Source organism: Enterobacter sichuanensis, from assembly GCF_009036245.1.
In the GTDB taxonomy this organism is placed as follows: domain Bacteria; phylum Pseudomonadota; class Gammaproteobacteria; order Enterobacterales; family Enterobacteriaceae; genus Enterobacter; species Enterobacter sichuanensis.
Window position 1 is genome coordinate 2,629,128 of record NZ_CP027986.1, and the last position, 114,062, is coordinate 2,743,189.

The following is a 114,062-nucleotide window of genomic DNA, read 5'->3' on the forward strand; positions in this document are numbered from 1 at the left end:
GTAAATCTGCCGTCATCGACTTCGAAGGTTCGAATCCTTCCCCCACCACCATCAATTCCCATACGACTCTAAACTCTCTGTTCGCACCGGGCATCATGAATTTCCGTAACGGGGAAGGATGAGAAGCTTCGACTAAGGTTCGATTCGAGCGTAGCGAGAAAGCGTTGCCGCAGGCAACGACCCGAAGGGCGAGGCGCAACGCGCCGAGTCATCCTTCCCCCACCACCATCATTTCCATGCGCTGTAAAATCTTCCTTACCTCAACGCTCCACAATTTTTCGATATATGAATCCGTTGTAGGCCGGGTAAGGCGCAGCCGCCACCCGGCGACAGATGGCTACATCGGTGGCAAACGTCGCGTCACCGGCGTGCTTTTCACAATCGACGTATTGCACTGGGCATGCTCCGCCAGCCCGTCCAGCAGCGCATCAAGCTGCTCGATAGACCGCACCACCAGCCGGATAACAAAGCAGTCCTCCCCGGTCACTTTGTCGCTCTCAATACACTCCGGCATTGCCTGAATGTACTTATCCACTTTATGCAACAGCCCCGGCAGCGGCCGTACGCGCACCAGCGCCTGCAGTGTATACCCCAACGCCGCCAGGTTCACCCGCGCGCCATACCCCTGAATCACACCGCGCTCTTCCAGCCTTTTCAGGCGCTCTGCCGTGCTGGGTGACGTCAGCCCGATACGCCCGCTGAGCACCTTCAGGGACATACGCGCATCCTCAACCAGACAGGCTAAGATTTGTCGGTCGATATCATCAAGAAGGCATTCCATCATTTTCACCTAATTTTAAAAAGTCATTTACCTCTTCAACCTTATATCACCCCTGTAAAACACGACAGCCATTTTCGACAATAACGTCATCAATCAGGAGGTGAATGATGCGTGATTTCCATAAAGGCGTCTGGCAAATGAGCCTGGCGATGTTAATTTCCGGCTCAATTGGCGCGTTTGTTTTACTGTCCGGTCTGCCGGTAACGGAAGTGGTGTTCTGGCGCTGCCTGATTGGGGCAGTGGCACTGTTCATTTTTATTCGCATGAGTCGAAAGCCGTTTAGCCCCCTCACCCGCACGACGCTGCTGCTGGCGATCCTCGGCGGAGCGGCATTAGTGGTGAACTGGCTGCTGCTCTTCGCGGCCTATGAACGGATCTCGATTGGTCTTTCAACCGTGGTGTATAACACTCAGCCGTTTATGCTGGTATTGATGGGGATGCTTTTCGGCGAGCGTGTCAGCCTGGTGAAATGGGGCTGGCTGGTGCTCGCCTTTGGCGGCGTGGTCATTTTGCTCTCCAGTGAGTTGACCAGCGCACATGGCGCCGACTGGCTCGCCGGGATCGGGCTGGCAATGGCCGCAGCCTTCTTCTATGCGGTAACGGCCATCATTGCCCGCAAGCTGAGATCGGTTGCGCCGCAGCACATTGCCTTCATCCAGGTACTGACGGGCGTCGTCATGCTTCTGCCGTTTGCCCGCATGCCGTCATTTTCCGCCGATTTCCCCTGGCCGATCTTGCTGACGCTGGGCATTGTCCATACTGGCATTATGTATCAACTGCTCTACAGCGCGATTCAGAAGTTGCCGACGCCCATTACCGGCTCGCTGTCGTTTATCTATCCGGTAGTGGCGATCGTTGTTGATAATCTGGTATTTGGACACTCGCTGAACCTGACGCAACTGGCAGGCGGCGCGCTGATCCTGTTTGCTGCAGCGGGCAATAACCTGGGCTGGGGCGAAAAAAAACCCCGCGAGTGCGGGGTTGGTATCAAAACGGCAAATTAGCGACGGGCGCGTACAATCTGGTATTTGCGCGTCAGGTATTCCACCGGCGCGCTCCAGATGTGCACCAGGCGAGAGAACGGGAATAACACAAACAGCGTCATCCCCAGCACAAGGTGAACGCGGAAGATAAACGCCACGCCGTCCAGATGTTCAGATGCACCACCGTGGAAAGTCACCACAGACTGCGCCCAGCCCACCAGCTTCATCATTTCACTGCCGTCCATATGCTGCGCCGAGAACGGAATGGTCAGCAGACCCAGCGCGCACTGCACCATCAGCAGGGAGAGGATCAGGATGTCCGCCCCGGTGGTGGTTGCCCGCACGCGGGGGCTGAACAGACGACGTTTCAACAGCAGCAGGCCCCCCACCAGGGTCATCACCCCGCAGGCCCCACCGGCGATCATCGCCATCTTCTGCTTCACCTCGATGGGCAGCCACGCTTCGTACATCCAGTGCGGCGTCAGCATGCCGAGGAAGTGGCCGGCAAAAATGCCCAGAATACCGATGTGGAACAGGTTAGAGGCCACATGCATCCCTTTACGATCCAGCATCTGGCTGGAGCCAGCGCGCCAGGTATACTGGCCGTAGTCATAACGCAGCCAGCTTCCCACCAGGAACACGGTGCCCGCGATATACGGGTAGATGTCAAAGAAGAACATATTCAGGAAGTGCATTATTGCTGTCCTCCGTTAGAGATATTCAAATATTGCGGGGCAACGGCACCGGCAAAACGACGCTGGTGAGCAGAGATTTCAGACTCGCCACAGCTCTGGTCAGCAAAGAATTTCACCTGTTCTTCCTCCCAGACGGCATCCAGCGCCTGCGGGGTATCGTCCCGGGCTTCATCGGCGATTTTCTCCGCCACTTTTTCACTGTCGACCGACGCGTTGGCCAGCTTCACCAGCAGGTCGAACAGCACCGCGTAGCGGCTCTCGCGCTGCTGAAGCCGCGCGCCGAGCAGCGCCAGGATCGGCGCGATGTCCTGCAGACCACCCAGCGCCTCCTCTTTCGGCAGGTGCGCCAGATACTCCAGATAGAGTGGCAGATGGTCCGGCAGCTCGCGGCTGTCGAGCTGCAGGCCGTGCTGCTCGTACTGCGCCATCAGGTCAACCATCGCCTGACCGCGGTCGCGGGACTCACCGTGAACATGTTCAAACAGCAGCAGCGAGGTTGCCCGCCCGCGGTCAAACAGCTGGCTGTAGTCCGCCTGCGCATCGAGAAGATCGCGCGCTAACAGGTCGCGGAGGAAAACCCCAAGCCGCTGGGCATCCTCTTTATCCAGGTTTTCGGATGACGCTAGTGCATCAAACAGCTCCTGCTGATGCTGCGCCAGCGCGGCATCCGGGTACTCCAGCAGACGCGAAACAATGACGAGTTCAATCATGAGTGCGGCTCCGTTTTACTGGTCACATCCATGGCGTCGATGCGGCGGCTGTTGAACAGATTGAATTTGCTGTCTGACCCGTGGCAGCCGTCGCCAAAGGTAAAGCCACAGCCATTTTTCTCCGGGAAGGCTTCGCGGGCCAGTTCTCGGTGGCTGCTCGGCACCACGAAACGATCTTCGTAGTTGGCAATTGCCAGGTAGCGGTACATCTCCTGCGCCTGCGCTTCGGTCAGACCGACCTCTTCCAGCGCACGGGTATCGGTCACGCCGTCCACGGTTTCGGCACGTTTGAAGTGGCGCATTGCCAGCATACGTTTCAGCGCCAGCAGTACCGGCTGGGTATCGCCTGCGGTCAGCAGGTTTGCCAGATACTGAACCGGGATACGCAGGCTTTCCACGTCCGGCAGAATGCCGTTACTGCCCAGCTCGCCCGCATCCGCGGCTGACTGAATCGGCGACAGAGGCGGCACGTACCAGACCATCGGCAGCGTGCGGTATTCCGGGTGCAGCGGCAGGGCCAGCTTCCAGTCCATCGCCATTTTGTACACCGGAGACTGCTGCGCGGCGTCAATCACGCTCTGCGGAATGCCATCCTTCAGAGCCTGCTCAATCACCTTCGGATCGTTCGGGTCGAGGAACACGTCCAGCTGACGCTGATAGAGATCTTTCTCATGCTCGGTGCTGGCAGCGTTTTCAATCGCGTCGGCGTCGTACAGCAGCACGCCGAGGTAGCGGATACGGCCTACGCAGCTCTCGGAGCAAACGGTTGGCATACCGGCTTCAATACGCGGGTAGCAGAAGATGCACTTCTCAGACTTGCCGCTCTTCCAGTTGAAGTAGATTTTTTTGTACGGGCAACCGGTGATGCACATCCGCCAGCCGCGGCACTTGTCCTGGTCGATAAGGACAATGCCGTCTTCTTCACGCTTGTAGATGGCACCACTCGGGCAGGTCGCCACGCACGCCGGGTTGAGGCAGTGCTCGCACAGGCGCGGCAGATACATCATGAAGGTGTTTTCGAACTGGCCGTACATCGCCTTCTGCATGTTCTCGAAATTCTGGTCTTTGGCGCGTTTTTCGAACTCGCCGCCCAGGATCTCTTCCCAGTTTGGACCGCTGGTAATTTTGTCCATGCGCTGACCGGTGATCAGCGAGCGAGGACGGGCGATCGGCTGGTGTTTGCTTTCCGGCGCGTTGTGCAGGTTCTGGTAGTCGTAGTCAAACGGCTCGTAATAATCCTCAATGCCCGGCAGATGCGGGTTAGCGAAGATTTTTCCCAGAAGCAAGGCGCGGTTACCCATGCGCGGCTGCAGCTTACCGTTGATTTTGCGGATCCAGCCGCCCTTCCACTTCTCCTGGTTTTCCCAGTCGGTCGGGAAGCCGGTGCCCGGCTTACTTTCCACGTTGTTGAACCAGGCGTACTCCATACCTTCACGGCTGGTCCAGACGTTTTTACAGGTGACCGAGCAGGTATGACAGCCGATGCATTTATCCAGATTCAGCACCATGCCGACTTGTGAACGAATTTTCATTTTACGCTCTCCTGTACCTGGTCATTACCTTCGCCGTCTAACCAGTTAATATTCTTCATCTTACGTACCACCACGAACTCATCGCGGTTCGAACCTACGGTGCCGTAGTAGTTAAAGCCGTAGGCCAGCTGGGCATAGCCACCGATCATATGGGTCGGTTTCGGCGTAATACGGGTCACGGAGTTGTGGATCCCGCCGCGCTGCTCGGTGATTTCTGACCCCGGCAGGTTCACGATACGCTCCTGCGCGTGGTACATCATGGTCATCCCGGCCGGTACGCGCTGGCTCACCACCGCACGCGCCGTCAGGGCACCGTTGCTGTTGAACACTTCGATCCAGTCGTTATCTTCGATACCCAGATCTTTGGCGTCCGTTTCGCTCATCCAGACAATCGGACCACCGCGCGACAGGGTCAGCATCAGCAGGTTGTCGCTGTAGGTGGAGTGGATCCCCCACTTCTGGTGCGGTGTCAGGAAGTTCAGCGCCTTCTCCGGGTTACCGTTCGATTTCGCACCCATTACGGTTTTCACGGAGCGGGTGTCGATTGGCGGACGGTAAACCAGCAGGCTTTCACCGAAGTCGCGCATCCACTGGTGATCCTGATACAGCGACTGACGACCGGAGAGGGTGCGCCATGGGATCAGCTCATGAACGTTGGTGTAGCCAGCGTTGTAAGAGACATGCTCATCTTCGAGGCCAGACCAGGTCGGGCTGGAGATAATCTTGCGCGGCTGCGCCTGAATATCGCGGAAGCGGATTTTCTCTTCCTCTTTATTCTTCGCCAGGTGCGTATGGTCGCGACCGGTAAACTCGCTCAGGGCCGCCCAGGCTTTCACCGCGACGTGGCCGTTGGTTTCCGGTGCCAGGGTCAGGATCATCTCTGCGGCATCAATCGCCGTGTTAAGGCAGGGCTGGCCTTTCGCCGGGCCGTCCGCTTTGGTGTAGTTAAGCTTGCGCAGCAGATCCATTTCGCTCTGGGTGTTCCAGGCAATCCCTTTCCCGCCGTTACCGATTTTCTCCATCAGCGGGCCGATAGAGGTAAAGCGTTCGTACGTTGCCGGGTAATCACGTTCAACCGGAATGATGTGCGGGGCAGTCACGCCCGGGATCAGGTCGCACTCGCCTTTTTTCCAGTCCTTCACGTCCAGCGGCTGCGCCAGTTCAGCAGCGGAGTCGTGCTGGATTGGCAGCGTCACCACGTCGGTCTCTTTGCCGAGGTGCCCCACGCAGACCTCAGAGAATTTCTTCGCGATGTCCTTGTAGATATCCCAGTCGCTTTTCGATTCCCACGCCGGGTCAACGGCCGCAGACAGCGGATGAATAAACGGATGCATATCCGAAGTATTCATGTCGTCTTTTTCGTACCAGGTGGCGGTAGGCAGCACGATGTCGGAATACAGGCAGGTGCTGGAGAGACGGAAGTCGAGGGTTACCACCAGATCCAACTTGCCGTCGAGACCGTTGTCTTTCCACTCCACCTCTTCCGGCTTCACGCCGCCCTGCTTGCCGAGATCTTTCCCCTGAATGCCGTTTTCGGTACCCAGCAGGTATTTCAGCATGTACTCGTGGCCTTTACCGGACGAGCCCAGCAGGTTGGAGCGCCAGATAAACAGGTTACGCGGATGGTTTTTCCCGTTTTCCGGCTGTTCTGCCGCGAAACGGATTGAGCCATCCTTCAGTGATTTCACGGTGTAATCCACCGGCGACATCCCCGCCTTCTTCGCCTCTTCCGCGATGCGCAGCGGGTTGGTGCCCAGCTGAGGCGCAGACGGCAGCCAGCCCATGCGCTCAGCTCGCACGTTGAAGTCAATCAGGTGGCCGCTGTAGCGGGATTTATCCGCCATCGGCGACAGCAATTCCTGGGCGGTGAACGTTTCGTAGCGCCACTGGCTGGAGTGGTTATAGAAGTAAGAGGTGCTGTTCATATGGCGTGCAGGACGCTGCCAGTCGAGGGCAAACGCCAGCGGCTGCCAGCCAGTCTGCGGACGCAGTTTTTCCTGGCCTACGTAATGCGCCCAGCCGCCGCCGCTCTGACCGACACAGCCGCAGAAAATCAGCATGTTGATCAGACCACGGTAGTTCATATCCAGGTGATACCAGTGGTTCAGACCCGCACCGACGATGATCATCGAACGGCCATGGGTCTTGTCGGCGTTTTCAGCGAACTCACGGGCGATACGCACGATCTGTGCGCGAGGTACGCCGGTGATCTGTTCCGCCCATGCCGGGGTGTAGGCTTTCACGTCGTCATAGCTGGTCGCACAGTTTTCATCGTTCAGACCACGCTCCAGGCCGTAGTTCGCCATGGTCAGGTCATAAACGGTAGTGACCAGCGCGGTAGAGCCGTCGGCCAGCTGCAGGCGTTTCACCGGCAGCTTATGCATCAGGACGTTTTGCAGCTCAACCTTGTTGAAATGCTCGGAACCTTCGCCGCCGAAGTACGGGAAGCCGACCTCGGCGATCTCGTCCTGGCTACCCAGCATGCTCAGACGCAGTTCCGTCTCTTCGCCCGTCGTGCCGTTACGCTGCTCGAGATTCCACTTGCCCTTCTCGCCCCAGCGGAAGCCGATAGAGCCGTTTGGCGCCACCAGCTCGCCGTTGCTGTTGTACGCGACGGTTTTCCACTCAGGGTTATTTTCCTGGCCCAGCGCATCCACCAGATCGGCGGCGCGCAGGGTGCGGCCCGCGGCGTAGTACCCGTCACGTTCTTCCAGCATCACCAGCATTGGCATGTCGGTGTAGCGGCGGACATAGTCGGTGAAGTACTGGCTGGGCTTATCCAGGTGGAACTCGCGCAGCATGACGTGGCCCATCGCCATCGCCATCGCGGCATCGGTACCCTGCTTCGGTGCCAGCCACAGGTCGCACAGCTTGGCGATTTCGGCGTAGTCCGGGGTTACCGCCACGGTTTTGGTGCCTTTGTAACGCACTTCGGTAAAGAAGTGCGCATCCGGCGTACGGGTCTGCGGCACGTTAGAGCCCCAGGCGATGATGTAGCTGGAGTTGTACCAGTCCGCGGATTCGGGTACGTCCGTCTGCTCGCCCCAGGTCTGCGGCGAGGCTGGCGGCAGGTCGCAGTACCAGTCGTAGAAGCTCAGGCAGGTGCCGCCGATTAAGGAGAGATAGCGCGCGCCTGAGGCATAAGAGACCATCGACATCGCCGGGATCGGCGAGAAGCCCGCCACGCGGTCAGGACCGTAGGTTTTAACGGTGTAGACGTTAGAAGCGGCAATCAGCTCGTTGACCTCTTTCCAGGAAGAACGCACAAAGCCACCGCGGCCGCGGGCCTGCTTAAAGCTTTTCGCTTTGTCCGCATCTTCAATAATGGAGGCCCAGGCATCAACCGGATCGCTGTGCTGCACCTTCGCTTCGCGCCACATTTTCATCAGGCGCTTGCGCATCAGCGGGTATTTGAGGCGGTTCGCGCTGTAGAGATACCAGGAGTAGCTGGCACCACGCGGGCAGCCGCGCGGTTCGTGGTTTGGCATATCCGGACGGGTGCGCGGATAGTCGGTCTGCTGCATCTCCCAGGTCACCAGACCGTTTTTAACAAATATCTTCCAGCTACATGAGCCAGTGCAGTTCACGCCGTGGGTTGAACGGACGACTTTGTCATGCTGCCAGCGCTGGCGGTAACCGTCTTCCCAGTCCCGGTTGGTATCCAGAACCTGGCCGTGCCCATCGGCAAAAGTTTCGCCCTTCTGTTTGAAGTAGCGAAACCGGTCCAAAAATTTGCTCATCGGGTATCTCCTGTGTGGAGCCTGTGGCTCTCTAAATCGACATTGCTGATTTGCAGCGAAGGTAACGCCCTGAAAGAGGGGGAGAATTGATAACGATCAAGACGACGCGGGACTTTCCGGGGTGGGGTTACGCTGAATACCACCAAAGCGGTATTTTCTAAAACCTTTCATCTTTTTGATATATAAGATTATTTGTTTTTTACCGTACAAAAAACAGGGTGTTCGTTAACATCTCAGGTATTAAGGGGTAGACCCCCCTGTAAAGCGATGGCGATCACAGTGTTACCCGCTGGTTTTCTCTGCGCGCGTTTCAGTATGTTGTAACTAATTATCAGCAAAAAAAACGCGACCCGAAGGCCGCGTAAACGGATAATCACACTTACTTATTTTTTCTTAGTATTACGCCCATATACCAGCCACGTGATCACGACGCAGGCGATATAGAAGACAAGGAAAACTTTCATTGCGCCCGCCGGAGAGCCGGTCAGCTCCAGCGAAATACCAAACGCTTTCGGGATAAAGAAGCCGCCAATCGCGCCAATCGCAGAGATAAAGCCCAGAGCCGCCGCCGTATCGGTCGCCGCTTCACGCATGGCCTGCTCTTCGCTTCCCCCCTGCGCCTTCACGCGATCCATGGTCAGCTTACGGAAGATCACGGAGATCATCTGGAAGGTGGAAGCGCTCCCCAGCCCGGCCGTCAGGAACAGCACCATAAACACCCCGAAGAAGGCGATGAAGTTACCGCCCTGTCCGTCTGTCGGCAGCGTCAGGAACAGCAGCGCACAGAAGACCGCCATCACGACGAAGTTAACCAGCGTCACGCGCGTCCCGCCCAGACGGTCAGAGATCATGCCGCCAACGGAACGCGCCAGGGCACCAATAAACGGTCCGAAGAAGGCAAAGTGCAGGATCTGAATTTCCGGGAACTGCGTTTTCGACAGCATAGCGAAGCCCGCAGAGAAACCGATGAACGAACCGAAGGTGGCCAGATACAGCAGCGCCATTACCCACAGGTGCCCACGCTTCAGCACCGGCAGCTGTTCGCTCAGCGACGCTTTCGACGCGGACAGGTCATTCATAAAGAACCAGGCTGCAAGGGTGAACACCACCAGGAATGGCACCCAAATCCAGGACGCATTTTGCAGGTACAGGGATGAACCATCCGCCTGCTCAACGCCACCGCCGCCAAAGGCAGCAAAGATGGAAACCGAAATCGCCAGCGGCGCAATCAGCTGCATCACGCTGACGCCCATATTCCCCAGACCGCCGTTAATGCCCAGCGCACCGCCCTGCTTCGCTTTCGGGAAGAAGAAGCTGATGTTTGCCATACTGGAGGCGAAGTTCGCCCCGGCAAAACCGCACAGCAGAGAGATAATCACGAACACGCTGAACGGCGTGGAGGTATCCTGCACCGCGAAGCCGAGCCAGACGCAAGGAACGATCATGATGCCCGTGCTGAACGCCGTCCAGCGACGACCGCCAAAGACCGGTACCATAAACGCGTAAGGGACACGCAGCAGCGCACCCGACAGCGACGGTAACGCAGTCAACATAAACAGCTGATCGGTCGTAAACGTAAACCCCACTTTCGGCAGGTTGACCGCCACCGCACTAAACAACATCCATACGCAAAACGCTAACAGCAAACACGGAACGGAAATCCACAGATTCCGGCTTGCAACACGATGGCCGCGCTGTTGCCAGAACGCCGGATCCTCTGGACGCCAGTCTGTAATAACGGCACCACTTTCCCTTTCGGGAGCGGATGAGTGACTCATAGACACCTCTGATTCTCGAATGATGCTGCAAACATTAGGGTTTTAGGGCGGCGGTAAGTTGATATAAATCAAAGGAAAAGTGGGAGGATTTGCGGCACAAAAAAAGGGCTTATCCTTAGTGAGTAGGCTAATTCGACAGAAAAGACGTGGTTTTTCACGGCGCTGACGCGTTCCTGCCACCCCCGCGTTCTGCCCCCTACTCCGTTGGCAATTTAGGGGTAATCCTTTATTGGTATGGGTATACTCCAGGGTATGCACCAGAATAGCGCCATTCCTGCAAGCAGGCCACGTCAGGAGCACGCCAACTCTATGTTAAAAAGATGTTTATCTCCGCTGACGCTCGTGAATCAGCTCGCCCTGATTGTTTTGCTGTCCACCGCCATTGGCGTGACCGGCATGGCGATCTCCGGCTGGCTGGTACAGGGGGTACAGGGTAATGCGCATGCCATTAATGAGGCAGGCTCACTACGCATGCAGAGTTATCGCCTGCTGGCATCGGTTCCCCTGACGCAGGCCGATCGGCCCTTAATTGATGAAATGGAGCGCACCGCGTTCAGCCCCGAGCTGGAAAATGCCGCCATTCGCGCCGGTCAACAATCCCAGCTTAAAGCCCTTCAGGGGTACTGGCACACCCAGCTGCAGCCGGGCCTGAAACAGGCGCACAGTACAGAGGCGGTTGCCCAGGACGTGGCGGGGTTCGTTACGCGCATTGACGCGCTGGTCTCCGCGTTCGACCAGACCACCGAACTACGCATCGACCGGGTGGTAATGGTGCACCGGGCAATGGCGCTGTTTATGGGGCTGCTGCTGATCTTCACTATCGTCTGGCTTCGCGCCCGGCTGTTGAATCCCTGGAAACAGCTGCTGGCGATGGCCCGCGCGGTCACCGCGCGCGATTTCACCCAGCGCACGCACATCAGCGGACGCAACGAGATGGCGATGCTCGGCCAGGCGCTCAACACCATGTCGGCAGAGCTTTCCGAGAGCTACGCGGTGCTGGAACAGCGCGTGCAGGAAAAAACGGCGGGCCTTGAGCAGAAAAACGAGATCCTCTCCTTCCTGTGGCAGGCCAACCGCCGCCTGCACATGCAGGTGCCGTTATGCGAACGTCTCTCGCCGGTGCTGAACGGTTTGCAAAATCTGACCCTGCTGCGCGACCTGGAGCTGCGGGTCTACGATGTGGAAGACGAAGAGAACCATCAGGAATTTACCTGTCAGTCGGATATGTCCTGCGATGACAAAGGCTGCCATCTTTGCCCTCGCGGCCTGCCGCCGCTGACCTCCGGCGGCACCACCCTGAAGTGGCGTCTGACGGACAGCCACACCCAGTACGGCATTCTGCTGGCCACCCTGCCAACCGGACGCCACCTGAGCCACGACCAGCAGCAGCTGGTGGATACGCTGGTTGAACAGTTAACAGCCACGCTGGCGCTCGACAGGCATCAGGAAAAACAGCAGCAACTGATCGTCATGGAAGAGCGCGCGACCATCGCCCGCGAACTGCACGACTCCATCGCCCAGTCGCTCTCCTGTATGAAAATGCAGGTCAGCTGTCTGCAGATGCAGGATGCTGAGATGCCGGAAAGCAACAAGCAGCTGCTGAGCCAGATCCGCAACGAGCTGAATACCTCCTGGATCCAGCTTCGCGAGCTGCTGACCACCTTCCGTCTGCAGCTGACCGAGCCGGGCCTGCGCCCGGCGCTGGAAGCCAGCTGTCACGAATTTAGCGCCCGGCTGGGGTTCCCGGTGAAGCTGGATTACCAGCTGCCGCCGCGGTTTGTCCCCTCCCATCAGGCCATCCATTTACTGCAGATCGCCCGCGAAGCGCTGAGCAACGTGCTTAAGCATGCCGGCGCGACGGCGGTAACGGTCACCGTCAGCCAGCACAGCAATCAGGTGAAACTGACGGTTCACGACAACGGCCGCGGCGTGCCGGAAAATGCCGAACGCACGAACCACTATGGTTTAATTATTATGCGAGACCGCGCCCAAAGCCTGCGCGGTGATTGCCAGGTTCGCCGGAGAGAGACGGGTGGCACGGAAGTTGTCGTCACCTTTATTCCCGAGAAACCGCTCACAATTGCTCAAGGAGATACCCATGACTAATCAGGAACCGGCATCCATCCTGCTGATCGACGACCATCCGATGCTGCGTACTGGCGTGAAACAGCTGGTCAGCATGGCACCCGATATCACCGTGGTAGGCGAAGCCAGCAACGGCGAACAGGGCATTGAGCTTGCCGAATCCCTCGATCCCGATTTGATCCTGCTCGATCTGAATATGCCGGGCATGAACGGTCTGGAAACCCTCGACAAGCTGCGGGAAAAATCGCTCTCCGGGCGCATTGTCGTCTTTAGCGTGTCGAATCACGAAGAGGATGTGGTCACGGCGCTCAAGCGCGGGGCGGATGGCTATCTGCTGAAAGATATGGAGCCGGAAGATCTGCTTAAGGCACTGCAGCAGGCGGCGGCGGGCGAGATGGTGCTCAGCGAAGCCTTAACCCCGGTTCTCGCCGCCAGCCTGCGGGCAAACCGCGCCACCTCTGACCGTGACGTCAGCCAGTTAACCCCGCGCGAGCGCGATATTCTCAAGCTCATTGCCCAGGGGCTGCCGAACAAAATGATCGCCCGCCGCCTGGATATCACCGAAAGCACGGTCAAAGTGCATGTGAAGCATATGCTGAAGAAAATGAAGCTAAAATCGCGCGTGGAAGCCGCCGTATGGGTTCACCAGGAACGCATTTTTTAAGGGTTATTCATCCGGCAGCAGCTTCCAGCGCGGGTCGTCGTCAGGCAATGCGACCAGCGGTTGCACCACGGTCAGCGTGATTTCATTCGATGAGACGCGCTGGCCTTTCTCATCTTCCACCACCGCCGACAGGTGCCAGCGGTTTGACGCCCCTTCCCGGTCATCCCAGGCGGGCATGATCACGCTCCAGCCGTCGCTGCTGTTGCTTTTAGCCGGCGATGTCAGACTCAACGCCTGCGTATCCCCCTGCCAGTGGATCTGGCGAATGCCGTGCGTGCTGCGAACCTGCAGCTTCAGCATGACGGTTTCGCCCCCTTTCAAATCCCACGGCGGCGTTGCCAGCCAGACGGACAGCGTTTTGCGCTGACGGAACTCTATCACCGGCAGGCTGTTGCGCTCCGGTGAATCATAGCGGCTTCCGCGCAGGGAGCGCGTGGCGGCGACTTCACTGGCTGAAAGCTGTTTGGCCAGCGGTACGCCAAAGCGGTAGTTGAGCTTCAGCCCGAGGTTATTCTGGCTCTCGCCACTCTCGCCCTGCTTATGCGCGGCAGTCAACGTCACCAGCGGAACGGGGGTATAGTTAAGTCCCAGGTTGACTGCCACCGGGTTGTGATAGCCGGTGCCGCTATTGAACAGGTCGACATTGTCACCAAAATATTGCTCAACGCTGAGACTGGTATTCAGGTGATGGAACCACGGCAGCCAGGCGTTGGCCGTCACGTCATATCCGCGCGCCATGCGCTGCTCCTGAATGTCCGAGCGCTCACGCCAGCTGGCAAAGGGCTGATAATAGTTCGCCGACAGGTGCAGATTTTCCCCCCACACTTCCGCGCCCAGCCCGGCACGCTGCAGGTTTTCATCCAGCAGGTTATCGTAAAAGGTGTTATAGCCCAGCAGCCATTTCCCGGCGATCCAGCGCTGCCCGATGCCGGCATTACTGACCAGGCCATCCGTCTGCTGCGTCAGGCCAAGCTGGCTCCAGCTCAGGTAGCGGTTGTTATCGTTCCAGGGGATAAACCAGCTCCCGCTGCTGCCGTTGAATTTACCCTCGTTATCCACCAGCACGTTCACGCTGGCGTTCCCCCAGGGCGAGAGCCAGGACTCAATCTGCTGGTTCACCTCGCCGCTCACCGCGTCGCGCACCTGACCAAAGGCAAACTGACGAGCCTGCTCGCCGGTTGTCAGGCCGTTGTCAGTCATACTGGCTTCTCCAAAGGCTTTCGCCATTTCGGCCAGGTGTTTTTCCCCCTCTCCTGTGGGCGTCGCCATACCGAGGTCGGGCAAACTGTCCCCGTTATTATCAAAGGGATTCAGAGCCTGATGCATAAAGGAATTCGGCGCACCGTGAACGGCTCCGGCCGTAAGAAAGGAGAGTAAAAACAGCAAACGAATGCGGGACGATACAGCCATCAACGTCGTAAATAAGGACCTGTGTTCATAAGGCAATTCTTTTTATGTTAACGCGATAAGCAGCGAAATGCAGGCTTAACGGAAATTCCAGGATTATCCTGAACATTATTGTCGCCCTTACGCCATTATCCAAACAGCCCTTTCAACTCCGGCACGCAGGAGCCACAATTCGTACCACAGCGCAGCTTCGCCCCCAGCGCGCTGACGGAATCACAGCCTCCGGCAATCGCCTCCCGTATCGCGTTTTCCCCGACGCTGAAACAGGTGCAGATAATGCGCCCCGGATCGCGGTGCTTCCCCACGTCCTGCCCGTTCAGCAGCGCATGGCGCGCAGCAGGCGTCGGGGGTGGCGACTGAAAAGCGGCCTCGATGACCGTATGCGCCAGCGCCGGTAACGCGGTGCCTTCCCAGAACCCGAGCATCAGCTGGCCTTCATGCCAGGCCAGTACGCTGCTGCGTGCATCCGTTTGCGCAGTCTGCAACTGCCAGCCGCGGGCGCGGGCGTAATCCGCGACCCAGGAGAACAGCGGCGTATCCCCCGCCACCGTCAGGCGTGAGGCTTTACGCCACCCGTGCGCCGATGGCGGCAGCTCCGGTAGCGCACGGGCATACAGTTCTCCCTGCCAGGCGGGCTGCCAGGGCATGATCCTGACGGCGGTTTGTTTACTCTCCGGCTGGCCCGAAACCGGATCGCAGCGTCCTTCCACCAGCGCATTCACCTTTCCCTGACGGGCAAACTGCGCGTTCCAGTGCATCGGGGCAAAGACCTCACCTTCCCGCTGACCGTCGCGGACGCACACTCGGGCTACCATCACGCCGCGCGGCGAGCTGATGCGCGCCAGCTGGCCGTCGCACAGAGAAAACCGAGCGGCATCAGTGGGGCAAATCTCAACAAACGGTTCGGCGATATGCTGCATCAGTCTGGCCACATTTCCCGTGCGGGTCATGGTGTGCCACTGGTCACGGATGCGCCCGGTGTTAAGGATCAGCGGGTAGAATGCGCTGACCGTCGCACCGTGCGGCTGAGGGGTAACCGGAACGATGTTCCGGTGCGGAAAATCCCCCGTCGACCACTGATAAGGTTCAAGCTGCTCCCACGCGTCACGGGTCAGCGTAGCCAGGTCATGAAGGTTTAACGCCCGCGCGCCGTCATTTTCAAAGGCCGTCAGCGCCGCATGCTCGCAAAAAATCTCGTGGGGATGCTGCCAGGCAAAGGCGTCGCCGTGCCCCAGTTGTTTCGCCACCTGCGCGACAATCCACCAGTCCGGCTTCGCTTCGCCCGGCGCTGGCAGAAACGCGCGCTGGCGGGAAATACGCCGCTCCGAGTTCGTCACCGTTCCCTCTTTTTCTCCCCAGCCCAGCGCCGGAAAGCGAATATGGGCGAAGCGGCTGGTGTCGGTATCCCTCATCACCTCAGAGACAATCACCAGCGGACAGTTCGCCAGCGCCTGGCACACCGCGTGGCTGTCCGGCAGCGAGACGGCAGGGTTGGTGCCCATGATCCACACCGCCTTCACCTCGCCGCGGGCGATGGCGTCAAACAGCTCTACCGCCATCAGGCCCGGAGTTCGCGCCAGCCGCTCCGTGCCCCAGAAACGCGCCACCCGTGAAAGATCGTCTGGCTCGAAGTTCATGTGCGCCGCCAGCTGATTCGCCAGCCCGCCCACTTCCCTTCCGCCCATCGCGTTTGGCTGGCCGGTCAGGGAAAACGGGCCGCAGCCCGAACGGTTAAATTTCCCGCTGGCAAGGTGAACGTTAATGATGGCGCTGCATTTGTCGCTGCCGCTGGAGGACTGGTTGATCCCCATGGTGTAGAGCGTGATGACCCGGGGCGCCGTCATAAACCAGTCGTAAAAGGTGGCAATCTCCTGCGGCGTGAGGCCGCAAAACGCCGCTACGCGGGATATCGGCCACGTGTCCGTACCCTGAATCACATCCAGCAGACCGACAAACAGCCCGGCGTCGCTCCCGGGGGCGAGCGCCAGATGCAGGTCGGCAATATCACAGGTGGCGGTTCTGCGCGGGTCAATGACCACCACTTTCATCTCCGGATTGTTGTGCTTTGCCTGCACCAGCCGCTGGTACAGCACCGGATGCGTCCAGGCCGCGTTTGAGCCAACCAGCACCACCAGGTCGCTGTTTTCCACATCCTCGTAATTGCACGGCACGACGTCTTCACCGAAGGCGCGTTTATAGCCCACCACCGCCGACGACATGCAGAGCCGGGAGTTGGTATCAATGTTCGCCGCGCCGATAAACCCTTTCATCAACTTATTGGCGGCGTAGTAATCCTCCGTGAGCAATTGCCCGGAGGCGTAAAAGGCCACCGCCTGCGGCCCCCAGGTGTCGATGATCGCCTGTAACCGCTCGCCAGCCGCGCCCAGCGCCTGCGTCCAGTCCACCTCAACACCGTCAACCACGGGGTGCAGTAATCGCCCCTGCAGACCCGTCGTTTCTCCCAGGGCCGATCCTTTCACGCACAGGCGGCCAAAATTCGCAGGATGGCTTTCATCCCCGCGAACGCTTACCGTTTCACCTTCCACGCGAGCGACCACACCGCAGCCGACCCCACAGTAGGGGCACGTTGTCCGGGTTTCCGTCATGAGGCCTCCGCGCGCAACACCAGGGCATCGTTGCCAACCCACACTTTGCCGTCTTCAATTTTCACCGGCCAGGCACGAACCGCAGGTTCGCCATTATCCACCTGACAGCCATCGCGCAGGCGAATGCGCTGCTTATAGAGCGGCGAGATCACCACCGGCTCGCCCGACGCATCGCCAAGAATGCCGCGGGAGAGCACGTTCGCACTGCTGCCCGGCTCCCGATCGTCGAGGGCATAGACGAACTCACCAAAGCGGAACAGCGCAATCGGTTTACGCCCAAGCCGCGCGCCAATGCCCGCCTGCTCCGGGATGTCGTCGATGCCGCAAATTTCCTGCCAGCGCTTGTTGTTCTCCGCGGCAGTGTCGTTCACGGCGGTGCGGAACAGCGCCAGGCGGTTGGGATCGTTAAGCGTGGTCTGCCATTCACACTGGTAGGTTTCCACCACCCGGGCCATCTCCTGCTCCAGCTCATGGGCAATGCCAAGGCTGTCGTTGAGGATCACCTCCCGCAGGTAGTCGAGACCGCCTTCCAGGTTGTCCATCCAGGTGCTGGTGCGCTGCAGGCGATCCGCCGTGCGGATGTAAAACATCAGGAAGCGATCGACGGTGCGGATCAGCGTTTCATCATCGAGATCGCTGGCAAAGAGATCCGCGTGGCGCGGCTTCATGCCGCCGTTGCCGCACAGATAGAGGTTCCAGCCTTTGTCCGTGGCGATGACCCCGACGTCTTTACTCTGCGCCTCGGCGCATTCGCGGGTACAGCCCGAGACGGCCATTTTGATTTTGTGCGGCGCGCGCAGGCCTTTGTAACGGTGCTCCAGCCTGACCGCGAGGCTGGTGGAGTCCTGCACGCCGTAGCGACACCACGTCGACCCGACGCAGGATTTCACCGTGCGCAGGGATTTGCCGTAGGCGTGCCCGGTTTCAAACCCGGCCTCCACCAGCGCCTGCCAGATCGCCGGCAGTTGATCAAGGGTGGCACCGAAAAGGTCGATACGCTGGCCGCCGGTGATTTTGCTGTACAGGTTGTAGCGTTTGGCAATCTGACCGATAGCAATCAGCCCGTCTGCCGTCACTTCCCCTGCGGGCATCCGCGGGACGATGGAGTAAGTGCCGTCCTTCTGGATGTTGGCAAAGTAGCGGTCGTTGGTGTCCTGCAGCGGCAGGTGTGACGGTTTCAGCAGGTATTCATTCCAGCAGGAGGCCAGCACCGAGCCCACCAGCGGCTTGCAGATCTCACACCCGTGCCCCTGCCCGTAGCGGCTAATCAGCTGGTCGAAGGTGCGAATATGGTTGACGCGCACCAGGTGGTAAATCTCCTGGCGCGAGTACGGGAAGTGTTCGCAGATATCCTTTTTCACCTCCACGCCCTGCTCGGCCAGCTGGCACTCCATCACCTGCTTCACCAGCGCGCTGCACCCGCCGCAGCCGGTTGCCGCTTTGGTACACTGCTTGACGGCGCCGATGTCCGTCGCGCCGGCACTCACCGCCTGGCAGATATCGCCTTTGCTGACGTTATGGCAGGAGCAGATTTGCGCACTTTCCGGCAGCGCCGCCACGCCGAGCGCTTTTGGCGCACTGCCTGACGATGCGGGTAAAATCAGCGTCTCCGGCTCTTTTGGCAGGGCGATGCCGTTGAGCATCATCTGCACCAGCGTGGCGTACTCGCTGGCATCGCCGACCAGCACGCCGCCTAGCAGCGTTTTTCCGTCGTGGCTCACCACCATTTTTTTGTAGATCTGCTGCGGGCCGTGCGTCCACTGGTAGCTCAGCGCACCCGGCGTGCGCCCGTGAGCGTCGCCGAACGAGGCGACGTCCACGCCCAGCAGTTTTAGTTTGGTGCTCATATCCGCGCCAGTGAATGTTTTATCCTCTCCCGCCAGCGCGGCGGCGGCCACCCGCGCCATCTGGTAGCCGGGCGCGACCAGACCAAAGATTTTCCCCGCCCACAGAGCGCATTCGCCGATGGCAAATACGTTCGGGTCGGAGGTCTGACAGCGATCGTCAATGCAGATCCCGCCACGCTCGCCGATAGCCAGCCCGCTGCTGCGCGCCAGCGAATCCTGCGGACGTATGCCCGCAGAAAAGACCACCATGTCCGTTTCCAGCTGTTCGCCATCTGCAAAGCGCAGCACCAGCCCGTCGTCCGCGGGGGCGATTTCCGTTGTCGCTTTGCTGGTGTGAACGCTGACGCCCAGCGCCTCGATTTTCCTGCGCAGCATTGCCGCGCCGTCGTTGTCGAGCTGGACCGCCATCAGGTTGGGCGCAAACTCCACCACGTGGGTTTCAAGCCCGAGCTGCTTCAGCGCATTTGCCGCCTCCAGACCCAGCAGCCCGCCGCCAATCACCACCCCGCGGCGAGAGCCCGCCGCATGCGCCGCAATCGCGTCCAGATCGTCAAGGGTGCGATAGACAAAACAGCCCGGTAAATCGTTCCCCGGCACGGGTGGAACGAACGGGTATGAGCCGGTCGCCAGCACCAGTTTGTCCCAGTGGGTTTCATGCCCGCTGGCGGTGCGCACCACGCGTGCATCGCGATCGAGTGCGACAATCTGCTGCGACAGGCGCAGCTCAATGCCGTGGTCGGCAAAGAAATCCCCGTCCACCAGCGAGAGCGACGCCGCGCTGCGGCCGCCAAAATATTCCGACAGATGCACGCGGTCATAGGCGGCATAGCGCTCCTCGCCAAAGACAACAATCTGATACTGCTGATGCAGATTGCGGCTAACGCAATCTTCGAGGAAATGGTGGCCGACCATACCGTGCCCAACCACCACCAGAGTAGGTTTTGTCATAGCGTTCTGTCCTGCAACCTGCGGTTGCGTAGTGAAACGATCGAACAGCCAGTCCGCATGGGCGGGCGCAGCTGTTGCCAGTAAATCGGTGAAGGTTGCCGCTCTGCGGCAGTCCCCCATCAGCAGCACGCCAGCCAGCGCGCCGCGGTGAATCAATAAGCGTCGGTAGTGGCGCGTGAGGGGATCCCATGCGCTCCAGACCACGTCCTCCGGTTGCACCGTGGCGCGACCGGCGGTGAACAGTTCAATGCCCGTCACCTTGAGGCGCATCCCGCTGTCCGTTGGGGCAAAAGAGGCTACGGCCTCCCCGGCCAGCCGGGCGGCGAGGATATCCGCCTGCGCCAGACAGGGCGCCACCAGGCCAAACGTCTGGCCGTCGATCTCACAGCATTCGCCAATGGCGCTGACGTTCGCCGCGGAGGTCTGCATCTGCGGATTCACCACAATGCCGCGGGCGCAGCGAACGCCGCTGGCTTTGGCCAGCGAGATGTTGGGCTGAACGCCGGTGGTCAACACCACACGGGTGGCGTGAATCCGCTTGCCGTCCGACAGCGTCACCGACTCCGCCGCGATGGACGCAATCTCGGACGAAAGCGCGCAGCGCACCCCGCGTGCTGCCAGCGCCTCTTCCAGCAGGACGCCAGCCTGCTGGTCCAGCTGCTGTTCCATTAACCACGCCCCGCGATGTACCAGCGTGACGTTGTCACATGCGCTGGCAAGCGCGGCGGCAGCCTCAACGCCGAGCACCCCACCGCCCAGCACCACCGCCGGGCCCGGGATAGCCTGAATCGCGCCGATGTCCGTCAGCCGACGGAAGGTAAAGACGTGAGAGGCATCCCCGCCAGGGATAGGCGGTACAACGGGCGTTGATCCGGTGGCAAACACCAGTTCATCCCAGGCTAGCGTGGTTTGTGCTGTACGCACCAGCCGCTTCTCAACATCTACCGCGAGCACCTTTTCCCCTCTTATAACCGTCACACCCCGGGACTCATACCAGGCGTCATCCTGCAGGCGGATCTGTTCCGCCTGTTTTTCCCCACCCAGCACCGGCGAGAGCTGGATGCGGTTGTAGGCGTGTTCCGGCTCATCGCCCAGCACGGTAATCGCGAAGCGACCGGGAGCACGAGCGGTCAGCGAGGCGATCAGCCGCGTTGCTGCCATGCCATTGCCGATAACGATCAGTCGCGTCATGGCTGCCCCTTTATGCCGCTTTGGGCTGTTTTTCATAAAGGAAATGCAGGATCTGCTGACGCAGATGGTGATAGCGGCTGTCGTCCGCCAGCTGCACCCGGTTACGCGGGCGCGGCAGGTCAACGTGCAGGATCTCCCCGACGGTCGCCGCCGGGCCGTTAGTCATCATCAGTACGCGATCGGAGAGCAGTACCGCTTCATCCACATCGTGGGTGATAAGCACAATGGTGGTGTTCAGCGCCTGCTGGATCTGCATCACTGAGTCCTGCAGATGGGCGCGGGTCAGCGCATCCAGCGCGCCAAACGGCTCATCCATCAGCAACACCTTCGGCTTCATCGCCAGCGCGCGGGCAATGCCGACGCGCTGCTTCATGCCGCCGGAGATCTCTCCCGGCCGCTTATGCAGGGCGTGCCCCATCTGCACGCGATCGAGGTTGTGTTCAATCCACTCCCGACGCTCCGCCTTGCTCATGGTGTGGCGGAACACGTGATCCACCGCCAGGGCCACGTTGTCGAAGCAGGTAAGCCACGGCAGCAGGGAATGGTTCTGGAACACGACCGCGCGCTCCGGACCCGGCCCGGCGATTTCACGGTTATCGCAAATCAGCCCGCCTTCCGTCGGCAGCGTTATTCCGGCGATAAGGTTCAGCAGCGTCGATTTACCGCAGCCGGAGTGACCGATCAGGCTCACGGTTTCACCTTCGTGAATATCAAACGAGACGTTTTGCAGCGCCAGAAACTCACCGCTGGCGGTGGAAAAACGCTGGCTCACGGCCTGGACCTGAATTATCGGTTTCATCTTCGCTCCTTATTTTTCCTGCCAGCTAAAGCGGCGGGCGATCAGCATCAGCCCCTGCTCCAGCAGTAACCCGACCACGCCAATGATGACGATGGCGATGAGAATGTTTTCGACGTTGAGGTTGTTCCACTCATTCCAGATCCAGAAGCCGATCCCTAAACCGCCGGTCAGCATCTCGGCGGCGACAATCACCAGCCAGGCAATACCAATGGACAGGCGCACCCCGGTCAGCACCGCCGGCAGAACTGCCGGAAAGAGAATACGCCGCAGGATGGTCCACTCGGAGAGCTGCAGCACGCGGGCAACGTTGAGGTAGTCCTGTGGAATACGGCGCACCCCTTCAGCGGTGTTGATCACCATCGGCCAGATCGAGCAGATAAAAATGGTCCAGCTGGAAGCCGGCTCCGCTTTCTGGAACAACAGCAGGCCGATAGGCAGCCAGGCCAGCGGGCTGACCGGGCGCAACAGCGCGATGAGCGGGCTGAACATGCGCGAGAAAAAGGTGAAGCGACCAATCAGAAAGCCGAGCGGGATCCCGGCGAGCGCGGCCAGGCCAAAGCCGACCGCCACGCGCTGCAGTGAGGCGAGCACGTTCCAGCCGATGCCCATGTCGTTGGGGCCGTCACGGTAAAAGGGATCGGCGAACAGCGTTAACGCCGAGTCGAGGGTGCTGAGCGGCGTCGGGAATCCTTTACTGTTAATTGCGGCCAGTTGCCAGAGCACGACCAGCAGCCCCAGCCCCAGAAACGCCGGAATGAGGCGCTGAAAAATCGCGTTAATCCGGCGGGCAAACGTCGGGGTACGGCGGCGAACCTGCACCGGAGGCAGAATAATCACCTCCCCACTCTCCGGCGTCTCGTGTGATGTCGTCTTTTGCAGATGCTGCATAATCAGGCCCCTCTACGGTGAATAGCGAAACGGTTGGCGTATCCTTCCGGGTCGGTACCGTTCCAGACGGTGCCGTCCATCAATGTGCTGCTGCGCAGCGGTGACGCCGGGACGGTAATGCCCCCTACTGCCGTGGCGGCATCCTGCCAGACCGCGGTCTGGTTAATGCGCTGCGCAATGCCCGCATAGTCCGGGGCGGATTTGAGCAACCCCCAGCGGCGGAACTGGGTTAAGAACCACATGCCGTCGGAAAGATACGGGTAGCTGACGGCACCGTCGTTGAAGAAGCGAATCGGATGCGCGTCCTGCCAGCGCGAACCCACGCCGTTGTCGTACTCGCCCAGCATCCGCCCGGTAAGGTACTGCTCTTTGGTGTTCAGCCACGCGCGGCGGGAGAGGATCTGCGCGGTCTCGCGTTTGTTTTCCGGGGACGCGTCAATCCAGCGCGCCGCCTCCAGCACGGCGCTGACCAGCGCCCGCGCGGTGTGGGGGTTTTTCTCCACCCACTCGCGACGCGTGCCGAGGATTTTTTCCGGATGATCGGCCCAGATGGACTGAGACGTCGCAGCGGTAAAACCGATACGATCGTTGATGGCCCGCGCGTTCCACGGCTCGCCGACGCAAAAGCCGACCATGTTGCCAATGCGCATGTTCATCACCATTTGCGGAGGCGGTACCACCACGGTGCGAACATCGTTAAACGGATGAATGCCCGCGCTGGCCAGCCAGTAGTAGAGCCACATGGCGTGCGTGCCGGTCGGGAAGGTATGCGCAAAGGTGTATGTCCCCGGCGCCTGCTGCCCGGTCAGCTTTTTCAGCCCGTCGAGATCGCGAACCCCCTTTTCGGCCAGATCGGCGGAGAGCGTAATCGCCTGCCCGTTCTGGTTGAGGGTCATCAGGTTGGCCATCTGCTGCGGCTTTCCGGCGATCCCCAGCTCCAGCCCGTACAGCAGGCCGTAGAGAATGTGCGCAGCATCCAGTTCGCCTGCCACCAGCTTGTCGCGCACCGCCGCCCAGCTCGCCTCTTTAGTGGGCACGATGGTGATGCCGTACTTTTTATCAAACCCTTTCAGCGCTGCGATAATCACCGGCGCGCAGTCGGTCAGCGGGATAAACCCGATGCGCACTGTTTCCTGCTCCGGTTTATCCGAGCCTGCCGCCCATGCGGCCTGCATGACCCCCGGTAACAGCATTGCCCCACTCGCCAGCATGCTGGCCTGCAAAAACCGCCGTCTCGACAAATCCGCCATGACCACTCCTGAAAAAAAACCAAAAAAAAAGCGCCCGACAGTGCCGAAGCACCGCTGGACGCCTTTATCCCGAAGACTGATGCACCGCCGTTGGCGCACCGTCAAAAATGGTTAATCTGATAATGCAAAGTGAATGCCAGGTTTTAACGCGCAGTTTTCGCGGTGCCAACCGCCTTACCCTCACGTTTACGCACCTCAATCAGGCACAAAATGCCCACGGATTGTGCAGCTACTCCTTTGGTGTTACTTCCCAGAGGTGCTTCACCATGAGCAGCGCGCGGGCGATATCCACCATTCTCTGGTTCTTGTCCATCGCCATTTTGCGCAGCGCCGTCCAGGCCTGTTCTTCACTCATATTCTGGTGGGTCATCAGCACGCTTTTCGCTTTATCAATGGTTTTACGCTCTTCAAGCGTATCGCGCAGCGACGCAAGCTGACGGGAGAGTTGCTCTATCTCGCGCGCCTGCTGGCGAACCAGGGTGAGCAACGGTTTTTCCGGGTAGTGGATCAGCGGATCGTCCTGCTCATCGGCGGGCGGTGCGTAGTCGTCGTCACGGTGAATACGCGCGTCCACGGCGAGCATCAGATCGGCAATCATGGTCTCTTCCAGCGCGCGCAGGTGTTCAAGGCGCGAGGTTTGCAGGGCGAACCAGGTCAATGCGGTAGTGCCATTATCGGCGGCAGGCTGGCGGGTACAGGCCACGCGCCGGAGTTGCTCCGTTTCACGATCGGGCTGGCAGTTCAGGGTAAAGGTGGTCTGCACCTCAGCGTGGCTGTGCGAGAGAAAGATCTCAAAACAGGCCTGCTGTCCGTCAATGCGGTCAACCAGCCTCTGGCGGGTGACATCATCGAAAAAGCCCTGCGTGAAGCCAATCGCCCCCAGGGCCCGCTCTTGTCCCGCCAGCTCTTTCCCCTGCATCAGGCTATACAGGGCGACAAAACGCCCGGCGATGTGCGGATCGTCAATGCTGTCATTAAGCTGCGGCACGATACTGAGCAGATGGCGAAGCATGCGCGAGTAGTGCTCCATCGCCTGCGGCGCCGTAAGTGTTTGCTGGCGCACGCCGTCACGCAGGGCGGGAAGCGTATCCAGGCTTTGCAGCGCGCCGCCGATGCGTTCACAAACGGCACTTCCCGGAACGGGGGACTGTTTGTCGAGAATGCCATACAGGGCAGACAGGTTTTCATCCACCAGCGCCCGGCTGGCTTTGCATTCAGGGGCGTAAAGCTGCCCCTGTGAGCAGAGCCAGACGTTGGAAGCCCCGCGCTCACACTGTAACATGTGCACCAGCTGGCTGATGCCATGCACAAGCACGCCCAGCTGTGCCAGTTTGCTGAGCTGCTCCCGGCGCATCGTCCTTGCGCGCTGGAGCCATTCGTTAGCCCCTGGTGAAATGCCAGCCATTAATGTCATGCTTACTCTCCGGAACAGCGAAACCCGTGAAAGCTAAGCAATATTCGTGCCTTTATAAGAACAGGAGTCAACATGCAAAAGATTGTGATTGTCGCCAACGGTGCGGCCTACGGCAGCGAATCCCTTTTTAACAGCCTGCGTCTGGCCATTGCGCTGCGCGAAAAGGAGAGCGACCTGGCGTTGCGACTCTTTTTAATGTCGGATGCGGTCACTGCAGGTCTGAAGGGGCAGAGACCCGCAGAGGGGTATAACATTCAGCAGATGCTGGAGATCCTGACCGCGCAAAATGTGCCGGTGAAACTGTGCAAAACCTGCACCGACGGGCGGGGCATCACCGGCCTGCCGCTGATTGACGGCGTGGAGATCGGTACCCTGGTTGAACTGGCTGAGTGGACTCTGACCGCTGATAAAGTATTAACTTTTTAATAATAAACCCGTAAAAATATTTTTTTCTTATGGACGCGGTTTCAGCATCAAGTTTACCTGCTGGGTTGCCGATAGGCATGGAAACAACACAGCAGGTATTTCACTTATGTTCAGATCGATTCGTGCTCGCATTATTGCCGCGACGACAGGCTGCCTGGTCGTCGCCCTTCTCCTCAATACGGTTATCAACTTCCAGGTCACGCGCCAGGATAACCAGCAGTCCCAGCGCGATATCCTGACCAGCACCAGCGCCAGCCATAATATGGCGATTGCCGACTGGGTCAAAAGCAAGATGACCGTGATCGCCTCCGCCCGGAGCGTGGCGCTGAGTGATGATCCGGTTCCGGTGTTTAAACAGCTTGCCCAGGCGGGTGGGTTCACCAACGTCTATGTGGGCTACGCCAGCAAAACGGCAAAATTCTCCGAGCCTGCCGGTGTACCTGCGGATTATGATCCGACCATTCGCCCGTGGTATCAGCAGGTGGTCAGCACCGACGGTCCGGTTGTGACTGCGCCGTATGTCGACGCCGGAACCGGGAAACTGGTGGTGACCTTCGCCGTGCCGGTGAAAGAAAATGGCGCCCTGAAAGCGGTCGTGGCGGGTGATGTGGCCATGGACAGCGTGGTGGCGAACGTGCGCGGGATCCATCCTACCCCGGCCAGCAGCGGGTTACTTCTTAACAGCGATGGCAGCGTGATTGCGGCTAACGATCCTGCCCTGACGCTCAAACCGTTTGCTGAGACCATCAAAGGCATCGATTTTGCCGCACTGAAAAGCGGCAATCTGGTCGACGGAACCCTGAATGACGTCGAGAAAACCTTCGTGGCGACCGCCGTGCCGGGCACCAACTGGCTGTTAGTGGTCGCCCTCGACAACGGTGACGCCACCTCCGGCATGCGTTCCCTGCTTAAAGCATCGGCGATTTCGCTGGTGATCCTGGCGCTGCTGAGCGCGGCCATTGTCCATTTCCTGATTGCCCGTCTGTTGAAGCGTCTGTCTGACATTCGCGACGCGATGCACAACATTGCCAACGGCACCAACGATCTGTCGCAGCGCTTGCCGGACGCCGGCGAGGACGAAGTCGCGCAGATCGCCCAGGCCTTTAACGCCTTCAGCGATAAGCTCGCGGTGGTGATGGTGCAACTCCGTGATGCCAGCGAGTCGGTGAAAAATGCCGCGCAGGAGATTGCCGCCGGTAACCAGGATCTTTCCGGACGTACCGAGCAGGCGGCATCCAGTCTGCGTGAGACGGCCAGCGCCGTGGAGCAGATCACCGCCTCCGTGACCCAGTCAAATGAGTCGGCGGCGGAAGCGAACGACCAGGCGAGCAAGGCTTCAGCGGCCGCGGCCCGCGGCGGCGAGGTGGTATCGCAGGCGATCAGCACCATGCAGTCCATCGAAGTGGCGTCGGCCAAAATTGGCGATATCACCAGCGTGATTGACGGTATTGCTTTCCAGACCAACATTCTGGCGCTGAACGCATCCGTCGAAGCGGCCCGCGCCGGCGAGCAGGGTCGCGGGTTTGCCGTGGTGGCGGGTGAAGTGCGCAACCTGGCCAGCCGCAGCGCCCAGGCGGCGAAGGAGATTAAATCACTGATTGATTCCACCACCGACAGCGTGGCGACCGGCTCTCGCTACGTACATCTGGCCGGGGAAAGCATGGATGAGATCCGCTCCAGCATCGGCAGCGTCTCCGGCATTATGCGCGAAATCTCCATCGCCACCAGCGAGCAGATGAAAGGTATTCACGAGATTAACCACGCGGTAACCCATCTCGACCGCATGGTGCAGCAGAACGCCGAACTGGTCGTGCAATCTGCCGCCGCGGCTGGCGCCCTGCAGAGCCAGGCGGGCGACCTTGCTGAAACCGCCGGCCATTTCCGCATTTAATGTTAATCCGGCGCGCGTTTAGCGGCTAAAACGCGCGCCAGCTGACATTTTGAGGAATATTGTCATTTTTGTTTAATCGTTATGCCATTTTTTGATCAAAATCAGCATCCCACCCCCTCCCCTTTGGTGTTATGCCATGAGTGAATTGTGAACAACATCACGCTCGGATATGGCTGCAGGGAGAGCGTTGTTTAAGACTACGGGGTAAAAAATGGCACTGGTAAAAACAAGTTTGAAACTGTTTGGCGGGGATACGGTCGTGGTGCGCTGCTCAGAGCGCTGTCGTATTCATCTGATGAGTTCAAAGGCACAGAAACAGTCCCAGGCGGATATTCTGACCGTGCAGGATGACAAAGCCTGGCTTACCGTGCCCTATACCGGCACATGGGATGTGCTGATCGACAGCCACAGTCAGTCACTGGAGCATTCCGTCAGCTACGTGGCAGCATAACGTCACACGCCCGGCAAGCCGGGCGTATTATCAGGCAAAGCCCGGTCGCAGCGTGCTGTTGACCGCGTTTCCTTCCAGCAGCGCCTTCACCTTCACCACCAGCTCATTCAGACAATCGTCCTTCATGCCGAGGCGGGTCAGTTCCTGATCGAGGGAGAAGAGATACTGCGCGTTGGTGCCCAGCGGTCCGCTGGCGGCGGCAATTAACGGCGCAATCACCTGCGTGCGGGTGTCCGCTTCGTACAGCGGATGACGCGGATCCATAATAAAGACCAGCGCATTGACGGTGCGTCCGTCGTCGAGGTCCAGCTTGCACCAGCTCGGCATATAACAGCCGGTGATCATCTCACGCTTCCAGAGCAGCGTCAGCTCCTCTTCCAGCGTGGCATCAGGAAGACGATAGGCCACTCCCGTGGTGCGGCCGCCCTCTTTCAGTGCAAGCATGCGTCCCGGCTGACACGCGCTGCCGCGTCCGGCGGTTAATCGCAGGCAAAATGCGCGATGCCATCCGGGTAGCGTACCCGTCGCCGATTCGACAAATTCCAGAGCCGGGTTCCACATCAGTGAACCGTAGCCAAAAATCCATACCGGGCCATCATCCGGGCGGCAGGCAAGCGTGGCAGCGAGTGACGCCGCACGTTGTTCAGCTGACCAGAGAAGCGATTCCTCAATAGCACCAAATGCCGTCTTACAATCTGCCTTCATTAAGAAATCACGCGTTAACACTTTACACCTCCGCCACTGCATGCTTCCTTGCGACATCTGTAATTCGCCTTCCCGGCATTCTGTGCTGGTCATTTTACCAGCGGTAAAATAACGATAAGCAATTAGCGGACCCGTTGCAATACAACAGCAGTTCAACCGCCTGAAAAGTCAAAATGAAGGCAGCGAATGGTTTCACGGCTATTTCTTTTTATGCCATTTATCATCGTCTCCTTTCTCATAATCATGTTTGACTGCGGCCCAGGCGACTTTGTGCGCCGTCTCTTCACGGCTGGCATCATCCCGCCGATCGTCCTTATCTTTGTATTGATCCCAGGCGCTGTTAAACGCCTCTTTGTAGATCTCCTGCGCGTGTTCAGGGAGTACGTTTTGTACGTTATCCGGTAATTCGCGTTTCGTTTTATAGGGCATCACTAACCTCTCTTTTGCTTAAAGAGATAAGTGTGGACGACGATACGCCATGGTGCCAGTCAGGAATAATTTATGCGTAAATTATAATGATAATCCACTGTTATTTAAGGCATATAAAATAAAGATAACGCATTATGCGCATCATGATGCAATATCATCACAAAGGGTAAATTTGAGTAAAAAATAAAGGGTATTTAACAGAGAACTGTTAATGTAACGGCCTCAAAAATCTATCTATAATGACAAGCACCTGCATTGATGGAGAAGCACATGACAGCAGCACACGAGGCGGTGAAGACCCGCCACAAGGAGACGTCACTCATTTTCCCGGTTCTGGCACTGGCTGTGCTGCTCTTCTGGGGAAGCAGTCAGTCACTGCCAGTGGTGGTTGGTATCAATATTCTGGCCCTGGTCGGTATCTTAACCAGCGCATTTAGCGTCGTTCGCCATGCGGACGTATTAGCCCACCGTCTGGGTGAGCCTTACGGATCGTTAATTCTCAGCCTTTCCGTTGTTATTCTTGAAGTCAGTCTGATTTCCGCACTCATGGCGACCGGTGACGCCGCGCCGACGCTGATGCGCGACACGCTCTATTCGATCATCATGATTGTCACGGGTGGTCTGGTGGGCTTCTCTCTGTTACTGGGCGGACGCAAATTCGCGACCCAGTATATGAACCTGTTCGGCATTAAACAGTATCTGATTGCGCTCTTCCCGCTGGCGATTATTGTGCTGGTCTTTCCGATGGCGCTGCCGGGCGCCAATTTTTCTACCGGTCAGGCGTTGTTAGTCGCGCTCATTTCCGCAGCCATGTACGGCGTGTTTCTGCTGATTCAGACCAAAACGCACCAGAGCCTGTTTGTGTATGAGCATGAAGATGACAGCGACGACGATGACCCGCACCACGGTAAGCCGTCGGCCCACAGCAGCGCGTGGCATACGGTTTGGCTGATCGTACATCTGATTGCGGTGATTGCCGTCACCAAGATGAATGCTAACCCGCTGGAGACACTGCTGACCGAGCTGAACGCGCCAGTGGCGTTTACCGGTTTCCTGGTGGCGCTGTTGATTCTGTCCCCTGAAGGGCTGGGGGCGCTGAAAGCGGTGCTGAACAATCAGGTGCAGCGAGCGATGAACCTGTTCTTCGGCTCGGTACTGGCGACCATTTCACTCACCGTACCGGTAGTGACGCTGATTGCCTTTATGACCGGCAACGAACTGCAGTTTGCGCTGGGCGCGCCGGAGATGATTGTGATGGTGGCATCATTGCTGCTGTGCCAGATTTCGTTCTCCACCGGACGCACCAATGTGCTGAACGGGGCAGCGCATATGGCTTTGTTTGTTGCGTATCTGATGACGATTTTTGCGTAGCCTTTTTGCCCAGCGGCGCTTCGCTTGCAGGGCCTACGGGTTCTGTAGGCCGGGTAAGCGCAGCGCCACCCGGCAATATGCCCCATAAAAAAACCCGCCGAAGCGGGTTTTTTTATTATTTGCTGGTATCCAGCTCGTCGAAGCTTTTCACCAGATCGTCAATCGCTTTGATCTGCTTCAGGAACGGCTCCAGTTTATCCAGCGGCAGCGCGGAAGGACCGTCGCATTTCGCGTTATCCGGATCCGGGTGCGCTTCAATGAACAGACCCGCCAGGCCGGTCGCCATCCCGGCACGCGCCAGCTCGGTCACCTGCGCACGACGGCCACCTGACGCCGCGCCAAACGGGTCACGGCACTGCAGCGCGTGGGTTACGTCGAAGATCACCGGCGACTGGTTAGAGACGTTCTTCATCACGCTGAAGCCCAGCATGTCCACCACCAGGTTGTCGTAGCCGAAGTTAGCGCCACGGTCGCACAGGATAACTTTGTCGTTGCCACCTTCGATAAATTTATCGACGATGTTGCCCATCTGGCCCGGGCTCACGAACTGCGGTTTTTTCACATTAATGACCGCACCGGTTTTCGCCATCGCTTCCACCAGGTCAGTCTGGCGAGCCAGAAACGCCGGAAGCTGGATCACGTCTACCACGTCAGCCACTGGCTGCGCCTGAGAAGCTTCATGCACGTCGGTGATCACTTTCACGCCAAACGTCTGCTTCAGCTCCTGGAAAATTTTCATCCCCTCTTCCAGGCCCGGGCCACGGTAAGAGCGAATTGAGGAGCGGTTGGCTTTGTCAAAAGAGGCCTTAAACACGTACGGGATGCCCAGCTTCTGGGTCACGGTCACGTAGTGCTCGCAGATACGCATGGCGAGATCGCGGGATTCCAGCACGTTCATACCGCCAAACAGCACGAACGGCAGGTCGTTTGCCACGTTGATATCACCAATGCTAACCACTTTTTGTTTCATAGGATCGCCTTATTCAGGTGTGAATCGGAATTAAGATTAATGCAGTGTAATTTGTTTGTGCGAGATCGCGTTGATCTGCGCCCGAATCATTTCGCTGATCGGATCTTCCGGACATTGTTCGACGAAATAGCTTAAATCGTTCAGCGCCACGTGCTCGCAGTCGAGCTGGGCATAAATAAGCCCGCGGTCGCGAATTTCGTACGGATCTTCCGGATTAAACTGCAGCAACACTTCGCTGGCACGCAGGGCCAGCTCCATCTGACGCTCTTCCATCAGCGCCGATTTCAGCGTATCCAGCAGTTTACGGATAACTTCGGCGTTGTCGGCTTCGTCGAGATCTTCATTAAAGAGCTCGGCCACCGGGCTGATATTGCCTTTCAGCCAGACGTCCAGCGTATGTTCGTCCAGCGTGTCGCCGTTAAACGGATTAATCAGCCACATCTCACCGTCCAGCCACTCGGCACGCAGGATCATCTGCGTCGGGAAAATGACCGGCACCAGTGGAATATCCAGACGGTGCGCGATCCACAGCAAAATAGAGCCCAGCGCGACCGCGCTGCCCTGACGATTTTTTAACACCTGGTCCAGCCATAATGCGTCAGACAGGCGATACACGCCCCGCGTGTCGCAGAAACCCCATTCGCCGTAGAAAAGCTCAAGCAGCTTCTCCAGCTGCCAGTCCTGCGGACGCGCCTGATTGATCTCTTCGCGCGCCAGGCTGACCAGACTCTCCAGTTCATCGTAGACATACTGCGACGTAAAATCGTCGCGAATCATCTCCGAAATCAGGATCATGCCATCGCAGAGCGGCACTTTATTAAATTCGAAATCGGCTAAGGACCTCATGACTTACCCCAGTAACGACTGCGCGTACAATGACGTCCAGACGCGATAAAACCCAAAACGATGTCAATGATAACGCCAAACGGCTTTTCAGTCAGCCCTGCGCCTTTATCAGTAAATGGCAGATAGCCAGGCTTCATGCCCATTGCCCCAGCGTCAGACGCTCGTTACCGCCGTAGTCGCGGCAGGTTTCAACCGCCGTGTAGCCTGCCTGTGTAAACAGCGCCCGCACGGCGTCCCCCTGCGTCCAGCCATGCTCCACCAGCAGCCAGCCACCGGGAAGTAAATGCTGTCGTGACGTTGTCACAATGTGATCGAGATCGGCTAATCCCTCCCTGGCGGCAACCAGCGCCGACAGCGGTTCGAAGCGCACATCCCCCTGCGAGAGGTGCGGGTCATGCTCGTCGATATAGGGCGGGTTACTGACAATCATCCCGAACGTCTGCTTCTCCAGTGCGCTAAACCAGCTGCTTTGCAGCACGGTCACGTTAGCCAGGGCAAGACGTTCCACGTTACGCTGCGCCAGCGCCACCGCGTCGGGCATCACATCCACCGCCGTGACCGCGCAATCGGGCCGTTCGCTGGCCAGCGCCAGGGCGATGGCCCCGGTCCCCGTACCGAGATCGAGAATGCGGCAGGCCTCTGCGGGTAAACGCGCCAGCGCCTGCTCCACCAGACACTCGGTGTCAGGACGCGGGATCAGCGTCGCCGCAGAGACGAACAAGGGTAACGACCAGAACTCACGCTCTCCGACGAGATGCGCCACCGGCTCACCGGTTTTACGGCGGGCAAGCAGCGCGGCGAGCTGCGCTTCCTGATCAGCGGTCAGTTCGGTTTCACCGAACGCCAGCAGATACGTGCGAGCTTTGCCCGTCACGTACTCAAGCAAAATTTCGGCATCACGCTTCGGGCTTTCACCCCCGGAAAGCTCGCCGGAGGCATGGCGTAACCAGTGCTGAAAATCCATTATTCCTGCTCGGACAGCGCCGCCAGCTGGTCGGCCTGGTATTCCTGCACGATTGGCTCAATCAGCATGTCCAGTTTCCCTTCCATCACCTCGTCCAGACGGTAGAGCGTCAGGTTGATGCGGTGGTCCGTCACGCGACCCTGCGGGAAGTTGTAGGTGCGGTTGCGGTCACTGCGATCGCCGCTGCCCAGCAGATTACGACGGGTTGACGCTTCCGCCTGCTGGCGTTTCGCCATTTCTGCCGCGTGAATACGCGCCCCCAGCACGGAAAGCGCTTTGGCTTTGTTTTTGTGCTGGGAACGTTCGTCCTGGCACTCCACCACAATGCCGGTTGGCAGGTGGGTAATACGGATGGCGGAGTCGGTGGTGTTAACGTGCTGACCGCCCGCCCCGGAGGAGCGGAAGGTGTCGATGCGCAGATCGGCAGGGTTGATGTCCGGCAGTTCCGCTTCCGGCAGCTCCGGCATCACCGCCACCGTACAGGCGGAGGTATGAATGCGACCCTGAGATTCGGTAGCCGGCACGCGCTGTACGCGGTGACCGCCAGATTCAAACTTGAGACGACCGTACACGCCGTCGCCGCTGATCTTGGCGATAACCTCTTTGTAGCCACCGTGTTCGCCTTCGTTGGCGCTCATGATCTCCACGCGCCAGCGGCGTGACTCGGCGTAGCGGCTGTACATGCGGAACAGGTCCCCGGCAAACAGGGCCGCTTCGTCACCGCCGGTACCGGCGCGGACCTCTACAAATGCGTTACGCTCATCGTCCGGATCTTTCGGCAGCAGAAGCACCTGAAGCTGCTGCTCCATCTCTTCAGAACGCGCTTTCGCATCCTGCAACTCTTCCTGCGCCATCTCGCGCATTTCAGGATCGTCGAGCATCATCTGCGCCGTTTCGATATCTTCCTGAACCTGTCGCCAGTCGGTATAGCATTTAGAAACATCACTTAACTGCGCGTATTCACGTGAGAGCGCGCGAAAACGTTCCTGGTCCGCAATGGTCCCGGCATCGCCGAGCAGCGCCTGGACTTCTTCATGGCGCTCGTGCAGAGCTTCCAGTTTAGCGACGATAGAAGGCTTCATAGGCGTAAGTGCACCTTGTCTTAGAAAATGGGTATAGGGCGCTATTCCAGCCCGAGGCTGTTGCGCAGAATAGTCAGGCGTTCATCATCCCCGTCACGGGCAGCCTGCTGAAGAGATTTGGTTGGTGCATGGATCAGGCGGTTGGTCAGTTTCCATGCCAGATCCTGCATAATCGCGTGTGCGTCGCCGCCCTGGTCAAGAGCCGCTAACGCTTTGGCAGTCAGGTCATCACGCACCTGCTCCGCCTGTCCGCGGTACTCGCGGATGGTCTCGCTGACGCTTTGCGCGCGCAGCCAGGCCATAAACTCACTGGTTTCCTGCTCGACAATGGTTTCCGCCTGCACCGCCGCCGCTTTACGCTGAGCGAGGTTATGCGAAATGATGCTTTGCAGGTCATCCACGCTGTAAAGGTAGGCGTTAGCCAGCTTGCCGACTTCTGGCTCCACATCGCGCGGAACGGCGATATCCACCAGCAGCATCGGCTGATTACGACGGGATTTGAGCGCGCGCTCCACCATCCCTTTACCGATGATCGGCAGCGGGCTGGCGGTCGAGCTGATAATAATATCCGCCTCTTTCAGGCGCTCATCGATGTCGCTCAGGGCAACCACCTCTGCCCCCACTTCATCCGCCAGCACCTGCGCACGTTCGCGGGTGCGGTTAGCGATAATCATCTTTTTCACTTTATGCTCGCGCAGATGGCGCGCCACAAGTTCGATGGTTTCGCCCGCGCCCACCAGCATCACGGTGACGGTTGACAGGGATTCAAAGATTTGGCGTGCAAGGGTGCAGGCCGCGAAAGCAACAGAAACCGCACTGGCACCAATGTCGGTTTCGGTTCGCACACGCTTTGCCACGGAGAATGACTTCTGGAACATGCGTTCCAGCTCGCTGGCCTTCAGATGCCCTTTTTGCGAATCCGCAAAGGCTTTTTTCACCTGACCCAGAATTTGCGGCTCGCCCAGCACCAGCGAATCCAGCCCGCTGGCGACGCGCATCAGATGGCTGACGGCATCGTTATCCTGATGCCAGTACAGGCTGTTGCGCAGCTCGTCTTCATTGAGGTTGTGGTAGTCGCATAACCAGCGGATCAGCGCTTCGTGCAGGTTATCCTGCTCTTCCACGCTTAAATAGAGCTCGGTACGGTTGCACGTCGAGAGCACCACGCCACCCTGCACCATCGGCTGGGCAAGCAGGCTGTCCAGCGCCAGGTCAAGCGTATCCGGCGAAAACGTAACGCGTTCTCGCAGCGAAACCGGGGCTGTTTTGTGGTTGATACCGAGTGCTAATAGGGTCATGTTGAGCGGGAGTAGTACCAGCGTTAATAAGGTTAGCAGAACGCATCATACAGGATGCGCGAGATCAATAAAAGGGACTGCCCCCTTTCGGAGTAATAGGTTACACAACGCTTTGAGATAATTTGAACGTAGACGGTGGGGACCATCAACGCTAGCATTAACAGTTATAACTGCAACGTATCTCAAGGATTTGTCCTCATTATGACCCGACTGATTCGCCTGCTGCCGCTGGCGGCACTGGTTCTGACCGCATGTACCGTCACCCAACCAAAAGGCCCGGGCAAAAGCCCTGATTCACCGCAGTGGCGTCAGCACCAGCAGGATGTCCGTAATTTGAGCCAGTACCAGACCCGCGGCGCCTTCGCTTATCTCTCTGACGAACAAAAAGTTTATGCGCGCTTCTTCTGGCAGCAGACCGGCCAGGACAACTATCGTCTGCTGCTGCTGAACCCGCTGGGCAGTACCGAACTTGAGCTTATCGCCAAACCGGGCGAAGCGCAGATCACCGATAACAAAGGCCAGCACTACACCGCGACCGATGCCGAAGAGATGATTGGCAAACTGACGGGAATGCCTATTCCGCTCAACAGCCTGCGCCAGTGGATCCTTGGCCTGCCGGGTGAGGCGACCGACTACACGCTTGACGATCAATACCGTCTGAGCCAGATCAGTTACACCCAGAACGGCAAAACCTGGAAAGTGGTGTACAACGACTATGACAGTAAGAGTAAACCGGCGCTGCCATCCAACATGGAGCTGACCCAGGGCAGCCAGCGCATCAAGCTGAAGATGGATAACTGGATCGTTAAATGATGACCCACTGGCCCTCTCCGGCAAAACTGAACCTGTTTTTATACATTACCGGCCAGCGCGCTGACGGGTATCACACCCTGCAGACGCTGTTTCAGTTTATTGACTATGGCGACACGATCTCCATTGAACTGCGCCAGGACGGACAAATTTGCCTCCTGACGCCGGTCGACGGCGTGGCACATGAGGACAACCTGATTGTGCGCGCTGCGCGTCTGCTGATGAACGCCGCGGCGCAATCCGGTCGCCTGGCGGCGGGTAGCGGTGCAGACATCCGTATCGAGAAGCGTCTGCCAATGGGCGGCGGGCTGGGCGGAGGCTCCTCTAACGCTGCCACCGTGCTGGTTGCGCTGAATCACCTCTGGGGTTGCGGGCTCTCGCAGGACGAACTGGCGGCCTTAGGTTTGACGCTGGGCGCGGATGTCCCGGTGTTTGTGCGCGGGCATGCGGCTTTTGCCGAGGGCGTGGGTGAGATCCTCTCTCCGGTTGAACCGCCGGAAAAATGGTACCTGGTTGCCCACCCTGGGGTAAGCATTCCGACCCCGGTCATCTTTAAAGATCCTGACCTGAAAAGAAATACCCCGGTGCGGTCAATAGAAACGTTATTAAATTGTGAATTCAGCAACGATTGCGAGGATATCGCAAGAAAACGTTTTCGCGAGGTTGATGCGGTGCTTTCCTGGCTGTTAGAATACGCGCCGTCGCGCCTGACTGGTACAGGGGCCTGTGTCTTTGCTGAATTTGACACCGAATCCGCCGCTCGTCAGGTGCTTGAGCAAGCGCCGGTTTGGCTGCATGGTTTTGTAGCGCGCGGGATGAACACCTCCCCCCTACAGCACGCCATTCTGGCGCAGACTGAGTTTCGGTGACAACGTCACCCTGTTCCAGACGTTGCATCGCGCTCTTTAATACACCGCCTGGATAGCCTTTGCCTGGCCCGCACAGTTTACGGCGAACGCTATCCACCACTGGACGCATGCCTGAGGTTCTTCTCGTGCCTGATATGAAGCTTTTTGCTGGTAACGCCACCCCGGAACTAGCACAACGTATTGCCAACCGCCTGTACACTTCCCTCGGCGACGCCGCCGTAGGTCGCTTTAGCGACGGCGAAGTCAGCGTACAAATCAACGAAAATGTACGCGGTGGTGATATTTTCATCATCCAGTCCACCTGTGCTCCAACAAATGACAACCTGATGGAACTGGTTGTTATGGTCGACGCCCTGCGTCGTGCTTCAGCAGGCCGTATCACTGCTGTAATCCCTTACTTCGGCTATGCCCGTCAGGACCGTCGTGTTCGTTCTGCTCGTGTGCCCATCACCGCCAAAGTTGTCGCTGACTTCCTGTCCAGCGTCGGCGTTGACCGCGTACTGACCGTTGACCTGCACGCAGAGCAGATCCAGGGCTTCTTCGACGTCCCGGTTGATAACGTATTCGGCAGCCCAATTCTGCTGGAAGACATGCTGCAGCTGAACCTGGACAACCCAATCGTGGTTTCTCCGGACATCGGCGGCGTGGTACGCGCTCGTGCTATCGCTAAGCTGCTGAACGATACCGACATGGCGATCATCGACAAACGCCGTCCGCGCGCTAACGTTTCTCAGGTGATGCACATCATCGGTGACGTGGCTGGCCGTGACTGCGTCCTGGTTGACGACATGATCGATACCGGCGGTACGCTGTGTAAAGCTGCTGAAGCGCTGAAAGAGCGTGGTGCCAAGCGCGTGTTCGCTTACGCGACCCACCCGATCTTCTCCGGTAATGCGGTGAACAACCTGCGCAACTCCGTTATTGACGAAGTGGTGGTATGCGATACCATCCCACTGAGCGACGAGATCAAGGCACTGCCAAACGTGCGTACCCTGACCCTGTCCGGGATGCTGGCCGAAGCGATTCGTCGTATCAGCAACGAAGAATCCATCTCTGCAATGTTCGAACACTAATCGGACACGGCCAAAAAACCCGCTGCGGCGGGTTTTTTTGTCTCTGGGTTTTATTTGTATGATTAATGCCTCCTTCACCTGCCATTCACATGACAGATGATGCGCATACGGATGATAGATAATTGTGAAAAACGTAACTTCCTCACATGTTCTGCCCTTTCGCGCCCTCATCGACGCCTGCTGGAAAGAGAAGTACACCTCATCACGCTTTGTGCGTGACCTGATTGCCGGGATCACAGTCGGCATTATCGCCATCCCGCTGGCGATGGCGCTGGCGATTGGTAGCGGCGTTGCGCCGCAGTACGGTCTGTACACCTCAGCCGTTGCCGGGATCGTCATTGCTCTGACCGGTGGTTCACGTTTCAGTGTTTCCGGCCCGACTGCCGCTTTTGTGGTGATCCTCTACCCCGTTTCACAGCAGTTTGGCCTGGCAGGCCTGCTTGTCGCCACCCTGATGTCCGGGCTCTTTTTAATTCTGTTTGGCCTGGCCCGCTTTGGCCGCCTGATAGAGTACATTCCCCTTTCCGTCACGCTGGGGTTCACCTCCGGGATCGGTATCACCATCGGAACGATGCAAATCAAGGATTTCCTTGGTCTGCAGATGGCTCACGTTCCGGAACACTACCTGCAAAAAGTGGGGGCGCTGTTTATGGCACTGCCAACTGCCAACCTGGGCGACGCCGCCATCGGGATTGTGACGCTGGGGACGCTGATCGTCTGGCCTCGTCTGGGTATTCGTCTGCCGGGCCATCTGCCCGCGCTGCTGCTGGGCTGCGCGGTGATGGCTGTCGTGAATATGTTCGGCGGCCATGTCGCCACCATTGGCTCGCAGTTCCACTATGTTCTGGCGGACGGTTCACAGGGTAGCGGCATACCGCAACTGTTACCGCAACTGGTGCTGCCGTGGGACATGCCCGGCTCCAGCTTTACCTTAAGCTGGGATTCCCTGCGCGCGCTGCTTCCTGCGGCCTTCTCCATGGCAATGCTCGGGGCGATTGAATCTCTGCTCTGTGCCGTCGTGCTCGACGGCATGACTGGCACCAAGCACAAAGCCAACAGCGAGCTGGTCGGCCAGGGGTTAGGCAACCTCATCGCACCGTTCTTTGGCGGCATTACGGCCACGGCGGCCATCGCCCGTTCTGCGGCTAACGTGCGCGCCGGGGCCACCTCGCCGGTTTCAGCGGTAATCCACTCTGTGCTAGTGATCTTAGCCCTGCTGATCCTCGCTCCGCTGCTCTCCTGGCTGCCGCTTTCCGCCATGGCCGCCCTGCTGCTGATGGTGGCCTGGAACATGAGTGAGGCGCATAAGGTGGTAAACCTGCTGCGTCGCGCCCCGAAAGACGACATCATCGTCATGCTGATCTGCATGTCGCTGACCGTGCTGTTCGATATGGTCATTGCCATCAGCGTCGGGATCGTGCTCGCTTCCCTGCTGTTTATGCGCCGTATTGCGCAGATGACGCGCCTCTCCCCGGTTAACGTGGAGGTGCCAGATGATGTGCTGGTTCTGCGCGTGATTGGTCCGTTGTTCTTCGCCGCGGCGGAAGGTCTGTTCAGCGATCTGGAGTCCCGCATTGCGGGCAAGCGGATAGTGGTCCTGAAATGGGATGCCGTGCCGGTGCTGGATGCGGGCGGGCTGGACGCCTTCCAGCGCTTTGTGAAACGTCTGCCGGAAGGCTGTGAACTGCGGGTAAGTAATCTTGAGTTCCAGCCTCTGCGCACCATGGCGCGGGCGGGGGTGCAGCCGATCCCTGGCCGCCTAGCCTTCTACCCTAATCGTGATGCCGCGTTAGCGGATCTGTGAGCCCCCTGATGCAGAGAAGCGTCTCTGCATCATCACCCCAATCGCCTGCTGGAGCCATTCAAGCACGGCAGGCGTCATCCATGTTCCCTTCATCAGATGCGGCTCCTGCTGCATGGCCACGCGAAACTTTTGCTGCGTCTCCGGGTTCGTGCCCGCGTACGACTGGAACAGCGCCAGCCAGTTTTCGGCAAGTTTTTGCGCATCGTCAGAGGCGGGGTCGAGGTTTTCCTGCTGCGCCTGATGCAGTTTCGCCACCAGCGGCGGCCACTCCATCATGCGGTCAAAGTAATGTGCCCGGGTAAACGCCATCTCTTCGGCAGAGAGATAGTTCTCCCAGATAATGAGCTTCGACTCGGCAAACGCCCGCGTAATATAGTCGGTCATCTTCGGCGTGATGCCGGTTTGCGCCTGCATCTGCGGCTCCGCGCTGTGCATTTCGTTCAGCCGGGTCAGAAACTCCGGCTTGCCTGCCGTGTCCTGCTCCAGGCGTTCCATCCAGCGCGTGGCCAGGTCCATCGCCCGCGGGTCTGTAACGGGTACGTGCTGTTCCAGCAGGGTATTGACCTCTGCAACCAGCCCCGACCAGATAGCCGCCAGCGCATCCTTCTGCAGGGCAAACGGCAGCTGCTGTAACTCTTCTTTCGTAAACCAACGATCGTACATATTCATTAACTCCAGAGTCTGTAGCCAGGATTCCAGATCGGGCGTCTCATCGGCGGTAAGCCCGGTACGCAAATCCACCAGCCTGTCACGCAGAGTGTGTATGCTGCGCAACTGCTTATCCAGCAGGCTGATTTGCGCATCGAGGAGTTCCGTTAACGACAGCGACTTTTGTTCCAGAAAATCCCTGATTTCAGCAAGTTCCAGCCCCGCTTTTGCCAGTGCCTGAATCATGTGCAGACGCTGGACATCCGCCAGGTTATAAAGCCGGTAACCTGCCGCGCTTCTGGCAGAAGGCAGCAACACCCCTGTTTGCTCATAGTGGTGCAATGTTCGCACGGTGATGCCGGCCCGCTTCGCCAGCTCACCCACCTGAATCAACATAACTGCTCCTTTTCTTTGCCAGTGCCGCCACTCTGATGCCTTACGTTACGTGAGGGTCAACCCTTGATGCAAAAAAAAACGACTCCCTGGGGAGTCGTTTCGGTGTTCTTTCGTCCTGGCACTAGCTGTGCTTATGCTGATCGCGACGGCAGCGTTTATCGTAGTGGCGCACCCACCAGTATTTATCGCACACTTCCTCATGGCCGCTCACGCGTGCCCCGGCGAGCCACAATACCGCACCGAGGAAGATGCTCAGAACCGCGCCATGCGCGAAGTATTGCGGGAGATCAAGCTGCGGCAGCTGGTTTAATATTGAATAACCTACGCCGACAACCATCACAAACAGCCCCAAACCCATCAGCACGTTACCGAGTAGCGAAGCGTTTTTGCGTTTCATATGTCACCTCCGGAACTTTGGGTTGTCAGGGGAAAAGCCCCTAATCCTTGTGTGTAAAGTATAGACAACGCCCCTTTTATGAGTTGCGTGAATGATCACAATTACAGATAACTCCCAAACAAAAGTTTACAAATAAGGCTTTGAACAGCTTGAAATTCTAATTGTTCAAATAAGAAATTATTTGTATTTCGCTGAGACGATCGCAGAATTTTGTCAAGCGGCGCGCCAGACAGTAAACTACGCGCCAGATCTGGAACCCATTAGGAATTGAATCGTGACGATTAAACTGATTGTCGGCCTCGCCAACCCCGGCGCAGAGTATGCGGCGACCCGCCACAATGCCGGAGCATGGTACGTCGATCTGCTGGCCGAGCGGTTACGTGCTCCCCTGCGTGAAGAACCTAAATTCTTCGGGTATACCTCACGTATCAACCTCGCAGGCGCGGATGTTCGCTTACTGGTGCCCACCACCTTTATGAACCTGAGCGGTAAAGCGGTAGCGGCGATGGCAACGTTTTATCGTATTAATCCGGATGAGATTCTGGTGGCCCACGATGAGCTGGATCTCCCCCCAGGCGTAGCGAAATTCAAGCTGGGCGGCGGGCACGGCGGTCACAACGGTCTGAAAGACATCATCAGCAAGCTGGGCAATAACCCGAATTTCCACCGTTTGCGCGTGGGAATCGGCCATCCGGGCGATAAAAACAAAGTTGTTGGTTTTGTGTTAGGTAAGCCCCCGGTTTCAGAGCAGAAACTGATAGACGAGGCGGTAGAAGAAGCGGCGCGCTGCACCGAAATCTGGCTGAAAGATGGCTTAACCAAAGCGACAAACCGCTTGCACGCTTTTAAAGCGCAATAATCCATCCAGTACGGCTTTTTTACCGCGCGGGATGCGGGTTACGTGTATAATAGGCGTAGTTATTTACTTTTCATCAATCGGTTATCGTTAACGGATTGATTATCAAGATATTAAGGTGATTTAGAAATGGGATTCAAATGCGGTATCGTCGGTCTGCCAAACGTGGGCAAATCCACCCTGTTTAACGCGCTTACCAAAGCGGGTATCGAAGCGGCGAACTTCCCGTTCTGTACCATCGAACCTAACACTGGCGTGGTGCCAATGCCTGACCCGCGCCTGGACCAGCTCGCGGAAATCGTGAAGCCGCAGCGTATTCTGCCGACCACCATGGAGTTCGTGGACATCGCGGGCCTGGTAAAAGGCGCATCCAAAGGTGAAGGCCTGGGTAACCAGTTCCTGACCAACATCCGTGAAACCGAAGCGATCGGCCACGTTGTACGCTGCTTCGAGAACGACAACATCATTCACGTAGCGGGTAAAGTAAACCCGGCTGAAGATATTGATGTCATCAACACCGAGCTGGCGCTGTCGGATCTTGATACCTGCGAGCGTGCGATCCACCGTATCTCCAAGAAAGCCAAAGGTGGCGATAAAGATGCCAAAGCCGAGTTGGCGGTGCTGGAAAAATGTCTGCCACAGCTGGAAAACGCGGGCATGCTGCGTTCTCTGGATCTGAGCAAAGACGAGAAAGAGCTCATCCGCTACCTGAGCTTCCTGACGCTGAAGCCAACCATGTACATTGCCAACGTGAACGAAGACGGTTTTGAAAATAACCCGTACCTCGATCAGGTGCGTGCTATCGCCGAGAAAGAAGGTTCTGTCGTGGTTCCGGTTTGTGCCGCGGTAGAAGCCGATATCGCCGAACTGGATGACGAAGAGCGTGACGAGTTTATGGCAGAACTGGGCCTGGAAGAGCCTGGGCTGAATCGCGTTATCCGTGCTGGTTATGCCCTGCTCAACCTGCAGACCTACTTCACCGCTGGCGTGAAAGAAGTGCGTGCCTGGACCATCCCTGTGGGTGCGACTGCGCCTCAGGCTGCGGGTAAAATCCACACCGACTTCGAGAAAGGTTTTATTCGTGCGCAGACCATCGCGTTTGAAGATTTCATCACCTACAAGGGTGAGCAAGGCGCGAAAGAAGCCGGCAAGATGCGTGCGGAAGGGAAAGAATACATCGTTAAAGATGGCGATGTGATGAACTTCCTGTTCAACGTCTGAGTCGTCTTGAATGAAAAAAACCACGCCCTGGCGTGGTTTTTTTATTGCGGGGTCAAAACACATTGTCTAAGAGTTCTGTTTTCATGCTGGGTTCAAAAGGAATGATTTCAACCGTCGCGAGCTTTAACCTCTGAAAAGGATCATCGCGTAATCGCTCTTCAAGAGAGGCAAGACTCTCACATTTCGCGAGAATGACCCCACCGATTCTCGGCACCCGTCTTCCGGATGCGAGGAAAATTCCCTCTGCATACCCTTTTTTTAGCCACTCGACATGCGCAGGTATTGCTGCGTCAATCTCTTCGAGTGGTTTGATATAGGTTAAAATGACAATATAAACCGTGCTCATCCTTTGCCTCTCAGCTGTGTTTTTAGCCGTTTGTTGGAATTGCTTATGCAGTTCCTCTGTTGCCATCGGGTATCGTTATCATTTTGGGCACATTTGATATTAATATGCAGGGCCCGATCGAGACAACGCGTTATTCTTCATATTCCACGAATAGAACCAGTCATGCCAGCCGTTTTGCTTTACCACATAGCTACAGGCCACAATCACTTCCTTTGACTGGTTGAAAGTTAAGTAATAGAAAATAGCGCCTTCAGGAGGTGCAGACCAAAATAGTTTTTCGCCCTGAGCATTGAAGATGGTCAAAACGGTTGGTAATGGCTTTGGTTCGCTTAACGCAAAGACTAACTGGCGTGTTGAGTCGACCATTGCAGAGTCTAAAAATGGCATACTAACCATTATGTTACTTTCACCACACGCCCACTGAAGCAGGTCATTTTCTTTAATACAAATGAGATTTTCAATCATTGGTAAACCTCAACTTTTAAAGCTTGATCTGTTTCAAATCACCTTCAAAAAGCCCCACAAGATATACCCGGTATCGGGCTGGCTGCACTTCTTTATACGTTAATACAGTAGAAAATTCCTTTACACACTTTGAACATGTGTTTTTCGAAACATATAATTGGCTTTCATCGTAGATATACTTCTTATGTTCACTAACAAACTTCACACCTCTCATTTTCTTAACCAAAAAGTCTTTTACCTCTTCAGAGAGCAAGTCAAATTCATATGAGTTTACGATAGAATAGATTATTACTCCCTCGCATTCAGGGCATTCTATTTCTGCACCAGAATCTAAAAAGTCATTATCTATGCCATCCAGGACTAATACCTTCTTTTTCAGTCGATTAGTTATTTTCATTTTCTATAACCTTTTAATTTTATTAATAAATAAGATGAGAACCGAATGAGCGATTTTATTAATCAATAATGTCATTCAGTCAAACATTCCATTCGATATAAATTCCACAGTCGAAGCTTCTTTCATTAGACTGTACAATAATGCTTCCCCACTCATGATGCCACTGAGTTCCGTATGGAGGCGTGCTAATTTTAAGTTTAGGGCGCGAGGTTATTTCACTCTCAACCCATGCTGTCAAGCGCTGTTCTTCTTCAGATAAATTACGCAAATTGGCTCTTTTATCCCAATCCCATAAAGTTTTATAAAAATTTCCATTCTTACTGGTAAGGAATATGGAAGGAGAAAAAGAAAACACAGAAGGCCTCAGTTCTAATATGAAAGTTTGATCTTTCCACTCAATATTATCAATAGAGAAATAATAAGAGCCTATTGTATTCAACGGCAAAAATAATGTGTAAAATTCGGAATTTTTAAAAGTCTCAACATCCTTTAACTCGAGGGGGTAATTGTTAATAGCCACAAAGCCACTATTAACATCAAAATTCATTTCTAGCATATCTAAACCACCTTGTCTGGAAGTGACTACATTATATTCCAGGTTAAATATATCCCGTGATTAAATGATTTAATCTCATATGAGACAGAAACCCGCCCCCATTCAAAGCGCCACCTAATCATGTCTGTTTCCGTGGTATCAGGCGTGTCCAGATTGAGTGATTCTTTTAGCCAATCAGACAAGCTTTTCACTGATTCATTTAGCATGTGAATATTAGTTCGCGCATTCCAGTCATTTAATGCGTTATAATACTGACTGTTTTTATCTACAAGATGAAGCATAAAAGGAAAACCATAGCACACCGGGCGTATAGTAACTTGAAATTCTTTGTCGAAAAATGCTACTGAGTCAACAAGGTAGTGATTCGGCATGGTTTTATTTACAGCTTTTCGTCTGATTAATTCGTGGTATAAACCACTCTTACAAAAGCCTTCTTCAGTATCAATCCCCAAAGGCAGATCATCAAATTTCAGCTCACCGGTAATCGGATTTAAATTTAATTCACTCATGTTCCCCAGCTTTACTTTTGACTGTCTAAGAAGATCTTAATGATATTCGACTTAACATGATAACAACCATATGAAGAGAATTTTCCGTGTAAAATCACATTTATTATAACATTTGCAATAACATCCGCATAGCGATAAAGTCTTATTGCCAATGGTGCAATAAGTCAATCCACATTTCTTTTTCCCCAGCGATAACTTTTATGCCATCTTTATTTTGTTTTACATACTGCATGTATGTTTCATAAATAGCTCTTATCATCACCGTTTTTTCTGAGCGAGATCCTTCAATCAAAGTCATGATTTTTTCTAAATAAATTGATGAATTCACTCTTTCGTTGAAAAAAACAATGAGGTAATCGAGTACTTCATTATATGAATCGTAATTCATGACAGGCTTCTCTGAGCTCTTATTCCGATTAATTTTAGCACATCCAATTTTTGGTATGCACCTAAAACTGTATTTCCATTTAACAAAGGAGTCATGTATGCAAGCGCATGGAGATTCTGGTTGGTTTGTACACCAGTTTAAGCAATAAAAACTAATCATTTTCTATGTCAGGAGGAGGAGTCGTAATGCCAAGAACATCTCGCCCAAATCGAATTTCTTCGTTGGTTTTCTTTTTTAATTTAAGGATTATAACACCCAGTAGAGTATTGTTTTTATCTGAATAAATTTTAAAGGAAAATGACTTAGTTCGGATATTAATTACTAAGACAGTTTCTTCATCATAGTTTTCAAGAGCAATAATTAATTCATCAAGACCTTCTACCTTCAACCCTGTAAGTTTTGTATTATTTTTATGCGCTTTCATTATTCGCAACTCATCTTGAGTATTGTTTATAAATGATGCACATTGAAGATTATTCTTTTTATTTAGAGAAGAACTATATTCATCCGGTATTTTTTCTCGCGCATACTCAATAAGGTCATCATCATTTATCATGGTAAATTCGCCTCAACGTAGCCTCTTAGAAGTCCTTTCAGAAGGATTTCATGTTCCTTCATGCGTCAAAAGAAGACTCCCACGACCACGAATCACCTTGTAAAGGCGTCCATTGAAAGTGCAGTGTCTATATCTGTTCCACGCGACCGCGCTGTCATCTCTCTTCATTTCTGTACCTCAGAATATTCGGCCAGTTCAAAAAATACCGAAACTGATTGTCGTGCAACCCTGCCGGTGCATCATCACCGTCAATACGCGGCAATGAGTGATCGAGACGGTAGAATTCATCGCGTGCGCTCAACAGCCCTGCGTGCGGAAGGGAAATATTGCATCGTTAAAGATGGCGACATAATGATCGCCTTCTTTACGTCTGATTCTTTATAAATTAATCTTCTTTGGTTAGCTTTAAATTTAAAAAACACCTTCTTTAAGAGGATGATTTTTTATTCCACCCCAGGGATCGTCTAGCAAAAACTTAGCTGTAACAGTTTCTTTTGTTGGTACGAGCGTGAAATTATAATAAATTCCCTCTCCTTGACAAACTTCATAAAACAGTGAATAAGTTTTATCATTTAATCCTAAGCTTAAATCAAATTTTTCAGTTGCTGAAGCGACTTGTAATTTATGTTGTTCCGTAACAAAAAATGGCACAACGATGCAGCGCTGAGAATTCTCATCTAATTTGAAAGATAGTTCTACTTTGATATTCACATTTGCGCCAAATGCATCTTCTGGCAGTGGATCAAATATTACATAATCCTTATGAAGTAAAGCACCTTGTGAAATATTTCCTTTCCCCCACTGACTCAGTTTCTCATCATAGTCTCGGGATCGTAACAATATTTGACTATGCGAAATCAGTAGATTAACTATTTGTATGTTTTTATTGTTCATTACCTTACCTCGATTTTTATTCTCGTTACACCTGACTGCTCTGATAAAAACGTTACCAATATTACACCCTGCACCACAGTTACTGCTCTTTGATATCCGTCATCTCTTGCCAGTTTTGCTTATAAAAATTTATTGCCATATATTGAACAACTGCCTCCATATCTCCTGTTCCTCATGAGTAAGGACTCTATAATCTTGAGTCTTTCGTCTGTATACCATAAAGCATAAGTCTATGGCTCGAATAGACACCGTTTTTTCTTTTCGACAGCCCTCTAAAATAGATTGCATATCCTGGAGGCAATTATAATCAAGAATATATTTTTGAAAAAACAACTCCAGAAAATCCAATACTTCATTATGAGATTGCAAATTTATCATAGTTCCTCAGGGAAAATATCAATCATGTTGTAATTAATAACTCTATTTTCAGCATGCAACCGTTGAACACTACCCTGGTCGTATTCAGGGTATGAACTGTGAAGCTACAGACAACATTAACTTCCTTTGACTTATTCAATTTTAAGTAAAAAAAACGCCGTCAGCCGGCAAAACAAAAGTATTTTTTCTTCCTGTACTTTGACAATTATCAAAATGGTTGATTAGTGCTCTCCAGGATTTATTTTATGAGGGATTATCTTTCCTCTATATGATATGTATTTCTATTACTCCAGTAAATAATTTTATATTTACCAAATTTGATGTTTTGTTCTTTATAATATTCTATTACTTCAGATGGATACCAACCATGTCCAAATAAAAAAAGAGCTCCTTCTTCAACTAACAGTCTTATTATTCTTTGTTTATTCCGTTCGTCAATTACAGGTATCACCATAAACTCATCTTTTAATGAAAAACCTATCGCCTGCATTTTGTTAATTAAACCACTTCCCGAAACACGTATTTTTACACTAGTCCCAGCCACATCAAAAACAACAATTGAATTATCTGGTATCTTATTCAATTTGTATTTATCCTTACTAAGTGTAGTGAATACATTGCTAACATTTAATGGCTTCTTAAGAAAGATTTTCTTCTGTTACCAATCCATTAACAAAGTTGGAAAATGAATTTGTCAGATATCTTTGAAGTTTTATATGATTCTCTTGCATAGTCAAATACTCATCAAAAGAATCTGTAGCAAAGTATACAATTGAGTAATTATCTAAATCCAGACAGAAGAAATTCCCTCCCCAATCATTTGCGAAGGGAAAAAGGTTTTTTGGGATCACTTGCCTATCCAACATGCTGATATAGCAACCATCAATTAAAGATCTAGCGTCATCATTTGTCTGACTATTATAAATAAACGGTTTAAACCCAGCCACCTCTACTGGTTCAAAATCTTCATCATCGGCCCACCAACTTTTCTCAGGAGTGCCACCATTAAATTGCAGATAATGTGAAATGAAATCATCAGGAAGAATAATAGATAATTCTTCTTCATTTTTAGCAATATCTGCACGTCCAATCTTTTTTTCACAGTTACTGAAATGATTCATATATTATTTGGCCAGATGATCAAAAAAATCGCGAATTTATTTAAGGTGTTTATGAGCTGTTGCTGTATGAAAATTAGCTTAGGAAGCCCACCTCCCCTGATGATCAAATATTTATCAGAACATTGTCGACAAGCTCAAAGCCTGAAACCCCCATTGTTGTGTAATTTGGATATTCAGCAACAGATAAACGCCTGATTTCGTCCTCCCCATCATATAAGCCGCCAGCATAATTAAATATTTTTAATTCTTTTTTTTCTTCAGTAAGATTAGCGTGGCCAATAATTTTCCAAATGCCTTTGCTAATATTCTGATTGCCAGTGAAAACAACCTTCATCTCTTTGCCAAACTTTTCAAAAGATAAAGGTCTCAGTGAACTGTTATCTTCAAGCTCCTCCGTATTCTGTAATGATAAAATGCAGAAACCTATTGCTTGCTTAAACTTTTCTTTTGGAGCAAATACAATCTGGCAAATCGCAAATTTCCCATTACTCATCGGAATGACAAAGATGTCACCCTCTTTGTATTTTACTTTCATAAGCTATTACCTTTCAGAATTGATAACGCATCTTTCAATACTTTTCCACCCCAATCACTGTTATGACCCGCAATATCATATGTGCTAGCATTTAGGTTATAAGGACTAAATGATCTGATTTTATTTATGAGATTTTTTAAGGAGATCACTGACTTAGCTCCACCATTAAGAACCATAATCCTTTGTACCAGGAATTTAATTTCCGCTTTGGTCAAATTATTATCAAATATAATCAACTGTTGCAAATGTGATTTACCCGGTGTATTCGCATGGCTATTCAAACGAGCTGGAGCTTCCCCACATCCTCCATAGATAATATTCTTTTCATCGTGAAGGGTTATCGTCCCATTCTTCCCACACCAGGTTATTGCGGCAATCGTAATCCAGGCAGAGGGACCAGCGGCGCAGCGCTGGGTGTGGAAGGGGAAGATTATATCATTAAAAAATGCGATGTAATAAACTACTTTTCAATATATGATTTGTTTTGAAAAAAATTCACGATTTGACGTGGATTTTTCAATGTTCTGAACTAGATGATTAATAAATCAAACATTATAGCCTAAATATGCTATTACTTTCTTTATCCATGTCCAGACTTCCTAACGCTCCAAGATCTAAAGAATAAATCTCATCAGTACCTTTACGCAAATTCAAAAAGTATCCTAAATCACCATCTTGACCAATCAATAAAACGTCAGGCTCCACCGATTGAATTGTGTATGTATTATTTCTTTCAAGCAAGTCAAAACAATTGAAAACATAAAGCTGGCCACCATTTGCTCGTTGAATTTCATAAGAGTAGCTTTCTTTGACGTTCTCAATCATAAAGCGCTTATATTCAGAAGGTAAAGACGTGTGTATAATCTTTTCAACTTCATTTAACTGATCAATTAAATCTTGCTTTTCCATATCGGCTTACCTATAAATGAATAAATCCTATATTAAGATAAATATTATCTCCATTAGGTTCGCATTTATTGATGAATTAGTTGCAATTATTAATAAGGGCAATTATTGTTTCTTTCCTGAAACTAACCAGCCATTAATTGCATAATAAAAAATGGAAAAAACCCAATTTTTCTTATCAATGCTCTATATATTCAGCACAATGGTTAAAGATTGATAGAATCTTTATTTATAAACACCAAGCTCTTCAGATCTTGAAATTAATTCATCTTGTAAGGAGCCTTGTATTTCATCGCCGTCATATTCAAGTTTAAAATCCCCATCAATATTTGGAGGGAAACGTGAACCATCGATTGTTCCGAGAACAGTAGAAGTTGTATCTACAATGACCAACCTAAGGAAATTGAAAATTTTCTCCTGTTCTTCTGGGGATAGTTTATGAATTACACTTCTTGCCCGCGAATAAGGATCTTCATCACCATTTGACTTGGATAAATCAGATAGATTATCAATATAATAATTTAGCGTATCGCCTAAAAGCTCGGCAAGTAATGATCTCACAACTAACTCATCTTTATTCACATTATCTCCTACATTTTTGCCCCGCTTGATGAGCATCAAGTCCTGTGTTACCTCTCTAAACTATATCTCTCAAATCAGTGTAGACGTAGGTCAGCGGCACGTCTCCATGCAGTTCCTGCAGCAGGCTGAACCCTTCCCAGACAAACCAAGTGGTCACCGGCTTACAGGCGGGCTGTCCGCCCTGCACCTGGCGGCTCGTTGCCGGGTAAAACATACCGACAATGCAGAAGCCCGAGGAGGTCGTACTCGCTGCGGGTGGTCAGCAAGTACGGGGACTATCCTGAGGTTGGGGTTACTCGTCGCAAGTATAATAACCGATTATTGAGGTTAAGAGTAAGCAAAGTGCAAAAAAGCAAGCAAGGTGCGTGCAGAAGGTAAAAGAAAATTGTTAAAAATGGCTATGTGATGAACTACTTGTATTATTCTTTTTTTTATTCAAAGATAAACTCCCTCTTCTAATGAGTTTTCAGTAATCGTTGCTTTTGCAAAGGAAATTAGAATATTTGAATCTTGCTTTTTATATTTAACTTCGTAACTACCAGGTTCTAAAGTAATAAACTCACCTGAAATGGCATCTGAGTCGTCAGGCTCAAGATCTCCGCCAGTGACATCTTCTCCCGCCCCAATGAAAACCTTTCCAGAAGGTACGTCTAAAAATAGCGACCCGGTACATTCATCAACATCTCTTTTAATATGGACTTTATAGATTCCATCATCTCCAAGATTGAGAAATAACACATTACCTTTATTTATTTCTTCAACTTCATCTTCTGGAAGGCTCCACCAATCTACATCATCGTTAAGTCTATGTTTTAGTGAGATTAAATCATAAATCACAATTGTTGCTGTATTTGTTTGGACATGTATTATTGCATGCATAATTTTCAATACTTAATCTTTTATGAAATAATTAAAAACACTATTATGTCAAGTTATAATCTGTAGTATCAATCCCAACTCACATTTCAGCGTTATATTTTTTGAGGATTCCAGTCAGAGTAATCAGCTACACGGATTTCATTAAGAACGAGATCCAGTGGAACATGTGCAATGCTATCTGCGATTTCATCATAAGGCGCTGGCAACTCAAATGAAAAACCAAAGTCGTCATTTATAATAATGAAACCATTAAAAATGCGTTGTTTATTAGTCAAGTCGATTATTTGCCTCATCGTTTGACCTGTTTGTAATATGTTATTATACCTCCCCTTATAGCTTACATTACAACCAATCGAAATGATCGTTCCATCTTCAAGGGTAGCGATTGTGATAGTGTCATCTACAATATATGCAAGCCTTTTCTCATCATCAGGCAAAAAATAATCAAAGTAATTTACCTTAAAATCGGTATATAACTCATTCATATATTTACTTATATTTTCACCCAAAAACACGTTACCTAGCGCTCTCCCTGATAAAATATCAGCATAAAAATCAATCATTTACACCCATCCATTCGGAACAAGAATTAAATTATAGTAAATTCCATCTTCTTCACAATTCAGCACAATGGTTAAAGATTAACATGATGCATCTACCATTGCACACTCAAAAAAAATGGTATTTTGAATGAAAAAAAACCAAGCTTTGGGATGGGTTTTTTCAATATGGGGGACTCATTGCGCCCCCCGAATACTACTTATAATTGAAGTGGTTTATAACTTATAATTTTATCCGCAATTTCTTCTGCGCTGAGTTCTTCATAATAAATATAATTAGCTGCCTGAGGATCTGCGACACTTCTACAAAGGAGGTCGATGTCATTATCCGCTTCTTCTTCTGTCCCTTCGCAGTGTTGGATTTTCCTTATTAGTTCGATAATCACTTGTCTTTGCATATTATACCTCAAAAATGATAAGCACGATCTAGAATGTCAAGGTGATATTTTGTTGTAACGATTACTTGATTATCAATCATCATAAATACCGCCTCCATGTTGGATAGGGGTTCTCTGGTGTAGGACATAAGATCTATTTTTCCCGCTCCACTGTGTATCATGCACTATTGGAGCTTTTCCGCCCCGCATTCCAGAAACGACAGAGCGTGGGCTTTTGTCAAGGCATTTCGAATTGGTTGCTTAATTAGGCGAACTGCTCATCATTATTAAAATCATGTTCTATATGTATCATTTTCCCTATAATAATTTACTTCATCGATAAACCATTTATTCCCATGACCTCCACTATTTTTATTCTTCACAATATAGTTCAAAGAACTGACTAACATCCATCCTTTCAAAGAAAAAGTTTCTACTGCTAAGGGCATTTCCAGATCCTCTTCATCAAGGTATATTTCGTCATCCTCCAAACTTTGGATATAATCACAAGGAATATAAAAGAAGTGAGTATCTTCAGGCCGTGCTTCCCATGTGTTTATATTAGTATAAATCCATTCACCAGGCTCTAACTGAGAAAGACTTGCTATTAATTCATCTATAGATGTATATGTATTCATTATACCCTCACAATTATCTGCATCGAGCCCTCCCCAAGTTTTTCTTCCATCATATCCTTTCGGGTGATAATCCAGATGCTTAGAGTTATGATCTGGCCCATTAACCAATTGTAACAACCCACCAACTCGCTCATGATGATGCCAAGTTGTTTCCCAACCAGAACCTGTTGGAGCTGTTCTTAGGAACGCGCCACGCTTACCTGGTGAAATCTTTTCAAATATTCCCGGGAATTTTTCCTCAAGGGAAGCTCTATATGATGGGTCATTAATCATTTTATAATATAATTGTCTGCTCGCTTCCTGGAAGTGTTTTCCGTCACTCATTCTAAACATGTTTTTAGGTAAATTTTTTTAACATTGACTTTATAGGCGCCATCATCCCCAAGATTGAGAAATAATACATTCCCTTTATTTACCTCTTCTACTTCATCTTCTGGAAGACTCCACCAATCTACGTCTTCATTAATTCTATGCTTTAATGACATCTAATCATAAATAACTAAAGTGGTAGTATCTGTTTGTATGCTTATGATTTTTCTCATTGCGTAAGCAAAGGCCAGAAATACCTCCCCGGTCTAGCCCATTAGTTAACAAAGCTTTCTATAGATTTTATAATGCTTTTATAGAATTGAATCGATTCTTCACCGACTGGTATATTCTCAGTCGGCGATTCAATTGGCACTCCATGCTGATCATATATTTTATTTCTGACAGGATTTTTAAAATAATGCTGCGGTAAAATATCCACTTCGCTCGTTTCGATAGTTTTAAACGTTACGAAATAACCGTTTTTCCAACATGAATTATCAGTAATAATTGGTGGCAATAGCAAATTATCTTTTGCCAATACAGTATCTTCTTGAAGCGAAGATGTAAAATAGTCATATATATATATAACTATAGCATTTTTGAATGGGCCGACATCTATTTTACCCAGAGCGACCATACCATAGCCTAATCGATCATCATTTAACTGAAAGTAAAAAACATCGCCTTCTTTTGGCCACTTTTTTTGCTTTTCATTTCCTGACACTACTGTAAGTCTGTCGGCCATTTTACATTAACCCCATTGTTTTTAAGCCAGTTTCCACCCCACAAAACAGCATCCGAGTATAACTTTCTTGTAGGACTTATGCTATTGATAGAATTTTCAAAATAGGAATTATTGTGAATAACTGCTTATTCTATGCTCCGTGCATGACCGCGATTTAGCGGTTCTTCAGTGATTCTAAATCCTAAATACACATGGGCATTATTCCCACCTTTTGCCTTTCTTTTAATCCAGTCAGCAAATGACATGTTTCTCACTGACCGTTTAGGGCTTCCATTTTTGCAAGCGGTTAAACCTATAGGATCCCCCCCCCAGCGCATTCGGCGCATACTGGTAAAGATTTATCCCCCCCGCCAGCCCTATCGGGTCCTGATGCGTAAACCGTCCGCAGTCCGGGTCGTAATACCTGAACAGATTGTCGTGCAACTCTCTCACAATGCAGGTGTTGCCCCTGCATCCGCTCGTTCTGGGAATATCCTGATCCCTGCGTCTCGCTCTCCCGCAGCAGCTTGCCCCAGGCAATGTTCGCCGTCGTACCGGTAGTGCCAGCGGATCTGGCCGTTATCCTTCTCTACGGTACGGCCGTGGATGTCATAACGCCACTGAATACCGTTCAGTTGCGTGACCCGGTTATGGGCAGTCTTCTTTCCAGCGCCCTCTAACGGGTTACCAGCCGCATCCCAGCGCCACTGCTCCTGACCGGGCAGCATGCCGTCCTTAACGAGCAGGCGCCCGGCGCTGTCGTACTGCCAGCGGTACCAGTTAAACGGGTTATCGTCCCGTACTTCCCGCACCAGGTTATTACGATAATCGTACTCCAAGCGGCGGGACCAGCGGCGCGGCGACGGGCGCTGGGCATTGCCGGTAAAGATGTCCCGTCGATAAAGATTACATCGTTAAAGATGGCGACGTAATGAACTTCTTGTTTAACGTTTGATTTGTTTTGAATGAAATAATCCAAGCTTAGCGTGGATTTTTTATTGCGGGCAATGTATCAATAAATAACCAGTTTTCCCGCTGGCCAAGTACCTGACCATCCACAGGGCATATGCCCAGCTTCATAAACACTAATTAATCCGTCAAAAAAGAATGGCTCTTGTAGTAGAGAACTATACGCATCTTCAAGCAAGAAATTCATAAGGTCCCATTTTAAGCTCTCAGTCATTGTAACTATCTCAGACTCTGGGAAGGTGATTTTTGGGATAATATCATTCTCCACAACTTTCTTAGCGTCTTTGACCAAAGAGTTCCAGTATTGATATTTGCTAGTATGTTTTTTTGCGAGAAAACCCGTTATTTCATTACCAGCCTCCAAAGTGGAACTTTCCCATTCATCACTTTTCAAGCCTTTTATAAATAAGCTAAGGGACTTAGTTTGGATAACCCCGGGGAGTGTCGTCGCCATACCAAGATTAACAAACCAATTAATTTCATTTAACCTGTCTATTGCTAACTGGGATATTTTCATGTTTTAACCTGATTTATTCTTCCGGAGATCCTAGGTACGTTCATGCCACCTAGCGCACCATGTTCTATTCGATTTTGAATACTATACCTGACAGCTTCTTTAACCTGATTTGCTGGTAATCCTGCCGCCTCCAGTGAATGCTTCAATGCCTGAGTATATTGGAGGTTGGAAGGCATTTCTCGGTATGAAGCGCCGCCTTTCCTAAATTGATTCCAAAACTGTTCTAAAGATTTATGAGCTTCATAGTGCGGAGTACCTGGTGAAGTAAACGCATTACCATCTAATTTGATCGCTGCTCCACTATTAGTAGGTATAATGTCAAGGAATGCAGCATCCTGATTTAAGTGATGTGATTGTCCAGGCAGTAAGTCATTTTTTTAACTTGCATTTCAACCCCCACGGATCAACCAACCCCAGCGCATTCAACGCATACAGGTAAAGATTTATCCCCCCCGCCAGCCCTATAGGGTACTGCTGCGTAAACCGTCCGCAGCCCAGGTCGTAATACCGCAACAAATTGTCGTGCATCCCTGTCTCGCGATGCAGGTGTTGCCCCTGCATCCGCAGGTCTGAGAATATCCTGCTCCCTGTGTCTCGCTCTCCTGCAACAGCTTGCCCCAGGCGTTGTTCACCCCTTCCCAGCGCACCTGCCCTTCGATATCCGTCATCCGCTCTGGCGTGCCGTTGGACTGGCAGTGGAACCAGAAGATCTCCGGGGCATCAACGCCGTCAATACGCGCCAGCGGGTCGTAGCTGTCCTGGTCGCTGTAAACGTAGGTCAGCGGCACGTCTCCATGCAGCTCCTGCAGCAGGCGGAACCCTTCCCAGACAAACCGGGTGGTCACCGGTTTGCCGGTTGGCTGACCGCCCAGCATCTGCTGGCGCGTTTTGCTGATGCGGCGTCCGAGAGGGTCGTAGCGGAAGCTGACCTGCGTCTGCGGCCTGTTGCGATCCCGCGACTGGCTGATAACCTCCGTCAGGCGGTGTTCGCCGTCGTACCGGTAGTGCCAGCGGATCTGGCCGTTATCCTTCTCTACGGTACGGCCGTGGATGTCATAGCGCCAGCGAATACCGTTCAGTTGCGTGACCCGGTTATGGGCAATCTTCTCTCCAGCGCCCTCTAACGGGTTATCAGCCGCATCCCAGTGCCACTGCTCCTGACCGGGCAGCATGCCGTCCTGAGCGAGCAGGCCCCGGCGCTGTCGTACTGCCAGCGGTTCCAGTTAAACGGGTTATCGTCCCGTTCTTCCCGCACCAGGTTATTGCGATAATCGTACTCCAAGCGGCGCGGCGACGGGCGCTGGGCATTGCCGGTAAAGTTGTCCCATCGATAAAGATTACATCGTTAAAGATGGCGACGTAATGAACTTCTTGTTTAACGTTTGATTTGTTTTGAATGGTATAAATTACTGTTCTTACGCCTTCTTACGCAGATAGAACTCAAGATATTTTTTAGGTCTATCCTGAAAAGCACGCTCTTTGCCGTAGTTATAAGCATCGTTAAAATATTTATACGCTTCATCGAATTGATTCAACTCGTAACAGACCATACCCAAGTCGATTAACGGTGCAGTGTCTATATCCGATCCACGTGTCCGTAAAGCCGTCTCTCCCCATTTCTTTGCCTCAACGTAATCCGCAAGATCAAAATATGCGCTGTACATGCATGCAGAGATCCAGTTGGCAAATTCTGATTCGGACTTTGGTTCAGGAAGAGCTTGCCAGGCCTTTTGGTATTGTTCTAAAGCCTCGGCGTATTTTTGGCTGTCGTGTAACTCGTTTCCTTTTTCAATTGTATTTGTTATAGATATTTTCATACTCAAGCGCCTGTCCTTTTAATTAAAAATCCTTTTCTAAGCAACAATCGAATTCAATAAAATGCATTACTAAATTATCATTTTATATTATAAAATTATTACATTGCAATCGATCATCTTATAGCAAATCTTTTTAAGTATCAATGACTCTATAACATCCCAATCACCTCCACCGAGGCCAGCGCCTATTCTTGGCATTTGTACTGAAAGGCGATTTACTAAAGCAAAGTCAGATAACTTTTCAAGACAAACTTCCAGGGATGCATAACATACGTATTGGTTTTTGTCATTGACATTTTTCTTAATACCATCTTGTGCATACATATTAGCAATAAATATCTGTTCTTTAGCATCAACCAAGACAAAATCAACCGTACCTAATTCTGGGATGTTATTTCCATTGAAGCTATTGAGATAGTATTCCTTTGCAGAAGGATATTTATTTGAAAGAGACAGAACAAAGCCTTTACCCCATTTCCCTTTATTATTAACAATGTGAGCAATAACTATGGATTTTTTCAAAGGTTCCACAGCATTTCCAGACAAGAGCTTTATTTGTTTTTTTTCTTGCAATGAACTCGTTGATGTTTTCCAGAAAGTTTCAAATTCCTCATTCGAAATTTCTTCAGTATCACTTAAGTCCAGATCGCTTTTTTTACCATCATACAGCAGAAAACCAACTTTTTCGTTTTTATCTAGCAAAGAGGAAGATGCATAACAATCGCCATCTATAATATTTATTTGTCGTGTGGCCACCTCCCCTATGAATTCATTGAGAATAATTCCTTCACCTGCAATAAAATCAACGTTACCTTTATAGTATTTTTTCACATCAACCACAACTCCTCGCACTTTTAACAATTCTTTCGGAGACATCAAGATCTTTTGTGTTTAAGATAAAGAATGTATTTTTCCGGGGTTCAATTACATCCAGGCCAGTAACATCTATGTCAACAAAATGGCTTATACCTTTTTATTTTCTCGCTTAGGATGGCAACTGTCCAATTTATATTGGAAACACTATGATATAGTCATATAAGTAACTTCAATTGAATCATATATTTTACCAGTTCTCCACTTACAATTCATGAGGGTCTAAGCAATAGTGGCAGAGAATTGTTCCTGTTAGGTTATGAGGGTCATAAGCAGCATCAACATGTCCCCACTCCCTTGATACAGGAAGAACAATAGTAGATTTAGTTTTGAACCATTCCTTTAAACATCGGGTGACTTTCCCTTCGGGTCTATTCTGTTTTCCCATCAATAATTTTTCTGGGGCGAAGCGCCAACTACGAATTATTGAGTTAGGATCATTGGGAACCAAGAAGTCAATTATTAGATATATATCTCCGAACTCATGGTCACCTTTAAGGATAGTTCTGTATGAGACTGTTTTATTGTCTTTTTTTTCAGGCCACCCCTCCCACCTTACATTTGTATTATTAAACAACTCTGTCTTAGTAACTCTTGGTCCTAATAGAACCCTTTTATTAAATTTAAGAACACCAGTTTCTGCGTCAAAATTCATTTTCACATCCCAATATCAAATTGAAGACCAATAGGTTCCAGAACTTTTTTATAATTCGAAAGGAAGAATTGGGTACCGCCACCGCTTCCTAACATTTCAGTATCTGGTGACAAAGCTTGTCCCGTACCAGCAATAGCTTCTCGTTTGACTCTATACATCTGAATCTTACTTCTAAACCCATATTTTTCATGAGGTAGAACTTGTAAACTTTCCCATAATTTTTGTCGACTACCATTAGCAGCTTCTAAAGTGGCTTTGTCGAAATAAAATCCTGACTGCCCAGGTGCTCCACCATAAACAATATCGCCTTCTTTAAGCATTGTGTTTGACCAAGAATAACGGCCTTGATAAATCCCTCTTCCTTGCCACTGCTTACCAACTGCCGCCTGGTTATGATCATTTTATCGAGTCGGTGCACACTTCGCTTTCAATCCTAATGGATCAACCCAATTCAACGAATTAGTGGCGTAAACGTAAGTATTTATACCGCCATTAAAACCTATCGGGTCATCGGAACGATTCGGACGCCATCATACTTTTTAACACGTTAAATAATAAAAAGCCGGGAAGATTTGATGCTCTTCCCGGCCAATTATTATTGAATATTATTCATAAACTCTTGCAGCCATTAAAATATCTGCAATAAATGTCCAGTTAACATTTTCTGGAACAGGTAATTTTTGATTTAAATAATATCCATCCATATCTTCAACCCAAGATGCCATCGATTCAAAATATGAGGGTAAGTCTTTGCTCTCCCACTCACTTAGGTTATTTCTGGCATTTGAAGATAAATTCTCAAGATATTTAATAAAATCGTCTCTAGTATTTATTCCTTTAGTATTCATAACAATATTACTCCAGTACTTTTTATTCCATCACCCAATTTGAAAATAATCGACTTACCATCTGTTTTTGTTGTCATTTTCCACATCTGATCAGCAACTTCACTAGGTGAGGCCCATTTAAATGGAACTCGTTTCCTTTTTCTACAAGAGATGTAACTTTTTCATCAAATTTATCGAAACCGTTTTTCATATGCTTATTCATTATCAATCGAAAAGAGACCTCCTTGCCTATATAAAAGTGGTTTTAAGCGAAAAATGTTGTCAGAAGTAAGGAGGGTTCTAAAAGTGTTAGTTTTTATTATTAACCTAGCCAAAAAAGAATTGCTTAAAACCTTCTGCCTCAACATCCTTAAGCTTGCTTTTTAGCATTAAATCGATATCTTCCAGAAAGTCCTCTCTGAAATTAAAATCATCATCTGTAGCATCACCATCATATTTATTTTGTTCGATCTCAATGGCAGAACAAAAAGCATCCAAAAAGTCGGCTAACGAATTGGAAATAATGAAATTTCTTTTTTGAATACTACCATAAACAGGAGATGTGATATTTTGGGTATCACAAAAAAGAACATCTCCATTTCGTTCAGCAAAGATTATATATTCATCGCGCCAGGTCGTGTCATTTTGAACTCGCCAGCCTGATAACATTTTATTAAGCTCTTGGGGCTCAACAATCTGTATAATGAATGCACCATCAAATGTTGGGTGGTCATTTAAAATCAAATGGCTATAAAAAAATCGAATTTCACCATTTAAATTTACAGGAAAAGAAGTTTCATTTTCATCGTCTGCATAGTCTATCTCTCCCATATTTAAATCATTCATTTTGAATTTCTTGACAAAGTCTTGGATAGTATTTTTTATATGCATTATTCCTCTTTAAGAGTTATCATTATTGGCTACGCTTAAAATTACCATATCCATAGTTGAAAAATGTACTCATAATCCAAAGAACTTCTTCGCGCCATTAAAAAAGAAAAACAAAGAATCAATAATGGCACGACACCCTTCAATATTAAGGTAGTTTATTGCCCTTTCTTTTACGATTTGAGTGTATTTCGTAGAAATAATCTTCACAAAAAACGTCTAAAGCATTTTCCAGTGGAACAAGTTTCAACCCCCGGAATCCTTTACTGTCTATAACTTCCTTGACCTCTTGTTTAACAATGATAAAACCACCTAACAATGTGTCGTTCAACGAAAGTATATCATTTTCTAGCGCATCATCCTTGAATTCAATTTTAAAAGGTATGGTATCTCCGAACTTATCCTCTTCGAGAATAGATTTATCCTTATCTATAACATTGCCGCCTGGAAAATATACATATTTAAAATCATCCCGAAGAACTTGACCATTCCCAATCGAAACTGGTGTTATATCTCGGCCAAAAAAAACATTGTGCTTATAATTTTCAAAATTTGAAAATAAAGACTTATCCATCAAGTGTCCAAAGTCTTTTTTATAATAGTCAAATTTCAAAGCCCCAACATTTTTATTGCACAACAAATAAATATGGTCTGGGCATGCATCGTCTGTTATACGATAAGGGAAGGGAAAGGCAGAGCCTTCTATTTCCCAGTTTTCATTAACCTGTAATCTTTCATCAACCATGCCCTGTAAATTTCTTGGCATGAGTGATGATTCAAAGTCATTCATGATCACATAATAGGACATTAATTCATTCCCCTGATTTTTTTGTGGGAACATGACCCATCCAAATTTTATTCTTCATATCAATCTGGATCCGCCTTATAGCTATCCTCGCCCCTTTAGCATCTAATCTTCCAGAAATATATCGTTACTCAACACGAGCAATGCGCCGACGGAGAATGTCACTATAGTTATGATAATTACTGCTATGGAAGATATCCATACATTTCCCTGCATCTTGTTTCATCGCTGATGCGCTACCTGGAAAATTAATACCATTAAACGCAGAGTTCATGTCTTTTCCGATGCCAATATTATTGAAGAATGATTGCTCCTCTTTCCACACCTCAACGGGTATAACATGGTGAGCAGAATTCGCTCCGGCGTGCCGTTCGGCTGGAAGTGGAACCAGAAAATCTCCGGGGCATCAACGCCGTCAATACGCGTATGCAGCAATAGCTCTTAGCAGACAGTTTTAGAGCCTAATCGCACTCAAAAATAATAAGGCCAACAAATCCTCAAAAGAACAGTGTCTATCATCATGATTTAGTGTGCGAAATTGTAAAGGAATGGTGCAAGACTGCTTCGATGGTTAATTTCGTCAGCACGCAGATGAATTGATTGATGCTGGCTTTGATTTTAATATATTAAGCTAGCCAATAGTGTTCTTTTATTAAAAATTATCTGTTTTTTGTTGTTTGAGTGAGCACTTCAAAAACAGACGCTGCTTAATTATAACCTCGCAAAAATCAATCCTTCTCTTTGCTTAATATCAGGGTGTCATTTTTTTAATATCAAGTGCGTAATTAACAACATCATCTAAAAGTTTTTCTTCCCTGAGGGAAAAGTTTGCGTATTGAGCCATAGCTCTGCATGTTGACAGACTTTCAATTATTTCAAATGGAATTTTGTCTCCAAAAATTATTATCTGTTCATAACGAGTTTGAAAAAAATTTGCCGATTCATGTTTACCATTGGCATTAAGTTCAAAAATTATTTTTTCAAGTGCATTTTTTAAGTTATTCAATTTCATTACCAGGGAACCCTTAAAGTTTTAACCACCCATGCTCTTGGAAGATTTGATACCACAGCCTGTTATCCCATCCCAGGATATCCTGCCCCTTGAGCTGCAGCAGGACCTTCACTCACCCACGTTCCTTTAGGAACTCTAAACTCTGATACATTAGTAATATTAACACCCCAATCATGGCGAATAGCTAGCTTTTCTCGCAAAACCTCCTCGGAATTGTATTTTTCATTTGTCAGCCAAGAAATTTTTCTTCCTGTTCTATTATTTACACCATGATATTTATAAAAAGTCTCGTCTCTTTTCAGCTGCCTGTTTTTATAAACGCTTTTATCAAATGTTTCTGCAATTCCTCCAGGAAGTTGCGGCCCTGGTTTTTTCCCTGTATTGCATCGGCTTAACCCCCACGGATCCACCCACCCCAGCGCATTCGGCGCATACTGGTAAAGGTTTATCCCCCCCGCCAGCCCTATCGGGTCCTGCTGCGTAAACCGTCCGCAGTCCGGGTCGTAATACCGGAACAGATTGTCGTGCAGTCCTGTCTCACGGTCCAGGTATTGCCCCTGCATCCGCAGGTTCTGAGAATATCCTGATCCCTGCGTCTCGCTCTCCCGCAACAGCTTGCCCCAGGCGGTGTTCGCCATCGTACCGGTAGTGCCGGATCTGGCCGTTATCCTTCTCTACGGCACGGCCGTGGATGTCATAGCGCCAGCGAATACCGTTCAGTTGCGTGACCCGGTTATGGGCAATCTTCTCTCCAGCGCCCTCTAACGGGTTACCAGCCGCATCCCAGCGCCACTGCTCTTGACCGGGCAGCATGCCGTACTTAACGAGCAGGCGCCCGGCTCTGTCGTACTGCCAGCGGTACCAGTTAAACGGGTTACCGTTCCGTACTTCCCGCACCAGGTTATTACGGTAGTCGTAATCCCAGCGGCGGGACCAGCGGCGCGGTGACGGGCGTTGGGCATTGCCGGTAAAGATGTCCCGTCGATAAAGATTACATCGTTAAAGATGGCGACGTGATGAACTTCCTGTTCAACGTCTGAGTCGTCTTGAATGAAAAAAACCACGCCCTGGCGTGTTTTTTTTATTGCGGGGTCAAAACACATTGTCTAAGAGATCTGTCTTCATGCTGGGTTCAAAGGGAATGATCTCAACAGTCGCAAGCTTTAACCTCTGAAAAGGATCCTCGCGTAAGCGCTCTTCAAGAGAGGAAAGACTCTCACACTTAGCGAGAATGACACCACCGTTTCTTGGGATCCGTCTACCGGACGTCAGGAAAATCCCCTCTGCGTCCCCCTTTTTAAGCCACTCAACATGAGCAGGTATCGCTGCGTCGATTTCTTCGAGTGGTTTTCTATAGGTTAAAATAACTATGTAAACCGTGCTCATCTTTTGCCTCTCAGCTAGGCTTTCATCTAAGTAATAATTAATTCGTTTGTTAGATATACAGAAAAAAAATCCTCTTATGACATAAGGTAACGTTATAATTTTTTGCGGAGCTTTTAATCTTAAAAAGGGATCGCTATGCGACATTACCCTACTATTCACCGTAATAATGCCATAATATACAATAAAAACTGGTAAGATCTTTCTTCTTAATATTTTCACTTCACTTACTCACTAAAAACAAAGTTATCTTCTGCCAGTTTATTTTTTTTCTTGTATTCCTTTTCCCACTCGAAGTATCCCTCAGGTTCATTTGGAGAAACTCCTTTTGTCCAAAATTGATCACCATAGGCAATTAACATTGCCCAATGATATTCACTTTCATGACTGCGCAAAGCCACAGACATGTAATCATTTTCCGTAATACGAACAAGTGGAGAGGCTAACACTATACGCTCAGCCTCACCCTCTGTTTTATTCGCATATTTAACAATAATCGCTTTAATTAACTCAACCCAACTATAGTAATTAAAAACAACACTTTCATTAGAATCATTAAATCGGATACCATCGATAACTTTCATTACCCTTTACGCCAACTTTTACTTTACAAGTATCAAATATGACTGCTGCTTAATTTGATAATTCGCTGGTGATAAAGATTGCACATTGCCGGGAGAGATGCTGTGACTATACGGAGTTCACTCCCTCTGTCGTAGTTGGATTGCTTCAACTCGCCATCATCCTGCAGCGTAAAGACGCACACTTGCAGAGGGGACAATACGTTATTTTATGAATACTTGCCGAACTTACACACTAAAATAATAATGAAGATTCAAATGGAAAGCATGAAGTATATATCCATTTGTTAACTCTTCAACTTTATTTTCGTCAATCCCAACGTTCGTCCAGATAAGGTGTGACACCTTCAATTGTAAGAAATTTTGATTGGCAATGGAAATTTAATTTTTCATCTTTTATAGATATTTCACTATAATCCCCCGTCGAAATAATTTCTGGAGAGCAAATAAAACCCACCTTCATTCCTTTAACATCAAATTTAACTACATCCCCAAATGTCAACACAATACAAAGGGCATTGAATTTACTCTCTTTCCATTTTTTTGGGTAGTTAGAAGGAATTTTTCTTGTAAAAAATCGACATGAAATATCAGAAAACCTTTCAAAGGTAAAACCATCGAACTCGACTAATTCCATGCTTAATTCCCCACCAAACATGAAATTAATTTTTTCTTTCCCTATTGCGTTGTCAAACCACATTTATAAACCCTCAAAATTATAATGACCATGAGTACCCGGAACACTACCTGTATTCAAGTTTTGTGGCGGCCTAACATTGAAATGGGGTTCAGCACCATGACCAGAGGTTGCTTTATCATGTCCCAAACTATGTTCCTGGATAAAAACAGGCTTGTTATTTGAATCTCTAAATTCGTATTGTCGAGTTTTTATCGGCAAACCTTTTGAGTTAAGTATTTTGTTGCCTTCCCCATCTAATAGGTCTGGTCTGGAAATAGTTCTAGGGTGCTGATTCATAGGAATTCCCGCATCACGTTTAGCCTGCCTGAATGCATCTCTTCGACTAACTCCTTCATAACTAGTTTTTTTATTAGGTCCTCCACTACTACATTTCGTTAATCCCCACGGATCGATCCACCCCAGCGCATTCGGCGCATACTGGTAAAGATTAATCCCCCCCGCCAGCCCTATCGGGTCCTGCTGCGTAAACCGTCCGCAGTCCGGGTCGTAATACCGGAACAGATTGTAGTGCAGGCCTGTCTCTCGGTCCAGGTATTGCCCCTGCATCCGCAGGTTCTGGGAATATCCTGATCCCTGCGTCTCGCTTTCCCGCAGGAGCTTGCCCCAGGCGCTGTTCACCCCTTCCCAGCGCACCTGCCCTTCGCTATCCGTCATCCGCTCCGGCGTGCCGTTGGGCTGGCAGTGGAACCAGAAGATCTCCGGGGCATCAACGCCGTCAATACGCGCCAGCGGGTCGTAGCTGTCCTGGTCGCTGTAAACGTAGGTCAGCGGTACGTCTCCGTGCAGCTCCTGCAGCAGGCGGAACCCTTCCCAGACAAACCGGGTGGTCACCGGTTTGCCGGTTGGCTGACCGCCCAGCATCTGCTGGCGCGTTTTGCTGATGCGGCGTCCGAGCGGGTCGTAGCGGAAGCTGACCTGCGTCTGCGGCCTGTTGCGATCCCGCGGCTGGCTGATAACCTCCGTCAGGCGGTGTTCGCCGTCGTACCGGTAGTGCCAGCGGATCTGGCCGTTATCCTTCTCCACGGTACGGCCGTGGATGTCATAGCGCCAGCGAATACCGTTCAGTTGCGTGACCCGGTTATGGGCAATCTTCTCTCCAGCGCCCTCTAACGGGTTACCAGCCGCATCCCAGCGCCACTGCTCCTGACCGGGCAGCGTGCCGTCCTGAACCAGCAGGCGCCCGGCGCTGTCGTACTGCCAGCGATACCAGCTGAACGGGTTATCGTCCCGCTCTTCCCGCACCAGGTTATTACGGTAGTCGTAATCCCAGCGGCGGGACCAGCGGCGCGGCGACGGGCGCTGAGCGCTGCCGGTGAAGACGTCCCGGCGATGCAGGCGGCCGAGACGGTCGTATTCGCTGCGGGTTGTCAGCAGCCCCTGGGTGCGGCTGGTCTCACGGTGGAGTTCGTCGCGGGTAAAATCCGAGACCGACAGCTTATCGAGCGCAATGCTGAGCAGATGCCCGCTGCCGTAGTAGAACTGCTTTAGCTCGCGGCCATCGGGCAGCGTAACGGAGGTACGGTTGCCGAGGGCATCGTATTGCCACGCCAGCTCGCCGTGCTCGCCCACTTCGCGCGTCACGCGACCAAGCGCGTCATACTCAAAGACGAGCTCCTGCTCTGCCTCGGTGCTCCACGCGTCGGCTGCAAGCGCAGGATGCAGCCCAATCCGGCTTAACAGCCCGGACGGAGTGTAGTGGTAGCGGGTCTGTCCTTCCGGCGTGGTGCGGGCGACCAGCTGGCCACTCGCGCTCCAGGCGAAGGCGTGGGTGATGGCCTCCGGATGCCCGGCGGCAAAGGTGCGAGCAATCGTGCGCCCGCAGGCGTCATAGCGATATTGCGAGGCCACGCCATCCAGCCCCACCTCTTCCAGCAGCAGCGAGTCTGGCCCCCAGCGGAACTGATACGCTTCGCCGTTTTCGTTTTCAAGGGCAATCAGACGCCCGCGACTGTCCCAGCGGCGGCGAACTTCCTCACCCTGCGTATTACGCGTGGTGGTTAAGCGTCCTGCCTCATCGTATCTGAACTCCCTTTCTTTACCATCAGCGCCGGCATGCTTCACCGGCAGGCCGCGTGCGTTCCATTTGAGTGACTCCGTCCAGCCTTCGGGACGATCGAGCTGCACCGGGCGCCCTGCGGCGTCGTAGCGATAACGCGTCTCTTCGCCGTCAGCACCCGTCTCGCTCTCCAGCCAGCCCAGCGGATGATAGCGATAGCGGGTTGTGCGGCCAGAGCAGTCCGTCGCGCGCACCACCTGTCCCGCCTCGTTGTACTCCTGGTGGCGGCTGTTGCCGGCGGCATCGACCTCCTCAACGACCTGACCAAACGCGTCCCGGTGCAGCAGCGTCGTCTGCCCCATCGGGTCCACCACGCGCTGCAGGCCGTGATGTTCGTCGTACCAGAACCGGGTAGCGCTGCCGTCGGCTTCAATGATGGCTGACGGCAACGCGCGATGTTCCAGCCAGGTGGTGGTGCGGGCATTACCGTCGGCGTCGATCTCCTGCACCCGGTTGCCCATCTCGTCATAAACAAAGGTGACGGCGTTACCCAGCGGATCGATGCGACGCGTCAGAAGTTCGTTGTCATCCCACTCGTAGCGCCAGTTTTCACCGCGCTCGTCTACGTAGCGGACGATCAGGCTCTGCGCATTCCAGTAGTGCTGACGCTTCTGACCATCATAGTGCTCGACGGTCGTCAGCCCGGCGGCCAAATCGTAGCTAAAGCGGCAGCCGTCGCCGGTGCTGGTGCGGTTTTCCACCACGCGCCAGTGGTCAAATTTTTGCCAGCGGTACTCGCTCTCCAGCCCACCCGGCAGGCGGTGCCAGACCATCAGGCCGTGGTCGTTATAGCGGTATTCGCGGGTGACGACGCCAGAGGCATCCGTCGCGCTCGCCAGCTGACCGCGTGCGTCGTAACCCCACTGCATCAGCGGCCAGGTACGGTCGCCGTCGAAATGGCTGGCTGCGGTCACGCGCTGCGGGAACCGTTCGTCCTCATAGCGCAGGGTGACATCTATCGCCCGTGGCTCATCGTGAAGACCAACCAGACGTCCGTGCTCGTCCCACTCGGTCAGCAGGGCGTTGCCGTATTCATCGCTCAGCGAGGCCAGACGCAGGATGGAGGGGTTGGCGCGGGTCGGTTTGTACAGACGCCACACCGCGCCGTCATCGTCGGCAATTGCCACGTCGCCGCTCTCATTGCGGCGGATAATAATGCCTTCGCTGATGCTGTAAAACGCCCGGTCGACAGGAGGCAGTTCAAAGCTCAGCTCGCGTCCGGTTTCGTCGAACCAGGTCGCGCTGTTCTCTTCCAGCCTCAGATAGCTGTCAAAAGAGGTAGCCCAGCCCAGGCCAAACAGCCCTTCGCGGGTGGTCAGGCTGTTGTAGCTGCGCTGCCAGCGAAGCGGGAAGCGCCCCGGCAGCGAGAAATCGAGTTCATCATCGTCGTTCAGCACCTTCACGCCGGTGGCGGCGTGAACCGGGTGCGAAGAGCCAAACACGGCATTGACGGCCATATCGGCCAGCATCCCGCCGCCGGCTGCCGCCAGCGCGCAGGGCATGTTTTTCAAAATCTTGCCCGGACGGCCGCGCAGCAACGAGAGCGCAATCATCCCCAGCGCCAGGCCTGGGGTTTTGCCGCTTTTGATATCGCGAACCGTGAGCGTGTCGCCGCCAATAATCACGTTCGGGGAGACGTCATCGGAAACGGTCCCTTCACAGGTGGTGCGATCTTTCGCACGCACCGCAGGCTGGCCGTTGATGAAAACGCTTTTTGAACCTTCCGCCAGGTACTGCGGTCCGGAGTGCTTTTCGCACGCCACCTTGTCTTCTTCCAGCGGCGAGGTCCCCGCGGCGGCTGACGCCACGCTCGGCTGCCACATTTCGCTGCCAAACTGTCCGGCAGCGGAAAGCAGCATGCCTGCGTAATCGGCAAAGCTGCCCGGTGACTGCGGCTCAGGTGACGGGGTATCTGCTGGCGTCAGCGTGCCTGCCGCGCGCGCGGCAGGGAGCGCATTGGTCAGAACGTTGCTGGAGCCGGTGGTGATTTTACCCGCAGGCGACGGCGGGAAAAGCGCGTTGCCTAACCCCTCTGCGGCGTTGCTGATATCGTCTGTGATCCCCGCCACGTTTGCCAGAACGCCGCCAATGATGCCGCTGAGCAAACAGCTGGAGCCAATCGCCGCCACGCCTGCGGCTGCCGCACCGGCTCCCAGCAATGGCGCCGCCACGGTAGCTGCTGCCCCCACCGCCGCGCCGATCACCGCATAAGCGGCACCTTCCGCCACAATGCTGGTGATATCCGCAAAAATGCTGGAGTGAATAATCTCGTCGCCCTTACGGGCCGCGTTGTTATCGCTCATGCCTTACACATTCCGGTTGTCGTTTAGCGTCAGACTCTGCTTAAGCGCGCTCCAGCGCTCCTCGTCCTCTTCGGTAAATGCTCTGAGTGCTGAGAGAGTGAAAATCATCAATACCGGTTTGCCTGGCGTCTGCACGGCCAGCTGTTTTTGCCACAGGCGCTGCCCGTTATGGTCAAAGTGGGTTTCAACTTCCAGACCGGTGATTTTTCCGTCAGGCCCGGCTTTCACGTGCCGGAATTCGCTCTGGGCAATCTCACCCATTTGAGGTCGCAGGACATCCCACTGGCGGTGAAACTCTTTCTCATAATCGCTGCCATCCGGGATAGCGCCGCGGCTGACCACCACGGACAGCCCGCTTTCGTCATCGCGAATAATGTTCATGCTGTTATCCTGCCAGGCCGCAGGAAAAAGGGAAAATGAACCTTCCTGGAGGGTGTATTTCATAGGGGATCCGGGATAATTGATATTGAGAGAGATACGTTGAACTTTTGACTGGCTATTTTATTATTTAAGCCAGTGACCTTGCTGCTCAACTAAAATATGGCTGCCTTTGCTGACAACCAGTTTCAGTGGTGCATAGGTCACGGTATAGGTAACTTCACTATTCTTATAGCTTGAGCCGATTACTTTACCTGTGGGATCCTGCAGTGTTTTTCCTTTTAAGGCGATCGTACTGTTATCACTTTTACGTACACCGAGATAATACATCTGGCTACATTCACTCTCGAAACGCCCACATTTATTTACCAGAGAAATAGTGAACTTATCGGTATCGAGCTTTCTGGTTTCAGCGTTACGAACGGGATCCGCTTTATTTAACGTATAACGCAGTGGCGCATAATAATTCCCTTTCTGAGGAGGCGTCACTAAACGCCATTCCATTTTGCTTGCGTTAATTTCCAGAACTGCTTGTCCATCTACGCCGCCAAACGTGGAGTCGAACTTAACGTTCGCCCGATTGCCTGCAATCGTACCGCTTAGGTTGCGTTCATCCTCTGCAGGACAATCGATGCGGTTTCCTCTCTGAGAGATATAGCAATAAGACCCGGAAATACGGTCGCCTGATTCCACTAACCGCAGGGTTAACGTCGAGTCGGTTCCCGATTCGCCTGTCCATACCCCGTCAAATGCGCGTCTTGCCGGGCTGTTCGTTGCAAAATGCATCGCTTTGAATCTGGTCGCCCACTGCTGAATATCGGGATTCACCACCTGACTACGATCGGATGACTGATAATGAACAACCTCTGACTCAGGAACGACCCAGGCCGTATAGAGTTTGCCGTCAGGTTCAACGACCAAAGCGGACGCATTTTCCAGATAAAGATCTTTTAGCCAGCCTTCAACAAACAGCCCTCCGTCTGAGGTGGCATGGGGTTCGCCAAAGACATCGAAGTTGCTAATAAACGTCTCGTAATCGCTACCCAGCGTCTTCCTGAGCGTCTCTTTCACTTCGCTGTCGTTCACGATACGGCTTACAGTATCGAGCGCATTATATTGCGAGAGCTCAGGCGCGGCTGATGTTGCAACTGAGCCCAGTAATAGCGCTGTGAACAATGCGCATGCCAAATATCTCCTGGTCACAAATTACTCCCGGGCGCCATTGTCGTAATTCATTGTTATTGTCACAACCTTGTCGTCTTTAATCTCGAAAGAGAGCAGCCTGTTACCCAATTGATAAAAACACCATTGTTCCCCGGCATCATTTTCAATCTGACCATTGCCATATGTCCTGCTGAGTTCCCCGGCAGATGAACCCACATGAATACCGCGCGGCGTTTTACCCTCCCCTGCGGTCAGCGTAATCTGCGACACGATATAGTCATCAATACTGCGTTCGGCTTTATCCCACCAGAGATTGGAAACATAAATGCCGAACCCCGTCTTTTGATGCTGGTAGAATGTATAGTGGGTTTCGTCAAAAGGAACCTCACCGACAAAATGGCCCTCTACCGGCAGCTCAAATTTATGCGCAACGTCATCTGTCCATCTTTCGCCCAATGAGACCGTCTGGTCTTTCAGCTGCACAGTAAAATCCTGTTTAACTAAAACCGGTGGTATATCGTGTGCAAGCACCTCATAGCAGTTCAGAGAGAGAGATATCACGGTAAAAGCGAGAAATGTTGGGGTGTGAATTTTCACGTTAATCATTTTTCATCGAATTTTTATTACCCGGTTCTCCGAAGGAGAAAAAGGCCTTTTATGACAATGAGATGTCTTAGTCCGCACTAATGACAACCGAGTCCAGACAATCAGGTTTATTTACGGTGAAACTAAAGCTTATTTTCTCTCCATTTTTGTCTTTTGACGCGGTGTAGCTGGTCACTTCATTCCCGGAGCGGCCTCGGGGATAGTCAGTTAACTCCAGATGCGGGTAGTGCTTTTTAACGGCATCAAGCGTTATGCACCGGCCGGAGGGCGAAAAACTGAGAAATGGTGCCGCGCCGTCGCGTTCTTTACTTAAACGTAAGTCAATCGCGGTTATGTTCGTTCCGTCAGCGAGAGTGATATCCTCAGTAGTGTAGAAGTTAATATATTCATTGTTTTTGATCATTTTAAACGGCAGCGGCGCGTCGCTCAGATTCCTAACGGATAACGTTTTGAGTGAAGCACTCATCCTGGAAACAAAGATCCAAAGATCGTTTATTTTTACGTCTCCGCCACCCATCCCCGTCGTTAATAACGCGACAAGCACCGCTCCCGCTTTACTCACCTTTGGTCGTGAATTTCGCCTGAACGGCCGCATCAATGTCTCCTTTGTGTCCCGCGCCCGGTGCCGTGGTACCCGGTTTTGTGCCAGAGGTATTCAGGTGTAGCTTACCGCCCGTCGTAATATGGCCATCCCCTTCCACAAAGAAGTTAAACTCTTTGCCGATCAGGCTAATTTTGCCGTTCGCGTTAAGCTCAATGGCGCTTTCACCGGAGACCAGCCTCAGCCTTGTTCCGGAAGCGATAACGTACTGCTCCACCGCCGCGTCCAGCTTGCCTTTCCCCGTCAGGATCTCTGTCCCGCCTTTCACCGCCTGGATCTGATTCGCCTCCACGCGATGCAGCTCATTTTTCTTCACGTAATGGCTACGCTCGCCGCCGACGCTGTGCGTTTCATCATTCTTGATGCTGGTATCCATATTCCGCTCGGCCTGGATCCACACCTGCTCCGCGCCCGCCTTGTCCTCAAAGCGCAGGGCGTTGGCGTTGTCGACCGAGCCGTCTTTTGTCCGGCTCATAAAGCCCATCTGCGTCGCCGCCGCCGGCAGCGCCCACGGCGGCATGCTCGCGTCGTTGTACACCCGCCCGGTAATGATCGGACGGTCCGGATCACCGTTGATAAAGTCCACCACCACCTCATCGCCCACACGCGGGATTTGCACCCCGCCGTAGCCCTGGCCCGCCCAGGCGCTCGACACGCGCACCCAGCAGGAGCTGGTATCGTCGCCCTTTGCCAGACGGTCCCAGTGGAACTTCACCTTCACGCGGCCGTATTTGTCCGTCCAGATGCTCTCCCCCTGCGGACCCACCACTTTTGCCGTCTGCGGGCCGTAGGTGCGCGGCCAGGGCGTACTCTGCGCCGGGCGATAAGAGACCGACGCCGGGATAACCGTGAAATCAGTCCGGTGAATAGTTTCACCCTCGCCGCTGGCGTAGCGGTTCTCCTCGAAGTGATACCCCGCCGCCGTCACCAGATAGTCGCCGTTATCGCTGAAGAACGGCGCGTTAGTCAGGGTGAAGGTGTGGCCAGGCGCAATGCCTGCCGCCGTGGCGGTGGCCTGAATCTGCTGGTGCTCCACCTGCCAGCGCTCCTGGCGAATGCGGGCGTAGAACTCCGCATGCCCGGTCTCCACAAAGCGTCCCGGCCAGTCGTAGACGTCAATGCTGCCCGGCTTCGGCGACGCCGGGTTCTGCTGGGCCTGGAACAGCCACGCGTTCGGCTTGCGGAAATCGTAATCGTCGAGGCTGTAAATCCCCGGCGTGACGCTGTCCTCCAGCGCCCACTGGCCGATACCCTCTTCATCCGTGCTGCCGCCGGATGGCGTCTGGTGATACGGAATCACCTCGTAGCCGCTGAACGGCTGATGCTGGGTGGCGGCGTCGGTGAGCACGAGGGTGTGTTTGTCCGCCTCGTGGCTGAAGTGATACGCAATCCCCTCCAGCTCCATCAGGCGGCTGATGAAGTCCAGGCTCGACTCCTGATACTGCACGCAGTAGTCCCACACCCGGTAGCTGCCGGTGAGCTTGTCCTCGACGTTGACCTGATGCTCACCCAGCAGGGTTTTCACTATCTGCGGCACCGTCTGCCCCTGGAAGATGCGCAGGTTACGGTCGCGCTTCATCGGCCACAGGTCCGGCTCCACCGTCAGCTGGTACACCGCGTAGCGGGTGCCCGACAGCTCAACGGCGCTCACCGCCACGCGCGTGACTTTACCGTTGATATAGCGGGAGGTGAGCAGGTTCTGCGTCGGGATGGTCACCGTGACCGGCTGGCCCAGCAGTTTGCTGCGGTCAATGCGCGCATCCGCGCCAAGCAGGGTCAGCGTCAGGGCGAACGACTCGGACATCGCCTCGCGGCCGGAAAGTTTCCAGAAGAGCAGCCCCTCGACCGGGAGCTGGACGGTAATTCGGTTGAGCATAATCGTTATTCCACTATGGACTAATCTCGGTATTCATTGAGATATTTTTTAAATCGTGATTATTTAAGCCATAAACCTGAAAACATAAGGACGCTACCCAGGGAAACTACGCTTTTAGCAACGATAAGTAAGCCAGGCGCAACGACGCGTGTTATAGACGATAATGCTTCATAATTTTCAGCATTGTATTTTTTGTGCCCTCCAGTAATCGCGGAAAAGATCGTACAGAGCAGCACAACGGTAACTTTTAGTCCCCATACGCACAGGAAAGACATGGAAAAGATAATCGAATAGTGTTTCGCCGTTGCGACGGAGAATAATGACATTGACTGAGCAAACCATTTCAACGTAAAACCAATAACAACCGTAGCCACTAGCACCAGAACGAACATCAACCCGGTAAGGCACCACTGTTTTTTACTGAATAAGTCTTTTCCATTCCAGATAAGCGCTAGCGTCCAAATCATGAAGAGAATAAAGAAAAGCCAATGAATCATAACGTACCACATTTATACATATTGATCTCCAGGCATTGTCAAAACAACAAGATACAGCTTAACGCGGCGAGAGATTTTACTACCAGGCGTAATATTGGCCCGAACCGTTGATTGACTATCTTCTCTTGTCGAAGAATCTGTATTTTCCAATTTTTATCACGCAGGGCTGCTTTTAACTAACAAACCATTAGGTACAGACAAAGAAAAAGGCACAGTACAATACCCGTACCAGATGTACTAATATAATTATAAGAAATTATCCTCTGGAGCTCTATCGAACAGTTCACCTGCCATTTTGGCGATACGTTCGTGCTGTACGAGTTTGTTTTTCCATTCCTGCGGAATACCGGAATAACCATATAATGCCCCCGCGATTTGTCCCGCGGTCGCTGCAACGCTGTCAGCATCATCGGCAAGGTTAGCTGCCAGTAGAATGGCATCACGGAAATTATCCGTATTCCATACGGACCACATCGCGGCCTCAAGCGTATCAATTACGTAACCACTTGAACGAATCTGGTCGCGAGTTTTTTGCTTATACTCGCCCGCATTAATAATCATTACACGTGGCTGGAGCGGCATAATATGTGGAGCGAAAACAAATTCTTTGTTGCTCCCATTAATCATATATACAAGCAAATAGTTTAAATACTGTGTGCTATTTATTGCTTCCGATGCACCATGTGTAGCAATACTTTGTTTTTTGGATTCATAAAATGATTTGCTTAATGACTTTCTAAAAAAAATAGAGACAGGTGCTTGCCTGATAATGGATGCATTACCTGCAGTTTCTGGTGAAGTATTGCCGCGCCAGCCAGGACCAATAGCCAAATATTGTTCTAAAGCAAATCGAGTTGTATTCCCTATATCAAAACAGACACCATTTGAACTGTTATAACCATGCTGATACCATGCCAGAAGTTTATTCCTAAAGAATATAGTATCAGCATCACCTTTCTCAAGAAGAGTTTCCGCAAGGCATAATGCCATGGAAGTATCATCCGTCCATTCGCCTGCGCGCAGTCGAAATGGCCCACCCCCTGTCATATCCTTAACGTGTGCTCTGTCACGTGGTAGAAATTCGAGTGTGGTACCTACAGCATCCCCGACCGCAAGACCAATAAGCGCACCTATCGCGCGATCCCGTGATTCCGCAAGTGAGATGTTACATAATGGTGTTAAATCCCATTGTTGTTGTGCATCGCAATCAAAAGATGATGCTAATGGTTTATCATTATATTCATACTGCATCCTCCGCTGGACTGAAGGACTGCTAACAGGTAAGTACTTACGATATCTATCTACATATTTTAACAATACATTCAAATTAGCATGTAAATCAATCACCATCCACCCATAATAAAAATATTTAACACCCAGTTCTAAAATTCATCAGGATATTTCTTATTGAGCTTTTGTTGCTTTGTTCCATAATTGGCGTTAACCTCATGCGGCAACCTAACCTTTAACCCTCGGCGGATTTGATCCACAATAAACCAAGCATCCGACAACCTTTCAAAAAACAATTCATCAGAATTTTCAAACTCCTTCACTGCATACATACCGAACGTCATTTTCCATAATTTTGCCTTATCCTTTTCCTTACCTTCTATTAAATCCCGTAAAAATAATAATTGTTGTACAATAGAGTCGTACATTTGTAAAAGCGGGTTATGAGGGTTAAGATTTTTGACCTCAGCATATCTCTTTTGTGCTATAACCAATGCTCTTTCAACATAACCAAAGATTGTTATTTCATTCATTGCAGTGAATCGAATTGTCTTGAAATATTACACATGATAGCAAATTATGTCCCCATTTTCCCGTGGTAATTCTAACCAGGATGATTACATTTAAAACTTTAATCAAAAGTTGCTCATCACTTGCGATATCTCTTTTGCCTTTTCAAGTACTCTACGTCTTGCTCATGGGGGAGAATAACCTTCAATCCTTGCCCCATCTGAGAAGCTATATAATTAGCATTGGACAAATGCTGAGCAAGCTCGGCATCGGTAGTATCAAACTCTTTGGACGCAAGCACTCCAGGATTCAATGTGTGTAATTTACTTTTATCCTTTTCAGCACCAGTTAGAATGGATCTTATATAATCCAACTGATTCTTTGCCATAATATATAAAGAAAATGTAGGATTTTGTTCCAATCGATGATTGATTGCATCAATAGCATCATTGATATAATCCAGCGCGGTGTAATTTTCTTTATCCACAACCATGGTCACCACATCTTCTCTTGTCGAAGAATCTGTATTTTCCAATTTTTATCACGCAGGGATGCTTTTAACTAACAAACCATTAGGTACAGACTAAGAAAAAGGCACGGTACAATACCCGTACCAGATGACTAATATAATTATAAGAAATTATCCTCAGGAGCTCTATCGAACAGTTCACCTGCCATTTTGGCGATACGTTCGTGCTGTACGAGTCTGTTTTTCCACTCCTGCGGAATACCGGAATAACCATATAATGCTCCCGCGATTTGTCCCGCCGTCGCTGCAACGCTGTCAGCATCATCGGCAAGGTTAGCTGCCAGTAAAATTGCATCTCGGAAATTATCCGTATTCCATACGGACCACATCGCGGCCTCAAGCGTATCAATTACGTAACCACTTGAACGGATCTGGTCGCGAGTTTTTTGCTTATACTCGCCCGCATTTATGATCATTACACGCGCGCACAGTGGGAAAACATGAGGCGAAAAAGTTTCTTCTTTTTGATAACCGTTAATTAAATAGTGCAATACCAATCCGAGAAACTGGCATGCGTTAATTGATTCTACCGCGCCATGCGTTGCTCGACTCTGAGCCTGGGATTCGAAGTAAATCCCACGCAGCGATTTTCGACGAAAGATAGACACCGGTGCTTGACGAATAACCCCAGCATTACCAGCAGTGTGTTTCTCTGTATTACCATACCAGGAAGGTCCGACACGCATATACTGTTCAAGTGCGAATCGCGTCGTATTCCCGATATCGAAGCACCGACCATTACTGCTATTCTCTCCGTCAAGATACCATTTCAGGAGATATTTTCTAAGCACATCGGTGTGCATTCTGTTTTCTGAAAGATAAGTCTCTGCCAGACATAATGCCATGGACGTATCATCTGTCCATTCACCAGGTTTTAATTGAAAAGGTCCGCCACCAATCATATCCGCTACATGTTCACTGTCTCTTTTCTTAAACTCAAGAGTGGTGCCGACGGCGTCCCCAACAGCCAGTCCCACAAGCGCCCCAAGCGCTTTATCACGTGAAACATCTTCAGTCGTAATTAAAGGTAAAGTTGCATCCCAGGCTTGTGAAGAACTCAAATTATCAATACTGTTGCTTCTAATTGCCTTACGGACATTAACTGGCAGGTATGTATGATAGCGATTAGCATAATGATTGATTACTGTGTCTTCGGAATGAAGGTCGATCATGGTATTTACTTTAATTCCATATTCATTATTCCAGGTTCATCTGACCTGCTGACAACCTCAAACGATGTATTCGGCTTAGCACCATTTTCGCTCAGGGCAAATAAATTCATGGTTCTGTCTTTATATACATTTGGTAACGCCAGCGTAGCTTCCTGGAGAGTATATTCCGCCATACGAGTTACTTTTATTTGTTGGCATTAATAACAAAAAAACTATCCACTTCCTGCTGGATTTCACTCTGATGGGATGACCCAGGAGGATCGATGGCATTGCTTCCACCGGCAGGATTCAGATGCAGTTCACCGCCAAGCGTGTTTATCTGCGCGTTCTGTTTTGCGGTAAAGTTAAAGTTATTACCAATGATATTAACGCTGCCATCTTTCGCTAATTCAATGGCGCTTTCACCACACTCCAGCCTCAACGTATTGCCCGCTGAAATAATAAAGTTGTTAACCACTTTATCGCTGCGACTGTTACCCGTCAGGCAAATGACGTCCCCTTTAACGCCCGCCTGCTGATTTTTCACCACCCGTAAGGTTTCATTTTCACCTACAAACTGGGTACGATTTTTTTCCGTGGCATGCGATTCATCATTTTTGACGTTAATATCCAGATTGCGCTCGGCCTGGAGCCACACCTGCTCCGCGCCCGCCTTGTCCTCGAACCGCAGGGCGTTGGCGTTGTCGACCGAGCCGTCTTTTGTCCGGCTCATAAAGCCCATCTGCGTCGCCGCGGCCGGCAGCGCCCACGGCGGCATGCTCGCGTCGTTGTACACCCGCCCGGTAATGATCGGACGGTCCGGATCACCGTTGATAAAGTCCACCACCACCTCATCGCCCACACGCGGAATTTGCACCCCGCCGTAGCCCTGGCCCGCCCAGGCGCTCGACACGCGCACCCAGCAGGAGCTGGTGTCGTCGCCCTTCGCCAGACGGTCCCAGTGGAACTTCACCTTCACGCGGCCGTATTTGTCCGTCCAGATGCTCTCCCCCTGCGGACCCACCACTTTTGCCGTCTGCGGGCCGTAGGTGCGCGGCCAGGGCGTACTCTGCGCCGGGCGATAAGAGACCGATGCCGGGATAACCGTGAAATCAGTCCGGTGAATAGTTTCACCCTCGCCGCTGGCGTAGCGGTTCTCCTCGAAGTGATACCCCGCCGCCGTCACCAGATAGTCGCCGTTATCGCTGAAGAACGGCGCGTTAGTCAGGGTGAAGGTGTGGCCCGGCGCAATGCCTGCCGCCGTGGCAGTGGCCTGAATCTGCTGGTGCTCCACCTGCCAGCGCTCCTGGCGAATGCGGGCGTAGAACTCCGCATGCCCGGTCTCCACAAAGCGTCCCGGCCAGTCGTAGACGTCAATGCTGCCCGGCTTCGGCGACGCCGGGTTCTGCTGGGCCTGGAACAGCCACGCGTTCGGCTTGCGGAAATCGTAATCGTCGAGGCTGTAAATCCCCGGCGTGACGCTGTCCTCCAGCGCCCACTGACCGATACCCTCTTCATCCGTGCTGCCGCCGGATGGCGTCTGGTGATACGGAATCACCTCGTAGCCGCTGAACGGCTGATGCTGGGTGGCGGCGTCGGTGAGCACGAGGGTGTGTTTGTCGGCCTCGTGGCTGAAGTGATACGCAATCCCCTCCAGCTCCATCAGGCGGCTGATGAAGTCCAGGCTCGACTCCTGATACTGCACGCAGTAGTCCCACACCCGGTAGCTGCCGGTGAGCTTGTCCTCGACGTTGACCTGATGCTCACTCAGGAGGGTTTTCACAATCTGCGGCACCGTCTGCCCCTGGAAGATGCGCAGGTTACGGTCGCGCTTCATCGGCCACAGGTCCGGCTCCACCGTCAGCTGGTACACCGCGTAGCGGGTCCCCGACAGCTCAACGGCGCTCACCGCCACGCGCGTGACCTTGCCGTTGATATAGCGGGAGGTGAGCAGGTTCTGCGTCGGGATGGTCACCGTGACCGGCTGGCCCAGCAGTTTGCTGCGGTCAATGCGCGCATCCGTGCCGAGCAGGGTCAGCGTCAGGGCGAACGACTCGGACATCGCCTCGCGGCCGGAGAGTTTCCAGAAGAGCAGCCCCTCGACCGGGAGCTGGACGGTAATTCGGTTGAGCATAATCGATATTCCGTAATGTTTTATGCTAAATAAATGTATCAACAAAGACGAGATTTCTGACAAGACGTTTTGGGATATGCACAAGTCACCGTCTGCTTAATTTCGATACCGCTTTTGCCTTTTCAAAGATTCATTGTCTTGTTCATATTGATATATCCACAGGGAGTAGATCTTTAGAAACTCTGAGAATATAAACAAAACACTATTCAGCCAGACGTTCTGGGCCCCCATGAGGTTCAACAACAGCGGAAAAAGGGTCACCGAACACCGGAAAGAGATCAGACGGAAAACTTCCTGGCAGAGCGCCAGTTTGCTCGCAAAAGGCTTCCCTGTCAGAAAGCACCATGCTGAGGCAAAAAGCGACAACAGCAACAGGAAATCGAGAATAAAGAACAGCAGCAGAACGCTATCCCCACCACCAGAAGGCCCGTTTCCTGTCGCAATGAAGGAGAAGATATCGGATACAAAGGGGACTCTGTCATGGCGTACAGACTGCGCACAGTAGATCGCAACAGCCAGCGCATCCATCGTTCCCCAGAAAATGAAAACCTGCTTTTTAACAGTCATCATTGCTTAAGGAAGCGCACGGTTTAACGACATCACTGACTCACCGGCGCGGGAGGCCATTTACCACCATGCTGAATAAGCGCGTCCTTAATTTCAGTCAGTTTTTGATATTCGTCACTGCCCTCTTTCGCCCGGTTCAGATAACGCTGCAGCTGGTTGGCCATTGTCCAGCCATTATCCGCCTTGATCTCAGCGTTTGCGCCACGCTCCAGCAAAAGCAGGACATGGTCGTAAGAGTGAAAATCCAGCGCGGCGATCAGCAACGTATTACCCAGTGAATTGGTAATATTGATATCCGCTCCGCCATCAAGCATCGCCTGGAGCGTATCGGTGTTTTTTGCTTCGAGGGTTTCGAAGATAATCGGTTCCCCAAACGTTTTGTCCTTCGCATCCGGCGGTAATCCGCCCTCCAGCATCGCCTTTATCCAGACGCCGCTGTCCGCTTTCAGGACAAATTCTGCAGGACTGCTCTCCCCCCGAGGTCGTGGCTGCAGTGGATCTGCCCCCGATTTGACCAGCGCGGTAATAATCTTTAACTGATCCGGTGTTTTCTTATCGTTAATTGAATTCATCACCGCCCAAAACAGCAGCGTCATGTCCTCTTTACCGGGCGTATTAAGGTCGGTTTGCGAAGCGAGCTTAACAACTTCATTCACCTCACCGGCCTCAATGGCACGCGCTAAGGTGAGCTGCTGTCCGCTGAAGTAATTGTCTGGTTTTAAATCCATATTTTGCTTGCACCCCTGAACCATAAACATTAAACAAAGCGCTATCCAGCCAGTAATCAATGATTTCACGCGCGACTCCCGATAATGGCGATGTCTTCATCCTTCTGTTGCTCAATACAGTTAATCGCCTGATCGATGCCATGGCGATCGAGAGCACCTCCCGTTCCCCCCGGAAGGTCGTGTGCAATTCCGGCAGCGTCAGGCATGACGGCAGAAAGCTCTTCTTTGGCTATCAGCGCCGGCACGTGTCCTTTAACCGTTTTGAAATCTTCCCAAAGGTTAACTTCCTGAATTTTTGTCAGCAGTTCACCTTCAACCCGGTAAGCCTGAATATTTTCCGTACTGCCCAACAGACTGCCTCCGTATTTCTCTACGGTCCCAGGATGCAGTCCGGCCGCGTTGAAGGTCCATCCCGGCATACCGCTGGCCATCGAGGTCGCAGAGGCTAATCCGCCCCCCAGCGAGTGACCTGCGATGTCCACTTGTTGCCCGGATTTAGAGAGTTGTTCGCCTAGCCCCACAGCTCTTTTGTAATAATCTGACGCCATGCCAAGCCCTTGCGCACCGTTATTTTTCCAGTCAGCCATGTTTTTCATGGGGAAAAATTCGGGTTGCCGTGATCCTCTGAAAACCAACGTTGGGTTCATATCACGACCAAACACCTCTGGGTCGGGTTGATATACGCGGGCCAGAAAATCAGGCGAGGCTGTATTGTCAAAAAGGGCTTTGCGGTTTAGCCCAAGCTTCTTCAGCGCGGCGGCATCATTACTGATATCCTTCCACCCCTCCGGTACCCCCGGCGTGGTTTCCAGCGGGTTTACGGTCTTATAAACATTTTCCGCAAGCTTCGCTTTCTCCACCGCAATGTTATTCGCGGCTAACCGCTTAGCCGCGATCTGCGCATCCGGGTAGAGACTGTTGCTGCCCTTCGCAATCAGGTCCTTACGAGCCTGCCAGCGTTCGGCTTTGGTCATATTCTGCAGCTGAGAGGCATAGGTTTTACCGTCTTTGCCCGGCGTTGGCTGGTCAGGCACCTGCGCCGCTTTGGATTTCACCACCTGCGTCGGCAGCTCCGTTGGCGCAGGGCGGGAACCATAGGTGCGCACCATCGTTTCGTAACGATCGACGATATTGCTTACCGGGTACCAGCCCAGCCCGGTGAGCGAGGCGGCCTGAAGCCGCCCCTTTGCGTTGATATAAAAGATTTCCGTTACCGACGACCAGTTGCGAAAACTCTCGTCAATCGCCACGATCCTGCCCATATCGAGATCCTGCACAATCAGCTTGCGCGTATCGCGCCCGGACTGATAGGGATTCGCACCGGTGATGGTTCGCAGCAAATCGTAGCGCGTGAACAGCGATCGCAGCGAATGGTCTGGCACCGACATAATCCACTGCCCGGCGACAGACGGGCGGATAATTTTCGCAAAAAGCGCTGGCGCAACGTTCTCGCTGAATAGATAGACAAACTTAATGTTATACATTCGCTCCGTCCTGTACCGGCCTGACTTACGGATTCACCAGCCAGGTGCCCGGCTTCACGATATCCAGCGTCTGGCTACGCGTTCTTCCGTTGCCCTGCAGTTCAATCTTCGTCTCACCGGCCGGCAGTTTGATCGACGCATAGCCGTTATTTGCCGGACGCAGCGCTTTAGGCTCGCCGTTCACCTTCAGCGTTTCGCCGTCGAGAATACGGATATAGACCAACGCAACCGGGCTCGCGACAGGCGGTGGCGTCTGCTGCGCCGCTGCTGGCGCAGTGGCCAGCTCGCTCACCGTCGCCGTTTCTGGCTTCACCTCTGGCGCGTTTGCGGCGGTTTCAGCCGGACGCGTTTCTGCCGGTGCCTGCGCAGCCTGCTCAGGCACGTCATGGCCACTGCCGCTGAACAGCATCGCGCCGGCGACAACGCCCACCAGCACACCCGCGGCAACCATGCCCGGGATCTTGTAACGACGCCAGTCGAGTGCCGACGCCGGTTTTTCCTCTTCCACCGGGACCAGCATCGTGCCGGGCTTTTTCGCCGTCAGCACGTCGTTAATACCGGCAACCGGCATCTCAATCAGCGCGGCGAATTCGTCAATAGACTGAGGACGGTCCTCCATGTGCAGCGCCAGCGCGCGGTCAATGGCCTGCAGCAGCGGAATGGAGTAGCCCTGCGGCATGATTTCCACCAGCGGCTTACAGGTGTCCTGAATGGAGCGCACCACGCTGACCGGCGGCGGTGAGCCCACTATCAGGGTGCGCAGCACGGCGCCGAGGGCGTAGATATCCGTCCACGGACCCTGCTCGCTTTCGTTGTCGTCGGTGTACTGCTCGATAGGCGCAAAGCCCGGGCGCAGCATGGTTTCGGTTTCATCAGAGAGGTTACCGATGGTGCGACGCGCGGAGCCGAAATCGAGCAGCACCGGCAGGCCGTTATCCTGGATCTGGATATTATCCAGAGAGATGTCGCGATGCAGGTAACCTTCGTCGTGGATGGTCTTGATGGCGCCAAACAGCATCGGCAGCGTACGGCGGATCCAGGCTTCGTTAATCAGCTCCGGCTTTTCTTCACGCAGGCGCGACAGCGTGGTGCCGCTGTAAAACAGCGTCCCCATGTAGGCCGTGTCGTTTTGCACCCAAAAGCGCAGAACGTGCAGCAGGTTCGGGTGGTTAAAGCGCGCCAGCAGACGCGCCTCCTGAATAAAGCTGTTCAGCCCGGCGGAAAAGGCTTTGCCAAAGCGCTCGCTGCGCAGCACCAGGGTCATGTCGTCGCCGCGCACGGCGAGCGAGGAAGGCATAAATTCTTTGATAGCGATAGTGCGTTCGAGCTGGTGATCCCACGCGCGATAAACGATGCCGAAACCGCCGCCGCCGATCACCTCTTTGATTTCAAACTCATTGAAGCGGTACCCGACCGGGAGCGCGTTTGGGACAGTCCGATTGTTATCATTATCCGTCATCTTTTACAGTTCTCTTGATGATTATTACGCGGCAAACTGACAGTGAAACTCGCCCTGCTCACAGGTCACATGCAGACGTCGGAACTGCTCGTCGCTGCGGCTGGCGGTAAGTAAAATCTGGCTCATCTGAGGCAGCAAGGTATTGGTCAGGATCGCATCCACCATGCGGCCGCCGGACTCCACCTCGGTACAGCGCTGAACAATCTGTTCCACCACGCTGTCGTCAAACTCAGAAATGATGTTGTGATTCTCTTCCAGGCGACGCTGGATGCGCCTGAGCTGAAGGCGAACAATCTGCCCCAGCATCTCGTCGCTGAGCGGGTAATACGGCACCACCAGCAGACGGCCCAGCAGCGCCGGCGGGAACACCTCCAACAGCGGCTGGCGCAGCGCGCCGCTTAACGCCTCCGGCTCCGGCATCAGCTCCGGGTCGGCACACATGGCGCTGATCAGTTCGGTGCCCACGTTAGACGTCAGAATAATAATGGTGTTGCGGAAATCAATATGGCGCCCTTCGCCGTCTTCCATCCAGCCTTTGTCGAAGACCTGGAAGAAGATCTCATGCACGTCCGGGTGCGCTTTTTCAATTTCGTCCAGCAGCACCACGCTATACGGGCGGCGACGCACGGCCTCGGTTAACACACCGCCCTCACCATACCCTACGTATCCCGGCGGTGCACCTTTTAAGGTAGAGACGGTGTGTGCTTCCTGGAATTCACTCATATTGATGGTAATGACGTTCTGCTCGCCGCCGTACAGTGACTCCGCGAGCGCCAGCGCGGTTTCCGTTTTGCCGACGCCAGACGGGCCGCACAGCATAAAGACGCCCACCGGTTTGTTCGGGTCGTCCAGCTTCGCACGGGAGGTTTTCACCCGGCGGGCAATCAGATCCAGCCCGTGACGCTGGCCGATGACCCGCTGGTTCAGCGTGTCGGCAAGGTTCAGCACCGCATCGATCTCATTTTTCACCATCCGGCCCAGCGGGATCCCGGTCCAGTCAGAAACCACTGCCGCAACCACGTTTTCATCCACCGCGGCGAACAACAGCGGTTCGTCACCCTGTAAGGCTTTCAGCGCCTGCTGCTGCTCCGCCAGCTGGTCGTGCAGCCCGGCGCTCTCTTCATCACCGGCCGCAAACAGCGCAGCACGCAGGCGGATAATCTCCTGCACCAGGCTGCGCTCTTCCTCCCAGCGCTGGGCCAGGGCGTCGCGTTTTGTCTCATACGCGTCACGCTCTGCGCGTAAGGCCGTTACGCGCAGAGCGTCACCAGCCCCTACACGCGCTTCGCGTTCGGCAATCCCGATTTCTACGTCCAGCGCGGCGAGATGGCGCAGGCAGTCTTCAAGCTGCGCCGGTGGCGCGCTCTGGCTGACCGCGACGCGGGCACAGGCGGTATCAAGCAGCGCAACGGCTTTATCCGGCAACTGACGCGCAGGAATATAGCGATGGGAGAGTTTCACCGCGGCGCTAACCGCTTCGTCGAGCAGCAGAACCTGGTGGTGCGTCTCCAGCGGCGATACGGTACTGCGCAGCATCAGAACGGCTTTCGCTTCGTCCGGCTCATGAACCTGCACCGTCTGGAAACGACGGGTCAGCGCCGGATCTTTCTCGATGTATTTTTTGTATTCCGCCCAGGTGGTCGCCCCGATGGTGCGCAGCTGACCGCGCGCCAGGGCGGGCTTCAGCAGGTTGGCGGCGTCGCCGGTGCCCTGCTGGCCGCCTGCGCCAATCAGGGTGTGGATCTCATCGATAAACAGAATGATCGGCGTAGCGCTGGACTGCACTTCATTGATTAACGCCTGCAGACGGGCCTCAAATTCGCCCTTCATGCCCGCGCCGGCCTGAAGCATGCCGATATCCAGCAGCCACAGCTGTATATTTTGCAGCGGCTCCGGTACGTCGCCGTCAGCGATACGCAGCGCCAGTCCTTCCACCACCGCCGTTTTACCGACCCCGGCCTCCCCGGTCAGCAGCGGGTTGTTCTGGCGGCGACGCATCAGAATATCGACCATCTGGCGGATCTCTTCATCACGCCCGACAACCGGGTCAATCTTCCCTTCGCGGGCGCGGGCGGTCAGATCCTGACCGTACTGGGCCAGCGTCCCCTGAGCGGCCGGAACCGCCCCCGCCGGTGCGTCAACCGCGGCAGCGGCCTGCTGCGTCTCTTTGCTGTTGGCGCAAATGGCGTCGAACTGCTCAATCAGCACCTCGACGTTTAGACGGGTAAACTGCGCCGAGATGCTTTTCAGCACGTTGGCCAGATTCCAGGTTTTCAGCAGGCCGATCAGCAAATGGCCGCCGCGAATACGGCTGACGCCAAACTTCAGCGACCCGTAGACCCAGGCGCGTTCCACGGCGCTGTCGATATGTTCGGAGAGATCGGAAACAGAGCTCGCTCCGCGCGGCAGGGCGTCCAGTGCGGCAACGATATCGCGCGTCAGCTGCTGTTCGTCGAGGGCAAAGTGGCGGATGACCTGCTGCAGATCGCCATCCTGCTGCTGCATCAGCTGATGCAGCCAGTGCACCAGCTCCACATACGGGTTGCCGCGCAGCTTGCAGAAGGCGGTGGCGCTTTCCAGAGAGGTAAATAACAGCGTATCCAGTTTGCCGAAAAGCACGGCACGGCTAATTTCTGACATGTTAGTTTCCATTAACAATGATTCGGTATACGGAAGGATTACCGCTCTGCGCGATACACCAGATCGCCACGCGGGACAGGCTGAGGTTGATGACCCAGCCAGGTGTTATAGCCTAATCGCCCGGTACCGCCGAGCGAGGTGCCCTGCACCGCGTCTTCGCGCAGGATCACCCGTGTTTCCCATTCAAATTCCACCCCGGCATACTGGCGCACCCAGTCGCGCAGTTCGGTGACCCAGGCTTCGCCCGGCAGGAAGCGGTTGTACTCCTCCGCGCTCAGCGGGCCAATCTCGATGCGAAACTTATGCTGCACGTCGCGTACCGCAATGCCCAGAAAAGCGGATTCCCCCAGGCGCGGCATGCGCCGACCGGCTCCCAGCTGCGCCTGCTCGCGCGCGGAGAGCGGCATCCACTGCGGGACGTTGCTCACCAGTTTGACCGGTGCCTTAAAGTAATGACGCAGGATCTTTTCCAGCCCCTCCGGATCCCGCCCGTGACGGGTCAGGTGCCCGGCGTGGGTAAAGCGGGCATGCGCGCTGAGGCTGCCTTTGTTCATCTGACCCGGCTGTCCCATCCCAATCAGCGACGCCAGATACCTCTCAAAGCGCCTGTTGTCGGCGCGATCAAGGGAGACGGCGGGCTGTGCATCCGCCCAGGCGCGATAAAACAGCAGCGTCAGGCGATGATGGAACAGATCGGCAAAGGCACTCAGGCTGCTGTCCTGATGATGATGAATACGCTCGCGGGCGTACTCCGTCATGTGGACCGGCAGCGGGCCGTTCGGGCCAAACAGGCCGAAGCTGAGGATAGACACCTCATGCAGCCCGCTCCCTTCGCGCTGACGCACCTGCGCCACCGTGGAAGGCGCAAAGCTCATCGACGGCTGCTGGCCGATGCGTAATGGCTCAAATTTCGGCAGCGGCGCGCGACCCAGCGGATAGCGCTCGCCGCCCTGGGCATCAATGCGTCTTAACAGCTGGAACAGATCGTAGCGCCACGGCGTTTCGCGAACGCCGCGCCAGAAACTGTCCGGCAGCGGCGTGAGGCGGTGTACGCGCAGCGGTGTAGCCGCAACGTCACTCATAGCAGTGCCCTTTTACCCATCCGCGGTGCCCAGTAGCCGATCTCGCCGCGCTGCTGGCTCTTGAGGGTAAATTCCGTGAAGCTGTTAATGGACACCAGCCGGGCAAAGAGACGCTCCAGCACGCTGCCGAAAAGCCAGGGGCTGGCACCGGAGAACGCCCGCTCATCTACCGTCAGGGTAATGCCAATCCCGCGGGCGAAAACGACCGGGCCAGGCTCCGGCACGCGGCGGTGAACCGGCTCCAGCACGCAGTGTCGAACCCCTTCCACCTGACGCGCAACTGGCGTCTCAGCCAGGTTGGCATACAGCCCTAACAGCTGACGCAGCGCGGCTGCGCCGTCTTCGTTATCGCTGTCCATCAGGCTGAGGTAGTTCATCTGCAGCTGGCTGATGAGGCGCCAGGTGCTGAACCCTTCGGCCAGCGCCGGACGCGGCGGCGTCGGGCCTTTACGCAGGGTCAGGGATTTCACCGGCATGGAGTCAGCCATAATGAACTGCCCGAGCTCCTGCTGCAGCATCAGCGGCAGGTCACGGCTGGTGCAGAGCACCTCGGCAGAGATATAGCGCAGGTTCTCCTGCCACGGCGCGTGCTGTTCATCCACCAGCGACACAAACACCTCAGAACCGATATAGCCGGTACGGGTGCCGTAACGCAGGGCATGTTCAGAGAGCACGCGCTGTTCCCGGCGCAGTGAAAAATAGGCCCCGTAGTTGCCCGCGTCCCCGCTCCAGGTGCTCCAGAAAGGACGAAACGTCTGGTCGTCGCGCTGCCCGTCGGCGCTGCCGTAGATTTTATTCACCGCGTAAATTTCATAATCCAGCGGGCGAATGTTATCGACCACCAGATGATATTCATGCTGGCCTTCATTCAGCTTCTGCCGGGCCGCCACCTTCGGGAACAGGTTGATCACCGGCGTGCAGTGCAGGGCCAGATGGCTGGTGTCGACCACGCGCTCCAGCTGTTCATCCGACTTATCCAGCAGAATGAAGATATCGAACGCTTTTTCGCTGTCACAACGCTGCACAAGCGAGTTCAGTCCGCTTAGGCTGATAAAGCGGAAACGGGCCGGGAAGGCGAAATACTCCTGCAGCAGACGGTAACCGTCAAAGTTGCGCAGATCGTCCGGGAGCAGCGCCTGATCCGGCTCAAAGCCCTCCTGGCGCAGCGCATCCGACGCGAGCAACTGCCGCTGCGGATGCGGGCTGACCGTCTGGCAGACGATCCCGGCATGATGCTCCATCACCAGCTCCAGCAGCTTCAGCGCTTCAATGTCCGGACCGCTGAGGAAAAGCTCCAGCCGGTCGAAATCCAGATGACCAAGGTTTTGCGGACCGTCGCAGGCAATACGGATGCGTAACGCGCTGTTGATACCGCGCTGGCTCAGACCCAGCTGCGCCAGCGGCAGATCCGCCGGCACGCCGCCCAGCTCAACCTTGTCGATTTTCAACGGCAGCAGATTGACCTCGTGCGCCGTGGTGTAGCTGCAGGTTACGCCGGTTTTCTTCAGCGCCAGGCTGTCCATCATGGTGCCGCGCGGCACAATGAAGCCGTTGCTCAGATCGCCACGGCTGCTGTCAGGTTCAATTTGTGCAATCGCTATCGAGGGGGTTGGCGCAAGGTAGTTCGGCGCAATCATCTCCAGCAGACGCTGGGAGAAACGCGGAAACTCCGCATCCATTTTCATCTGCACGCGGGAGGTCAGAAACGCGAACCCTTCCATCAGGCGTTCAGTATATGGATCCGCCACTTCGATGCCGCGCATGCCCAGCCTTCCGGCGACTTTCGGGTAGCGTTCGGCAAACTCGGCCCCCATTTCGCGCAGGTAAGCCAGCTCACGGTTGTAATAGTCGAGCAGTTTACTTTCCATGATTACCCCGCATCTTTCAGTTCAAAGTGGCCGTTTTCCAGATCGACATCGGTGCGAAACAGGAACTCCAGCGGGTACGGCACACACCACAAACGCCCTTTTATCTCGATGGAGAGCACGTTGTGCAGATCCAGCGAGGAGGTATCCGACACGCAGCGGACCTGCAGCCCCTGCGGCAAAATACGCGGTTCAAAATTGATGATGGCCTCGGTGAGTTTGCGCTGAATGTCATGCCATTCGATATCCGACATGCGCTTCCCGGCCAGCGGTGCAACGCCGAAGTTCACCACCGAGCGGCTCACGTGCGGCAAGGCGCTCAAATCGCCGGAGGCGTCATGGTTGATGGTGTTAAACAGCCACTGCAGATCCCGCAACACGTTGCGACGCAGCGCGGCGTGGGTAATCAGGTTGCTGTTAGCCGGCTCGCGTTTTTTCTCCGGGTCGTTATCGGTGAGACGATCGAGCAGCGAGGGCTGCATTTTGTCGCGCGCCCCCACCTTCTCCTGCTTGCTGCGGGCTTGCCAGCCGCTGCGCAGCAGATCGCCTTCGCCAGCGGGATTACTCATCGGCTCCATCCGTTGCAAACGTCACGAGGCTTAACGACAGCAGCGGGCTTTCGCTTTGCTCGCTCAGCCAGGCCTTCTGCCCCATTCCTTCGTACAGGGTGCCGTCATCGTCGAGCGGGCGCCAGTCGGTGGTGCGCCCCAGCTTGACCGCATCGGAGGCATCGGCCGCAAACGGATAGCGCGCCGGGATCTGACACACCTGTTCCGTACCGTCGGTCAAACGCACCAGCGCATGACGCCAGACCAGGTCAGTAACGCTGGCTGGCGCCTGGAAACGGATCTCCGCGATAGCGTTAAACGGCAGCCAGAAATAGCGGCCGTTAACCAGGGTTTCGCAGACGGGGCCCAGACGGGCGTCGCCGTCCATCAGCCATTCGAACGCCTGCGTCTCTTCGTTTTCGAAGGTCAACTGACCGGCGTTCGCCTGTGCCTGTTCAAGGGCTTCCAGACGCAGCGCGTGGGCGCGTTCGTCGCTTTCGTTAAGCGCCGCGGCAAGCGTCGCGAGCCACGGCCACTGGGTTTCAGGCATGGCAGGACGCAGCGCACCCGCCATCACCTGCGCGCGCTGCAGTTCGCCCTGAATGGCCTGCTCCAGCAGCGTGACGGTGGGCTTCGCCTGAGGCTTCAGCGCCAGCCAGCTCTTCAGCTGGGTCAGGGCCCGTGACCAGTTGCCGCTGAGGGTTAAAAACTGCACGAACGCGGCGCGGAGATCGGCGTCTGCCGGACGGGCTTTGATTTCGGCCTCCAGACGCGCCAGCGCCTCGTTGAGCGACTCACCCGCCAGGTGTTGATAGAGCGTATTCATAGCCATTCCTTAATTCGCCGCGCGCCATGCGCCAACTGCCGGATCCCGCAGCTGAGGACGCAGGGTGTCAATCAGCACAATATTCAGCGGGGTGCCGGGCGCAACCCAGGCGCTCCACGTTTTTTTCACCGCGGCGATACGCGCCTGCAGTTTTGCATCGTCGCTGGCGACTTCGCGCGAAATTTCTACCGCCACCGTGCCGTTGCTCTTCCAACTGTTCAGGGCGTCATCGTAAGGCAGGATCATCCAGCTCTGGTCGCTGTCAGAGGTGCTGAAGACCATGCGCTCTTTGTTGACGGAGGTGATCAGGGCGTTTTCCGGGTCGGCGTTTTGGTTCAACCCGGTCACCGGAAAGCCGTGAATGTAGGTCACGGCCATCTCTTTCTGCCCACCGTTGCGGGACTGAGAGATAACAGTGTGTCCGCTCAGCCAGCTGCCGTTACCGCAGCGGGTAGTCTCAGAATCCGGAATGAAGAGCGCCGGTGCGGATGCACCACCTTCCCAGAAGGTGCGCAGATGGCAGCCGTCCTGTAGGGTAAACTCCTGCCACGGCGTGCGGTCGGCGGGCGCAGTCTGGGTAGCCACATTCTGGTCTGGCGGGAGTAATGCGCCGCTGGCAGCGGTTTCGGTCGCGGCAGTCGCAGCCTGCGCCTGTTTCACCACCAGCGCCCAATCCTGCGCTTTGCCTGCCGTGCCCTGTGCCAGCGTCGTGCCCGCCGGATCGTTGAGCGTCCAGCTGAGTTTATTGAGTTTGCTGCACTGGTGCTCCAGCAGCGAGCCAAGACGCGGGACAAAGTTTTCCAGCACAGAGACGTCTTTCTTGCCGTTCGCCACGATACGCAGCGCCACCTCTGGCTTACACCAGCTTTGCGGGGTGTTGTCTTTGATGTTGTCGATCCAGATATCCAGCTTCTGCGCAGGAGACTGCACGATGCGGAAATTCTCAGCCTGAGCGGTGGAGGTCACCACCAGAAGTGCCAAACCCGATAGCCAAAGTTTCATAGCGTTCCTTGTGTGTCTAATCAGTTCCGCAGGGAAGAAATTGTGCTGCATCAGAGAGGGTGTGCAGCAATGTTGTATCCTGAGGGTTGCCCATCCATACCGCCAGGGCGGTATAGTTATCCTGAGCATTCCCCTCCTGTTCGCCATTCTTTTGAATGATTTGGTTCATTAAGGTCAGCCACTCCTGCGGCGTATTGACCATATGCAGCGACTGCTTCATTTGCTCTTCGCTGACGCCGTGCCAGAAGCCGTCGGTGCACAGTAAAAACGCATCGCCGTCTTCAACCTGCACTACGTCGCTATAGCTCGCTTCTGGCCCACCGTTTTCAATCCCCAGCGCCAGATACAGCAGGTTGCTGTTCAGGTTATCGGTCTGGTGCCCGGCATCTTTCATCTGCTGCACCAGGCTGTGGTCGGTGGTGACGTGCCACAGCCAGCCGCGACGAAACAGGTACAGGCGGCTGTCCCCGGCGTGCGCCCAGTAGGCCAGCCCATAATCCCGGTCAATGAACAGGCTGACCAGCGTCGTGCCCATCCGGCGGTAGTCCTGCACGGCCTGCTGTTCGCTGAGAATAGTGCGATTCGCGGTCTGCACGTAGTCGCGGATATGCTGCGCATTAAGGTGTTTGTTGCCATCGAAGCGGGAGATAATGCTGTTGCGGGCCAGTTCAGCGGCCACCTCCCCGCCCGGCAGGCCAGCGATGCCGTCGCAGACGACAAAGCAGGCTGAGCGTTCCCCAATGGTTTCTCCCGTCTGATCCTGGTTACTGGCGCGCGTCCCCTGGCGGGAGAGAGAAGCCGTTGCGATATTCATTTGTCTTCCGATCCGCTCTGTGAGTCTTTGTACTGATTCACCTCCATGTCATAGGCATGAAGGAAAGCTTCGCCAAACAGGGTGTGGAAGTCATCCTCGATCTCACCTGCCGTCTCGCCGTAGCTGCGAACAAAATAGTCCCACAGGGCGGCTTTGCGGCTTCCCGGCAGCGCCAGGCGAGAAGTCATGCCGTTCTGTTTCGCCTGCTCTTCCAGCTGTTCCGGGTTAAAGGACTGGAGCATCGCGGCAATAATGGCGCGAATACCGGAGATCATCCCCAGCTGGTGCGCCTGCAGATCGATCAGCGCGTCGCGCACGGATTTCGTCGGCGGCATAAAGCCCGGCATGGGGGTACCGAACATCTGGATGAGGACGGTTTTCCCGGTCGGCAACAGCTTGAACGGGTTGTTAGCGTCGTCCAGCACCATGGTCATGTCGGCTTTGACGCCACGCTTGAGGATAGAGCGCGAGGAGAGCAGCGCCACGGTTCCCTGGGAGAACATACCGAGGATCTGCCCCAGCTGACGCATGTTTTCCCGGTCAAACTGCGGCACCGGCTGCATTTCGCTCAGGCCCATACCTTCCAGCAGCGCCTCCAGCAGCTCGCCCTGCAGCACTTCGCCCTTCTCACCGTTGTTCGCCGTGGCGCCGGGTGAGGCGGCGTTATTGACCGGATCGATACGCAGCCGTCCCTTGGGCGCCTGACTGCTACTGCGCGCAACGGCCTGCGGTGTAGGCATAGTGAAGCCTGCGTAATCCTGTCGCGGGGGTGCTTCTTCAGCTCGCGGAGCTTCCTGCGGTTCAGGGGCGAACAGCGGAGAGCCGGCCAGCACGTCCTCCTCCGGCTCAGGTTCCGGCTTTGGCTCCGGCTTCTGGTCGGCAATCTCGTCCGGATGAGTTAACGGCGCCCCGCCCATCAGCCCGAGCGGGTCATCATTGCGTGCGGCTGGCGCGCTGGCCGAACCCCCAAACAGGGCCAGCGGGTCGAGTTCATCCGTCGTCTCTTCTGCTGGCGCGGGTTTGCTCTCTACCGGTGGCACCAGGGTTGAAGGGGTGACGTCATCAAAGATGCTCTCTTTTTTGAACAACGCTTCATCGCTGAACAAGGTGTCTGGATCGACGTTCTTACGCTCAAGCTTCGGATCGCTGTCATTGAACATCGCCAGCGGATCTTCGGCGTTACGCTCCGGTGCGGCGGGTTGGGAGAAGGGATCGTGAGACGCTGCAGGCTGCGGTTTCGTCCGGTTGCGGGAGATGCTGTCGGAGATGGAAAACTCCTGCATCAGGCTGTCCCAGATTTCCGACGGCACGGCAGTTGGCTCAGCCTTACCGCGCGGTGCGGCGCTTGCCGGTTTCGGCTGCGCAACCGGTGCTGGCGCAACGGTCGGACGAGCCTGCTGCTGCATGCTGGCGGCCATGCGGCTCACCGGCTGGGTGTCGTGGATAAGCTCGGTCACTTCGATGCGGTAGTCATCAATGCCGAGAATGTCGCCATCCTGCAGCTCAACCTGACGGCCCCGCTCCAGCGGAATGTCATTTAATACCACGCGGGTGACGCTGCCACGGTTGGTGACGCGGCATTCGCCCTGGGCGTCAACGTGAACAATGGCCTGCAGGCGTGAGATGGTGCGGTCATTGTCCGGCAAGACCAGATTGTTATCCGTACCGCGCCCAATGGTGCCGCCCGGGGCGTAAAAATCACAGCTGCTCTGCGGCGGCTGATGACCGGGTTTCGTAGAAATAATCGTGAATCGCATGGCGTATTCCTGCTGGTATGATTAGCGCTCAAACGCTGCCGCTCTCGGGGGTGAGAACGGCGGCGTTTGGGGGTTAAGCCTACAAAATCAATCATAAAGACAATGAAAAATTATATCTCATTAATAATCGCCATAATTAAAAGCAGTATAAAAATAGCCATAGTGAATTTAATTTTTTTGTCATATGAATAAACCCAGGAGAGTTCAAAGCCGGACAAAACATCATGAGATGCATGAGATTGAAGTCTTCGAGAGTCGGTTAGCTTAACGCTTTTTCCCCGTAATAATCTTGATAAAATTGTGATACGGAAACCGAAACCCCAGAACCCCAAACCTTCCCAAACTTGATAATCTTCCTTCCTTAATAATCTGGCTTGCGTTAATGCATTATATACTTCCGAAACTTCCCCCGAATGCTTACGATAATCAATATAAAAAGTAACCATCAGGATTAAGAACAGAGCAAAAAGAAAAATCACAAAAATGGAGAAAATATCATTAGCAATCATATCATTCTCCACTGAATATTAAGATACCGTTCTTCTCGCCAACAAACCCATCTACTTTCGTACCTCCAGCAGCGCCAGCAGCACCTATGATTAATCCGCAAACAAGCGCTTCAGCCCCGGCAGTCGGGACACCTAATGATTGTTATCCGTTGAGAAAGTGAATACAAAAACTATTTAATGAAGGTTATAAAATATAATCCAACAATCAGCCACAGAGTGAATATTAACGCCTGTATTTTATAACGACGATGTAACTTTAGCATCCAGCCAATTCTTTCGTCCGGTAACGACTGTACGTATTTATAAGCTTCTTCCTGCACAAACCTTTCATGGGTAAACTTCATTCTGACGCCTTTATAAAGGCGTACAAACCAGATTATTTTTTGGTAATTAGCCGGTGAACCAAAAAATGAAGCGTAGTTTGTCACAAGATCCAGATCATATCCTTTGCGCCGGTAGTCAGAAAGTAGCTGATTATAATCATTCTCGTGTTTTTTAAAAAAACGAGAGCTGAACAGGTCCATGATTACAACAATCAGAAACAAGACCACAATAAGAAACAATAGTAAACAGTCCATATACACCATAATTTACTACCGAGGCTGACGAATCTGCACTCGTCTTGAGCATCATTACGAGTGGTGACTTGAAGACGCGAGATGGTGCAGTCAAATATCCTGGTAATATCGGTGAAACGCTATTTTTGGACATTGAGCAGACGAATCGCGTCGCTTTTGGCGATTAAGCTACATTTCAATACCTGATAATGACCCGGTGCAGTACCGCCTACTTTCTCTTTCAGCAAAGAAATAATCATCTTGTCAGCTTTTTCAAAATTCTCAGCAGGCAGATCGCTTGCTTCGAGCCATGCAGCGGCACTGGCCTCTGCATCATCCTTCAGGCTTTTACTCTCTGCAATCTTGCCGATGCATCGATTTTGCACCCAGTTTTCAAAAATTTGTTGCTGAGAAAAAACACTCACATCAGGAAGTGTTTGAGCATAAACAGCAGAAGTATTTAAGGCCAATACAATCAGCAATAAACGTTTCATTTCAGGCTCCAGAATGTTGCGTTGGTCGGAATAAATGAACCATTGCCAGGAGAGCCAAGAAAATGACAATCATCAGAGCAAATATTTCCATTCCAGAGTGTTACATGTCCGGTTGCATCATACCAGCCATGTCCGGTAAAGATGATAATGCCCTGCTTGCCTGCAAATTGTGCAGGAGTTGGTGAAGAGACTGACATATCTGCACTGCCCAGTACTGTGGGTAGAAATGCAATCATATCTTTGACACGGAACATATATCGCTTTTTGTCGTCCCCGGTCACTGTTGCATATTTACTATTAGATGGAATCGGAATACCACAATAATTTAAAACGTAGCTCATACGAATGGGGCAGGCATTTTTAAAAATACCGGCATCAATATTATGCTGAACTTTCCCACCCAATAACTTGCCAACCTGTACTACGTTTACGTTCACTTCTCTGAATCGGTTCCAGGCGGCACCAAAAGCAGGACGCATGTGAGACATCTTGTTTCTCCTTGATAAGAAGCTTAGGGTAAAGTGAGCCCTTTCGGGCCCACTACTATTACGCTTCTTTGTTCTCTTTGATGTTCCAGCCAGCGCTGCTTTCAGCACCTTTACCACCAGACGTGGTCTGCTCCCAGTACTGCTGTTTCACTTTCGCAGCCTGGAATGCATAGGTCACACCAACGGTATCGCCGTTGTCTGCACCGGTGTACTGAACAGACGTGACCAGCACATCTTCCAGGGTGATGCGGGAGTATTCCACCTGCTGGCCACCGGCTTTACAGACGGACAGCTCAACTTTGGTCAGGTGTTTACCGCTGGCGCAGTGTTTCAGGATTGCTGTGGTGGATTTGTCGATCAGGGCGTTAACGTGCAAATCGTTAAAGTTAACTTTACCGGCACCGCCGCCACCGCCAACGCTCATATTACCAGGCTGGGAAGCGCCCCAGGAGAAGGAGGTAATATCAGTCCAGCCGGTGTGGTTAGAATCTTTCGATTCGCCAGTAACACCCTCGACCTTCAGAAACATATCAATAGCCATAATATCTACTCTTCGTGGATGAACAATATTGCTTTCGAAAAAGCACTTATATGGCAAACAGGAAAGCATGGGGCTGAATAAAACCGTCCATATTTTACCTCTGCCTCATATCAAATGACCCGTGTCATTTGACAGTCTTACATTCCCCCTGAATGAACGGAAAGAATGTGAAGTCTTTTACTACTGCGGGTTATCCTGAATCCAGGTACGTTCAGGATCGCCAATGATGACTTGCGGAACCAGTTTGTTCAGTTCGTCGCTATGATAAAGACGTAAACAGTTTAAGGTTACGCCTTTGACATCGGGTTTTCGCTCTGAATGAAAACCATTAACTTGATTTTTATATTTCCCAATAAGTGCGTTCACTTTATCAGTACCATTTTCGGCATCAAAAGGTATCCACTCAATGAATGCGCTCGCACTTCGGGCCGCATCAACAGAAAACTGGCTGCCTTTATCTGCCACCTGCGCAAGACAGCGCGCCAGAACTAAATCTTTTAAAACCTGCCGGTATGTTTGCTTCTGATAAAAATCAGGATAGTTATTTTCGGCACACACATAAAAAGTCATAAACGCGAGGAAAAAACAGAAATGTTTCACCTTATATCCTTTGCTATAGGCTCCACAGCGCATCAGCCATCCAATTCCAGCCGGTTCAACAATGGATCGTTCTATAAACCAGTCCGATGCTGACAGGGGCTTAATTCTCCCATTCCATCAGTAATGATTTCAGAAGCCCGCCGTTTGCCCTCCTGCTCAGATAAATGAGCAAAGCGAGAATAAAGAAACTCATAAATCGTATTGGGCAAAATGGGGTGACCTTTACACCATGCCTTCCCCTCTGATGCATCCACCACGCCTAACAGATACATATCCGCTTTAATGCGCTCGCGTTCATTCGTTTTTGAAAGCCAGGCACTGGCGAAGCGCGCGGCACTGAGATTCAAATCGTACCCCGTTAATAAGGCCGGATCGCGAAGCAAATTTGACGTATCATCCTGCGGTAATGCTGTTGCGTCAGGATAAGAATAATTTTCCGTTTGTGCATCAGCCAGAGGGGCGATGAACAGCATAGCGATAGCCAACAGGGTTATTTTATTCATAGTAAGATCGCGTAGTGGACTATCTATATAAAATATAAGCCAGCGTGAATTTCTAACGTTTCTCTTTCCATTTCTCTGCGACAACGTATATTCCTATCGCTAATGCATTAAGTCCAGCACATAAAAATCCATGCATTGCGATTTGCGGGACATCTTCCGGCCAGTCAAAGATAAACAGATAGTAGCCAGATACCGTCACAAACAGCATGAACGAAATTATTAGCAATATATAAACGGTTAAATAGCTGATGAATTTTCGTATTAACGCTTTCACAGTCAAATTCATTAGCTATCTCGTATTCACCGAAATGTTGCCGGCCCTCCAGGGCCGGCACTCATCATCACGCGTCTTTCGTCTTCAGCGACGGCAGTTTAGACACCAGACGCAGGGACACAGTCAGCCCCTCCAGCTGGTAGTGTGGACGCAGGAAGAACTTCGCGGCGTAGTAGCCCGGGTTGTCTTCAATTTCCTGCACCTGCACTTCCGCAGCCGCCAGCGGTTTGCGGGATTTGGTTTCCTGGGAGGAGTTCGCCGGGTCGCCGTCCACGTAGTTCATTACCCAGTCGTTCAGCCAGCGTTCCATCTCCTCGCGCTCGCGGAAGGAGCCGATTTTGTCACGCACGATGCATTTCAGGTAGTGAGCAAAACGGCAGCAGGCGAACAGGTATGGCAGACGAGACGCCAGGCGCGCGTTAGCGGTTGCATCCGGGTCATGGTACTCCGCCGGTTTTTGCAGAGACTGCGCGCCGATGAAGGCAGCGAAGTCGGAGTTTTTACGGTGAACCAGCGGCATAAAGCCGTTTTTCGCCAGCTCGGCTTCTCGACGGTCGCTGATGGCGATCTCGGTTGGACATTTCATGTCCACGCCGCCGTCATCGCTCGGGAAGGTGTGGCACGGCAGGTTTTCCACCGCCCCGCCGGACTCCACGCCGCGAATCGAGGTGCACCAGCCGTACTCTTTGAAGGAGCGGTTGATGTTGGCTGCCATCGCATACGCGGCGTTAGCCCACGCGTAGCTGTTGTGGTTCGCGCCGTCGGTCTGCTCTTCAAAGTCAAAGCTGTCGACCGGGTTAGTGCGAATCCCGTACGGCAGGCGCGACAGGAAGCGCGGCATCACCAGGCCCAGATAGCGGGCATCTTCAGATTCACGCAGTGAACGCCAGGCGGCGTACTCGGTGTTCTGGAAGATTTTGGTCAGATCGCGCGGGTTGGCCAGCTCCTGCCAGGACTCCATCTGCATCACGCCCGGTGCAGTACCGGTGATGAACGGACAGTGGGCCGCCGAACCGATGCGCGCCATTTCACCCAGCAGCTCAACGTCCTGCGGGCTGTGGTCGAAGTAGTAGTCGCCGACGATGCAGCCAAACGGCTCACCACCAAACTGACCGTACTCCTGCTCGTAGATTTTCTTGAAGATTGGGCTCTGGTCCCAGCCCACGCCTTTGTAGCGTTTCAGGGTACGGCCCAGCTCCTGCTTGGAGATGCTCATAAAGCGGATCTTCAGCATCTCGTCGGTTTCAGTGTTGTTCACCAGGTAGCTCAGACCGCGCCAGGCGCTCTCCAGCTTCTGAAACTCTTCGTGGTGAATAATCTGGTTTACCTGCTGTGACAGCTGCTCATCGATACCCGCAATCAGGTTCTGAATGGTGCGGTAAGTATCGTTTGAGAAGGTGACGGTATTTTCCAGCGCCTGTTGCGCCAGGGTTTTGACCGCGCTTTCTACGGCGGAACGCGCCTGGTCGGTTTTCGGGCGGAACTCTTTGTTCAGCAGCGCGCTGAATTCATCCTGGCTGAACGCCTGACCCGCCTGCTGCTCATGTTGTTGAGTCTGGTTGCTCATCGATTATTCCTCGCTACCTTTCGCGCTTTCGTCATTTTTCGGCAACTGGCTCAGGGATTTGAGCAGTGTCGGATCCTGCAGAATTTTAGCGATCAGCTCTTCCGCACCGTTTTTGCCGTCCATATAGGTCAGCAGGTTGGAGAGCTGAGTACGTGCTTCCAGCAGCTTGTTCAGCGGCTCGACCTTGCGGGCCACCGCATCCGGCAGGAAGTCGTCCATGCTGTCGAAGGTCAGATCGACGTTGAGCTTACCTTCGCCGGTCAGGGTGTTGTCCACCTGGAACGCCACGCGCGGCTTCAGCGCCTTCATGCGTTCGTCAAAATTATCGATGTCAATTTCGAGGAATTTGCGCTCATCCACGGCCGGCAGGTTTTCCACCGGTTTGCCGACCAGATCGGCCATAACGCCCATCACGAACGGCAGCTGAATTTTACGTTCTGCACCGTAGATCTCTACGTCGTACTCGATCTGCACGCGGGGGGCACGGTTACGTGCGATGAATTTCTGCCCACTGTTACTCATTGCCATGATGTTCTCCATCAAAGATGCGCGGTGAAGGTGAAACGGCAGGCTCCATGCCTGTCGTCATAATGCCTGGACGCGTTATTCGCGGCGTCCAAAGATGTTTTCCAGTTGGTTAACGCCGTCTGGCGCCAGGTCGCGAATAATGTCCATAAAGTTAAGTTCTGACAGCCGCTGCACCCGTTCAATCATCAGCGGTGCGGGGTGGCTCGGTTCGTACTGTGCAAAATACTGCTTCGCTTTTTCCAGCATCAGCTGGGCATCGGCGCGGCTGGTGACCTGCACGCTGCGCCAGTCGGTGACCTGCTGGACAGGCTGCGCGGCCATCGGCTGCGAGGCGGCGGGCTGTTCAGCCTGCGCCTCACGGTTTGGCAGCAGCTTGCTGATGTCGGTCACCTGACAGGCGCTGGCCACCAGCCCCACGGTTTTCAGCAACTGCTCCATCTCCGGCACTCCGCTCTCGCCGAGATAGCCGGTGAGCAGCTCGCGGATCGCCAGCAGCCGTTCGTTAATGACGATAACCGCTGCGGTTCCTGGCTGGTCGCCGCGGGAGAGCTCGTCAATCAGCCTTGGACGGCCACCGGGATAGTCCGGACACTCCGTCTTACTGCCGTCCAGCAGCGCCTGGGCATCACGCAGCGAAATTTCATCGCCGTTTGAACGCAGCAGCGAGGCGTTTCGCACCGCGACGGTGAGCTCAGACTTGTCGCTCAGCCCCGCCAGGGCGTTAATGCGGTAAAACGGATCGGTTTCGCCATACTCTTCCAGCAGCGGATAAAGTGGCTCCCAGTAACGGGTGATCGCCTCCTGCACCAGCAGTAATCCGTCAGCGTAACCGGCCAGCCCGCGACGGCGTGTCCAGGCATGGGTTAACGCCAGCAGCACGCGAAGATCTTTGGTGCGGGTCAGCAGGCTGGTGGCGAATTTTTCCACCGTGTTCCAGTCCGCCGGCTCTGCCGGGATAATGGTGTCGCCAAACTGTTGTTCCGCTTTCCCGAGGCTTGCCTGGTTCATGCTCTGAAAATCAGCGTCGTACTCCAGGTTTTCGCCGCAGGGCTTGTCGGGGCTTATTGGCGCGAGAAATTCTTCGATATTCATAAGATCCCTGCTTATTCAAACATGGGCGGATAGAGACCGTGACGGCCCGGGCGGGCCCCCCCTGCCGGATCGAACAGCAGGGTGAAAAGCTGCCCGGTAAAGTTACCGCTGTGAACGTGGGTGTACAGCGGGTAACCGTCGCAGCGGTTGGTCCACCAGTAGCTGGTCTGCCGAAGGGGATCAAAACATTCTGCCGCCTGTGGCCAGCCCAGGGTGTTCTGACCGTCCTCGTCATAACCGATCACGTCAAGGATGTCGGAACGCTTTTGCGGCTCGACGGGCTGCGGCGCCGGAATGGTCATCAGCATTTCATCCAGCTGCGAGGCGGAAAAACTGTTGCGCACCGCGTGCAGACCCAGGCGCCCAATCTGCTGGTACCAGCTCTCAGCCTGGCTGAGCAGGCTGGTCGACCATTCAGACGGGGCGAAGCTCAGCTGCAGGCACACCGGGTACTGGCGGCCAACGCTGTCGCGGCCGGGCAGCAGACAGCCCATCTGGATCATCTGGCTGCCCAGCATCGGCGGTACAACAAAATTCCAGACCGGGGCTTTGTGAAACTGGCGCTCGCCGCTGCGCTGCTCTTCCTGTTGCCAGGCCAGCAGACCGACCTGAAACCAGTGCGACCACTGGCGCTGTAAGGTGTCAGGAAAGCGGCGCTGCAAAAAATCTCCGGCGCTGGGTAATTTGCCATACCAGCTGTAGCGGTTCATCGCAGGGGTATTCGTCATACGGCTGTCCTTGCGGTTATGGGCATGAGAAACGAGGAAGCTGGAACGGGTTGCGAATGCTGTTTGGCGCAAACTCCAGCGTGACCTGATGTCCGTCAACGTTGAAGGTGGCCTGACGGCTCAGGCTCCCCGCCCCCGGGCTGGTGCTCGCTTTATCGAAGAAGCGGTTCAGTGCCCAGGCGCCGTTGGTCACCAGCGTCGCCGTGCTGCCGTTCGCCAGGCCCAGCTGCATACGCACCTGGTTGGTACCGCCCGGCCCCGGCCAGTTCATGATCTGCACGGCCTGCGGGCCGTGGCTGTAGCGCAGCAGCTGGCCGTCAACGTCCAGGGTCAGGTTCAGAATGGTGTTATCCATTCGCACGGTGCGTACCGTCACCTTGAAGGACGGCGTGGTTGCCCCGTTAGCAAAGAAGGCATCGCGAATAGACTGGGCCTGCTGGAACGGTCTCAGCAGCCCTTCGCTGCCCGGCAGCGTTTTACCGTCGATGCCCGGCATAAAGCGCCAGTTCGCCTGGGTGGTGTCTACCTTATTGGTCAGGTTGTCGCGGAAGAAGGCGTCCATCAGTCCGGTGCCCGGCGCAAACATGCGCGCCAGATCGTCAGGGGTCACCTCGGTGCTGGCGCTGCGCACCAGCGGGTAGCGACCAGCAATGGCCTGACGGCAGAAACCACCCACCTCAACGCTGATTCGCTTACGCACGTTTTCCAGGTCACGGCGCTGGGTGTCGCTGCTGGCGCCTACCGCCATATTGCTGAACATGGTTTGCAGCCCGCCCGGCAGACGACCGGCGCTGGCCTGCAGGCGGCTTATCGCCTCGCCGCCCGGGGCCGGCATGCCGCTGTTGGCGGCGTCCTGTACGGCGGTCAGGTAACGATACAGCTCATCCACCTGCTTGAGAAAATCATCAAAGACGATGGTTTTCCCGCCCTTCTCCAGCGGCTGGGCCAGCTCAATCATCGGCGCATAGTGGTCGGTCACCAGCTGCTCCGGCGCCTGGGTAACCACCGCAGCCTGCGTCGGGGCATTGTCATTATTGCTGAACAGCGCTTCCAGGGTGCGGGTCGCCCGGTTGCTCTGCTCCTGTGCTTTACCCGCCTCTTCCGGCGTCGGTGCATTACGCAACAGCGTCAGTACCTGGCTCAGGTTCTGCACCAGACGGCGCAGCGGCGAGTTTGCGCCCGAGAGCAGGCGCGCGGTGTTGATGCGCTGGGAAAGATCGGCGCTGTTATTCAGCTGAATGTCGGCAAGAAAGCTATCCCAGTTAGCGATAAAGTCGCGCATGTAGAGTTGGCGCACGGCGTTATCGATCTGCTGTTTATCCTCCTGCGCGGTGCTGGCCCCCAGCACCCAGGCGTCGTCCTCGTGCAGTGCCGTGGTGACGCTATCAATCTGGCTGTTAAAGCTTTTCCAGTAGCCTTCCGGCGTATAGAGGCCCGGCACACCTTCACTCACCGGCTTACCGCTTTTGCGGGAAAAGACCAGCTCGCTCTGCGGTCCGCCCAGGTTGGAAAGGGAGACCGGTTTAAGGTTTTCATCATGCTCCAGCAGGCGCTTGAGACGACCGTACACGCGCGTGGAAAGCGGCTGCTGGTTGATCATCGCTCTTTCGCGTGCCACCAGGGACTCGTCCTGCGCGTACGGGGAGGCCTGAATTTTCGGCTCCAGCAGCTGCGTCAGGTGCCATTCAAGCTGCTGCAGCTGCGCCTTCGTCACGTTCTGCGGCAGGTTACGCTGCAGGTTGAGCATCACCCAAGAGTGCAGGAATTTACCGTCATAGTGCTTCGGCTGGTAGAGCATCTGATAAGCCTTCAGCGCTTCATAGCTGTATTCCACATCGCTGCCGTTGTCGTTACGAAGCCAGGTGGTGATGTGCATGGCGACGGCAGGCAACAGCATCTGATCCAGCGCTTTCTGGTACAGCGACTGGGCGGCGTCGCTGACGTCATCCCCACGGTAGAGCCCCATACGGCGGGAGACCGGCGGGTCATTGACGTCAAAGGCGTCGCTTTTCGGCAGGTCAACCAGCCCGTTCAGCAGCGGCAGCAAATCGAACAGATCGCGCTGAGGCTGGTTCTGCAACGCTTTGCTCTGCTGGTCCAGCAGGGGCACCTTCGCATCCACCTCGTCCAGATAAGCCTTGTTTTTGGCATAGCTGGTCAGCCACAGGCCACCCAGGATCACCAGCAGGGCCAGCAGCGCCGCGTAGCCAGACCAGATCACCGCCCGGTTGCGCAGTTCCCACCAGCGGTTTTCACCGGCGATGCCGGCTTCCTGGAAAATGACGTTTTGCAGCAGGTTTTTAATGAAGAAACTCTGGCCTTTTGCGCCCGGAATAGGCGCTTCTTTGCTGACCGAATCCCAGTGTGCGGACTCATCCCCTTCCGGCAGCGACAGCGCACGGTTCAGTTCGCCCATCACCCGGTCGAACGGCATCCCTTCCTGAGTACCGCTGGCGAAGTAAATCCCGCGTGGGGAGAACTCGGTTTCAAAGTTGGAGCGGGCGAAGACCGTGCTCAGGTAATCCGCCAGCAGCGGACGCAGGGCAGCGAACTCCTGCGGGAAGAGATACGCTTCGGCACGGGTTTTAGCGTCATGCTCTTTGAGCATGGTTTCCGGCAGCCCGGCATCCAGGCGCTGCTGTAAAAGCGAAAACTCCTGGTGGAAGTTGCCCATCAGGTCGAAATCGGCGTGTTTGGTCTGCTCCCATGGCAGGGTAAAGCCCCAGATCTGGTCGCGCTGCGCTTTGTCGTAGTCGGCAAACCAGGCGCGGAAGCCTTTAAGCAGGTCGGCCTTGGTTACCATCACGTAGACCGGGAAGCGAATACCCAGCTGTTCATGCAGTTCAGACAGACGCTGACGCAGGTTCACCGCCTGCTGGCGGGACGCCTCGGCAGACTGGGTAAGCAGGTCAGAAATGCTGATGGTAATGATGACGCCGTTGATCGGCTGGCGGCGGCGATACTTGCGCAGTAGCCCCATGAACTGCAGCCATTCGCCGGCGTCCTGCACCTGCTCACTCTCCTGCGTGGTGTAGCGACCCGCCGTGTCCAGCAGCACCGCCTCGTTGGTGAACCACCAGTCGCAGTTACGCGTACCGCCAATGCCCCGCAGCGCGGTCTTACCGAACCGGTCGGCCAGCGGGAACTGCAGGCCGGAATTCACCAGCGCCGTGGTTTTCCCCGAACCTGGCGCACCAATAATGACGTACCACGGCAGCTGATAGAGATATTGCGTGCTAAAACGCTGCGTCCACTGGGCACCCTGTCCCGCTTTGCTGAAGTGCGCTTTTTTCAGCATCTGCGCGGCTTCATCAAAGCGGCTGGCGAGGATCTGCTCCTCGTTGTTCAGCCGTTTCTGCGGATCCGCCGCTTCCGGGCTGGTGGTGTTCTCATTGAGCTTGTCCATCAGCTTGCGGTTCAGCCAGGCATTGTACAGCCGCGGCAGAATGTGGCCCTGCGCCCAGAGCAGATAGACCACGGCGATGCTGATAATACGGTTTTGCTCAGATTCGAGCGGTCGGGTGTCCACGATGGACAACAGGGGACCAATCATCCAGATCACCGCCGCAAGCGCCGTTACGCCGAGGAAGCTCCACAGAATGCGATTGGTCAAAATGGAAAGAAGTGTAGTCAGCATCCTTAGTTTCCTTGCGGCAATCCGTTCAGCTCAGCCTGCGTATTTTCAGGCGACACCAGCAGAGTAATTTCCACACGGCGGTTACGGGCACGGTTTTCTGGCGTCGTGTTCGGCGCTACCGGGTTAATCTCGCCCCGCCCTTCCGCTTTCACGCGGCCAGGCTGAGAGAGGCTTCCCTGCAGCATTTTCTGTACCGAGCGGGCACGTTCCAGAGAGAGTTCATAGTTAGAGGCAAAGCGCGCGCTGCGAATCGGCACGTTGTCGCTGTAGCCCACCACCAGAATTTTGCCGCTGACGTTATTCATCGCCTGTGCAATGCGGTTGATAACCGGTTCATAGCGGTCGCGCACGACGGTCGAGGCGGAGGCAAACAGACCATCACCCTTCAGGATAACGACGCTGCGGTCCGCTTCGTCCTTCACCGCCACCAGACCCGCCTCGATTTCCGGCTTCAGGAAACCACGCAGATTGAGCACCGCGGGCATCTGGCGTGCCGGTTGCTGGATGGTGGTTTCCGGCAGCTGGGACTGGTAAATCTTCGCCAGCACCGGGTTGGTGTTGTCGCCAAGACGCCAGTTCAGAATGATGTAGAACAGGCAGGCGATAAACCCGGCCAGCGCCACGCAGGCCCACAGGGGCACCATCGGCCGCCACAGTTTACGCAGCACCGGGCGATCTTCCGGATGGGGAGAGAGCGGCGGCGGGTAGCTGCCGCGCACGCCGCGGATCATCTGCCACAGACGCTGCTTGATGGTGTCAAGCTGAGTGCGGCCATTGTCCAGCACCCGGTAACGTCCTTCGAAGCCAAGCAGCAGACAGTAGTTGATCATCTCCAGCAGCAGGATATGCTCGCGCGGGTTTTGCGACAGGCGCGCCAGCAGCTGGAAGAACTTCTCGCCGCCCCACGTTTCGTTATGGAACGTCACCAGCAGCCCATTGCTTGACCAGACGCCGCTGCTGCCCCAGGGGGTAAGCGCGGCGGCCTCATCGAGCGCCGTGCACAGGCAGTAACGCGCCCCGACGATCACTTCGTAGGGCAGCCCCGCCTGCTGGCAGCGGACTTCGAAACGGCGAATCTCATCGATCAGACGCTGGCGCAACGCCACCTGATCGTCATGCGACACCGAATGACGGATCTGCGGGATCGCATTAAGCAGCGGGTTGGCGGCCGCCACCAGCTGATTGTTGCTACTGGCTCCGGTAAACGCGGCATCACTGCCGGTGTCCTGTCGTTCCTGCATATTAAGCGCTCGCTTTATTATTCTGTCGGGCTACGGATGGCCCAAAACTCCATATCCAGCCCGGGGAACTCCCCTGCAAGATGCAGGGCGAATGCGCCGGACTTATCCATCTCGTGCCACAGCTCGCTGCCCTTCTCGAGCTCGAAGTAGCTGTAGCCGGCATGCCACGGGATCTGCGGCGGCGCGACCGGCATGGCGCGCAGCATTATGCCCGGCAGCTGCAGCTGGACCAGATCGCGGATTTTTGAGACCGGTGCGATCTTCATCTGGGCCGGGAAATGGGTTTGCAGGTGTTCGCCTGGCACGTTGGCTTTTACCGCCAGCACGAAGCCAAACTCACGCACCATGCTGGTTTCAGGCACCGTGGCGATGTTCAGGCCATGAGAGCGCTCGTTAAGCGGCAGCTGGATCGCGTGGTCTTCCATCACCAGCGACAGGCCCTGACGCAGCATCAGCATCAGCTTGCTGAAGCTGTTTGCCAGATCGTCATGATCGTAAATCGGCAGCACGCTTTCCGCGGTACGTTGCGACGTCCAGGTGGTGAGCTCGGTGGCAAACGGCAGCCAGCTGCGCCACAGCGTTTCCGGGTGCACCAGCGGGAGGGTTTTTAAATGAGACACCTCACCCAGATGACGGTTAACCAGCGACAGCAGCGTAAACTCGATCATTTCAGAGGTATTGAAGCGGCCGGGCTGGCGCAGACGACCGCCAATCTGCTGGCTGCGCTGCACCAGCAAGCCGTGCAGATCGTTAATCATGCTGTAGATCTGCGGGCTGTTGTTGGCGTTCAGCATCGGCGGGATGTAGCTGTTATCGAGCCGCACGTGGTTGTCGTTACGTTTCTCAGCCACAAACGCCACGCCGATGGCGGTCCATTCAGCGGTGAGATCTTTTTCCAGCATCAGGGTCAGACGCAGACGGCCAAACTGGACGGTGGCATCTCCCACCGACATGGCGTTATCGTCTTCCACCTCTTGCTCGAACGCGATAAAGCGCGCCAGTGAGGCCGGCTCTTCGCTAAAAATCACCTCTTCTTTCTCGCCACGACGAACCGGCAGCGCGAGCACCACCTTTTCATTGGTGAGGTTGTCAGGAATTTTCAGCGGCACAGGACCGTTGCGCCCGTTACGCACCTGGAAAAAGGTGCCGTCCGGCAGCAACCCGCTGCAGTAGCTCAGGGCAATGCATCCCTGGCGAAGCATCGCTTCATCCAGTTCAACGTCGAGAAAGCCCCACAGATAAGAACGCTGCAGCGCACCCCATTCACGAACATGGTTGAGCAGATAACTTTCAGTCCGCTGAAAATGGTGTGGACGCAGGAACATGCCTTCGGTCCAGACGACCTTTTCTGCTTTGGTCATGATGATGTGTTTCCTGTTATGAAGCGCGTTACTGGCTGATGACCCGAATGCCGTTCACGTCGAGAAAGACGTTGGCCTGAAGTTCATCTGCGGACCATTTCCAGAACTGGTAGATATGATTTTCGCCAGGCACAGGCAGAGGGAGTGAAACGCGCCATTTTTTGCCATCCAGCATCTGATATTCCGCCATCACGCCAATATAGCGGGCCTCCGGAGAGCTTTGCCCGCTGAGGGTTTTAGATAGCTGACCCGGCATCAGGAAGAAAACATCGCTGTTCAGCAAATTCGCGCCAAGCGTGGCTGACGCGTTGTTCTGCAGGGAATAGAAGTCGCTGGACATAAAATCCGCATCGGATTTCAGCAACAGTACCCGAACCTTAAGCGGCGCAGATTCATTGATTTGTGGATGGGCCTGAAACTGCAGATTGTAGCGGGAAGGGTCGCTGTGTGAAGACGACGTACAACCACTGACAAGGGCGAAAACCACCGCGTAAAAGAGTAACCACAGCGTATGAAAATTTTTATTATTCATAAAAATGCGCTCATGACGCCGTTAGTTCAGGATCCAGGTACCGTTAGCGCTGTCTTTGCAGGCTTTGCTGTTACCATCGACATCGACACAGGTCGCTTTTTTACGCACCTTAGGACGAATGGCCTGTTTACGCACGGCAGCTTCATACTGATCGGCTTTAATCACGGCACGCATCGGGACGTAACCAATCAGCTGATCGTTACCTTCATCGGCAAGCGCCATCCAGTAGTGTTCAACCTGCCCCAGCACCACGTACGTTTTTCCGGTATCGAGCGTGCGGATAACCTTGCCGCCAAAGTCAGGACGGCTCATCAGGGAGGCCGGATACATGGCACGATACGGTGCGTTGACCGGCGTGAACTCCGTCGGCGGCGTCACCGCATGACGGTGGGTTAAGGTCACGCCGTTGACCTGGCTGGTCTCGATCGTATCGTCATTGATCACAGGTTTCTGCGGCGCTTTACAGCCCGCCACCGCCATTACAAACAGAAGTGAAAACAGTACGCGCATTTTCATATGCTTTTCCGTAGCGATATTTCGATGATGGAGAAAAGGGGATGGAGTTTGACTTAAGTGCTATTGTTAAAATAGCCAGGATAATTTCGGGGCGTTACTGGTTTACAGGCATAGCTACCGCACGAGCCCTTCAGAATAAGGCCCTGTGTCTTCCTGACATATTTTGACAAACGGTAAACAAGTTTACATGAGCTTCGCATCAATTCAATATTTACCGCCACGGAAGTGGTGGTTAATGAAGCAGTCGGAAAATTATAGGATTAATCTGATCAAAAGGCGTGAAATGTCTTACATGCGCTTATTTCCCCACCAACACCCATTCTAATACACTGTTTTAAAAAGGAAAAATACAAAAAGAGAACCAGTTTCATTAACCCAATACGGCTATTATCGCCACTACCATAATTAGTAGAATTCCCGTATTCGTGATGTCAGAAAAATATATCGACGATGAATTATTTGTTGCACTAACAGGGCATCTTTAATATTTAACGCCATTGGCGATCGCCATTCAGACATTTCTTTTATGCTGCGCGGCGTTAATTTCACAGCTCAAAATAAGTTATATTTCATGTTGTGATAATTCACCACTTAGACATAAATTATATCCATTAATCATTAAGCCCGAGTAAACCTTTACGGCTTTATCTCCAGTGAAAAATGCGCTTCATCCCAGGCCGGGCGTGATGAATGGCTTTTCCCTACCCTCATCTGTTTCATTCGAAATTTTAATGATGCTACATCCGCCCTGCTCGTTGCCATTTATCGCACCTACCGCTTGATAGATAAGATTTATTATTAAAATGATAAAATTTCGTTATAATTTCTTTAAATCTTTAAGCAACACGTCAGATAATCCACTGAATTAACTACCATTTTAGATAAGTCATTTTGCAGTGCCGCCTCACCTGCGTGAGCCGGGCGTCATTGCTGTTACTTATTGCCATTTCAGTGGTTTTCGTGATGCCGCCGTTGTAAGACTGAACAGATCAGGAGTTGGTATGAACAAGAAAAGACGCGCAGTACCCGGTATCAGACATTATGCGGGTCCTGCCGGAGGCTGGGGCGCGTTGAAGGCCACGGCCATCGCGGTACGTACCCAAATGGATACCTTTGATGCCCCGGCGACGCTGCTGCGCACCAATCAACCTGACGGTTTTGACTGCCCGGGCTGCGCGTGGCCTGATAAAGAACACAAATCAACGTTCCAGTTTTGTGAGAACGGTGCCAAAGCAGTGACCTGGGAAGCGACCACCAAACGCGTGACCCCGGCGTTTCTGGCCGAAAACAGCGTCACCTCGCTGCTGGCAAAATCGGACTTTGAACTGGAAGGATACGGTCGGCTGACGCATCCCCTGCGCTATGACCGGGAAAGCGACACCTTCAGGCCTGTGGAATGGGACGAGGCGTTTCAACGCATTGGCGAGGTGATGCGCGGGCTCGACCCGAACCAGGTTGAGTTCTATACCTCCGGGCGGGCGTCGAACGAAGCGGCGTATCTGTTCCAGCTGTTTGCCCGGGAATACGGCACCAATAACTTCCCCGACTGCTCGAATATGTGTCATGAAGCCACCAGCGTCGGTTTGCCACGTTCGATAGGCATCGGCAAAGGCACCGTCTCGCTGGACGATTTCGACAAGACTGAGCTGGTGATCTCCATCGGCCATAACCCCGGCACCAACCATCCGCGCATGATGGGCACCCTTCATGAGCTGTCCCGGCGCAATGTGCCAATCATCGTTTTTAACCCGTTACGCGAGCGCGCGCTGGAACGTTTTGCGGATCCGCAGAGCGTGATTGAAATGGCGACCTACGGCTCCACGGATATCGCTTCAACCTATTTCCAGGTGAAGGCCGGGGGCGATGCCGCCGCGCTGAAAGGTCTTGCCAAACATCTGCTGGAAATGGAGGCCGAACGCGGCGGCGTGCTCGACCATGCCTTTATTGCGGAACACACCCAGGGCTTTGAGGCGTTTGCCGCGGATATCGCACAAACCCGCTGGGAGGATATTGAGCGCGAGTCGGGTCTGAGCCAGGCAGCGCTCAAAAAGGTAGCCGAGGCCTATGCGAAATCGAATGCCACCATCATTACCTACGGGATGGGGATTACCCAGCACAATAAAGGGACGGCCAATGTCCGCCTGATCGCTGACGTGCTGCTGCTGCGCGGCAATATTGGCAAACCCGGCGCGGGAATATGCCCGCTGCGCGGCCATTCAAACGTGCAGGGAAACCGCACCGTCGGGATTAGCGAGAAGCCCACACCGGCCTTCCTGAACCGTCTGAAGGAGGTGTTCGGTTTTGAGCCGCCATCTCACCATGGGCATGACGCGGTGCAGGCGACGCAGGCGATGATCGACGGCAGGGCAAAAGCGCTTATCTGCCTCGGCGGTAATTTTGCGGTGGCGATGCCCGACCATGAACGCGGTTTTCCGGCGATGGGCACTCTGGATCTGAGCGTCCACATCGGCACCAAGCTGAACCGTACGCATCTGCTGGTGGGTAAAGAGACGTTTATCCTGCCTTGTCTGGGTCGTACCGAGCTGGATATGCAGGCAACCGGCCGTCAGTCCATCACCGTTGAAGACTCGATGTCGATGGTGCATGCCTCTTCCGGCAAGCTGAAACCCGCCTCACCGTTGCTCCGGTCTGAACCGGCTATCGTCGCCGGTATGGCGAAAGCGACCCTGCCGGCCACGCGCGTGGACTGGATGACGCTGGTTGAGGATTACGACCGCATCCGCGATCTGATCGAGCAGACCATTCCAGGCTTTGAGCACTATAACGCGCGGATCCGCGTTCCCGGCGGTTTTCGGATGCCGCTGCCGCCAACGCAACGTATCTGGCCAACGGCGACGGGAAAAGCGATGTTCTCGGTATTCGACGGTGTTCACGAGAACGCCAGCGGTGAGGGTGAGCACGTTCTGCGCCTGATCACCCTGCGCAGTCACGACCAGTACAACACCACCATTTACGCCCTCGACGACCGCTATCGTGGCGTGTTTGGTCGCCGCGACGTGCTATTTATGAACGAAGAGGATATGGCGCAATCAGGGCTGGAACACGGCGACCGGGTGGATATCGAAACCGCCCTGCCCGGCAGCGTACAGCGTCT

111 protein-coding genes, 1 tRNA gene, 1 other RNA gene and 5 pseudogenes (2 of these 118 cut by a window edge) are annotated in these 114,062 nt (G+C 53.3%); 18 read left to right on the plus strand and 100 right to left on the minus strand.

Annotated features, from left to right (window positions below; genetic code table 11):
* Window positions 1–51 (plus strand) — tRNA-Tyr (locus C1N69_RS12630) (it extends 34 nt beyond the left edge of the window).
* Between the two features lie 46 nt (window positions 52–97).
* Window positions 98–228: non-coding RNA, RtT sRNA (locus C1N69_RS12635), on the plus strand.
* 109 nt (window positions 229–337) lie between these two features.
* Here C1N69_RS12635 and C1N69_RS12640 read toward each other — a convergent pair.
* Entirely contained in the window at window positions 338–781 is a 444-nt protein-coding gene (locus tag C1N69_RS12640; protein WP_025756547.1) for an Lrp/AsnC family transcriptional regulator, read from the minus strand.
* A gap of 107 nt (window positions 782–888) precedes the next feature.
* On the opposite strand from C1N69_RS12640, the gene C1N69_RS12645 reads away from it, so the two are divergent.
* The gene (locus tag C1N69_RS12645) at window positions 889–1,785 is read left to right on the plus strand and encodes a DMT family transporter (protein ID WP_155031929.1); all 897 of its coding nucleotides are present in this window, start codon (window positions 889–891) and stop codon (window positions 1,783–1,785) included.
* Here C1N69_RS12645 and narI read toward each other — a convergent pair.
* From narI to C1N69_RS12670, 5 genes are all read right to left on the minus strand, one after another.
* Window positions 1,782–2,459: a respiratory nitrate reductase subunit gamma gene (gene narI / locus C1N69_RS12650; protein ID WP_045286274.1), complete on the minus strand. Its 678-nt coding sequence runs from the start codon at window positions 2,457–2,459 to the stop codon at window positions 1,782–1,784. The genes C1N69_RS12645 and narI overlap by 4 nt on opposite strands.
* Window positions 2,459–3,169 (minus strand): nitrate reductase molybdenum cofactor assembly chaperone, encoded by a 711-nt coding sequence (gene narJ, locus C1N69_RS12655; RefSeq protein ID WP_155031307.1) that lies wholly within the window; start codon window positions 3,167–3,169, stop codon window positions 2,459–2,461. The genes narI and narJ overlap by 1 nt, the downstream gene beginning before the upstream one ends.
* Window positions 3,166–4,701 carry a nitrate reductase subunit beta gene (gene narH, locus C1N69_RS12660; RefSeq protein WP_025756543.1) on the minus strand — a complete coding sequence of 512 codons (1,536 nt, stop codon included), beginning with the start codon at window positions 4,699–4,701 and terminating at the stop codon, window positions 3,166–3,168. The genes narJ and narH overlap by 4 nt, the downstream gene beginning before the upstream one ends.
* A complete protein-coding gene (locus tag C1N69_RS12665; RefSeq protein WP_155031308.1) occupies window positions 4,698–8,441 on the minus strand; it encodes a nitrate reductase subunit alpha in 3,744 nt (1,247 codons plus the stop codon). Before C1N69_RS12665 ends, narH begins: the two co-directional genes overlap by 4 nt.
* Before the next feature lie 383 nt (window positions 8,442–8,824).
* Window positions 8,825–10,219 carry a NarK family nitrate/nitrite MFS transporter gene (locus tag C1N69_RS12670; RefSeq protein WP_155031309.1) on the minus strand — a complete coding sequence of 465 codons (1,395 nt, stop codon included), beginning with the start codon at window positions 10,217–10,219 and terminating at the stop codon, window positions 8,825–8,827.
* A 309-nt stretch (window positions 10,220–10,528) separates the two neighbouring features.
* On the opposite strand from C1N69_RS12670, the gene narX reads away from it, so the two are divergent.
* Window positions 10,529–12,325, plus strand: a complete 1,797-nt coding sequence (narX, locus tag C1N69_RS12675; RefSeq protein WP_155031310.1) for a nitrate/nitrite two-component system sensor histidine kinase NarX — start codon at window positions 10,529–10,531, stop codon at window positions 12,323–12,325.
* A complete protein-coding gene (gene narL, locus C1N69_RS12680) occupies window positions 12,318–12,968 on the plus strand; it encodes a two-component system response regulator NarL (protein ID WP_008499531.1) in 651 nt (216 codons plus the stop codon). The genes narX and narL overlap by 8 nt, the downstream gene beginning before the upstream one ends.
* A gap of 3 nt (window positions 12,969–12,971) precedes the next feature.
* Here the strand turns inward: narL and C1N69_RS12685 are convergent, their stop codons facing one another.
* The 7 genes from C1N69_RS12685 to nasR all read right to left on the minus strand — a co-directional run bounded on the left by C1N69_RS12685 (window position 12,972) and on the right by nasR (window position 25,318).
* Entirely contained in the window at window positions 12,972–14,378 is a 1,407-nt protein-coding gene (locus C1N69_RS12685) for a YchO/YchP family invasin (protein ID WP_155031311.1), read from the minus strand.
* A 125-nt stretch (window positions 14,379–14,503) separates the two neighbouring features.
* Window positions 14,504–16,981 carry a nitrate reductase gene (locus C1N69_RS12690; protein ID WP_155031312.1) on the minus strand — a complete coding sequence of 826 codons (2,478 nt, stop codon included), beginning with the start codon at window positions 16,979–16,981 and terminating at the stop codon, window positions 14,504–14,506.
* Window positions 16,978–20,967, minus strand: a complete 3,990-nt coding sequence (gene nirB, locus C1N69_RS12695; RefSeq protein ID WP_155031313.1) for a nitrite reductase large subunit NirB — start codon at window positions 20,965–20,967, stop codon at window positions 16,978–16,980. Before nirB ends, C1N69_RS12690 begins: the two co-directional genes overlap by 4 nt.
* Before the next feature lie 10 nt (window positions 20,968–20,977).
* Window positions 20,978–21,766: an ABC transporter ATP-binding protein gene (locus C1N69_RS12700; RefSeq protein ID WP_045286270.1), complete on the minus strand. Its 789-nt coding sequence runs from the start codon at window positions 21,764–21,766 to the stop codon at window positions 20,978–20,980.
* A 9-nt stretch (window positions 21,767–21,775) separates the two neighbouring features.
* The gene (gene ntrB, locus C1N69_RS12705; protein WP_095440474.1) at window positions 21,776–22,654 is read right to left on the minus strand and encodes a nitrate ABC transporter permease; all 879 of its coding nucleotides are present in this window, start codon (window positions 22,652–22,654) and stop codon (window positions 21,776–21,778) included.
* A 2-nt stretch (window positions 22,655–22,656) separates the two neighbouring features.
* Window positions 22,657–23,904 (minus strand): CmpA/NrtA family ABC transporter substrate-binding protein, encoded by a 1,248-nt coding sequence (locus C1N69_RS12710; protein WP_095440473.1) that lies wholly within the window; start codon window positions 23,902–23,904, stop codon window positions 22,657–22,659.
* Between the two features lie 229 nt (window positions 23,905–24,133).
* Window positions 24,134–25,318: a nitrate regulatory protein NasR gene (gene nasR, locus C1N69_RS12715; RefSeq protein WP_095451155.1), complete on the minus strand. Its 1,185-nt coding sequence runs from the start codon at window positions 25,316–25,318 to the stop codon at window positions 24,134–24,136.
* Between the two features lie 72 nt (window positions 25,319–25,390).
* On the opposite strand from nasR, the gene C1N69_RS12720 reads away from it, so the two are divergent.
* The 3 genes from C1N69_RS12720 to C1N69_RS12730 all read left to right on the plus strand — a co-directional run bounded on the left by C1N69_RS12720 (window position 25,391) and on the right by C1N69_RS12730 (window position 28,086).
* Window positions 25,391–25,744, plus strand: a complete 354-nt coding sequence (locus tag C1N69_RS12720) for a DsrE/DsrF/TusD sulfur relay family protein (RefSeq protein WP_047958852.1) — start codon at window positions 25,391–25,393, stop codon at window positions 25,742–25,744.
* 106 nt (window positions 25,745–25,850) lie between these two features.
* Window positions 25,851–27,635, plus strand: coding sequence for a methyl-accepting chemotaxis protein (locus C1N69_RS12725; RefSeq protein WP_047958853.1), 1,785 nt, complete (start codon window positions 25,851–25,853; stop codon window positions 27,633–27,635).
* A 211-nt stretch (window positions 27,636–27,846) separates the two neighbouring features.
* A complete protein-coding gene (locus C1N69_RS12730) occupies window positions 27,847–28,086 on the plus strand; it encodes a DUF1883 domain-containing protein (RefSeq protein ID WP_010432930.1) in 240 nt (79 codons plus the stop codon).
* A 30-nt stretch (window positions 28,087–28,116) separates the two neighbouring features.
* On the opposite strand, the gene C1N69_RS12735 is transcribed toward C1N69_RS12730, so the two are convergent.
* Window positions 28,117–28,812, minus strand: coding sequence for a gamma-glutamylcyclotransferase (locus tag C1N69_RS12735; protein WP_045286265.1), 696 nt, complete (start codon window positions 28,810–28,812; stop codon window positions 28,117–28,119).
* Between the two features lie 177 nt (window positions 28,813–28,989).
* Window positions 28,990–29,220: a putative cation transport regulator ChaB gene (gene chaB, locus C1N69_RS12740; protein WP_025756529.1), complete on the minus strand. Its 231-nt coding sequence runs from the start codon at window positions 29,218–29,220 to the stop codon at window positions 28,990–28,992.
* A gap of 270 nt (window positions 29,221–29,490) precedes the next feature.
* On the opposite strand from chaB, the gene chaA reads away from it, so the two are divergent.
* Window positions 29,491–30,591, plus strand: coding sequence for a sodium-potassium/proton antiporter ChaA (gene chaA / locus C1N69_RS12745; protein WP_014832275.1), 1,101 nt, complete (start codon window positions 29,491–29,493; stop codon window positions 30,589–30,591).
* A gap of 115 nt (window positions 30,592–30,706) precedes the next feature.
* Here chaA and kdsA read toward each other — a convergent pair whose 3' ends face one another.
* The 6 genes and pseudogenes from kdsA to hemA form a co-directional block, all read right to left on the minus strand.
* Entirely contained in the window at window positions 30,707–31,561 is an 855-nt protein-coding gene (gene kdsA / locus C1N69_RS12750) for a 3-deoxy-8-phosphooctulonate synthase (protein ID WP_025756528.1), read from the minus strand.
* 36 nt (window positions 31,562–31,597) lie between these two features.
* On the minus strand, window positions 31,598–32,407 hold the full coding sequence (sirB1, locus tag C1N69_RS12755; RefSeq protein WP_013096236.1) for an invasion regulator SirB1: 810 nt from the start codon (window positions 32,405–32,407) through the stop codon (window positions 31,598–31,600).
* 32 nt (window positions 32,408–32,439) lie between these two features.
* Window positions 32,440–32,532 (minus strand): annotated as a pseudogene (locus tag C1N69_RS22955) (siroheme synthase); the annotation flags it as partial.
* Window positions 32,533–32,540: 8 nt separating this feature from the next.
* On the minus strand, window positions 32,541–33,371 hold the full coding sequence (gene prmC / locus C1N69_RS12765) for a peptide chain release factor N(5)-glutamine methyltransferase (RefSeq protein ID WP_155031314.1): 831 nt from the start codon (window positions 33,369–33,371) through the stop codon (window positions 32,541–32,543).
* A complete protein-coding gene (gene prfA, locus C1N69_RS12770; RefSeq protein ID WP_025756525.1) occupies window positions 33,371–34,453 on the minus strand; it encodes a peptide chain release factor 1 in 1,083 nt (360 codons plus the stop codon). Before prfA ends, prmC begins: the two co-directional genes overlap by 1 nt.
* Window positions 34,454–34,494: 41 nt before the next feature.
* Window positions 34,495–35,751 (minus strand): glutamyl-tRNA reductase, encoded by a 1,257-nt coding sequence (gene hemA, locus C1N69_RS12775; RefSeq protein ID WP_025756524.1) that lies wholly within the window; start codon window positions 35,749–35,751, stop codon window positions 34,495–34,497.
* 201 nt (window positions 35,752–35,952) lie between these two features.
* Here hemA and lolB point away from each other — a divergent pair, with 201 nt between their 5' ends.
* The 4 genes from lolB to dauA all read left to right on the plus strand — a co-directional run bounded on the left by lolB (window position 35,953) and on the right by dauA (window position 40,307).
* Window positions 35,953–36,564: a lipoprotein insertase outer membrane protein LolB gene (gene lolB / locus C1N69_RS12780; RefSeq protein WP_095441639.1), complete on the plus strand. Its 612-nt coding sequence runs from the start codon at window positions 35,953–35,955 to the stop codon at window positions 36,562–36,564.
* Window positions 36,561–37,430 (plus strand): 4-(cytidine 5'-diphospho)-2-C-methyl-D-erythritol kinase, encoded by an 870-nt coding sequence (gene ispE / locus C1N69_RS12785; protein ID WP_045286260.1) that lies wholly within the window; start codon window positions 36,561–36,563, stop codon window positions 37,428–37,430. Before lolB ends, ispE begins: the two co-directional genes overlap by 4 nt.
* 125 nt (window positions 37,431–37,555) lie before the next feature.
* Window positions 37,556–38,503 (plus strand): ribose-phosphate diphosphokinase, encoded by a 948-nt coding sequence (gene prs / locus C1N69_RS12790; protein ID WP_003856663.1) that lies wholly within the window; start codon window positions 37,556–37,558, stop codon window positions 38,501–38,503.
* Between the two features lie 124 nt (window positions 38,504–38,627).
* Window positions 38,628–40,307, plus strand: a complete 1,680-nt coding sequence (gene dauA / locus C1N69_RS12795) for a C4-dicarboxylic acid transporter DauA (RefSeq protein ID WP_045286259.1) — start codon at window positions 38,628–38,630, stop codon at window positions 40,305–40,307.
* Here dauA and C1N69_RS12800 read toward each other — a convergent pair.
* Both C1N69_RS12800 and ychH read right to left on the minus strand, forming a co-directional pair.
* Window positions 40,293–41,351: a MerR family transcriptional regulator gene (locus C1N69_RS12800; RefSeq protein ID WP_155031315.1), complete on the minus strand. Its 1,059-nt coding sequence runs from the start codon at window positions 41,349–41,351 to the stop codon at window positions 40,293–40,295. The genes dauA and C1N69_RS12800 overlap by 15 nt on opposite strands.
* Window positions 41,352–41,472: 121 nt before the next feature.
* Window positions 41,473–41,748, minus strand: a complete 276-nt coding sequence (gene ychH, locus C1N69_RS12805) for a stress-induced protein YchH (RefSeq protein WP_008499505.1) — start codon at window positions 41,746–41,748, stop codon at window positions 41,473–41,475.
* Window positions 41,749–42,022: 274 nt separating this feature from the next.
* Between ychH and pth the strand changes: the two genes are divergently transcribed.
* Together pth and ychF are read left to right on the plus strand one after the other, a co-directional pair.
* Window positions 42,023–42,607 carry an aminoacyl-tRNA hydrolase gene (gene pth, locus C1N69_RS12810; RefSeq protein WP_155031316.1) on the plus strand — a complete coding sequence of 195 codons (585 nt, stop codon included), beginning with the start codon at window positions 42,023–42,025 and terminating at the stop codon, window positions 42,605–42,607.
* A 126-nt stretch (window positions 42,608–42,733) separates the two neighbouring features.
* Window positions 42,734–43,825 carry a redox-regulated ATPase YchF gene (gene ychF / locus C1N69_RS12815; RefSeq protein ID WP_020690896.1) on the plus strand — a complete coding sequence of 364 codons (1,092 nt, stop codon included), beginning with the start codon at window positions 42,734–42,736 and terminating at the stop codon, window positions 43,823–43,825.
* A 52-nt stretch (window positions 43,826–43,877) separates the two neighbouring features.
* On the opposite strand, the gene C1N69_RS12820 is transcribed toward ychF, so the two are convergent.
* From C1N69_RS12820 to C1N69_RS12850, 7 genes are all read right to left on the minus strand, one after another.
* Window positions 43,878–44,171 (minus strand): YciI family protein, encoded by a 294-nt coding sequence (locus C1N69_RS12820; RefSeq protein WP_155031930.1) that lies wholly within the window; start codon window positions 44,169–44,171, stop codon window positions 43,878–43,880.
* Window positions 44,172–44,270: 99 nt separating this feature from the next.
* Window positions 44,271–44,636 (minus strand): hypothetical protein, encoded by a 366-nt coding sequence (locus C1N69_RS12825; protein ID WP_155031317.1) that lies wholly within the window; start codon window positions 44,634–44,636, stop codon window positions 44,271–44,273.
* Window positions 44,637–44,652: 16 nt separating this feature from the next.
* Window positions 44,653–45,033, minus strand: a complete 381-nt coding sequence (locus C1N69_RS12830) for a hypothetical protein (RefSeq protein WP_155031318.1) — start codon at window positions 45,031–45,033, stop codon at window positions 44,653–44,655.
* A 79-nt stretch (window positions 45,034–45,112) separates the two neighbouring features.
* Entirely contained in the window at window positions 45,113–45,589 is a 477-nt protein-coding gene (locus C1N69_RS12835; protein ID WP_155031319.1) for a hypothetical protein, read from the minus strand.
* Between the two features lie 26 nt (window positions 45,590–45,615).
* Window positions 45,616–46,098, minus strand: coding sequence for a hypothetical protein (locus C1N69_RS12840; protein WP_155031320.1), 483 nt, complete (start codon window positions 46,096–46,098; stop codon window positions 45,616–45,618).
* A gap of 142 nt (window positions 46,099–46,240) precedes the next feature.
* Window positions 46,241–46,486, minus strand: coding sequence for a hypothetical protein (locus C1N69_RS12845; protein WP_024907057.1), 246 nt, complete (start codon window positions 46,484–46,486; stop codon window positions 46,241–46,243).
* A 151-nt stretch (window positions 46,487–46,637) separates the two neighbouring features.
* A complete protein-coding gene (locus C1N69_RS12850) occupies window positions 46,638–47,042 on the minus strand; it encodes a hypothetical protein (protein WP_155031321.1) in 405 nt (134 codons plus the stop codon).
* A 60-nt stretch (window positions 47,043–47,102) separates the two neighbouring features.
* Here C1N69_RS12850 and C1N69_RS12855 point away from each other — a divergent pair, with 60 nt between their 5' ends.
* On the plus strand, window positions 47,103–47,426 hold the full coding sequence (locus tag C1N69_RS12855) for a hypothetical protein (protein ID WP_155031322.1): 324 nt from the start codon (window positions 47,103–47,105) through the stop codon (window positions 47,424–47,426).
* A gap of 27 nt (window positions 47,427–47,453) precedes the next feature.
* Here C1N69_RS12855 and comJ read toward each other — a convergent pair whose 3' ends face one another.
* The 4 genes from comJ to C1N69_RS12880 form a co-directional block, all read right to left on the minus strand.
* The gene (comJ, locus tag C1N69_RS12860) at window positions 47,454–47,936 is read right to left on the minus strand and encodes a competence protein ComJ (RefSeq protein WP_155031323.1); all 483 of its coding nucleotides are present in this window, start codon (window positions 47,934–47,936) and stop codon (window positions 47,454–47,456) included.
* Window positions 47,937–48,567: 631 nt separating this feature from the next.
* A complete protein-coding gene (locus C1N69_RS12870; RefSeq protein ID WP_167514967.1) occupies window positions 48,568–48,897 on the minus strand; it encodes a hypothetical protein in 330 nt (109 codons plus the stop codon).
* 55 nt (window positions 48,898–48,952) lie between these two features.
* Window positions 48,953–49,435, minus strand: a complete 483-nt coding sequence (locus C1N69_RS12875; protein ID WP_155031324.1) for an SMI1/KNR4 family protein — start codon at window positions 49,433–49,435, stop codon at window positions 48,953–48,955.
* Between the two features lie 103 nt (window positions 49,436–49,538).
* Window positions 49,539–49,970: an immunity 26/phosphotriesterase HocA family protein gene (locus C1N69_RS12880; RefSeq protein ID WP_095441630.1), complete on the minus strand. Its 432-nt coding sequence runs from the start codon at window positions 49,968–49,970 to the stop codon at window positions 49,539–49,541.
* Window positions 49,971–50,239: 269 nt separating this feature from the next.
* Between C1N69_RS12880 and C1N69_RS12885 the strand changes: the two genes are divergently transcribed.
* Window positions 50,240–50,458 (plus strand): hypothetical protein, encoded by a 219-nt coding sequence (locus C1N69_RS12885; RefSeq protein ID WP_155031325.1) that lies wholly within the window; start codon window positions 50,240–50,242, stop codon window positions 50,456–50,458.
* Between the two features lie 64 nt (window positions 50,459–50,522).
* Here the strand turns inward: C1N69_RS12885 and C1N69_RS12890 are convergent, their stop codons facing one another.
* The 66 genes and pseudogenes from C1N69_RS12890 to C1N69_RS13230 all read right to left on the minus strand — a co-directional run bounded on the left by C1N69_RS12890 (window position 50,523) and on the right by C1N69_RS13230 (window position 110,947).
* Complete coding sequence (locus C1N69_RS12890; protein WP_155031326.1) at window positions 50,523–50,879, minus strand: SMI1/KNR4 family protein; 357 nt, start codon at window positions 50,877–50,879, stop codon at window positions 50,523–50,525.
* A 222-nt stretch (window positions 50,880–51,101) separates the two neighbouring features.
* Window positions 51,102–51,458 (minus strand): hypothetical protein, encoded by a 357-nt coding sequence (locus tag C1N69_RS12895; RefSeq protein WP_073961520.1) that lies wholly within the window; start codon window positions 51,456–51,458, stop codon window positions 51,102–51,104.
* 73 nt (window positions 51,459–51,531) lie between these two features.
* Window positions 51,532–51,657 (minus strand): annotated as a pseudogene (locus C1N69_RS23150) (RHS protein); the annotation flags it as partial.
* 236 nt (window positions 51,658–51,893) lie between these two features.
* Window positions 51,894–52,337: a DUF6386 family protein gene (locus C1N69_RS12905; protein WP_155031931.1), complete on the minus strand. Its 444-nt coding sequence runs from the start codon at window positions 52,335–52,337 to the stop codon at window positions 51,894–51,896.
* 92 nt (window positions 52,338–52,429) lie between these two features.
* The gene (locus C1N69_RS12910; protein WP_045286944.1) at window positions 52,430–52,900 is read right to left on the minus strand and encodes a hypothetical protein; all 471 of its coding nucleotides are present in this window, start codon (window positions 52,898–52,900) and stop codon (window positions 52,430–52,432) included.
* A 197-nt stretch (window positions 52,901–53,097) separates the two neighbouring features.
* Window positions 53,098–53,295 (minus strand): hypothetical protein, encoded by a 198-nt coding sequence (locus C1N69_RS12915; RefSeq protein WP_155031327.1) that lies wholly within the window; start codon window positions 53,293–53,295, stop codon window positions 53,098–53,100.
* Window positions 53,296–53,367: 72 nt separating this feature from the next.
* Complete coding sequence (locus C1N69_RS23155) at window positions 53,368–53,484, minus strand: hypothetical protein (RefSeq protein WP_350310066.1); 117 nt, start codon at window positions 53,482–53,484, stop codon at window positions 53,368–53,370.
* Window positions 53,485–53,567: 83 nt separating this feature from the next.
* Window positions 53,568–54,236: an HNH endonuclease family protein gene (locus tag C1N69_RS12920; protein ID WP_155031328.1), complete on the minus strand. Its 669-nt coding sequence runs from the start codon at window positions 54,234–54,236 to the stop codon at window positions 53,568–53,570.
* Entirely contained in the window at window positions 54,233–54,397 is a 165-nt protein-coding gene (locus tag C1N69_RS22960; protein WP_420841786.1) for a DUF6386 family protein, read from the minus strand. The genes C1N69_RS12920 and C1N69_RS22960 overlap by 4 nt, the downstream gene beginning before the upstream one ends.
* A 98-nt stretch (window positions 54,398–54,495) precedes the next feature.
* Complete coding sequence (locus tag C1N69_RS12930; RefSeq protein WP_155031329.1) at window positions 54,496–54,966, minus strand: Imm26 family immunity protein; 471 nt, start codon at window positions 54,964–54,966, stop codon at window positions 54,496–54,498.
* Window positions 54,967–55,091: 125 nt separating this feature from the next.
* Window positions 55,092–55,850: pseudogene (locus C1N69_RS12935) on the minus strand (RHS repeat domain-containing protein); the annotation flags it as partial.
* Between the two features lie 107 nt (window positions 55,851–55,957).
* Window positions 55,958–56,431 carry a hypothetical protein gene (locus C1N69_RS12945; RefSeq protein ID WP_155031330.1) on the minus strand — a complete coding sequence of 158 codons (474 nt, stop codon included), beginning with the start codon at window positions 56,429–56,431 and terminating at the stop codon, window positions 55,958–55,960.
* A gap of 387 nt (window positions 56,432–56,818) precedes the next feature.
* Window positions 56,819–57,767 (minus strand): annotated as a pseudogene (locus C1N69_RS12950) (RHS repeat domain-containing protein); the annotation flags it as partial.
* Between the two features lie 79 nt (window positions 57,768–57,846).
* Window positions 57,847–58,248 (minus strand): hypothetical protein, encoded by a 402-nt coding sequence (locus tag C1N69_RS12960; RefSeq protein ID WP_045410442.1) that lies wholly within the window; start codon window positions 58,246–58,248, stop codon window positions 57,847–57,849.
* Window positions 58,249–58,335: 87 nt separating this feature from the next.
* Window positions 58,336–59,124, minus strand: a complete 789-nt coding sequence (locus C1N69_RS12965; protein WP_047958877.1) for a macro domain-containing protein — start codon at window positions 59,122–59,124, stop codon at window positions 58,336–58,338.
* A 202-nt stretch (window positions 59,125–59,326) separates the two neighbouring features.
* The gene (locus tag C1N69_RS12970) at window positions 59,327–59,776 is read right to left on the minus strand and encodes a hypothetical protein (RefSeq protein ID WP_154232959.1); all 450 of its coding nucleotides are present in this window, start codon (window positions 59,774–59,776) and stop codon (window positions 59,327–59,329) included.
* 2 nt (window positions 59,777–59,778) lie between these two features.
* Window positions 59,779–60,096, minus strand: a complete 318-nt coding sequence (locus C1N69_RS22970) for a hypothetical protein (protein WP_224752842.1) — start codon at window positions 60,094–60,096, stop codon at window positions 59,779–59,781.
* Between the two features lie 285 nt (window positions 60,097–60,381).
* Window positions 60,382–60,624: a DUF7660 family protein gene (locus C1N69_RS12980; RefSeq protein ID WP_059387182.1), complete on the minus strand. Its 243-nt coding sequence runs from the start codon at window positions 60,622–60,624 to the stop codon at window positions 60,382–60,384.
* A 306-nt stretch (window positions 60,625–60,930) separates the two neighbouring features.
* Window positions 60,931–61,449, minus strand: coding sequence for a hypothetical protein (locus tag C1N69_RS12985; protein WP_244956299.1), 519 nt, complete (start codon window positions 61,447–61,449; stop codon window positions 60,931–60,933).
* A 190-nt stretch (window positions 61,450–61,639) separates the two neighbouring features.
* Window positions 61,640–62,332 carry an Imm43 family immunity protein gene (locus tag C1N69_RS12990; protein ID WP_244956300.1) on the minus strand — a complete coding sequence of 231 codons (693 nt, stop codon included), beginning with the start codon at window positions 62,330–62,332 and terminating at the stop codon, window positions 61,640–61,642.
* A 91-nt stretch (window positions 62,333–62,423) separates the two neighbouring features.
* On the minus strand, window positions 62,424–62,621 hold the full coding sequence (locus C1N69_RS23160; protein WP_072049167.1) for a hypothetical protein: 198 nt from the start codon (window positions 62,619–62,621) through the stop codon (window positions 62,424–62,426).
* Between the two features lie 426 nt (window positions 62,622–63,047).
* Window positions 63,048–63,308 carry a hypothetical protein gene (locus tag C1N69_RS13000; RefSeq protein ID WP_059387181.1) on the minus strand — a complete coding sequence of 87 codons (261 nt, stop codon included), beginning with the start codon at window positions 63,306–63,308 and terminating at the stop codon, window positions 63,048–63,050.
* Window positions 63,309–63,370: 62 nt separating this feature from the next.
* Window positions 63,371–64,298: pseudogene (locus C1N69_RS22975) on the minus strand (RHS repeat-associated core domain-containing protein); the annotation flags it as partial.
* 102 nt (window positions 64,299–64,400) lie between these two features.
* Window positions 64,401–64,694, minus strand: a complete 294-nt coding sequence (locus C1N69_RS13015) for a YciI family protein (RefSeq protein ID WP_045286936.1) — start codon at window positions 64,692–64,694, stop codon at window positions 64,401–64,403.
* Window positions 64,695–64,918: 224 nt separating this feature from the next.
* Window positions 64,919–65,275, minus strand: a complete 357-nt coding sequence (locus tag C1N69_RS13020) for a hypothetical protein (RefSeq protein WP_045286937.1) — start codon at window positions 65,273–65,275, stop codon at window positions 64,919–64,921.
* Window positions 65,276–65,582: 307 nt separating this feature from the next.
* Entirely contained in the window at window positions 65,583–65,972 is a 390-nt protein-coding gene (locus C1N69_RS13025; RefSeq protein ID WP_045286938.1) for an Imm50 family immunity protein, read from the minus strand.
* Window positions 65,973–70,331 carry an HNH/endonuclease VII fold putative polymorphic toxin gene (locus C1N69_RS13030; protein ID WP_155031332.1) on the minus strand — a complete coding sequence of 1,453 codons (4,359 nt, stop codon included), beginning with the start codon at window positions 70,329–70,331 and terminating at the stop codon, window positions 65,973–65,975.
* A gap of 3 nt (window positions 70,332–70,334) precedes the next feature.
* Window positions 70,335–70,775: a DcrB-related protein gene (locus C1N69_RS13035; protein ID WP_045286900.1), complete on the minus strand. Its 441-nt coding sequence runs from the start codon at window positions 70,773–70,775 to the stop codon at window positions 70,335–70,337.
* 60 nt (window positions 70,776–70,835) lie between these two features.
* A complete protein-coding gene (locus C1N69_RS13040; protein WP_244956301.1) occupies window positions 70,836–71,897 on the minus strand; it encodes a hypothetical protein in 1,062 nt (353 codons plus the stop codon).
* A gap of 18 nt (window positions 71,898–71,915) precedes the next feature.
* Window positions 71,916–72,356, minus strand: a complete 441-nt coding sequence (locus C1N69_RS13045; protein WP_244956302.1) for a hypothetical protein — start codon at window positions 72,354–72,356, stop codon at window positions 71,916–71,918.
* A gap of 190 nt (window positions 72,357–72,546) precedes the next feature.
* Window positions 72,547–73,041, minus strand: a complete 495-nt coding sequence (locus C1N69_RS13050) for a hypothetical protein (RefSeq protein WP_244956303.1) — start codon at window positions 73,039–73,041, stop codon at window positions 72,547–72,549.
* The gene (locus C1N69_RS13055) at window positions 73,034–74,956 is read right to left on the minus strand and encodes a type VI secretion system Vgr family protein (RefSeq protein ID WP_155031335.1); all 1,923 of its coding nucleotides are present in this window, start codon (window positions 74,954–74,956) and stop codon (window positions 73,034–73,036) included. The genes C1N69_RS13050 and C1N69_RS13055 overlap by 8 nt, the downstream gene beginning before the upstream one ends.
* Before the next feature lie 59 nt (window positions 74,957–75,015).
* Window positions 75,016–75,453, minus strand: coding sequence for a hypothetical protein (locus C1N69_RS13060; protein WP_231584245.1), 438 nt, complete (start codon window positions 75,451–75,453; stop codon window positions 75,016–75,018).
* A 246-nt stretch (window positions 75,454–75,699) separates the two neighbouring features.
* Window positions 75,700–76,800, minus strand: a complete 1,101-nt coding sequence (gene tri1, locus C1N69_RS13065) for an ADP-ribosylarginine hydrolase Tri1 (RefSeq protein WP_420841810.1) — start codon at window positions 76,798–76,800, stop codon at window positions 75,700–75,702.
* Between the two features lie 35 nt (window positions 76,801–76,835).
* Window positions 76,836–77,216, minus strand: a complete 381-nt coding sequence (locus tag C1N69_RS13070) for an immunity protein Tsi6 family protein (protein WP_155031337.1) — start codon at window positions 77,214–77,216, stop codon at window positions 76,836–76,838.
* Window positions 77,217–77,332: 116 nt separating this feature from the next.
* Window positions 77,333–77,680 carry an immunity protein Tsi6 family protein gene (locus tag C1N69_RS13075; RefSeq protein ID WP_155031934.1) on the minus strand — a complete coding sequence of 116 codons (348 nt, stop codon included), beginning with the start codon at window positions 77,678–77,680 and terminating at the stop codon, window positions 77,333–77,335.
* A 143-nt stretch (window positions 77,681–77,823) separates the two neighbouring features.
* Window positions 77,824–78,894, minus strand: coding sequence for an ADP-ribosylarginine hydrolase Tri1 (gene tri1, locus C1N69_RS13080; protein ID WP_155031338.1), 1,071 nt, complete (start codon window positions 78,892–78,894; stop codon window positions 77,824–77,826).
* A gap of 5 nt (window positions 78,895–78,899) precedes the next feature.
* Window positions 78,900–79,067, minus strand: coding sequence for a hypothetical protein (locus C1N69_RS13085; protein ID WP_244956304.1), 168 nt, complete (start codon window positions 79,065–79,067; stop codon window positions 78,900–78,902).
* 11 nt (window positions 79,068–79,078) lie between these two features.
* Complete coding sequence (locus C1N69_RS13090) at window positions 79,079–81,007, minus strand: type VI secretion system Vgr family protein (protein WP_155031339.1); 1,929 nt, start codon at window positions 81,005–81,007, stop codon at window positions 79,079–79,081.
* A 96-nt stretch (window positions 81,008–81,103) separates the two neighbouring features.
* Window positions 81,104–81,535 carry a hypothetical protein gene (locus tag C1N69_RS13095; protein ID WP_244956305.1) on the minus strand — a complete coding sequence of 144 codons (432 nt, stop codon included), beginning with the start codon at window positions 81,533–81,535 and terminating at the stop codon, window positions 81,104–81,106.
* 71 nt (window positions 81,536–81,606) lie between these two features.
* A complete protein-coding gene (locus C1N69_RS13100; RefSeq protein WP_420841811.1) occupies window positions 81,607–82,332 on the minus strand; it encodes an ankyrin repeat domain-containing protein in 726 nt (241 codons plus the stop codon).
* 35 nt (window positions 82,333–82,367) lie between these two features.
* On the minus strand, window positions 82,368–83,786 hold the full coding sequence (locus C1N69_RS13105; protein ID WP_155031341.1) for a Tle-like phospholipase domain-containing protein: 1,419 nt from the start codon (window positions 83,784–83,786) through the stop codon (window positions 82,368–82,370).
* A gap of 25 nt (window positions 83,787–83,811) precedes the next feature.
* Window positions 83,812–85,245: a serine/threonine protein kinase gene (locus C1N69_RS13110; protein ID WP_155031342.1), complete on the minus strand. Its 1,434-nt coding sequence runs from the start codon at window positions 85,243–85,245 to the stop codon at window positions 83,812–83,814.
* 24 nt (window positions 85,246–85,269) lie between these two features.
* Window positions 85,270–87,885, minus strand: coding sequence for a type VI secretion system ATPase TssH (gene tssH, locus C1N69_RS13115; protein WP_155031343.1), 2,616 nt, complete (start codon window positions 87,883–87,885; stop codon window positions 85,270–85,272).
* 38 nt (window positions 87,886–87,923) lie between these two features.
* Window positions 87,924–88,967 carry a type VI secretion system baseplate subunit TssG gene (gene tssG, locus C1N69_RS13120; RefSeq protein WP_059386841.1) on the minus strand — a complete coding sequence of 348 codons (1,044 nt, stop codon included), beginning with the start codon at window positions 88,965–88,967 and terminating at the stop codon, window positions 87,924–87,926.
* Window positions 88,964–90,835, minus strand: coding sequence for a type VI secretion system baseplate subunit TssF (tssF, locus tag C1N69_RS13125; RefSeq protein ID WP_155031344.1), 1,872 nt, complete (start codon window positions 90,833–90,835; stop codon window positions 88,964–88,966). The genes tssG and tssF overlap by 4 nt, the downstream gene beginning before the upstream one ends.
* Before the next feature lie 2 nt (window positions 90,836–90,837).
* Window positions 90,838–91,401 (minus strand): type VI secretion system baseplate subunit TssE, encoded by a 564-nt coding sequence (tssE, locus tag C1N69_RS13130; RefSeq protein WP_025760034.1) that lies wholly within the window; start codon window positions 91,399–91,401, stop codon window positions 90,838–90,840.
* Window positions 91,394–92,206: a type VI secretion system accessory protein TagJ gene (locus C1N69_RS13135; protein ID WP_047958905.1), complete on the minus strand. Its 813-nt coding sequence runs from the start codon at window positions 92,204–92,206 to the stop codon at window positions 91,394–91,396. Before C1N69_RS13135 ends, tssE begins: the two co-directional genes overlap by 8 nt.
* Window positions 92,207–92,215: 9 nt before the next feature.
* Window positions 92,216–93,208: a hypothetical protein gene (locus C1N69_RS13140; RefSeq protein WP_045285512.1), complete on the minus strand. Its 993-nt coding sequence runs from the start codon at window positions 93,206–93,208 to the stop codon at window positions 92,216–92,218.
* Between the two features lie 16 nt (window positions 93,209–93,224).
* Entirely contained in the window at window positions 93,225–94,022 is a 798-nt protein-coding gene (locus tag C1N69_RS13145; RefSeq protein WP_025760036.1) for a PP2C family protein-serine/threonine phosphatase, read from the minus strand.
* Window positions 94,019–95,779, minus strand: a complete 1,761-nt coding sequence (gene tagH / locus C1N69_RS13150; RefSeq protein ID WP_155031345.1) for a type VI secretion system-associated FHA domain protein TagH — start codon at window positions 95,777–95,779, stop codon at window positions 94,019–94,021. Before tagH ends, C1N69_RS13145 begins: the two co-directional genes overlap by 4 nt.
* Window positions 95,780–95,889: 110 nt before the next feature.
* Window positions 95,890–96,288, minus strand: coding sequence for a hypothetical protein (locus C1N69_RS13155; protein WP_155031346.1), 399 nt, complete (start codon window positions 96,286–96,288; stop codon window positions 95,890–95,892).
* A 697-nt stretch (window positions 96,289–96,985) separates the two neighbouring features.
* Complete coding sequence (locus C1N69_RS13165) at window positions 96,986–97,339, minus strand: T6SS amidase immunity protein Tai4 family protein (RefSeq protein ID WP_047958909.1); 354 nt, start codon at window positions 97,337–97,339, stop codon at window positions 96,986–96,988.
* Window positions 97,336–97,827: a type VI secretion system amidase effector protein Tae4 gene (locus tag C1N69_RS13170; RefSeq protein ID WP_155031347.1), complete on the minus strand. Its 492-nt coding sequence runs from the start codon at window positions 97,825–97,827 to the stop codon at window positions 97,336–97,338. The genes C1N69_RS13165 and C1N69_RS13170 overlap by 4 nt, the downstream gene beginning before the upstream one ends.
* Before the next feature lie 58 nt (window positions 97,828–97,885).
* On the minus strand, window positions 97,886–98,368 hold the full coding sequence (locus C1N69_RS13175) for an Hcp family type VI secretion system effector (protein ID WP_008502640.1): 483 nt from the start codon (window positions 98,366–98,368) through the stop codon (window positions 97,886–97,888).
* A gap of 180 nt (window positions 98,369–98,548) precedes the next feature.
* A complete protein-coding gene (locus tag C1N69_RS13180) occupies window positions 98,549–98,938 on the minus strand; it encodes a T6SS amidase immunity protein Tai4 family protein (RefSeq protein WP_095441645.1) in 390 nt (129 codons plus the stop codon).
* Window positions 98,939–99,039: 101 nt separating this feature from the next.
* Window positions 99,040–99,471 (minus strand): Rap1a/Tai family immunity protein, encoded by a 432-nt coding sequence (locus C1N69_RS13185; protein ID WP_155031348.1) that lies wholly within the window; start codon window positions 99,469–99,471, stop codon window positions 99,040–99,042.
* 341 nt (window positions 99,472–99,812) lie between these two features.
* Complete coding sequence (gene tssC / locus C1N69_RS13190) at window positions 99,813–101,312, minus strand: type VI secretion system contractile sheath large subunit (RefSeq protein WP_013096181.1); 1,500 nt, start codon at window positions 101,310–101,312, stop codon at window positions 99,813–99,815.
* Window positions 101,313–101,315: 3 nt separating this feature from the next.
* Entirely contained in the window at window positions 101,316–101,840 is a 525-nt protein-coding gene (gene tssB / locus C1N69_RS13195) for a type VI secretion system contractile sheath small subunit (protein ID WP_008502644.1), read from the minus strand.
* Window positions 101,841–101,915: 75 nt separating this feature from the next.
* Complete coding sequence (gene tssA, locus C1N69_RS13200; RefSeq protein WP_094919229.1) at window positions 101,916–102,932, minus strand: type VI secretion system protein TssA; 1,017 nt, start codon at window positions 102,930–102,932, stop codon at window positions 101,916–101,918.
* Window positions 102,933–102,943: 11 nt separating this feature from the next.
* Window positions 102,944–103,660, minus strand: coding sequence for a type VI secretion system-associated protein TagF (gene tagF, locus C1N69_RS13205; RefSeq protein ID WP_025756847.1), 717 nt, complete (start codon window positions 103,658–103,660; stop codon window positions 102,944–102,946).
* A gap of 16 nt (window positions 103,661–103,676) precedes the next feature.
* Window positions 103,677–107,297 carry a type VI secretion system membrane subunit TssM gene (tssM, locus tag C1N69_RS13210; protein ID WP_155031349.1) on the minus strand — a complete coding sequence of 1,207 codons (3,621 nt, stop codon included), beginning with the start codon at window positions 107,295–107,297 and terminating at the stop codon, window positions 103,677–103,679.
* A 2-nt stretch (window positions 107,298–107,299) separates the two neighbouring features.
* Window positions 107,300–108,538: a DotU family type VI secretion system protein gene (locus tag C1N69_RS13215; RefSeq protein WP_025756849.1), complete on the minus strand. Its 1,239-nt coding sequence runs from the start codon at window positions 108,536–108,538 to the stop codon at window positions 107,300–107,302.
* 17 nt (window positions 108,539–108,555) lie between these two features.
* On the minus strand, window positions 108,556–109,899 hold the full coding sequence (gene tssK, locus C1N69_RS13220; protein ID WP_155031350.1) for a type VI secretion system baseplate subunit TssK: 1,344 nt from the start codon (window positions 109,897–109,899) through the stop codon (window positions 108,556–108,558).
* A gap of 28 nt (window positions 109,900–109,927) precedes the next feature.
* Window positions 109,928–110,431, minus strand: coding sequence for a type VI secretion system lipoprotein TssJ (gene tssJ, locus C1N69_RS13225; RefSeq protein ID WP_047958915.1), 504 nt, complete (start codon window positions 110,429–110,431; stop codon window positions 109,928–109,930).
* Between the two features lie 21 nt (window positions 110,432–110,452).
* Window positions 110,453–110,947: a hypothetical protein gene (locus C1N69_RS13230; protein ID WP_025756852.1), complete on the minus strand. Its 495-nt coding sequence runs from the start codon at window positions 110,945–110,947 to the stop codon at window positions 110,453–110,455.
* Window positions 110,948–111,948: 1,001 nt separating this feature from the next.
* Between C1N69_RS13230 and C1N69_RS13235 the strand changes: the two genes are divergently transcribed.
* Window positions 111,949–114,062 carry the 5' portion of an FdhF/YdeP family oxidoreductase gene (locus C1N69_RS13235; RefSeq protein WP_155031351.1) on the plus strand. Its footprint extends 175 nt past the window's final position, so the window shows 2,114 of its 2,289 coding nt (coding positions 1–2,114); it begins with the start codon at window positions 111,949–111,951; its stop codon lies beyond the right edge, outside the window.

What these genes read in the sequence shown, in the direction of transcription:
- C1N69_RS12640 (WP_025756547.1), bottom strand. Translation starts at nt 781, where the DNA reads ATGGAATGCCTTCTTGATGATATCGACCGACAAATCTTAGCCTGTCTG.
- C1N69_RS12645 (WP_155031929.1), top strand. Translation starts at nt 889, where the DNA reads ATGCGTGATTTCCATAAAGGCGTCTGGCAAATGAGCCTGGCGATGTTA.
- narI (WP_045286274.1), bottom strand. Translation starts at nt 2,459, where the DNA reads ATGCACTTCCTGAATATGTTCTTCTTTGACATCTACCCGTATATCGCG.
- narJ (WP_155031307.1), bottom strand. Translation starts at nt 3,169, where the DNA reads ATGATTGAACTCGTCATTGTTTCGCGTCTGCTGGAGTACCCGGATGCC.
- narH (WP_025756543.1), bottom strand. Translation starts at nt 4,701, where the DNA reads ATGAAAATTCGTTCACAAGTCGGCATGGTGCTGAATCTGGATAAATGC.
- C1N69_RS12665 (WP_155031308.1), bottom strand. Translation starts at nt 8,441, where the DNA reads ATGAGCAAATTTTTGGACCGGTTTCGCTACTTCAAACAGAAGGGCGAA.
- C1N69_RS12670 (WP_155031309.1), bottom strand. Translation starts at nt 10,219, where the DNA reads ATGAGTCACTCATCCGCTCCCGAAAGGGAAAGTGGTGCCGTTATTACA.
- narX (WP_155031310.1), top strand. Translation starts at nt 10,529, where the DNA reads ATGTTAAAAAGATGTTTATCTCCGCTGACGCTCGTGAATCAGCTCGCC.
- narL (WP_008499531.1), top strand. Translation starts at nt 12,318, where the DNA reads ATGACTAATCAGGAACCGGCATCCATCCTGCTGATCGACGACCATCCG.
- C1N69_RS12685 (WP_155031311.1), bottom strand. Translation starts at nt 14,378, where the DNA reads ATGGCTGTATCGTCCCGCATTCGTTTGCTGTTTTTACTCTCCTTTCTT.
- C1N69_RS12690 (WP_155031312.1), bottom strand. Translation starts at nt 16,981, where the DNA reads ATGACGGAAACCCGGACAACGTGCCCCTACTGTGGGGTCGGCTGCGGT.
- nirB (WP_155031313.1), bottom strand. Translation starts at nt 20,967, where the DNA reads ATGACGCGACTGATCGTTATCGGCAATGGCATGGCAGCAACGCGGCTG.
- C1N69_RS12700 (WP_045286270.1), bottom strand. Translation starts at nt 21,766, where the DNA reads ATGAAACCGATAATTCAGGTCCAGGCCGTGAGCCAGCGTTTTTCCACC.
- ntrB (WP_095440474.1), bottom strand. Translation starts at nt 22,654, where the DNA reads ATGCAGCATCTGCAAAAGACGACATCACACGAGACGCCGGAGAGTGGG.
- C1N69_RS12710 (WP_095440473.1), bottom strand. Translation starts at nt 23,904, where the DNA reads ATGGCGGATTTGTCGAGACGGCGGTTTTTGCAGGCCAGCATGCTGGCG.
- nasR (WP_095451155.1), bottom strand. Translation starts at nt 25,318, where the DNA reads ATGACATTAATGGCTGGCATTTCACCAGGGGCTAACGAATGGCTCCAG.
- C1N69_RS12720 (WP_047958852.1), top strand. Translation starts at nt 25,391, where the DNA reads ATGCAAAAGATTGTGATTGTCGCCAACGGTGCGGCCTACGGCAGCGAA.
- C1N69_RS12725 (WP_047958853.1), top strand. Translation starts at nt 25,851, where the DNA reads ATGTTCAGATCGATTCGTGCTCGCATTATTGCCGCGACGACAGGCTGC.
- C1N69_RS12730 (WP_010432930.1), top strand. Translation starts at nt 27,847, where the DNA reads ATGGCACTGGTAAAAACAAGTTTGAAACTGTTTGGCGGGGATACGGTC.
- chaB (WP_025756529.1), bottom strand. Translation starts at nt 29,220, where the DNA reads ATGCCCTATAAAACGAAACGCGAATTACCGGATAACGTACAAAACGTA.
- chaA (WP_014832275.1), top strand. Translation starts at nt 29,491, where the DNA reads ATGACAGCAGCACACGAGGCGGTGAAGACCCGCCACAAGGAGACGTCA.
- kdsA (WP_025756528.1), bottom strand. Translation starts at nt 31,561, where the DNA reads ATGAAACAAAAAGTGGTTAGCATTGGTGATATCAACGTGGCAAACGAC.
- sirB1 (WP_013096236.1), bottom strand. Translation starts at nt 32,407, where the DNA reads ATGAGGTCCTTAGCCGATTTCGAATTTAATAAAGTGCCGCTCTGCGAT.
- prmC (WP_155031314.1), bottom strand. Translation starts at nt 33,371, where the DNA reads ATGGATTTTCAGCACTGGTTACGCCATGCCTCCGGCGAGCTTTCCGGG.
- prfA (WP_025756525.1), bottom strand. Translation starts at nt 34,453, where the DNA reads ATGAAGCCTTCTATCGTCGCTAAACTGGAAGCTCTGCACGAGCGCCAT.
- hemA (WP_025756524.1), bottom strand. Translation starts at nt 35,751, where the DNA reads ATGACCCTATTAGCACTCGGTATCAACCACAAAACAGCCCCGGTTTCG.
- lolB (WP_095441639.1), top strand. Translation starts at nt 35,953, where the DNA reads ATGACCCGACTGATTCGCCTGCTGCCGCTGGCGGCACTGGTTCTGACC.
- ispE (WP_045286260.1), top strand. Translation starts at nt 36,561, where the DNA reads ATGATGACCCACTGGCCCTCTCCGGCAAAACTGAACCTGTTTTTATAC.
- C1N69_RS12800 (WP_155031315.1), bottom strand. Translation starts at nt 41,351, where the DNA reads ATGTTGATTCAGGTGGGTGAGCTGGCGAAGCGGGCCGGCATCACCGTG.
- ychH (WP_008499505.1), bottom strand. Translation starts at nt 41,748, where the DNA reads ATGAAACGCAAAAACGCTTCGCTACTCGGTAACGTGCTGATGGGTTTG.
- ychF (WP_020690896.1), top strand. Translation starts at nt 42,734, where the DNA reads ATGGGATTCAAATGCGGTATCGTCGGTCTGCCAAACGTGGGCAAATCC.
- C1N69_RS12820 (WP_155031930.1), bottom strand. Translation starts at nt 44,171, where the DNA reads ATGAGCACGGTTTATATTGTCATTTTAACCTATATCAAACCACTCGAA.
- C1N69_RS12825 (WP_155031317.1), bottom strand. Translation starts at nt 44,636, where the DNA reads ATGATTGAAAATCTCATTTGTATTAAAGAAAATGACCTGCTTCAGTGG.
- C1N69_RS12830 (WP_155031318.1), bottom strand. Translation starts at nt 45,033, where the DNA reads ATGAAAATAACTAATCGACTGAAAAAGAAGGTATTAGTCCTGGATGGC.
- C1N69_RS12835 (WP_155031319.1), bottom strand. Translation starts at nt 45,589, where the DNA reads ATGCTAGAAATGAATTTTGATGTTAATAGTGGCTTTGTGGCTATTAAC.
- C1N69_RS12840 (WP_155031320.1), bottom strand. Translation starts at nt 46,098, where the DNA reads ATGAGTGAATTAAATTTAAATCCGATTACCGGTGAGCTGAAATTTGAT.
- C1N69_RS12845 (WP_024907057.1), bottom strand. Translation starts at nt 46,486, where the DNA reads ATGAATTACGATTCATATAATGAAGTACTCGATTACCTCATTGTTTTT.
- C1N69_RS12850 (WP_155031321.1), bottom strand. Translation starts at nt 47,042, where the DNA reads ATGATAAATGATGATGACCTTATTGAGTATGCGCGAGAAAAAATACCG.
- C1N69_RS12855 (WP_155031322.1), top strand. Translation starts at nt 47,103, where the DNA reads ATGCGTCAAAAGAAGACTCCCACGACCACGAATCACCTTGTAAAGGCG.
- comJ (WP_155031323.1), bottom strand. Translation starts at nt 47,936, where the DNA reads ATGAACAATAAAAACATACAAATAGTTAATCTACTGATTTCGCATAGT.
- C1N69_RS12875 (WP_155031324.1), bottom strand. Translation starts at nt 49,435, where the DNA reads ATGAATCATTTCAGTAACTGTGAAAAAAAGATTGGACGTGCAGATATT.
- C1N69_RS12880 (WP_095441630.1), bottom strand. Translation starts at nt 49,970, where the DNA reads ATGAAAGTAAAATACAAAGAGGGTGACATCTTTGTCATTCCGATGAGT.
- C1N69_RS12885 (WP_155031325.1), top strand. Translation starts at nt 50,240, where the DNA reads ATGGCTATTCAAACGAGCTGGAGCTTCCCCACATCCTCCATAGATAAT.
- C1N69_RS12890 (WP_155031326.1), bottom strand. Translation starts at nt 50,879, where the DNA reads ATGGAAAAGCAAGATTTAATTGATCAGTTAAATGAAGTTGAAAAGATT.
- C1N69_RS12905 (WP_155031931.1), bottom strand. Translation starts at nt 52,337, where the DNA reads ATGCATGCAATAATACATGTCCAAACAAATACAGCAACAATTGTGATT.
- C1N69_RS12910 (WP_045286944.1), bottom strand. Translation starts at nt 52,900, where the DNA reads ATGATTGATTTTTATGCTGATATTTTATCAGGGAGAGCGCTAGGTAAC.
- C1N69_RS12915 (WP_155031327.1), bottom strand. Translation starts at nt 53,295, where the DNA reads ATGCAAAGACAAGTGATTATCGAACTAATAAGGAAAATCCAACACTGC.
- C1N69_RS23155 (WP_350310066.1), bottom strand. Translation starts at nt 53,484, where the DNA reads ATGCGGGGCGGAAAAGCTCCAATAGTGCATGATACACAGTGGAGCGGG.
- C1N69_RS12920 (WP_155031328.1), bottom strand. Translation starts at nt 54,236, where the DNA reads ATGAGTGACGGAAAACACTTCCAGGAAGCGAGCAGACAATTATATTAT.
- C1N69_RS22960 (WP_420841786.1), bottom strand. Translation starts at nt 54,397, where the DNA reads ATGTCATTAAAGCATAGAATTAATGAAGACGTAGATTGGTGGAGTCTT.
- C1N69_RS12930 (WP_155031329.1), bottom strand. Translation starts at nt 54,966, where the DNA reads ATGGCCGACAGACTTACAGTAGTGTCAGGAAATGAAAAGCAAAAAAAG.
- C1N69_RS12945 (WP_155031330.1), bottom strand. Translation starts at nt 56,431, where the DNA reads ATGAAAATATCCCAGTTAGCAATAGACAGGTTAAATGAAATTAATTGG.
- C1N69_RS12960 (WP_045410442.1), bottom strand. Translation starts at nt 58,248, where the DNA reads ATGAAAATATCTATAACAAATACAATTGAAAAAGGAAACGAGTTACAC.
- C1N69_RS12965 (WP_047958877.1), bottom strand. Translation starts at nt 59,124, where the DNA reads ATGTCTCCGAAAGAATTGTTAAAAGTGCGAGGAGTTGTGGTTGATGTG.
- C1N69_RS12970 (WP_154232959.1), bottom strand. Translation starts at nt 59,776, where the DNA reads ATGAATTTTGACGCAGAAACTGGTGTTCTTAAATTTAATAAAAGGGTT.
- C1N69_RS22970 (WP_224752842.1), bottom strand. Translation starts at nt 60,096, where the DNA reads ATGCTTAAAGAAGGCGATATTGTTTATGGTGGAGCACCTGGGCAGTCA.
- C1N69_RS12980 (WP_059387182.1), bottom strand. Translation starts at nt 60,624, where the DNA reads ATGAATACTAAAGGAATAAATACTAGAGACGATTTTATTAAATATCTT.
- C1N69_RS12985 (WP_244956299.1), bottom strand. Translation starts at nt 61,449, where the DNA reads ATGAATGATTTAAATATGGGAGAGATAGACTATGCAGACGATGAAAAT.
- C1N69_RS12990 (WP_244956300.1), bottom strand. Translation starts at nt 62,332, where the DNA reads ATGTTCCCACAAAAAAATCAGGGGAATGAATTAATGTCCTATTATGTG.
- C1N69_RS13000 (WP_059387181.1), bottom strand. Translation starts at nt 63,308, where the DNA reads ATGAAATTGAATAACTTAAAAAATGCACTTGAAAAAATAATTTTTGAA.
- C1N69_RS13015 (WP_045286936.1), bottom strand. Translation starts at nt 64,694, where the DNA reads ATGAGCACGGTTTACATAGTTATTTTAACCTATAGAAAACCACTCGAA.
- C1N69_RS13020 (WP_045286937.1), bottom strand. Translation starts at nt 65,275, where the DNA reads ATGAAAGTTATCGATGGTATCCGATTTAATGATTCTAATGAAAGTGTT.
- C1N69_RS13025 (WP_045286938.1), bottom strand. Translation starts at nt 65,972, where the DNA reads ATGTGGTTTGACAACGCAATAGGGAAAGAAAAAATTAATTTCATGTTT.
- C1N69_RS13030 (WP_155031332.1), bottom strand. Translation starts at nt 70,331, where the DNA reads ATGAGCGATAACAACGCGGCCCGTAAGGGCGACGAGATTATTCACTCC.
- C1N69_RS13035 (WP_045286900.1), bottom strand. Translation starts at nt 70,775, where the DNA reads ATGAAATACACCCTCCAGGAAGGTTCATTTTCCCTTTTTCCTGCGGCC.
- C1N69_RS13055 (WP_155031335.1), bottom strand. Translation starts at nt 74,956, where the DNA reads ATGCTCAACCGAATTACCGTCCAGCTCCCGGTCGAGGGGCTGCTCTTC.
- C1N69_RS13060 (WP_231584245.1), bottom strand. Translation starts at nt 75,453, where the DNA reads ATGATTCATTGGCTTTTCTTTATTCTCTTCATGATTTGGACGCTAGCG.
- C1N69_RS13070 (WP_155031337.1), bottom strand. Translation starts at nt 77,216, where the DNA reads ATGAATGAAATAACAATCTTTGGTTATGTTGAAAGAGCATTGGTTATA.
- tri1 (WP_155031338.1), bottom strand. Translation starts at nt 78,894, where the DNA reads ATGATCGACCTTCATTCCGAAGACACAGTAATCAATCATTATGCTAAT.
- C1N69_RS13085 (WP_244956304.1), bottom strand. Translation starts at nt 79,067, where the DNA reads ATGGCGGAATATACTCTCCAGGAAGCTACGCTGGCGTTACCAAATGTA.
- C1N69_RS13090 (WP_155031339.1), bottom strand. Translation starts at nt 81,007, where the DNA reads ATGCTCAACCGAATTACCGTCCAGCTCCCGGTCGAGGGGCTGCTCTTC.
- C1N69_RS13095 (WP_244956305.1), bottom strand. Translation starts at nt 81,535, where the DNA reads ATGGATGCGCTGGCTGTTGCGATCTACTGTGCGCAGTCTGTACGCCAT.
- C1N69_RS13100 (WP_420841811.1), bottom strand. Translation starts at nt 82,332, where the DNA reads ATGTTTATGGTTCAGGGGTGCAAGCAAAATATGGATTTAAAACCAGAC.
- C1N69_RS13105 (WP_155031341.1), bottom strand. Translation starts at nt 83,786, where the DNA reads ATGTATAACATTAAGTTTGTCTATCTATTCAGCGAGAACGTTGCGCCA.
- C1N69_RS13110 (WP_155031342.1), bottom strand. Translation starts at nt 85,245, where the DNA reads ATGACGGATAATGATAACAATCGGACTGTCCCAAACGCGCTCCCGGTC.
- tssH (WP_155031343.1), bottom strand. Translation starts at nt 87,885, where the DNA reads ATGTCAGAAATTAGCCGTGCCGTGCTTTTCGGCAAACTGGATACGCTG.
- tssG (WP_059386841.1), bottom strand. Translation starts at nt 88,967, where the DNA reads ATGAGTGACGTTGCGGCTACACCGCTGCGCGTACACCGCCTCACGCCG.
- tssF (WP_155031344.1), bottom strand. Translation starts at nt 90,835, where the DNA reads ATGGAAAGTAAACTGCTCGACTATTACAACCGTGAGCTGGCTTACCTG.
- tssE (WP_025760034.1), bottom strand. Translation starts at nt 91,401, where the DNA reads ATGAGTAATCCCGCTGGCGAAGGCGATCTGCTGCGCAGCGGCTGGCAA.
- C1N69_RS13135 (WP_047958905.1), bottom strand. Translation starts at nt 92,206, where the DNA reads ATGAATACGCTCTATCAACACCTGGCGGGTGAGTCGCTCAACGAGGCG.
- C1N69_RS13140 (WP_045285512.1), bottom strand. Translation starts at nt 93,208, where the DNA reads ATGAAACTTTGGCTATCGGGTTTGGCACTTCTGGTGGTGACCTCCACC.
- C1N69_RS13145 (WP_025760036.1), bottom strand. Translation starts at nt 94,022, where the DNA reads ATGAATATCGCAACGGCTTCTCTCTCCCGCCAGGGGACGCGCGCCAGT.
- tagH (WP_155031345.1), bottom strand. Translation starts at nt 95,779, where the DNA reads ATGCGATTCACGATTATTTCTACGAAACCCGGTCATCAGCCGCCGCAG.
- C1N69_RS13155 (WP_155031346.1), bottom strand. Translation starts at nt 96,288, where the DNA reads ATGATTGCTAATGATATTTTCTCCATTTTTGTGATTTTTCTTTTTGCT.
- C1N69_RS13165 (WP_047958909.1), bottom strand. Translation starts at nt 97,339, where the DNA reads ATGAAACGTTTATTGCTGATTGTATTGGCCTTAAATACTTCTGCTGTT.
- C1N69_RS13170 (WP_155031347.1), bottom strand. Translation starts at nt 97,827, where the DNA reads ATGTCTCACATGCGTCCTGCTTTTGGTGCCGCCTGGAACCGATTCAGA.
- C1N69_RS13175 (WP_008502640.1), bottom strand. Translation starts at nt 98,368, where the DNA reads ATGGCTATTGATATGTTTCTGAAGGTCGAGGGTGTTACTGGCGAATCG.
- C1N69_RS13180 (WP_095441645.1), bottom strand. Translation starts at nt 98,938, where the DNA reads ATGACTTTTTATGTGTGTGCCGAAAATAACTATCCTGATTTTTATCAG.
- C1N69_RS13185 (WP_155031348.1), bottom strand. Translation starts at nt 99,471, where the DNA reads ATGAATAAAATAACCCTGTTGGCTATCGCTATGCTGTTCATCGCCCCT.
- tssC (WP_013096181.1), bottom strand. Translation starts at nt 101,312, where the DNA reads ATGAGCAACCAGACTCAACAACATGAGCAGCAGGCGGGTCAGGCGTTC.
- tssB (WP_008502644.1), bottom strand. Translation starts at nt 101,840, where the DNA reads ATGGCAATGAGTAACAGTGGGCAGAAATTCATCGCACGTAACCGTGCC.
- tssA (WP_094919229.1), bottom strand. Translation starts at nt 102,932, where the DNA reads ATGAATATCGAAGAATTTCTCGCGCCAATAAGCCCCGACAAGCCCTGC.
- tagF (WP_025756847.1), bottom strand. Translation starts at nt 103,660, where the DNA reads ATGACGAATACCCCTGCGATGAACCGCTACAGCTGGTATGGCAAATTA.
- tssM (WP_155031349.1), bottom strand. Translation starts at nt 107,297, where the DNA reads ATGCTGACTACACTTCTTTCCATTTTGACCAATCGCATTCTGTGGAGC.
- C1N69_RS13215 (WP_025756849.1), bottom strand. Translation starts at nt 108,538, where the DNA reads ATGCAGGAACGACAGGACACCGGCAGTGATGCCGCGTTTACCGGAGCC.
- tssK (WP_155031350.1), bottom strand. Translation starts at nt 109,899, where the DNA reads ATGACCAAAGCAGAAAAGGTCGTCTGGACCGAAGGCATGTTCCTGCGT.
- tssJ (WP_047958915.1), bottom strand. Translation starts at nt 110,431, where the DNA reads ATGAATAATAAAAATTTTCATACGCTGTGGTTACTCTTTTACGCGGTG.
- C1N69_RS13230 (WP_025756852.1), bottom strand. Translation starts at nt 110,947, where the DNA reads ATGAAAATGCGCGTACTGTTTTCACTTCTGTTTGTAATGGCGGTGGCG.